General features: G+C 73.9%; 72 protein-coding genes. 35 read left to right on the top strand and 37 right to left on the bottom strand.

All coding sequences use genetic code 11. The annotated features are described in order from the left end of the window. From AB0O91_RS28355 to AB0O91_RS28335, 5 genes are all read right to left on the bottom strand, one after another. Positions 1-1,649 (bottom strand): condensation domain-containing protein (locus AB0O91_RS28355; protein ID WP_363438705.1); only part of this gene is annotated, 1,649 nt, incomplete at its 3' end. A gap of 88 nt (positions 1,650-1,737) precedes the next feature. Continuing rightward, complete coding sequence (locus AB0O91_RS28350; RefSeq protein ID WP_363438704.1) at positions 1,738-11,538, bottom strand: amino acid adenylation domain-containing protein; 9,801 nt, start codon at positions 11,536-11,538, stop codon at positions 1,738-1,740. Positions 11,539-11,725: 187 nt separating this feature from the next. After that, entirely contained in the window at positions 11,726-11,938 is a 213-nt protein-coding gene (locus AB0O91_RS28345) for an MbtH family protein (protein WP_363438701.1), read from the bottom strand. 133 nt (positions 11,939-12,071) lie between these two features. Then, the gene (locus AB0O91_RS28340) at positions 12,072-12,239 is read right to left on the bottom strand and encodes a hypothetical protein (protein ID WP_363438698.1); all 168 of its coding nucleotides are present in this window, start codon (positions 12,237-12,239) and stop codon (positions 12,072-12,074) included. Positions 12,240-12,590: 351 nt separating this feature from the next. Next, positions 12,591-13,880, bottom strand: coding sequence for an IS256 family transposase (locus AB0O91_RS28335; RefSeq protein ID WP_363438695.1), 1,290 nt, complete (start codon positions 13,878-13,880; stop codon positions 12,591-12,593). Positions 13,881-14,221: 341 nt separating this feature from the next. Between AB0O91_RS28335 and AB0O91_RS28330 the strand changes: the two genes are divergently transcribed. Next, a complete protein-coding gene (locus AB0O91_RS28330) occupies positions 14,222-15,208 on the top strand; it encodes a helix-turn-helix transcriptional regulator (protein ID WP_363438691.1) in 987 nt (328 codons plus the stop codon). Between the two features lie 252 nt (positions 15,209-15,460). On the opposite strand, the gene AB0O91_RS28325 is transcribed toward AB0O91_RS28330, so the two are convergent. Further along, a complete protein-coding gene (locus AB0O91_RS28325; protein WP_363438689.1) occupies positions 15,461-15,832 on the bottom strand; it encodes a helix-turn-helix domain-containing protein in 372 nt (123 codons plus the stop codon). 89 nt (positions 15,833-15,921) lie between these two features. Here AB0O91_RS28325 and AB0O91_RS28320 point away from each other — a divergent pair, with 89 nt between their 5' ends. Then, positions 15,922-16,569 (top strand): NAD(P)-binding domain-containing protein, encoded by a 648-nt coding sequence (locus tag AB0O91_RS28320; protein ID WP_363438687.1) that lies wholly within the window; start codon positions 15,922-15,924, stop codon positions 16,567-16,569. 32 nt (positions 16,570-16,601) lie between these two features. Here AB0O91_RS28320 and AB0O91_RS28315 read toward each other — a convergent pair whose 3' ends face one another. Further along, on the bottom strand, positions 16,602-17,339 hold the full coding sequence (locus AB0O91_RS28315) for an MBL fold metallo-hydrolase (RefSeq protein WP_363438684.1): 738 nt from the start codon (positions 17,337-17,339) through the stop codon (positions 16,602-16,604). Positions 17,340-17,446: 107 nt separating this feature from the next. Between AB0O91_RS28315 and AB0O91_RS28310 the strand changes: the two genes are divergently transcribed. Together AB0O91_RS28310 and AB0O91_RS28305 are read left to right on the top strand one after the other, a co-directional pair. Then, positions 17,447-18,727: a phosphotransferase gene (locus tag AB0O91_RS28310; RefSeq protein ID WP_363438682.1), complete on the top strand. Its 1,281-nt coding sequence runs from the start codon at positions 17,447-17,449 to the stop codon at positions 18,725-18,727. 23 nt (positions 18,728-18,750) lie between these two features. After that, positions 18,751-19,719 carry a LysR family transcriptional regulator gene (locus AB0O91_RS28305; RefSeq protein WP_363438679.1) on the top strand — a complete coding sequence of 323 codons (969 nt, stop codon included), beginning with the start codon at positions 18,751-18,753 and terminating at the stop codon, positions 19,717-19,719. Between the two features lie 59 nt (positions 19,720-19,778). On the opposite strand, the gene AB0O91_RS28300 is transcribed toward AB0O91_RS28305, so the two are convergent. Beyond that, positions 19,779-20,984, bottom strand: coding sequence for an MFS transporter (locus tag AB0O91_RS28300; protein WP_363438676.1), 1,206 nt, complete (start codon positions 20,982-20,984; stop codon positions 19,779-19,781). A 198-nt stretch (positions 20,985-21,182) separates the two neighbouring features. Here AB0O91_RS28300 and AB0O91_RS28295 point away from each other — a divergent pair, with 198 nt between their 5' ends. The 5 genes from AB0O91_RS28295 to AB0O91_RS28275 all read left to right on the top strand — a co-directional run bounded on the left by AB0O91_RS28295 (position 21,183) and on the right by AB0O91_RS28275 (position 26,142). Continuing rightward, positions 21,183-22,148 carry a DUF4129 domain-containing protein gene (locus AB0O91_RS28295; protein WP_363438674.1) on the top strand — a complete coding sequence of 322 codons (966 nt, stop codon included), beginning with the start codon at positions 21,183-21,185 and terminating at the stop codon, positions 22,146-22,148. Continuing rightward, entirely contained in the window at positions 22,145-22,774 is a 630-nt protein-coding gene (locus tag AB0O91_RS28290; RefSeq protein ID WP_363438671.1) for a hypothetical protein, read from the top strand. The genes AB0O91_RS28295 and AB0O91_RS28290 overlap by 4 nt, the downstream gene beginning before the upstream one ends. Positions 22,775-22,955: 181 nt before the next feature. After that, positions 22,956-23,990: a MoxR family ATPase gene (locus AB0O91_RS28285; RefSeq protein ID WP_363438668.1), complete on the top strand. Its 1,035-nt coding sequence runs from the start codon at positions 22,956-22,958 to the stop codon at positions 23,988-23,990. Then, on the top strand, positions 23,987-25,414 hold the full coding sequence (locus AB0O91_RS28280) for a DUF58 domain-containing protein (RefSeq protein ID WP_363438665.1): 1,428 nt from the start codon (positions 23,987-23,989) through the stop codon (positions 25,412-25,414). Before AB0O91_RS28285 ends, AB0O91_RS28280 begins: the two co-directional genes overlap by 4 nt. After that, a complete protein-coding gene (locus AB0O91_RS28275; protein ID WP_363438662.1) occupies positions 25,411-26,142 on the top strand; it encodes a hypothetical protein in 732 nt (243 codons plus the stop codon). The genes AB0O91_RS28280 and AB0O91_RS28275 overlap by 4 nt, the downstream gene beginning before the upstream one ends. A gap of 90 nt (positions 26,143-26,232) precedes the next feature. On the opposite strand, the gene AB0O91_RS28270 is transcribed toward AB0O91_RS28275, so the two are convergent. Beyond that, on the bottom strand, positions 26,233-26,523 hold the full coding sequence (locus AB0O91_RS28270; RefSeq protein WP_363438659.1) for a ferredoxin: 291 nt from the start codon (positions 26,521-26,523) through the stop codon (positions 26,233-26,235). Continuing rightward, complete coding sequence (locus AB0O91_RS28265; RefSeq protein WP_363438656.1) at positions 26,520-27,740, bottom strand: cytochrome P450; 1,221 nt, start codon at positions 27,738-27,740, stop codon at positions 26,520-26,522. The genes AB0O91_RS28270 and AB0O91_RS28265 overlap by 4 nt, the downstream gene beginning before the upstream one ends. 696 nt (positions 27,741-28,436) lie before the next feature. Here AB0O91_RS28265 and AB0O91_RS28260 point away from each other — a divergent pair. The 3 genes from AB0O91_RS28260 to AB0O91_RS28250 all read left to right on the top strand — a co-directional run bounded on the left by AB0O91_RS28260 (position 28,437) and on the right by AB0O91_RS28250 (position 30,622). Beyond that, complete coding sequence (locus tag AB0O91_RS28260; RefSeq protein WP_363438653.1) at positions 28,437-29,522, top strand: S-(hydroxymethyl)mycothiol dehydrogenase; 1,086 nt, start codon at positions 28,437-28,439, stop codon at positions 29,520-29,522. Next, positions 29,519-30,157: an MBL fold metallo-hydrolase gene (locus AB0O91_RS28255; RefSeq protein WP_363438650.1), complete on the top strand. Its 639-nt coding sequence runs from the start codon at positions 29,519-29,521 to the stop codon at positions 30,155-30,157. Before AB0O91_RS28260 ends, AB0O91_RS28255 begins: the two co-directional genes overlap by 4 nt. A gap of 63 nt (positions 30,158-30,220) precedes the next feature. After that, on the top strand, positions 30,221-30,622 hold the full coding sequence (locus tag AB0O91_RS28250) for a TIGR03618 family F420-dependent PPOX class oxidoreductase (RefSeq protein ID WP_363438647.1): 402 nt from the start codon (positions 30,221-30,223) through the stop codon (positions 30,620-30,622). A gap of 93 nt (positions 30,623-30,715) precedes the next feature. Here the strand turns inward: AB0O91_RS28250 and AB0O91_RS28245 are convergent, their stop codons facing one another. The 6 genes from AB0O91_RS28245 to AB0O91_RS28220 all read right to left on the bottom strand — a co-directional run bounded on the left by AB0O91_RS28245 (position 30,716) and on the right by AB0O91_RS28220 (position 35,485). Next, on the bottom strand, positions 30,716-31,120 hold the full coding sequence (locus AB0O91_RS28245; protein ID WP_363438644.1) for an SRPBCC domain-containing protein: 405 nt from the start codon (positions 31,118-31,120) through the stop codon (positions 30,716-30,718). Next, positions 31,117-31,431: a metalloregulator ArsR/SmtB family transcription factor gene (locus AB0O91_RS28240; RefSeq protein WP_363438642.1), complete on the bottom strand. Its 315-nt coding sequence runs from the start codon at positions 31,429-31,431 to the stop codon at positions 31,117-31,119. The genes AB0O91_RS28245 and AB0O91_RS28240 overlap by 4 nt, the downstream gene beginning before the upstream one ends. 223 nt (positions 31,432-31,654) lie before the next feature. Next, a complete protein-coding gene (locus tag AB0O91_RS28235) occupies positions 31,655-32,191 on the bottom strand; it encodes an RICIN domain-containing protein (protein ID WP_363438639.1) in 537 nt (178 codons plus the stop codon). Positions 32,192-32,350: 159 nt separating this feature from the next. Continuing rightward, on the bottom strand, positions 32,351-33,391 hold the full coding sequence (locus AB0O91_RS28230; protein ID WP_363438637.1) for an AraC family transcriptional regulator: 1,041 nt from the start codon (positions 33,389-33,391) through the stop codon (positions 32,351-32,353). Positions 33,392-33,837: 446 nt separating this feature from the next. After that, positions 33,838-35,100, bottom strand: coding sequence for a GNAT family N-acetyltransferase (locus tag AB0O91_RS28225; protein WP_363438634.1), 1,263 nt, complete (start codon positions 35,098-35,100; stop codon positions 33,838-33,840). Between the two features lie 241 nt (positions 35,101-35,341). Beyond that, positions 35,342-35,485 carry a hypothetical protein gene (locus AB0O91_RS28220; protein ID WP_363438631.1) on the bottom strand — a complete coding sequence of 48 codons (144 nt, stop codon included), beginning with the start codon at positions 35,483-35,485 and terminating at the stop codon, positions 35,342-35,344. Between the two features lie 252 nt (positions 35,486-35,737). Between AB0O91_RS28220 and AB0O91_RS28215 the strand changes: the two genes are divergently transcribed. Next, a complete protein-coding gene (locus AB0O91_RS28215; protein ID WP_363438629.1) occupies positions 35,738-38,044 on the top strand; it encodes an NHL repeat-containing protein in 2,307 nt (768 codons plus the stop codon). Positions 38,045-38,190: 146 nt separating this feature from the next. Further along, positions 38,191-39,291, top strand: coding sequence for a glycosyltransferase family 2 protein (locus AB0O91_RS28210; protein ID WP_363438626.1), 1,101 nt, complete (start codon positions 38,191-38,193; stop codon positions 39,289-39,291). Positions 39,292-39,510: 219 nt separating this feature from the next. Here the strand turns inward: AB0O91_RS28210 and AB0O91_RS28205 are convergent, their stop codons facing one another. Next, positions 39,511-39,723, bottom strand: a complete 213-nt coding sequence (locus AB0O91_RS28205; RefSeq protein ID WP_363438624.1) for a hypothetical protein — start codon at positions 39,721-39,723, stop codon at positions 39,511-39,513. Between the two features lie 241 nt (positions 39,724-39,964). Next, positions 39,965-40,198 (bottom strand): hypothetical protein, encoded by a 234-nt coding sequence (locus AB0O91_RS28200; protein ID WP_363438621.1) that lies wholly within the window; start codon positions 40,196-40,198, stop codon positions 39,965-39,967. Positions 40,199-40,347: 149 nt separating this feature from the next. Between AB0O91_RS28200 and AB0O91_RS28195 the strand changes: the two genes are divergently transcribed. Together AB0O91_RS28195 and AB0O91_RS28190 are read left to right on the top strand one after the other, a co-directional pair. Further along, complete coding sequence (locus AB0O91_RS28195; protein ID WP_363438619.1) at positions 40,348-41,058, top strand: helix-turn-helix domain-containing protein; 711 nt, start codon at positions 40,348-40,350, stop codon at positions 41,056-41,058. Between the two features lie 13 nt (positions 41,059-41,071). Then, positions 41,072-42,481: an MFS transporter gene (locus AB0O91_RS28190; protein WP_363438616.1), complete on the top strand. Its 1,410-nt coding sequence runs from the start codon at positions 41,072-41,074 to the stop codon at positions 42,479-42,481. Positions 42,482-42,649: 168 nt separating this feature from the next. On the opposite strand, the gene AB0O91_RS28185 is transcribed toward AB0O91_RS28190, so the two are convergent. Beyond that, entirely contained in the window at positions 42,650-42,898 is a 249-nt protein-coding gene (locus AB0O91_RS28185; RefSeq protein ID WP_363438613.1) for a hypothetical protein, read from the bottom strand. A 959-nt stretch (positions 42,899-43,857) separates the two neighbouring features. On the opposite strand from AB0O91_RS28185, the gene AB0O91_RS28180 reads away from it, so the two are divergent. Together AB0O91_RS28180 and AB0O91_RS28175 are read left to right on the top strand one after the other, a co-directional pair. Further along, on the top strand, positions 43,858-44,265 hold the full coding sequence (locus tag AB0O91_RS28180; protein WP_363438610.1) for a hypothetical protein: 408 nt from the start codon (positions 43,858-43,860) through the stop codon (positions 44,263-44,265). 816 nt (positions 44,266-45,081) lie between these two features. Then, positions 45,082-45,492 carry a hypothetical protein gene (locus tag AB0O91_RS28175; RefSeq protein WP_363438607.1) on the top strand — a complete coding sequence of 137 codons (411 nt, stop codon included), beginning with the start codon at positions 45,082-45,084 and terminating at the stop codon, positions 45,490-45,492. Between the two features lie 72 nt (positions 45,493-45,564). On the opposite strand, the gene AB0O91_RS28170 is transcribed toward AB0O91_RS28175, so the two are convergent. Then, the gene (locus AB0O91_RS28170; protein ID WP_363438605.1) at positions 45,565-46,767 is read right to left on the bottom strand and encodes a hypothetical protein; all 1,203 of its coding nucleotides are present in this window, start codon (positions 46,765-46,767) and stop codon (positions 45,565-45,567) included. Positions 46,768-47,695: 928 nt separating this feature from the next. Between AB0O91_RS28170 and AB0O91_RS28165 the strand changes: the two genes are divergently transcribed. The 3 genes from AB0O91_RS28165 (at position 47,696) to AB0O91_RS28155 (ending at position 49,710) form a co-directional block, all read left to right on the top strand. After that, a complete protein-coding gene (locus AB0O91_RS28165) occupies positions 47,696-48,241 on the top strand; it encodes an SMI1/KNR4 family protein (protein ID WP_363438602.1) in 546 nt (181 codons plus the stop codon). A gap of 486 nt (positions 48,242-48,727) precedes the next feature. Then, a complete protein-coding gene (locus AB0O91_RS28160) occupies positions 48,728-49,081 on the top strand; it encodes a DUF4265 domain-containing protein (RefSeq protein WP_363438599.1) in 354 nt (117 codons plus the stop codon). 239 nt (positions 49,082-49,320) lie between these two features. Beyond that, positions 49,321-49,710: a hypothetical protein gene (locus AB0O91_RS28155; protein WP_363438596.1), complete on the top strand. Its 390-nt coding sequence runs from the start codon at positions 49,321-49,323 to the stop codon at positions 49,708-49,710. A gap of 177 nt (positions 49,711-49,887) precedes the next feature. Here AB0O91_RS28155 and AB0O91_RS28150 read toward each other — a convergent pair whose 3' ends face one another. Next, entirely contained in the window at positions 49,888-52,266 is a 2,379-nt protein-coding gene (locus AB0O91_RS28150) for a tetratricopeptide repeat protein (RefSeq protein WP_363438593.1), read from the bottom strand. Positions 52,267-53,012: 746 nt separating this feature from the next. On the opposite strand from AB0O91_RS28150, the gene AB0O91_RS28145 reads away from it, so the two are divergent. After that, positions 53,013-53,630 (top strand): hypothetical protein, encoded by a 618-nt coding sequence (locus tag AB0O91_RS28145; RefSeq protein ID WP_363438590.1) that lies wholly within the window; start codon positions 53,013-53,015, stop codon positions 53,628-53,630. A gap of 98 nt (positions 53,631-53,728) precedes the next feature. On the opposite strand, the gene AB0O91_RS28140 is transcribed toward AB0O91_RS28145, so the two are convergent. Further along, positions 53,729-54,793: a PIG-L family deacetylase gene (locus AB0O91_RS28140; protein ID WP_363438587.1), complete on the bottom strand. Its 1,065-nt coding sequence runs from the start codon at positions 54,791-54,793 to the stop codon at positions 53,729-53,731. 311 nt (positions 54,794-55,104) lie between these two features. Here AB0O91_RS28140 and AB0O91_RS28135 point away from each other — a divergent pair, with 311 nt between their 5' ends. From AB0O91_RS28135 to AB0O91_RS28125, 3 genes are all read left to right on the top strand, one after another. Next, positions 55,105-55,956 (top strand): helix-turn-helix domain-containing protein, encoded by an 852-nt coding sequence (locus AB0O91_RS28135; protein ID WP_363438584.1) that lies wholly within the window; start codon positions 55,105-55,107, stop codon positions 55,954-55,956. A 390-nt stretch (positions 55,957-56,346) separates the two neighbouring features. Continuing rightward, positions 56,347-58,029, top strand: a complete 1,683-nt coding sequence (locus AB0O91_RS28130; RefSeq protein ID WP_363438581.1) for a histidinol-phosphatase — start codon at positions 56,347-56,349, stop codon at positions 58,027-58,029. A 467-nt stretch (positions 58,030-58,496) separates the two neighbouring features. Next, on the top strand, positions 58,497-59,120 hold the full coding sequence (locus tag AB0O91_RS28125; protein ID WP_363438579.1) for a CDP-alcohol phosphatidyltransferase family protein: 624 nt from the start codon (positions 58,497-58,499) through the stop codon (positions 59,118-59,120). Between the two features lie 52 nt (positions 59,121-59,172). Here the strand turns inward: AB0O91_RS28125 and AB0O91_RS28120 are convergent, their stop codons facing one another. The 10 genes from AB0O91_RS28120 to AB0O91_RS28075 all read right to left on the bottom strand — a co-directional run bounded on the left by AB0O91_RS28120 (position 59,173) and on the right by AB0O91_RS28075 (position 69,517). Continuing rightward, entirely contained in the window at positions 59,173-59,628 is a 456-nt protein-coding gene (locus AB0O91_RS28120) for an RICIN domain-containing protein (RefSeq protein WP_363438576.1), read from the bottom strand. Between the two features lie 298 nt (positions 59,629-59,926). Then, positions 59,927-60,469, bottom strand: coding sequence for a hypothetical protein (locus AB0O91_RS28115; protein ID WP_363438573.1), 543 nt, complete (start codon positions 60,467-60,469; stop codon positions 59,927-59,929). A 72-nt stretch (positions 60,470-60,541) separates the two neighbouring features. Continuing rightward, a complete protein-coding gene (locus AB0O91_RS28110) occupies positions 60,542-61,783 on the bottom strand; it encodes an IS701 family transposase (RefSeq protein WP_363438707.1) in 1,242 nt (413 codons plus the stop codon). A gap of 793 nt (positions 61,784-62,576) precedes the next feature. After that, complete coding sequence (locus tag AB0O91_RS28105; RefSeq protein ID WP_363438570.1) at positions 62,577-63,494, bottom strand: 2OG-Fe(II) oxygenase family protein; 918 nt, start codon at positions 63,492-63,494, stop codon at positions 62,577-62,579. A gap of 2 nt (positions 63,495-63,496) precedes the next feature. After that, on the bottom strand, positions 63,497-64,387 hold the full coding sequence (locus tag AB0O91_RS28100; RefSeq protein ID WP_363438568.1) for a 2OG-Fe(II) oxygenase family protein: 891 nt from the start codon (positions 64,385-64,387) through the stop codon (positions 63,497-63,499). Positions 64,388-64,436: 49 nt separating this feature from the next. Continuing rightward, on the bottom strand, positions 64,437-65,378 hold the full coding sequence (locus tag AB0O91_RS28095) for a 2OG-Fe(II) oxygenase family protein (RefSeq protein WP_363438565.1): 942 nt from the start codon (positions 65,376-65,378) through the stop codon (positions 64,437-64,439). Then, a complete protein-coding gene (locus AB0O91_RS28090) occupies positions 65,375-66,808 on the bottom strand; it encodes a cytochrome P450 (protein ID WP_363438562.1) in 1,434 nt (477 codons plus the stop codon). The genes AB0O91_RS28095 and AB0O91_RS28090 overlap by 4 nt, the downstream gene beginning before the upstream one ends. A gap of 41 nt (positions 66,809-66,849) precedes the next feature. Then, on the bottom strand, positions 66,850-67,758 hold the full coding sequence (locus AB0O91_RS28085) for a 2OG-Fe(II) oxygenase family protein (protein ID WP_363438559.1): 909 nt from the start codon (positions 67,756-67,758) through the stop codon (positions 66,850-66,852). Next, a complete protein-coding gene (locus tag AB0O91_RS28080) occupies positions 67,755-68,771 on the bottom strand; it encodes a 2OG-Fe(II) oxygenase family protein (RefSeq protein WP_363438556.1) in 1,017 nt (338 codons plus the stop codon). The genes AB0O91_RS28085 and AB0O91_RS28080 overlap by 4 nt, the downstream gene beginning before the upstream one ends. Positions 68,772-68,773: 2 nt before the next feature. Further along, positions 68,774-69,517 (bottom strand): tRNA-dependent cyclodipeptide synthase, encoded by a 744-nt coding sequence (locus AB0O91_RS28075; RefSeq protein WP_363438553.1) that lies wholly within the window; start codon positions 69,515-69,517, stop codon positions 68,774-68,776. Positions 69,518-70,325: 808 nt separating this feature from the next. Here AB0O91_RS28075 and AB0O91_RS28070 point away from each other — a divergent pair. Next, positions 70,326-71,702, top strand: a complete 1,377-nt coding sequence (locus AB0O91_RS28070; protein ID WP_363438550.1) for an MFS transporter — start codon at positions 70,326-70,328, stop codon at positions 71,700-71,702. A 157-nt stretch (positions 71,703-71,859) separates the two neighbouring features. Here the strand turns inward: AB0O91_RS28070 and AB0O91_RS28065 are convergent, their stop codons facing one another. Further along, positions 71,860-72,993 (bottom strand): NAD(P)/FAD-dependent oxidoreductase, encoded by a 1,134-nt coding sequence (locus tag AB0O91_RS28065; RefSeq protein ID WP_363438548.1) that lies wholly within the window; start codon positions 72,991-72,993, stop codon positions 71,860-71,862. 165 nt (positions 72,994-73,158) lie between these two features. Between AB0O91_RS28065 and AB0O91_RS28060 the strand changes: the two genes are divergently transcribed. Continuing rightward, a complete protein-coding gene (locus AB0O91_RS28060) occupies positions 73,159-73,878 on the top strand; it encodes a TetR/AcrR family transcriptional regulator C-terminal domain-containing protein (RefSeq protein WP_363438545.1) in 720 nt (239 codons plus the stop codon). Positions 73,879-73,939: 61 nt separating this feature from the next. Here AB0O91_RS28060 and AB0O91_RS28055 read toward each other — a convergent pair whose 3' ends face one another. After that, positions 73,940-74,710, bottom strand: coding sequence for an SDR family NAD(P)-dependent oxidoreductase (locus AB0O91_RS28055; protein ID WP_363438542.1), 771 nt, complete (start codon positions 74,708-74,710; stop codon positions 73,940-73,942). Positions 74,711-74,870: 160 nt separating this feature from the next. Here AB0O91_RS28055 and AB0O91_RS28050 point away from each other — a divergent pair, with 160 nt between their 5' ends. Further along, on the top strand, positions 74,871-75,860 hold the full coding sequence (locus AB0O91_RS28050; protein WP_363438539.1) for a helix-turn-helix domain-containing protein: 990 nt from the start codon (positions 74,871-74,873) through the stop codon (positions 75,858-75,860). Between the two features lie 198 nt (positions 75,861-76,058). Here AB0O91_RS28050 and AB0O91_RS28045 read toward each other — a convergent pair whose 3' ends face one another. Then, the gene (locus AB0O91_RS28045) at positions 76,059-77,297 is read right to left on the bottom strand and encodes an FAD-dependent monooxygenase (protein WP_363438536.1); all 1,239 of its coding nucleotides are present in this window, start codon (positions 77,295-77,297) and stop codon (positions 76,059-76,061) included. Positions 77,298-77,365: 68 nt separating this feature from the next. On the opposite strand from AB0O91_RS28045, the gene AB0O91_RS28040 reads away from it, so the two are divergent. The 3 genes from AB0O91_RS28040 to AB0O91_RS28030 all read left to right on the top strand — a co-directional run bounded on the left by AB0O91_RS28040 (position 77,366) and on the right by AB0O91_RS28030 (position 82,112). Further along, positions 77,366-78,292, top strand: a complete 927-nt coding sequence (locus tag AB0O91_RS28040; protein ID WP_363438534.1) for a LysR family transcriptional regulator — start codon at positions 77,366-77,368, stop codon at positions 78,290-78,292. A 430-nt stretch (positions 78,293-78,722) separates the two neighbouring features. After that, positions 78,723-79,154: a hypothetical protein gene (locus AB0O91_RS28035; protein WP_363438531.1), complete on the top strand. Its 432-nt coding sequence runs from the start codon at positions 78,723-78,725 to the stop codon at positions 79,152-79,154. Positions 79,155-79,196: 42 nt separating this feature from the next. Further along, positions 79,197-82,112: a tetratricopeptide repeat protein gene (locus AB0O91_RS28030; protein ID WP_363438528.1), complete on the top strand. Its 2,916-nt coding sequence runs from the start codon at positions 79,197-79,199 to the stop codon at positions 82,110-82,112. On the opposite strand, the gene AB0O91_RS28025 is transcribed toward AB0O91_RS28030, so the two are convergent. Beyond that, positions 82,072-82,749 carry a hypothetical protein gene (locus tag AB0O91_RS28025; RefSeq protein WP_363438525.1) on the bottom strand — a complete coding sequence of 226 codons (678 nt, stop codon included), beginning with the start codon at positions 82,747-82,749 and terminating at the stop codon, positions 82,072-82,074. The two genes, AB0O91_RS28030 and AB0O91_RS28025, sit on opposite strands and share 41 nt — an antisense overlap. A 307-nt stretch (positions 82,750-83,056) precedes the next feature. Between AB0O91_RS28025 and AB0O91_RS28020 the strand changes: the two genes are divergently transcribed. The 4 genes from AB0O91_RS28020 to AB0O91_RS28005 all read left to right on the top strand — a co-directional run bounded on the left by AB0O91_RS28020 (position 83,057) and on the right by AB0O91_RS28005 (position 89,092). Then, complete coding sequence (locus AB0O91_RS28020) at positions 83,057-84,460, top strand: hypothetical protein (protein ID WP_363438522.1); 1,404 nt, start codon at positions 83,057-83,059, stop codon at positions 84,458-84,460. Positions 84,461-84,790: 330 nt separating this feature from the next. Continuing rightward, positions 84,791-86,188, top strand: a complete 1,398-nt coding sequence (locus AB0O91_RS28015; RefSeq protein WP_363438519.1) for a hypothetical protein — start codon at positions 84,791-84,793, stop codon at positions 86,186-86,188. 152 nt (positions 86,189-86,340) lie between these two features. Next, complete coding sequence (locus AB0O91_RS28010; RefSeq protein WP_363438516.1) at positions 86,341-87,672, top strand: hypothetical protein; 1,332 nt, start codon at positions 86,341-86,343, stop codon at positions 87,670-87,672. 55 nt (positions 87,673-87,727) lie between these two features. Beyond that, a complete protein-coding gene (locus AB0O91_RS28005) occupies positions 87,728-89,092 on the top strand; it encodes a hypothetical protein (RefSeq protein WP_363438513.1) in 1,365 nt (454 codons plus the stop codon). Positions 89,093-89,111: 19 nt separating this feature from the next. Here AB0O91_RS28005 and AB0O91_RS28000 read toward each other — a convergent pair whose 3' ends face one another. Further along, positions 89,112-89,747, bottom strand: a complete 636-nt coding sequence (locus AB0O91_RS28000; RefSeq protein ID WP_363438510.1) for a hypothetical protein — start codon at positions 89,745-89,747, stop codon at positions 89,112-89,114. Between the last annotated feature and the right edge of the window lie 346 nt (positions 89,748-90,093).

Genomic DNA, 90,093 nt, shown 5'->3' with positions numbered 1-90,093 from the left:
TGGGCGTCGTCGAGGGGGACGTAGCTGCCGCCGGCCTTGAGGACGGCGAGGACGGCGATCACGAGGGCGGGGGAGCGCTCCAGCAGGAGGGCGACCGGGGTCTCGGTGCGGACCCCGGCCTCGACCAGGCGCAGGGCCAGGGCGTTGGCGCGGGTGTTGAGTTGGGCGTAGCTGAGCTCGGTGTCGCCGGAGACGAGGGCGACGGCGTCGGGGGTGGCGGCGGCCTGCGCCTCGAACAGCTCGGGGACGGAGCCGGTGGGCAGCGCGGTGGTCGGGCCGTGGAGGCCGGTGAGCAGGTGTGCGCGCTCCTCGTGGCCGAGGATCTCGATCCCGCCGATCGGCGCGTCCGGATCGGCCGTCGCGGCCCGCAGCACCCGGACCAGGCGTTCGCCGAGGGTGGCGGCGGTGGCGTGGTCGAAGAGGTCCGCCGCGTACTCCACCGCGCCGGTCAGGCCGTTGCCGGTGCCGTAGTCGTCGTGCAGTTCGACGAAGGCGAAGGAGAGGTCGAACTTGGCCAGTTGGTGGTCCAGCGGGTACGCCCGGCAGTCGAGCCCGGCGAAGTCCGAGGGGAGGTCCTCGTCGCTGTCCAGCGTCACCATGGTCTGGAAGAGCGGGTGCCGGGCCGGGATGCGGGCCGGGTTGAGCTGCTCGACCAACCGGTCGAAGGGGACGTCCTGCTGGTCGAAGGCGTCGAGGTCGAGCCGGCGGACGCGCTCCAGGAGGTCGCGGAAGGTCGGGTCGCCGGAGGTGTCGGTGCGCAGCACCAGGGTGTTGACGAAGAAGCCGACCAGTTCGTCCAGGGCCTCGTCGGTGCGGCCGGCCACGGCGGTGCCCAGCGGCAGGTCGGTGCCCGCGCCGAGCCGGGTGTAGAGGGTGGCGACGGCGGCCTGGAGCACCATGAACAGGCTGGCGCGCTGCTCGGAGGCGAGCTCGGCGAGGTCCGCGTACAGGTCGGCGTCCAGGGCGAGTTCGGCGGCGCCGCCGCGGTGGGTCGGCGCGGTCGGGCGCGGCCGGTCGTAGGGGAGCGCCAGCTCCTCCGGGGCCTCGGCCAGGGCGCCCTGCCAGTGGGCGAGTTGGGTGGCGAGCACGCTCTCCGGGTCGTCCTCGGTGCCGAGCGTCTCGTGCTGCCAGAGGGTGTAGTCGGCGTACTGGACGGGCAGCGGCTCCCACTCCGGGGCCGTGCCGGTCAGGCGGGCCCGGTAGGCCTGGTCGAGGTCGCGGAAGAGCGGGGGGACGGACCAGCCGTCGCTGGCGATGTGGTGCATCAGCACCAGCAGCACGTTGTCGTCGGCGGAGCGCGAGAACAGCGTGCAGCGGACGGGCAGTTCGGTCGCGAGGTCGAAGACGTGCCGGGCCGCCGCGTCCAGCCGGGCGGCCAGCTCGGCCTCGTCGGCCACCGGTACGGCGGTCACCGCGGCGGAGGTGACGGCCGGGTCGTCCGGCTCGGCGATCGACTGGTGCGGCCGGCCGTCGGTGGCCGGGAAGGTGGTGCGCAGCACCTCGTGCCGGACGAGCACGTCCCGCAGGGCGAGGGTGAGGGCGGCGGCGTCGATCCCGCCGGTGAGCCGGACGGCGAACGGGGTGTTGTAGAGCGCGCTGGGGCCTTCGAGCTGTTCGATGAACCACAGCCGCTGCTGCGCGAACGACAACGGGATCACGGTCTGCCTCCGGGCGGGTGACGTGCTGAGCGGGGACTTGACGGTCGGGCCACCGGGGACGGCCGGTGGCGCGCGCGACCTACGCCGGGCCGCCGGGCCGGCGCATCGGCCGGAGGGCGGGCCGGGCCTTGCGGGCGGCGGGCAGCGCGGTGGCGAGCTCACCGACCGTGGGGTGGTCGAAGAGGGTGCGGAGCGACATCTCGACGCCGAGGGCGGCGCGGATCCGGCTGACCAGCTTGGTGGCGAGCAGGGAGTGGCCGCCGAGGTCGAAGAAGTCGTCGTCGATGCTGACCGCGGGCAGGCCGAGCACCTGGGCGAACAGCTCGCACAGGCTCCGTTCCCGGTCCGTCCTGGGCTCACGGCCCTGCGGTGCCCCGGTGTAGTCGGGGGCGGGGAGGGCGCGGCGGTCGACCTTGCCGTTGGTGGTGACGGGGAAGGTGTCGAGGACGACGAGGGCGGCGGGGACCATGTAGGCGGGCAGGCGTTCGGCGGCGAGGGCGCGCAGTTCGTCGAGCGGCGCGGTGCCGGTGAGGTAGGCGACGAGGCGCTTGTCGCCGGGCTGGTCCTCGCGGACCAGGGCGAGGGCCTGGCCGACGGCGGGGTGGGCGGTGAAGGCGGCCTCGACCTCGCCGAGTTCGATCCGGAAGCCGCGGATCTTGACCTGGTCGTCGGCGCGGCCGAGGAACTCCAGGATGCCGTCGGGGGTGCGGCGGACGAGGTCGCCGGTGCGGTACATCCGGGTGCCGGGGGCGCCGTACGGGTCGGCGAGGAAGCGCTCGGCGGTGAGGGCCGACCGGTCGAGGTAGCCGCGGGCGAGGCCGGCACCGGCCACGTACAGCTCGCCGGTCACGCCGACCGGGACGGGCTGGAGGGCGTCGTCCAGCACGTACGCCCGAGTGTTCGCCATCGGGCGGCCGATCGGCACCGTGTCCGGCACCGACTCCGCGGTGGGGAGGGGCAGTTGGGTGGCACACAGGGTGATCTCGGTCGGGCCGTAGAGCACCCGCACACCGATTCCCGGCACGGCCTCCAGCACCCGCCGGACGGCCGCCGCGGAGACCACGTCCCCGCCGGTCAGCACCTCGTGCACCCCCACGAAGACCCCCGGGTCCTCCTCCGCGACGACCCGGAAGAGCCCGGCGGTGACGTGGACGTGGGTGAGCCGGTGGGCGCGGACCAGCGCGCCGATGGCGGCCGCGTCCAGCTCGCCCTGCGGCGCGACGACCACCTGGCCGCCGGAGAGCAGCGGCGCCCACAGCTCGTAGGTGGAGGCGTCGAAGGCGTGCGGGGCGTGGAAGAGCACCCGCAGCCCCTCGGGGTGCTGCCAGCACGGGTCCAGGGCGAGCTGGACCACGTCGCGGTGGGTGATGGCGATGCCCTTGGGCTCCCCGGTGGAGCCGGAGGTGAACATCACGTACGCGAGCTGTTCCGGGTGGAGTTCGGGCCGCCGTGCGCGCCGCTCGCGCGGCCCGTCGAACAGCTCGGGGGTGACGGTCAGGACGGGGCAGGGGGCGTCGGCGGCCAGCGGGTGGTCCCCGTGGGCGGCGTCGACCAGGACGAGGGCGGCCCCGGTGTCGGCGGTGATCTTCCGCAGCCGCTCGGCCGGGTGGCGGTCGTCCAGCGGGAGGTAGCTGCCGCCGGCCTTGAGGACGGCCAGCAGGGCGACCACCAGCTCGGCGGAGCGGCCCATCAGCAGCACCACCGGGGTGTCGGCGCCGACCCCGGCCGCGACCAGCCGGGCGGCCAGGTGCTCGGCGCGCGAGTCGAGTTCGCGGTAGCCGAGCGTGCCGGTGGCGGAGACCACGGCGGGGGCGTCGGGGGTGGCCGCGGCCCGGGCCTCGAACAGCTCGGGCAGGGTGGTGTCCGGGACGGGCAGGGTGGCGCCGTGCCAGCCGGTGAGCAGCTGCTCGCGTTCGGCCGGGGCGAGCACGTCGACGCTGCCGATCGGTGCGTCGGGGTCGGCGGCGACGGCGCGCAGCACCCGCAGCAGGCGCTCGGCGAGGGTGGTCGCGGTGCCGTGGTCGAAGAGGTCGGTCGCGTACTCCAGCGCGATCGTCAGGCCCTCCTGCGGGCCCTGCTCGGTGAACCGGAAGATCAGGTCGAACTTGGCCACGTCCAGCTCGAACCGGTGCTCCACGCAGTCCAGGTCGCCGAAGGCGGCGGGCACCTCGGTCGGGCTCTCCAGGGCCACCAGGGTCTGGAAGAGCGGGTGGCGGCCCGGGACGCGGGTGGGGTTGAGCTGCTCGACGAGCCGCTCGAAGGGGAGGTCCTGGTGGTCGAAGGCGCTGAGGTCGGACTGGCGGACGCGGTCCAGGAGCTCCCGGAAGCCGGGGTTGCCGGAGGTGTCGGTGCGCAGCAGCAGGGTGTTGACGAAGAAGCCGATCAGGTCGTCCAGGGCCTCGTCGGTGCGGCCGGCCACGGCGGTGCCCAGCGGCAGGTCGGTGCCGGCGCCGAGCCGGGTGTAGAGGGTGGCGACGGCGGCCTGGAGGACCATGAACAGGCTGGCCTGCTGGGCACCGGCCAATTCGGCGAGTGCTGCGTGGAGTTGAGCGTCGACGGCGACTTCGGTCAGCCGGCCGCGGTGGCTCGGGGCGGCCGGGCGGGGGCGGTCGTAGGGGAGCGCCAGCTCCTCCGGCAGATCGGCCAGGGCCTGCTGCCAGTAGGTGAGTTGGCCGGTGAGCAGGGCGGTGGGCCGGTCCTGCTCGCCGAGCAGCTCGCGCTGCCAGAGCGCGTAGTCGGCGTACTGGACGGGCAGCGGCTGCCACTGCGGTGCGGCGCCGGCGCAGCGGGCCCGGTAGGCCTCGGCCAGGTCGCGGAAGAGCGGGGCGAGGGACCAGCCGTCGCTGGCGATGTGGTGCATCAGCACCAGCAGCACGTGCCGGTCGTCCGGCAGGGAGAGCAGGGTCGCCCGGACGGGCAGGTCGCGGGCGAGGTCGAAGACCTGCTGCCCGGCCTCGGCCAGCGCGGCGGCCAGCTCCTCCGGGGTGTCGACCCGGACCGTGCGCAGCCTCAACCCGTTTGCCTCGGTCACCAGTTGGTGCGGCTGGCCGTCGGTGGTCGGGACCAGGGTGCGCAGCACCTCGTGCCGGGCGACCAGGTCGCGGAACGCCTGCTCCAGGGCCGGGAGGTCGATCGCGCCGGTCAGCCGGACCGCGACGGGCGTGTTGTAGAGCGTGCTCGCCCCCTCGAACTGCTCGATGAACCAGAGCCGTTGCTGAGCGGGGGAGAGCGGGGTGCGCTCGGGCCGGGCGGCCGGCCGCAGGGCCGGGCGGGCCCCGGCGGCGGCGGGCAGGGCGAGCGCGAGGGTGGCGACCGTGGGGTGGTCGAACAGGGCGCGGATCGGCGGTTCGGTGCCGAGGTGGGTCCGGATCCGGCTGACCAGCTTGGTGGCGAGCAGGGAGTGCCCGCCGAGGTGGAAGAAGTTGTCGTCGATGCTCGGCACGGGTGTGCCGAGGACCTCGGCGAAGAGGGTGCAGAGGGTCTGCTCGGTGGCGTTGCGCGGGGCCCGGCCCTCGGTGCTGCGGTAGTCGGGGGCGGGCAGGGCGCGGCGGTCGACCTTGCCGTTGGGGGTGACGGGCAGCGCGTCGACGGTGACGACGGCGGCCGGGACCATGTAGGCGGGCAGGCGCTCGGCGACGAAGGCGCGCAGCTCGGCGGGGGCGGCCCGGCCGGTGACGTAGGCGACCAGGCGCTTGTCGCCGGGCTGGTCCTCGCGGACCACGGCGACGACCTGGCCGGCGGCCGGGTGGGCGGTGAACGCCGCCTCCACCTCGCCGAGTTCGATCCGGAAGCCGCGGAGCTTGATCTGGCCGTCCGCTCGACCGACGAACTCCAGTTCGCCCGTGGCGGTGCGGCGGACGAGGTCGCCGGTGCGGTACATCCGGGTGCCGGGGGCGCCGTACGGGTCGGCGGTGAAGCGTTCGGCGGTCAGCGCCGGGCGGCCGACGTAGCCGCGGGCCAGGCCGGGCCCGGCGACGTACAGCTCGCCGACGACGCCCACCGGTACCGGGCGCAGCCCGGCGTCCAGCGCGTACGCCCGGGCGTTGGGCAGCGGGCGGCCGATCGGGACGCTGTCGGGGACCTCGGCCGCGGCGGCCATCCGGTGGTGGGTGGCGAAGGTGGTGGTCTCGGTGGGGCCGTAGCCGTTCACCACCCGCAGCCCGGGGCAGTGCTCCAGCACCCGGCGCAGGGCGGCCGGGGAGACGATGTCCCCGCCGGTCCACACCTCGCGCAGCCCCGCGAAGGTCTGCGGCGCCTCGGCGGCGAGCACGTTGAACAGGCCGACGGTCAGCCAGGCGGCGGTCGCCCGGCCCCGGTCGAGGGCCTCGGCGAGCTCGGCGATCCCGAGCCGCCCGGCGGGGGCGACGACCAGCGAGCCGCCGGAGAGCAGCGGGGCCCAGAGCTCGTAGGTGGAGGCGTCGAAGGCGGTCGGCGAGTGCACCAGGACGCGTTCGTGGCCGCCGGCGGTGAACGTCCCGCCGAGGGCGAGGTCGACGATCGAGCGGTGGGTGACGCCGATCCCCTTGGGGGTGCCGGTGGAGCCGGAGGTGTGCATCACGTATGCCAACTGGTCGGCGTGCACCGGGAGGTCGAGGTTCGCCGCGGTGTCGGAGCCGACCGCGAGGGTGGTCAGCCCGGCCAGTGCGGGGTGGTCGCGGTCGGTGACGGCGACGGTGGCGCCGGCGTCCGCGAGGACGGCCCGCAGGCGCTCCTCCGGCTGGGCGTCGTCCAGCGGGACGTAGGTGCCGCCGGCCTTGAGCACGGCGAGGAGCGCCACCACGAGGGCGGCCGAGCGGTCCAGCAGCAGGGCGACCGGGGTCTCGGCGCCGACCCCGGCCTCGACCAGCCGCCGGGCCAGGGCGTTGGCGCGGCCGTTGAGCCGGGCGTAGGTCAGGTCGCCGTCGGCCGCCGTCAGGGCGACGGCCTCGGGGGTGGCGGCGGCCCGGGCCTCGAACAGCTGGGGCACCGGGCCGGCCGGCAGTGTGCTGGCCGGGCCCTGGTCGGACAGCAGTCGGGCGCGTTCGCTCTCGGTCAACACCTCTACTGCTCCCAGGAGTTCGGCGGGGTCGGCGACGATCCGGTCGAGCAGGGCGAGGAAGCGGTCCAGCAGCACGCGCGCCTCGGCCGGGGTGAAAGCGTCCGGCTGGTGGTCCAGCCGCAGCTGGAGGCCGTCGCCGGGGGTGAGGGCGAGCAGTAGCGGGTAGTGCGCGCTGTCGACGTCCTCGACCAGGGTGACCCGGGTGTCGCCGCTCGGGTCGGCGGCCGCCAGGGCGGCCGGGTCGGGGTAGTTGCCGTAGACCGTGACGGTGTCGAACAGCTCGCCCAGGCCGGTGAGTCGACGGATCTCGGTGAGGCTGAGGTGCTGGTGGTCGAGCAGTGCGGACTGCTCGCGCTGGAGACGCAGCAGCAGCTGCCCCCAGCTCTCGGCCGGGTCGAGGACGACCCGCACCGGCACGGTGTTGATCAGCAGGCCCACCATCCGCTCCACGCCCGGCAGGTCGTGCGGCCGGCCGGAGACGGTGGTGCCGAACAGCACGTCCTCGCGCCCGGTGAGCCGGGCCAGCAGCACGCCCCAGGCGGCCTGGACCAGGGTGTTGAGGGTGACGCCGTAGCGGCGGGCGGTGCGGCCGAGCGCCTCGGTGGCCGCCGGGGTGAGGCCGGTGTGCAGGCGCAGCGGCAGCCGCGGGGCGGCGCCGGCCCGGCCCGGGGCGAGCAGGGTGGGCTCGTCGGCGCCCGCGAGGGCCGCGGACCAGGCCGTGCGGGCGGTGGCGCCGTCGCGCCCGGTGAGCCAGCGCAGGTACCCGCGGTAGGGCACCGCCGGGGGCATCGGCCGCCGGAAGTACAGCGCCCACAGCTCCTCCGCGAACAGTGGGGTGGACCAGCCGTCCAGCAGGATGTGGTGCACGGCGGCGATCAGCCGGTGCCGGCCGGGGGCCAGGGTGAGCAGGGTGTAGCGCAGCAGCGGCGGGCGGGCGAGGTCGAAGCGGCGGCCGTACTCGGCGGCGGCGATCCGCCCGGCCTCGGCCTCCGGGTCGGCGTGCGCGCTCAGGTCGACGGTGGTGAAGGGCAGTTCGACGCTCTCCGGCACGACCTGCACGGGCGGGTCGTCGGCCCGCTGGTGGAAGCCGGCCTTGAGGTTGGGGTGGCGCAGCAGCAACTCCTCGGCGGCGGTGCGCAGCCGGTCGGCGTCCACCGGGCCGGTGACGTCGAAGGTGCAGACGGCGGTGTAGACGTCGTCGGCGGCGGTGTCGTACCCGACGTGGAAGGCCATGCCCTGCTGGAGCGGCGAGGTCGGCCAGACGTCCGCCAGGGCGGCGGGGGCGTGGAGTGCGGCGAGCCGGTCCAGCTCGGGCTGGTCGATCGTGACGAGCGGGAAGTCGGAGGGGGTGTGCCCGCCCGCGCCGGGGCGCCCGGCGTGCTCGGCGAGCGCGCCCAGCGCGGTGAACCACGCCTCGGCGAGCTCGCGGACGCGGTGCTCGTCGAGCAGTTCGGCGGCCCAGGACCACTGGGCGACCAGCAGCGGACCCTGCGGGGTGTCGACGGTGGCGGCGTCCAGGCCGAGCACCCGGGCGAGCGCGAGGCCGTCGGCGGCGCCCTCGGTCATCGCCTCGGCCCCGGCGAGCACGTCGTCGGCGGTGACGCCCTCGGGCTGGAAGCGGCCCAGGTAGTTGAACTCGATCTGGGGCTCGGCCCGGTCGGCCAGCACGGCGGCGGTGGCCGGGTTGAGGTGGCGCAGCAGGCCGTAGCCGATGCCGTTGTCGGGGATGGCGCGCAACTGCTCCTTCACCCGGCCGAGGGCGCGGCGGAGTCCGGGCCCGGCGGCGGTGACCTCGGACCAGGGCAGCGCCCCGGGGGCGAGTCGGACGGGGTAGACGGAGGTGAACCAGCCGGCGGTGCGGTGCAGGTCGACGCCGTCGACGACCTCCTCCCGGCCGTGGCCCTCGACGCTGACCAGCACGGCGCCGTCCGGCCCGGTCGACCGGCCGGCCGCGTCCGGTCCGGCGGGGCCGGCGGGTGCGTGCGGTCCGGCGGGTGCGTCCGGGCCGCCGGTGCGCCAGTGGCCGAGGGCGAGGGCCAGCGCGGTCAGCAGCACGTCGTTGACCTGGGCGTGGTAGGCGGCGGTGACCCGGGTCAGCAGGGCCCGGGTGGTCTCGGCGGGCAGCACCAGGCGCAGCGCGCCGGCCGTGGCGTAGGTGTCCTTGGCGGGGTCGAGCGGCCGGTCGCCGAGCAGCGGGTCCGGGGTGGCCAACGCAGCTTGCCAGAGCGGGAGTTCGGCGGCCCGGCGGTCGGTGCGGGCCTCGGCGGTGAGCCGCTCGGCCCAGCGCCGGAACGAGGTGGGCACCGGCGGCAGCTCGACCGGGCGCCCGGCCCGCAGGGCGGCGAGCGCGGTGAGCAGGTCCTCCTCGACGATGCGCCAGGTGACGCCGTCCACCACCAGGTGGTGGATCACCAGCAGCAGCGGGGTGGGCCGGTCCGGGCCGGCGTCGAAGCGGACGGCCTGGACCATCCGGCCGTCCTCGGGCGAGAGGCGGTCGCGCGCCGCGGCGGTCGCGGTGCGCAGCGCCTCCCCGGTGGCCGGTCCGGCGACGCCGTGCAGCACGGCCGCGGCGTCGACGGCGCCGGGCGCGGGGACGTGCAGCGTCCAGGGGCGCTCGGCGAGCGGGGAGGTGCGGGCGCGCAGCACGTCGTGGTGGTCCAGCAGGGCCTGGAGGGCGGTGGTGAGCTGCCGCGGGTCGGTGCCGGCCGGGAGGTTGAGCAGGGTGGCCTGGTAGAAGCTCTCGACGGCGCCGTGCTGTTCGGACATCCAGTGCACGATCGGCGTCGGCGGCACCTCGCCGAGTCCGGCGCCGGCGGGCTCGGCGGCGACCGGGCCGTCCAGCGGGCGGGCGGTGCGGGCCAGCGCCTCGACGGTCGGGGTCTCGAAGACCTCGCGCGGGGTGAGCTGGAGCCCGGCGTGCCGGGCCCGGGAGACCAGCTGGATGGCCACGATGGAGTCGCCGCCGAGTTCGAAGAAGGACTCGGTGACGCCCACCCGCGGGATCCCCAGCACCTCGGCGAACAGGCGGCCGAGGGTGTGCTCCAGCTCCCCGACGGGGGCCCGGCCGCCCTCGTCGGCGGCGCCGAGGACGGGCGCGGGCAGGGCGCGCCGGTCCACCTTGTCGCTGGGCGTGAGCGGCATCCGGTCCAGCACCACGACGAGGGGCACCATGTGGTCGGGCAGCCGCTCGGCGCAGTGCGCGCGCAGCTCGGCCGGGTCGGCGGCGCCGACCGTGTAGCCGACCAGCCGGCGTTCGCCCGGGCGGTCCTCACGGAGCACCACCACGGCCTGGCGCACGCCGGGGTGGGCGGAGAGGGTCTGCTCGATCTCGCCGAGCTCGACCCGGAAGCCGCGGATCTTCACCTGGTCGTCGGCCCGGCCGACGAACTCCAGCTGCCCGTCCGGCCGCTGGCGGCCGAGGTCACCGGTGCGGTACATCCGGCCGCCGGGGCCGTCGAAGGGGCAGGCGACGAAGCGTTCGGCGGTCAGTGCGGACCGGCCGAGGTAGCCGCGGGCCAGGTGCGGGCCGGAGAGGTACAGCTCGCCCACGATGCCCGGTTCGACCGGGCGCAGCCGCTCGTCCAGCAGGTGGATGCGCGCGTCCGCGCAGGGGTGGCCGATCGGGGGCTGCTCGGTGCCGGTGAGCGGCTCGCTCAGGGTGACGCTGACGGTGGCCTCGGTGGGTCCGTAGCTGTTGAACATCGGCCGGTCCCGGCCCAGTCGGGCGGCCAGTTCGCGCGGGACGGCCTCCCCGCCGCTGACCAGGGTGCGCAGCGAGGGCAGCGGGACGTCGGGCAGGGTGGCCGCCATCGCGGGGGCGAGGTCGGCGTGGGTGACGCCGTACCGGTCGATCAGGGCGGCCAGCGGTTCGCCCACCAACTCGCCCTGCTCGCCGGGGAGGACGAGCGCGGCGCCGGTGGTGAGCGCGGCGGCCAGGTCGGAGACGGAGACGTCGAAGCTGAGCGAGGCGGCCTGGAGCACCCGGCTGCCGGGGCCGAGCCCGGTGGCGGCGACCTGGGTGTCGATCATGCTGGGCAGCCCGGTGTGGGTGACGACGACGCCCTTGGGCCGGCCGGTGGAGCCGGAGGTGTAGATGACGTACGCGGTGTTCCGGACGTCCAGCGGCCGGACCCGCTCGTCGGCGGCGAACGGGGTGCCGGGCCGCCCGGCCAGGTCGGCGAGGTGCTCGGGGGAGTCGAGCAGCAGCCGGGGCGCGTCGGTGTCGGGCAGCCGCCCGGCGGTGCCGGTGGTGGTGAGCACCAGCGCGGCGCGGGAGTCGGTGAGCATGTGGCGCAGCCGTTCGGCCGGGTAGCCCGGGTCGGCGGGCAGCCAGGCGGCGCCGGTCTTGGCCACGGCCAGGACGGCGGCGACGGCCTCGGGGGACTTCGGCAGGGCGAGTGCGACGAGGTCCTCGGCGCCCAGGCCGCGGGCGGCGAGCACCCGGGCCAACCGGTTGGCCCGGGCGTCCAGTTCGGCGTACGTGAGGACGGTGTCCCCGGCGTACAGCGCGGTGGCCTGCGGGGTGCGGGCGACCTGGGCGTCCACCAGTTCGGAGAGGGTCGGGCCCGGCTCCGGCCGGGCCGGGGCCCGGTCGGTCAGTCGGGTGGCCAGGCCGGCCGGGGTGGGGGCGTCCAGCAGCAGCGGCAGCGGCACCCGGAAGCCGAGTTCGGCCCGCACCCGGGCCAACAGCCGGACGGCGGCGGGCCGGTCACCGCCCAGGTCGAAGAAGCCCGCCGCGGGGTCGACCGACTCCCGGCCGAGCACCTCCGCGAACAGTCGACAGAGCACCTCGGCCGCGGCGGGCCGTGGGTGTGCTCTGTGCGTCTGCTGGTCCCCGGACATGTGGCTGTCTCCCTCGTTGCTGCGTGACCGGCGGAGCGTGCGGTGGTGCGGCACGGCGCCTCCCGTGCGGGCACGGTGGTGCCGTGCGGGTGGTGTGGTGACGTACGGCGGTGACCTACGGGCGGCGCGGTGACCTACGGGCGGCGCGGTGACGTACGGCGGTGCGGACGTGTGGTGCGGGCCGCGGTCAGTGCCCGGACAGGTGGGCGACCAGGCTCTTCGGCCGCAGGTCCTGCCAGTGCTGCTCGACGTAGTCGACGCAGTCCTGCCGCGCGGCGGCGCCGAACACCTGCTGCCAGCCGTCGGGCACCGGGCTGAACACCGGCCAGAGGGAGTGCTGGCCCTCGTCGTTGACCAGGACGAGGTACTGGGCGTCGGGATCCTCGAACGGGTTCGCCATCGTGGGTTTCCTCTCGGTTCGGAGAATTGCGCGGAGGGGGAATTCCGTCGGCGTGCGATGAACGGCCGATGTCGACTTCGCGCAGTGCACGGACTGCGGCGGCACACCGCCCACGGACTTCACGGCAGTACGATCACGGACCCCAGCCGGAGTCGTCCCCGTGCACCGCGTGCACCACGGAGGGCCCGCCGAGCGCCGCGGTGAGGTGGTGACCGCTCTGGCTCTGGAAGCCGATGAAGGAGACCAGCAGAAGGGCGAGAATCCCGAGCATCTTGTGAATGCGACCGGCATGATTCGTCATGGCGAATTCCTCTTCCTGAGGCGGGCGGTGTGTGCGCTCCTCGCTGTGAATGAATCCTGCCGAGGCCCAAACTGGGGTGGAAGCTCTGGCCGTTGTCGGGATCACGCAATGCGGGAACCGGAAGCGTGAACAGACTGTGTCAAAAACGGGCAGAACTGATGCAATGAGTACCTGGCTCTGTCAGATCAGTGGTGGGGGCCCGGCCCACGGCGCACCACCGGATGGCCGGAACCCGGCCCGGCGTGCCCGGAACCGGAACCCTCGGCGCCCGGTTCCGGAGCCTCGGCGCCGGTGTCCGGAACCGCCGCCTCAGCGCCCGCAGCCCCGGCATCGGTGCCCGGAACCACGGCGTCAGTGCCCGGAACCACGGCGCAGCTCCTCCCGGACGGTCGGCCAGTCCCCGGCCCACGGCCGCCCGGCCCCCGACGGCGAGTCCAGCGCGAGCGTCGCCAGGTAGACCCGCTTCAGCGCCGCCCGCTCGTCCCGCACCCGGCCCGCGACCTGCTCGATCCGGCGCAGCCGGGCGTGCAGCCGCTCCAGCGCGCCGCCGCCGGTGAGCAGCCGCCGGGCCTCCGGGCCGAACCGGAAACCGGGGGCGAGCAGCGGCCAGGCCGCCCGCCAGACCCGGAACACCTCGCGGTGGCCCGGCCCCCACTCCCGCTCGGCCCGGCCCAGCCGCTCCAGGGCGGCGGCCTCGGTGGGGGCCGTGCAGATCTCGTGCAGGGCCGGGGCCAGGCCGCCCCAGTCCTCGCCCGGCGCGTGCCGCAGCGCGGCGTGCAACAGGTGCGCCACCGAGGTGTGCACCACCGTGCCCGGCCACCGCTCGGCCGCCGCCTCGGCCAGCCCCGGCGCGGCGTCACCGACCAGCACCCAGACCTCGCGCACCCCGCGCTCGGCCAGCCCGGCCAGGACCTGCGGCCAGCACTCCCCGTCCGCGGCCGGCCACAGCCCCAGCACCTCCCGCAGGCCGTTCGTCGAGACCCCCAGCGCCAGGTGCACCAGCGGGCCGCCCGAGCGGCCGCTGCGCACCGAGTCGAGGAAGACCACCGGGTAGACCGGGTCCAGCGGGCAGCCGCGCCGCTCGGCCAGCTCGTCGAGCACCTGGTCGGTGATCGCCGAGACGGTCTCCCGGCTGATCTCCACCCCGTACACCTCGGCCAGGTGCGCCACCAGTTCGCCCGAACTGAGGCCGCGCGCGGTGAGCGAGACCACCAGCTGGTCCAGGCCGGGCAGTCGACGGGCCCGGGGGCGGACCGTCCGGGGGGCGAAGCTGCCGTCCCGGTCGCGCGGGACCCGCACCTCGACCGGCCCGATCTCGGTGAGCAGCCGTCTGGCCCGGGCCCCGTTGGGGCCGTTGCCGCCGCCGGGGGCACCGACGGAACCGACGGCCCGGGGCGGACCGCCGGGAGCACCGGGCCCGTCGGCCCCCGGGCCGTGCAGGTGCTCCTGGAGCTCCAGCTCCAGGGCGCGCTCGATCAACTGCTTGGCGAGCGCCTGGAGCAGTCCGCCGTCGCCGAGCAGCCGCACCGCGCCGGAGCCCACCTGCGCGGCCGCCGCTTCCGCGAGCTGCCGCACCAACCGCTGGTCCACCAGCCCGGCCGGATCCACCGGCGCGGGAGGGGGGTCGGGATCGGCTCGCAACAATTGGGGTGCCCTCCGTCCGTCGGCCGGGGACGTCCACCGGCCGTTCGCTCCGGCCGCCCTGACGGGGCGACACGTGCAATGCGACGGTCATCCGCCCGTCACCGCAGCCGGGTACGGTCGTGGTCGCCGTCACCACCGTCGGACGCCGTCGCCGGGCATGCCCGGTATCGCCGGGAACCGCTGATTTCCGCGCCCTCAGGGCGTACACTCGCGGCTGTCGTGGCCCGGGGGGGATGCGTCCGAACGGCAGGTTGTCCCATCCTGCCTGTCCGGATGCCTGGCTCCTGCCGGTACGGGCATTCGTGAAAACGCAATGCCGAAGCCGGAAGGATGCTCAGATGTGCGTATCCCAGGACACCAGCGCGGAAAAGGGGACACCCCAACTCTGTGACCGAGGTGTCGAGTTCTACCGTGCCGCACTCGCCGAGGGCGGCGCCGTCGCCGGGCCGGCCCCCGAGTGCCTGCTGGCCATGGGCCTGTTGCGGCCGCTGCCCGGCGACGGACAGCGGCTGGTCGCCGTCCCGCCCGACCTCGCGGTCACCGGCCTGACCCGGCCGCTGGAACTCGCCGTCCTGGCCCACCAGGAGCGGCTCGCCGAAGTGCGCGCCGCCTTCACCGTCGCCGAACACGCCTACCAGGACGTGATGAGACAGGCCCAGCTCCCGATCCGCCTGCTGGCCGGCGAGGAGATCAACCCGGCGCTGGAGAAGGCCGTCGCTGCCTGCGCCGAGGAACTGCGCACCGCCCAGCCCGGCGGCGGCCGCGGCGCCGACCACCTGGCCGACGCGCTCCCGCGCGACCTCGCCCTCGCCGAACGCGGAGTCCGCCAACGCACCCTCTACCAGCACACCGTGCGCTCGCACGGCCCCACACTCGCCTACATCGAGCAGGTCACCGCCCGGGGCGCCCAGGTGCGCACCCTCAACGAGGTCTTCGACCGGGTCATCATCTGCGACCGCTCCACCGCCTTCATCCCGGCCGGCGCCAAGCGCGAGGCCGCCGCGGTGCTGATCCAGTACCCGCCGCTGGTGGAGTACCTGCTCAAGATCTACGAACTGATGTGGGAACGCGCCGAGCCGGTCATCTACCTGGACGGCCACCACCGCCCCCAGCTGCTCACCGACCGCACCCGGCAGAACGTGCTGCGGCTGATGGTCAACGGCTTCACCGACGAGGCCATCGCCTCCCGCCTCGGCATGAGCACCCGCACCGTCTCCAGCCACATCCAGAAGGCCAGCGAACTCCTCGGCAGCCGCAGCCGCGGCCACCTGGGCTACATCATCGCGAGCGAGGGAGTGCTGGCCGACCCGCTCGACGACCTCTGACGGCCCGCCCGTCGGCCACGGACCACGGACCACGGTCCGGCGGCGTCCCGGCGGCGTCCCGGCGGGAACCCCCGGCAGGAGGCTCGGGCAGCGCAGCCTCAGCCGGGGGTCCCACCGGCACGACGCCGAAGGGCCGGGCCCCGAACCCCCTTTGCTCCCGTACTCCCGTACTCCCGTACTCCCGTACTCCCGTACTCCTGCGCGACGTCGTGATCGGCTCCGCGCGGCTGACGGACCCGCCCGCCGCCGGCGTCAGCCGCGACCGTGTCCGGCCTCCTCCGCCTGCTCGCGGGCCGCCATCACGTCCTCACCGTGTTCGAAGGCCCAGGCGCCGAACGCCTCCAGCGGCTCCAGTAGCGTCCGCCCCAACCCGGTGAGGGAGTACTCCACGCGCGGCGGCGACCCGGCGTACGCGCGGCGCTCCACCAACCCGTTGAACCGGAGCCGGTGCAGCGTCTCCGTCAGGACCTTGGGGCTGATCCCGCCGATCCGCTCGCGCAGCTCACCGGGCCGCACGGGGCCCTCGCGCAGCGCCCACACCACCACGGCGTTCCAGGTGTGGGCGAGCAGATCGAAAGCGAGCCGGGCACGGCAGTCGGCGACGAATCCCTGATCAGTGGTCACTTACCAGATGGTGCCCGAGCAACTTCCTAGTGTCGTCCCGAGTGTCGTCCCGAATCCGACGACAGGGATCACGACGAGAGGCTGGACCGATGAGGATCGGAATCGCCGGTACGGGCACCATGGCGCGGGCACTGGGCACCCAGTGGTCGCGTGCCGGCCACGACGTACTGGTGGGCGGGCGGGACGTCGGCCGAGCTGCCGCCCTGGCGGACCGGATCGGCGCACGGGCGGGGACCCTGCGGGACGCGGCCCGGCACGGCCGGGACGCGGTGCTGCTGGCCGTGCCGTACGCGGCGGCGGTCGGCGTGGTGTCCGGCCTGGCCGACACCGTGCGGGGCCGAACGCTGATCGACTGCACGAACCCGATGGCGCCGGGCTTCGTCCTCGAGACCTGGGGCGGGCCCTCGGCGGCCGAGCGCATCGCGGCCGCAGCGCCCGACGCGTCCGTGGTCAAGGCGTTCAACCTCTGCCACGAGAGCGTGTGGCGCCTGACCCCGCCGGTCTTCGGCGGACGCCCCCTCGCGGTGCCGCTCTGCGGGGACGACGCACCGGCTCTCGAAGCGGTACGGCGCCTCGTCCGCGACCTCGGCTGCGTACCGGTCAACGGGGGAGGGCTCGACCGGGCGGGCCTGCTGGAGGCGACGGCCGCGCTCCTGATCGGCCTGTGTGTGGGCGAAGGTGCGGATGCCCAGGCGATCGCACCGCCACTGGAACACGCGGGGGTCGATCCCTCCTGAGGACGGTGCGGTGGTCGCGGGCCACCGCACGACTACCAGGGGAGCACCAGGCCCTCCTCCGCCGTGAGCAGCTCGCCCGGGAAGGGCCCGCCGGCCTCGGCGGCGGCACCGGCGCGGTCGGCGCCGGGCCAGAAGTGGGTGAGCAGCAGCCGGCGGGCGCGGGCCCGGGCGGCCCAGGCCCCGGCCTCGACGGCGCTCAGCAGGAACGGGTCGCGGTCCGGGCCGCGCAGGGTGGCCCCGGCGATGAAGAGGTCCGCGTCCGAGGCCAGTTCGGCCAGCGCCGGGCCCGGGCCGGCGTCGCCGCTGTAGGCGAGGGTCCGGCCCGCGGCGGTCAACCGCACGCCCGCGTGCGGGACGTGGTGCGGCAGCGAGGCGGTCGCCAGCAGGAACGGCCCGACCCGGTGCTCCGCCGCGGGGAGCGGGTGCACCGCGAAGACCTCGGCGAGGTCCTCGGTCGGCTCCATCGCCTGCACCCGGTCCAGCACCCCGGGGGTGCAGTACAGCGGCAGCCGGGAGCCGCGCGGCTCGGCGAAGTAGCGGGCGCGGGCCAGGGCGCTGAGGTCGGCGCAGTGGTCGGGGTGCTCGTGGGTGATCACCACGGCGTCCAACTCATCGGCGCCGCAGTGCTCCAGCAGTCGGGGGAGGGTCCCGTAGCCGAGGTCCAGCGCCAGCCGGAAGCCGTCCTGTTCGACCAGGAAGCCGCTCGCCGCCCGCCCGGCCTCGGGCCAGGCACCGCACGTCCCCAGGACCGTCACCGTCAGTCTGTGCATCGTCGGATGCTCCCACGTCCGGTCGCCGGGCGCGCAAGCGGGAATCGGAGGCGCGCGAGCGGGAAAACCGTTCGCACGGGGACGGTGCCGTGCGCGAGGCTGGGCGGATGCAGCGAGCGAGCAGTCGGACGGTGACCGTCGATCTCACCCACGGGGACTCCTACTTCGGGCGGCTGGGCCCGTTCGAGACGGCTCCCGGCTGGTGGTCCTCGGTGGACGGCGTGGTCGACCGGGCGACGGAACTCGCCGGCGTGCCGGTGCTGGTGACGCGGCTGCTGGAGGCGCACAGCGACGACCCCGGCCACGGCGGCCTGGTGCGCTACCACGCCGAGGCGCTCCGGCGGCCGACGTCCCTCGCGCCGCGCCCGGTGGACGCCGGCACGGCCGCCCTGCTGGCCCCCGCCCCCGGGCGGGCCGCCTGGGCCGACCCGGCGGGCCTGCGCGCCGCCCTGGCCTGGGGGGAGGACCGGCTCGCCGGGCTGGGCCGCCCGGCCACCGGCGCCGCGCGGCAGATCCGGACCTGGAACCTGTCCGGCCTGTTCCGCTTCCCGACCGCCACCGGCACCGGCACCGCCACCGCCACCGACGCCTGGCTGAAGACCACGAACCCGCGGTTCAACGCCCCGGAGGGGGAGGCCATCGCCCTGCTCGGCGCCCATGACCCCGCCCTCGTCCCGACCGTGCTCGCCGCCGATCCGGCGGAAGGGCGGCTACTGCTCGACCACATCCCCGGCGAGGACTGCTGGACCCCGGACGCCGGGACGGTCGCCGACGTCGTCCCCCGCTTCGTCGCCGCCCAGGCCGCCCTCGCCGGTCGGCCGGACGCCCTCGCGGCCCTGCGCGACCGCACGCCCGCCGTGCTGCACACCCGGTTCACCGCCCTGCTGGACCGGCTGCCCGCCGAGACCGACCTGACGGCGGAGGAACGCGACCGGCTCGCCGGGCTCGCCGCCGCCCTGCCCGCCCTGCTCGACCGGCTGGCCGCCTGCGGCCTCCCGGAGACCCTGCTGCACGGCGACTTCCACCCCGGCAACTGGCGCACCGGCGAGGCCGGTTTGACCGTGGTCGACTACGCCGACGCCTGCCTCGGCCACCCCGCCCTGGACGGCCTGCGCCCTCGCGCCTACCTCACCCCGGAGGCCTGGCGGCACCACGCGGGCGTCTGGGCGGCGGCCTGGCGCCGGCACGTCCCCGGCTCCGAGCCCGAACGCGCCCTCGCCCTCGCCGAACCGCTCCACCACGTCTCCTACGCGCTGCGCTACCAGGAGTTCCTGGACCACATCGAGCCCAGCGAACGCCCGTACCACGAGGGCGACCCGGCCGCCGAACTGCGCGCCGCCCTGGCCTGCGTGCCCGGGACGGGGCACACCACCGGCGCGCACACCTGACCGGGCCGAACTAGACTGCCGCGGTGGACCGTACGCCCCCGAACCAGGCGCCCGTGGCAGCGCCCGAGCCGCCCCTGCTCGAGCCGGCCCTGTCCGAGCCGCCCCGACTGCCGCTGCCCGAACTCCCGCTGCAGGAACTGGAGTGCTTCTCCGTCCTCGTGCACCAACTGCACTTCGGGCGGACGGCCGGGCTGCTCGGCGTCTCGCAGGGGCGGGTCTCCCAGCTGATCAAGCGGCTGGAGGCCCGGGTCGGCGCACCGGTCTTCGAACGGACCAGCCGGCGGGTCGAGTTGACCGACCTGGGCCGGGGGCTGGCCGAGCAGGTGGTGCCGGCCTTCGCCCGGCTGCGGGCCGGCTACGAGGACGCCCGGGCGCGCGCCGCGGCCGCCGACGCGCCGCTGTGCCTGGGGTTCCAGTGCGCGGTGTACGAGCCGGTGGCCCGGGCGGTCTCACGGCTGCCGGAGGGCGCCGCGCACCTGGTCGAACTGCCCTGGGGGGACCCGTTCTCGCAGCTCGACCGGGGTGAGGTCGACCTGGCGATCGTGCTCGCCCCGTGCCGGGAGCCGGGGTTGGAGGTGCTGCTGGAGTTCTCCCGGCAGCCGGTGTACCTGGCGGTCGCCGTCGCGCACCGGCCGACCGGGCCGGACCAGGTCTCCGCCGCGGAACTGGCCGCGCTGCCGCTGATCGAGCCGCGCGGCCCGGCGCCCGCGTACTGGCGGCTGGCCAACGCCCCGCGCCGGACGCCGGGCGGGCGGGAGCTGAGCTACCCGACCGGTGCGGCCACCGTCCAGGAGGGCCTGTCGATGGTCGCGAGCACCCGCCGGGGGCTGCTGCTGTGCGAGGGCAGTACCCGCTACGTTCCGCGGCCGGACATCCGCTACCTGCCGGTGCCGGAGCTGGAGCCGAGTGCGTTGCAGGTGGTGCAGGACGGCCGGCGTCCGCACCGGCTGGCCGGTCGGTTCGTGGAACTCCTGCTGGCCGAGGTCGGCTGACGGCGCGGCGGCCGGGCGGGGGCCGGGCCGTGCGCCCGGTGGACCGCCGCCGGGCGGGGTCAGCCGGCGGTGCCGCCGCGCGGCCGGGTGAGGGCGGCGAGCAGCAGTCCGGCAGCGGTCAGCCCCGCCGCGGCGTACAGCACGGCGTGGTGCCCGGCCCGGTCGACGACCACCCCGCCGGCCAGCGAGCCGAGCGCGATGCTCGCGTTGAACACGCCCGCCCAGACGGCGGCCGTGGCCTCGATCCGGCCGGGGGCGGCGGTGCGGACCCAGGTCTGGGTGGAGACCGACACCCCGCCGTACGCGACGCCCCAGACGACCAGGACGAGCAGCACGGTGCCGACGCCGCCGGTGGCGGAGGGCAGGAGGACGGCGGCCAGGGTGACACCGGCGAGGGCGAGGAGGACGGCGGCCCTGGGCCGGTGGCCGGACAGCGGGCCGAGGGAGAAGTTCCCGGCCACGCCCGCCAGCCCGTACACCAGCAGGCAGCTCGCGATCACGCCGCCGCTCAGGCCGGCGTCGGTCTCCAGCACCGGGCGGACGTAGGTGTACCCGGCGAAGTGGCCGAGCACCACGAGCGCGGTGATCGCGGTGCCGGCCGCGACGCCCCGGTGGCGCAGCGCGTCGGCGAGGCCGCCCAGCCGTCCGCGCTCGGTGACCGGCAGGGCGGGCAGCGCGCCGGCGAGTACGGCGGCGGAGACGGCGCCGAGCAGGGCGAGGGCCCAGAACGCGGCCCGCCAGCCGAGCAGTTCGGCGAGGTAGGTGCCGAGCGGGACGCCGAGCACCGAGGCGATCGACACCCCGGAGAAGATCAGCGTCATCGCCAGGGCCGTCCTCGGCCCGTCGGCCAGCCGCGGGCCCAGGCCGGCTGCCAGGCCCCAGACGATGCCCATCGCGGCGCCGAGCAGGACCCGGCCGAGGGCCAGCACCGGAAAGTTCGGCGCGAGCGCGCTGACCGCGTCGGCGAGGCCGAGCAGCAGCAGGAAGGCGATCAGGACGGTCCGGCGGTCGCGCAGCCCGACCAGCACCGGAGCGAAGGGGGAGAGCACGGCGGCGATCAGCCCGGTGACGGAGAGGGAGAGGCCGATGGTGCCGTCGGAGACGCCCAGGTCGCGGGACATCGGGGTCAGCAGGCCGACCGGCATCATCTCCGAGGACACCACGGTGAAGGTGGCCAGCGCCACGGCGAGGACCGGTGACCAGCGGTGGCCGGCCACCGGTGCCGGAGCGGCCGGCGGTGCGAGGGTTGCTTCCGGATTCGTCATACGGCCAGCACACCAGCGGGCGGGACGCCCGAACAAGATCGAATACCTCATCGATCGATGAGCCTGGCTCATCGATCGGCCCGATCGGCGCCGCGCCGCCCCCGGACGGGGGCCCGGAACGGCAGGTGACAGCGTGACGGTTGGTGTGCGACGCTGCAGGTCGCGCGCGGTCCGGCGCGCGGGGACCGGGGGGTTCGGATGAGTGACGGGTCGCCGTCGGGTACGACGCGCGGCGGACGGGGCCGGCTGGCCGGGGTGCTGGTGGTCGTCGTCGGCCTGTGCATCGCCGCCGCGACGCTGCGCCCCGAGGGCGGGCTGCTGGGGACGGCGACGGCCGGTCCGGTGAACGGTGTCGGGGTCGTGGTGCTGCTCGGGCTGGCCTGGGCCGTGCTGGTCGGCCGGTTCGCGCTGCGCTTCCGCGAGGAGGTCCGCCACCTCGACGGGCCGACGCCCCGGGCCGAGCGCCTGCGGTCGGCGGCCGCACTGCTGCTGCCGGTGGCCGCCGGGGCGGTGCCGGTCCTGCTGCTGGTGCTGCGCAGCCGGGCCGACCGGCGGCCGATGGCGGTCGAGCGGCCGCCGATGCCCGACGTGACCTTCTCCCCCGTCCCGACCACCGAGCCGCTGGTGGGACCGCCGCCGTCGACCGTCGGCCTGGGGGTCGGCGTGCTGATCGCGGGCATCGTCACGCTGGCCGCCGTGGCCGCCGTCGTGCTCGTGGTCCTCGGGCTGCTGCGGTGGCGCCGGCTGCGGACCCCGCAGGAGCCGCCGGTACCGGCCGCCGTGGTCGGGGCGGCGAGCCCCGAAGCCGCGCTCGCCGAGGCCGTCGCCTCCGGCCGCCGGGCCCTGGCGGGAACGGACGCCCGGGCGGCGGTGATCGCCTGCTATGCGGCGATGGAGGGCTCGCTGGCCGACTCCGGCCTGCCCCGGCACCCCTGGGAGAGCCCGACCGACCTGCTGAGCCGACTGCTGTCCGACGAGCGGATCGACGCCGCCGCCGCGCGCGAACTCACCGCGCTGTTCCGGGAGGCCCGGTACTCGACCCACCGGATGGACGACGGCCAGGTGCGCCGGGCCCGGACGGCCCTGGACGCGATCGCGGCCCGGCTGGCCGAGGCCCGGGCCCGGGAGACCACCGGCGCGCAGGCCGGGGGAGGAGCCCGATGAGCGGCCCGCTGCGCGGACGGCACCGTCCGACCGACCGTCCGACCGACCGGACGGACCACCGGGACCGGGCAACTGCCCGGGAGTGGACCGGCGGTGGGCGGCAGGCGGACGGCCCGGACGGTCCGGACCTCGAACTCGCCCGCCCCGGCTCGGTGCGCCACAGCCTGATCGAGCTGGCCGTGCCCGCCGTCCTCGCCGAACTGCTGTTCGCCCTGGTCGGCGGCTGGCCCGGGGCCGGGGCCGGTGCGGTCCTGCTGGCCGGAACCGCGCTGCTGATCGCCCGCCGGGTGGCCGGGGCGGGAGCCGAGTCCGTCACGCTGCGCCGCCGGGCGCGGCAGCAGGAGGTCTACGAACCGGGCCTCGGCGACTGGCGGTGGACGGTCCGTCAGGGCTTCGACCCCCAGGGCGACGCCGGGCCGCTGCGCCTGCGGATCCGACGGCTGTACGCCGTCCGGCTCGCCGAGGAGCACGGCCTGAGCCTGTCGGCCCCGGCCGACCGCGACCGGGTCGCCGAGCTCCTCGGGCCGCGGCTGTGGCCGTGGATCGACCCCCTGGCGCCGCCGCCGGCCGAGGTCTTCCCGGCGGAGGTCCTGCACGAGCTGGTCGACCGGCTCGACACCCTGTGACCTCCCGCCACCGACCGACCTCCCGCCACCGACCCGGCGCCCGCGCCGACTCCGTACCCGGCGCCCACGCCGACTCCGTACCCGGCGCCCGCGCCGCCCCCTGAGCCCGGCCCCGCAGCCAGCCAGCCGGCCCGCCGGCCGACCCCGTACCCAGCGACCGCATCGTTTCCGCAGGAGCGTCATGTCCGACCTTTCGACCAGCCCCCACGGCCCCGCCCACCCCGTGGCCCCGCCGCTGACCACGCCGCTGACCCCGCAGCAGGCCGGAGAGCGGGCCCGCGCGGTGATCGCGGAGATCGAACGGGCCGTGGTCGGCAAGCCCGAGGCGCTGCGCCTGGTGATGCTCGGCGCCCTGGCCGGCGGACACGTCCTGGTCGAGGACCTGCCCGGGCTCGGAAAGACCCTGCTGGCCCGCTCGTTCGCGACCACCCTCGGCCTGGACTTCCGCCGGATCCAGTTCACCCCCGACCTGCTGCCCTCCGACGTCACCGGCGCGCCCTTCTACGACCGCGCCACGGGCGAGATGGTGTTCCGGCCCGGACCGCTGTTCACCCAGCTGCTGCTGGCCGACGAGATCAACCGGACCCCGCCCAAGACCCAGGCCGCGCTGCTGGAGGCGATGGCCGAGGGCCAGGTCTCCGTCGACGGTGCCACCCGCCGGCTGCCGGACCCCTTCCTGGTCATCGCCACCGCCAACCCGATCGAGTACGAGGGCACCTACTCGCTGCCCGAGGCCCAGCTCGACCGCTTCCTGCTGCGGGTGCGGATGGGCTACCTCCCCACCGCCACGGAGGCGGCGATGCTGCGCGCCAGGATCGACCGGGCGACCCCCGAGCCGGTCCTGACGACCGTGGTCGGTCCGGCGGAACTGCTCGCCATGCGAGCCGCGGTGGAGCGGGTCGAGGTCGACGACGACCTGGTCGACTACGTGATCGCCTTGGTCGACGCCACCCGCAACGACCAGCAGATCCAGGTCGGAGCCTCGCCCCGCGGCGGCCTGGCGCTGATCCAACTCGCCCGCGCCAACGCCCTGGTGGAGGGCCGCGACTACCTCACCCCCGAGGACGTCAAGGCGCTGGCCGGCCCCGCCCTGGCCCACCGCATCACGCTCAAGCCGGAGTTGTGGGTGCGGCAGATCGAGGCGGACGACGTGCTGGCCCGGCTGATCGCCTCCGTCCCGGTGCCGCAGACGCTGCCCCGGGCGGTGGCCCCGTGAACCCCGCGCCGGGCCCGGCCGGCCACCCTGACGGCACGGACCACGGCGACCGCCCGGACCGCACAGACGGCGCCGACCGCCCGGACCACGGCGACCGCCTCGCCCGCCGGGCCCGCGACCTGGCCGTCGCCCGCAGCGTCCGGGCCACCGCCGCCGGACTGCCCGAGAACCCGCCCGCCCCGCACTGGCGGCCCGGCGAGCAGACCGTGCGCCTGCTCACGGTCGCCACCGTCGCGGCCGTCACCGCCCTGGCCACCGGCCACGCCTGGCTGCTCGCCCCGGCCGCCTTCGCCGCCGTCCTGCTGGTGCTCGCCGCACCCGGAGCCGGCCGCCCCACCCGGCTGTCCGCCGAGCACAGCGTCGAGCCGCGCCGCTGCTTCGAGGGCGAGCCCGTCACCGTCCGGGTCACCGTCACGCACGACGGCCGGATCGCCCCGCCCGAGCCCACCGTGGCGCTCGGCCCCGGCCTGGCCCTGGACGCCCTGACCGTCACCCCGACCGGCGTCGACCTCGTGCTGCGCGCCGACAGCTGGGGCCGCCGCCACCTGGGCGTCGTCGACCTCGACGTGCCCGACGCCCATGGCCTGAACCGCCGCACCGTCCGTACCGACCTCGGCACCGTCGACGTCTTCCCCGTCCCCGACACCGCCCGCCTCACCCCGATCCCGGTCCGTCTGCCCGAGCGCATCGGCGAGCACACCACCGCCCAGGAGGGCACCGGCATCGAGGTCATCGGCGTCCGCCCGCACGTGCCCGGCGAACGGCAGCGCAGGATCCACTGGCCCTCCACGACCCGCCGCGACGCCGTCCAGATCAACCAGTTCGCCGCCGAACGCGCCGCCGACGCGGTCGTCCTGCTCGACACCCTCGCCGACTACATCGACACCACCACCGGACGGCGCAGCCTGGACGAGACCCTGCGCGCCGCCACCGGCCTGACCCGCGCCTACCTGCGCCGGCACGACCGGATCGGCCTGCTCGCGGTCGGCGGCCGACTGCGCCTGCTCACTGCCGCCACCGGCGACCGGCAGCTCTACCGCATGGTGGAGAGCGTGCTGGAGGTCCGGCAGGACCGCCCCCCGCGCGGCCCGCTGCCACCCCTGCCGCTCGCGGCCCTGCCCGGCCACGCCCTCGTCTACGCCTTCACCCCGCTCGCCGACCAGCGCATCCTGGACGTCCTCGGCCGGATCGGCGAACGCGGGAACCCGCTCGTCGTGGTGGAGATCCCGGCCGGGGAACCGACGCCCCGCCCCGACGACGAGGTCGACGCCCTCGCCCTGCGCCTGTGGCGCGCGGAACGCGAGGCGATGCGGGCCACCCTGCGCGGCCGGGGCATCCCGGTGGTGGCCCACACGCCCGGCGAGACCCTGGACCTGGCCCTCGGGCCGCTGCTGCGCCGCCGCATCATGGGAGCCGGCCGATGACCCCGTCCCCGACGACCGATCCGGCCCGCGACGCCGGCCCTGCCCGTCAGGCCCATCCGGCCCGTCCGGAGCGTCCGGCCCGCAGCGCCCGTCCGGCCGGTCCGCTGCGCACGGTGGCCGGCCCGGCCCGCGCCGCCCGTGCGGTCCGCGACGGCCGTACGGCCCGCGACACCGACCGGTCCGCGCTCCTCGAACGGGCGGTCCTGCGCGGCAGCGGCGTCGCGCTCGCCCTCGCCGCCGCGGGCACCGGCAGCGGCACGCTCACCGACCGCCTGGGGCCGGCCTTCCTGCTGCCGGTCGCCGTCCTCGCGCTGTGGGCCGCCGTGCCCGGACCGGAGGGCCCGCCGCCCCGGAGGCACTGGGCCGCGCGGCTGTCCGCCGCCCGCACCACCCTGCTCGCCGCCGGAGCCGTCCCGCTCGCCGCCCTCGGCACGCCGACCTGGTGGCGGGCGCTCGCGGTGACCGTCCTGCTGGCCGGCTACCTGCTGCTGCTCGACGCGCTCGGCCCGCGCCGCCCGAGTATCCGGCCCGCCGCCGCGGCCGCCGCCCTCACCGCCTCGCTGCTGGTCCTCCCGCCGGCCTTCGTCCCCAGTGCGGCGGGCGAGTGGTCCCGGCCGTTCGCACTGCTGGGCCTGGCCGCGGCCGCCGTCGGGGTGGGCCTGGCCCTGCGGTCGGAGCGGACCCCGCCCGCGGACCGGACCGACGACGGCGGCCCGGCCGCGGGCTGAGGCCGAGCGAGGCCCGTCCGGGCCGTCCCGGTCCCGCCTGCTGCGCCGTGGGCAGCAGGCGGCGCCGGGACGGCTCAGGCCGGTCGGTCCCTAGTCGGGCGGGGCGATCCGGTGGCCGCCGCGGGCCGAGTGCAGGGTGAGCGCCTCGACCGGGCAGAACTCCACCGCCTCGGCCAGGCCGTCCGTCAACTCCGCGCCGCCGTCGGCGTACCCGGCCACCGCCAGGGCCTGGCCCTCGGGGCCGAGCGCCAGCGACCCGGGGGCGCTCAGCGCACACATCCCGGAGCCGATGCAGCGGTCCAGGTCGACCCGGACCAGCACCGGTTCCGCGGCGGGACCGGCCGCCGGATCCGCCTCCGTCGCCCCGCCGGAGCCCGTCACCAGCTGACCTGGAGCGTGTTGGGGCTGCGGGTGAGCAGGCCGCGCCGCCAGTCGATGCCGTCGACCGGGTCGGCCAACCGCAGCGAGGGCAGCCGGCGGGCCAGCCGGTGCAGGGCGAGTTCGAGCTCCATCCGGGCCAGCCAGGCGCCCAGACAGTGGTGCGGTCCGGCGCCGAAGGTGAGCATCGGCGCGGCCAGCGGGGAGAACAGCTCGGTGCGGAGGTCCCCGGTGAAGACCTCCGGGTCCTGGTTGGCGGCGGCCGCGTCGGCGGCCACCACGCTGCCGGCCGGGATCACCACCCCGCCGATCTCCACGTCCTCGACCGTGCGGCGCAGCAGCCCGGGCAGGTGCTCGCGGGTGTCGCCGAGCGGTACGGCGCGCAGCAGCTGCTCGGTCGCGACGGCGGCGCTGGCCTCGTCGGAGGCGAGCCGCTGCCAGGCCTCCCGGCCGTCGGCCAGCAGGTAGACCAGGGCGTTGCCGAGGCTGGTCATGGTCGTCTCGTGCCCGGCCACCACCAGGCCGATGACCAGGGTGATCAGCTGCCCCTCGGTGATCGAGCCGTCCTCGGCGGCGGCCGCGAGCAGGCTGCTGACCAGGTCGTCGCCCGGGTCGGCGCGGCGCTCGGCGATCACCCCGGCGCCGAAGACGGCGAACTCGCCCATCGCGGTGGCGATCGCCTCGGCGCTGTAGGCGGTGGCGGAGAGCGCGTGGTCGCTCCAGTGCTCCAGCCGCTTGGAGTCCAGGTTGTCCAGGCCCATCAGGCGGCTGATCACCGCGACCGGCAGCGGCCGGGTGTAGGAGGCGACGATGTCGGCGGGGGAGCCGTGGTCGATCAGTTCGTCGATCAGCGACTCGATCACCGAGGCGACCCAGGGCTTCCAGCGGGCGATCGCCCGCGGGGTGAACGCCCGCTGCACGGTGCGGCGCAGCCGCTGGTGCTCGACGCCGTCGATGTTGAGCATGCTCTGCGGGTCGTCCAGCAGGTTGGGCGTCGTGGTGAGCGGCGGCGCGCCCGGCGCGTAGAGCGGGGCGCGGCCCAGCCGCGGGTCGGTGAGCACCTGCCGGACGTCGGCGTGCCGGCTGACCAGCCAGACGGGGGTGCCGGTGGGCAGTGCCGCGAGCCTGGGCGGGCCGGGTTCGACGTGCCGCAGGCAGTGCAACGGGGGGAGCGGGGCGGTGCCGGTGCCGGCACCGGTCGCGCTGTTCTCGGTGGACATCCGTACTCCAGACTCCAGGGCAGGGACCGCTCTGGGCGGCCCGACGGGGGGTGGATCCGGGGTTCGTGCGGGGACTGGCGGTTCGGCCGGGGCGGCTCGACTCAGGGCCGGCGGTGCGGCGGTGCTGGTGTGCGGTGGTGTCGGGGTGCGGTGGTTCGGCTGTGCGGTGGTACGGCGGTGCGGTGGCACCGGGGTGTGCCGGTGCCGGGGTGCGGCGGTAACGGGATCCGGTGCTTCCGCGCTGCGGTCGTAGCGGGGAGGCTGCCCGCGCGGGGGCGCGGGCCCCTGCGCGGGATGGCGCGAAACGTGCGGGGGCGTACGGTCGGTACGCACCTGGCACGAGCGGCGCGCGGCGGCGTGCCGTCAGGTGGGGCGGATGTGCTGAGCGTGGTCACGCGGACCGTCTCTGCTACGACCGTACGTGGACGGCGGGGCGCCCGTCTGCGGCACTTCCAGCCAACGGTGACGCTTTCCGGGCAGTTCGTTGCACGCTGACGGGCGCTCAGCGGCGCCCGCGCGCCCCTGGTGTCCGGCCGGCTCCGCGGACCCGCCGGGGCGGCGCTCGAACGGGTGGGCGCTACCCTTCGTAGGCAGTCCTTCGGCGGTGCTCCTAGAGTTCTCCCGCAGACCCTCTGCAGTCGTTTGTCGCAGGTCACGCCGGTGCAGAGGCGCATCGGCCGACGGAGGTGGAATCGGATGGCCCAGCAGGTCAAGGCAGTCATCGCGCGCGCCAAGGGCGCACCCGTGGAGGTGACCACGATCGTGGTGCCGGACCCGGGGCCGGGCGAGGCGGTGGTGCGGATCCAGGCGTGCGGCGTCTGCCACACCGACCTCCACTACCGGGAGGGCGGCATCAACGACGAGTTCCCGTTCCTGCTCGGCCACGAGGCCGCGGGCATCGTGGAGTCGGTCGGCGAGGGCGTCACCGAGGTCGAGCCCGGTGACTTCGTCGTCCTCAACTGGCGCGCGGTGTGCGGCCAGTGTCGCGCCTGCAAGCGCGGCCGCCCGCAGTACTGCTTCAACACCCACAACGCGAAGCAGAAGATGACGCTGCTGGACGGCACCGAGCTGTCCCCGGCGCTGGGCATCGGCGCCTTCGCCGAGAAGACCCTGGTCGCGGCCGGGCAGTGCACCAAGGTCGACCCGGCCGCCGAGCCGGCCGTGGCCGGCCTGCTGGGCTGCGGCGTGATGGCGGGCCTCGGCGCCGCGATCAACACCGGCAACGTCGGCCGCGGCGACACCGTCGCCGTGATCGGCTGCGGCGGCGTCGGCGGGGCCGCCGTGATGGGCTCCCGGCTGGCGGGCGCGTCGAAGATCATCGCGGTGGACATCGACGACCGCAAGCTGGAGACGGCCCGCACTCTCGGCGCCACCCACACCGTCAACTCCCGCACCACCGACCCGGTCGAGGCGATCCGCGAGCTCACCGGCGGCAACGGCGCGGACGTCGTGGTGGAGGCCGTCGGCCGCCCCGAGACCTACCGGCAGGCCTTCTACGCCCGCGACCTCGCCGGCACCGTCGTCCTGGTCGGCGTCCCCACCCCGGAGATGACCCTCGAACTGCCGCTGCTGGACGTCTTCGGCCGCGGCGGCGCGCTGAAGTCCTCCTGGTACGGCGACTGCCTGCCCTCCCGGGACTTCCCGATGCTGATCGACCTCTACCTCCAGAAGCGCCTGGACCTGGGCGCCTTCGTCACCGAGACGATCGAACTCGACGCGGTGGAGCAGGCCTTCGAGCGCATGCACCACGGCGACGTGCTCCGTTCGGTGGTGGTCCTGTGACCGCCCCCGGCGCCCGGATCGACCGGCTGGTCACCGCCGGGACCTTCGAGCTCGACGGCGGCAGCTGGGAGGTGGAGAACAACGTCTGGATCGTCGGCGACGACGAGGAGGCGGTGGTGATCGACGCCGCGCACGACGCCGGGGCCATCGAGGCCGCGCTCGGCGGGCGCCGGCTGCTGGCGATCGTCTCCACCCACGCCCACAACGACCACATCGACGCCGCCCCGGCCCTGGCCGAGCGCACCGGTGCGCCGATCCTGCTGCACCCGGACGACCTCCCGCTGTGGAAGCTCACCCACCCCGAGCGCCTCCCGGACGGCGAACTCGCCGACGGGCAGCGGATCGAGGTGGCCGGCACCGAGCTGACGGTGCTGCACACCCCGGGTCACGCCCCGGGCGCGGTCTGCCTGTACGCGCCCGGGCTGGGCACCGTGTTCACCGGCGACACCCTGTTCCACGGCGGGCCCGGCGCGACCGGACGCTCCTTCTCGCACTTCCCGACCATCATCGAGTCCATCCGCGAGCGGCTGCTGTCGCTCCCGGCCGACACGGTGGTGCGCACCGGCCACGGCGACCCGACCACCATCGGCGCCGAGGCCCCGGCCCTGCCGGAGTGGATCGCCCGCGGCCACTGAGGCCGACCGGCGGTACGGCCCCCGGGGAGTCGAACCCTCCCCGGGGGCCGTACGATCGCGATCATGGCCCACGACCCGCGCGACCTCGACGACGCCTTCCTCGCCTTCTGGCGCGAGCGGCACATCGCCACCCTGACCACCACCCGTCCCGACGGCACGCCGCACGTGGTGCCGGTCGGCGTGACCTTCGACCCGGCGACGGCCACCGCCCGGGTGATCACCAGCCGCTCCAGCCGCAAGGCCCGCAACGTGGCGGCCGCCGGAGCGGACGGGCTGCGGGTCGCGGTGTGCCAGGTGGACCGGGCCCGCTGGTCGACCCTGGAGGGCGTCGCGGTCGTGCGCGAGCTGCCCGAGCAGGTCGCCGACGCCGAGCGGCGCTACGCCGAGCGCTACCGCCCGCCCCGGGAGAACCCGGAGCGGGTGGTCATCGAGATCGCCGTCGAGCGGGTCCTCGGCCGGGCCTGATCCCGGTCCCCTTCCCCGCCGACCGGGTCCCCTTCCCCGCCGACCGGGTCCCCTTCCCCGCCGACCGGGTCCCCTTCTCCGCCGGTGCGGCCCTCACTCCGCCAGCGCGGGTGCGATCCGGCGCAGCACCGACGGCCAGCCCTGCCCCATCCCCTGGTGGGCCTGCCGGCCCATCGGGGTGTCCAGGTCGAACCCGGCGTGCTCCAGCAGCAGCCGGGTCCCGTGGCCCTCGGGCACCAGCCGCCAGGTCACGGTGGTGTCCAGCGTCCCGGCGGCGAAGCTGTACCGCAGCAGCCGCTCCACCTCCACCTCGACCACCTCGCAGGGCTGCTGCCCGAACGGCCCCATGTCCAGGGTGAACCGGTGCCCCACCACCGCCTTCACGTCCCCGGCGGCCCACCAGCGGGCGTGCAGCTCCGGGTCGGTCAGCGCCTCCCACACCCGCGCGGGCGGGTGGGGCAGGAACTCGTCGCAGTGGATCGCGGCCTTCTCGGTCATGAACTCTCCTCGTCCAGGAGCTCGCGCAGCGAACGCATCCGCGTCCGCCAGTACCGCTCGAATGGGTGGAGCCACTCACCGACCTCGGCCAGCGGGCCGGGCTCCAGATGGTAGTAGCGGTGCCGGCCGCGGGGTTCCTCCCGCACCAGCCGGGCGTTCCTCAGCACCGCCAGGTGCTCGGAGACGGCCGGCCGGCTGAGCTCGAACTCCCCGGCCAGCTCCCCGGCCGCCCGGGGCCCCGCCTGGAGGCTCTCCAGCAGTTTCCGCCGTACGGGGTTGGCCAGCGCGCTGAATACGTCGACATCCGCCATGCCTCCACCATGCGTCGGAGACTCCCGACATGTCAACTTCTTCCGACGGATGGAGCTGCCACGCAGTCCGACGCGCCCGGCGCGTCCGACGGGCGCTGCGGGCGGCCCGGGCCCGTCCGTCCCGCCGTACCCCTGCCCTACGGCCCCGGCGGTGATGTCCCGGGGGCACACCAACGCGAACCGCCCGCCGGCCTGGGCCGACGGGCGGTTGTGGGGATGCGGATCAGTAGATGGTCCAGTACTGGTCGGCGAACGACGCGCAGTCGTACTGGAACGCGCCGCTTCCGTTGGCAGTGCCCTGCACCACCAGACACTTGCCGCTGTTCATGTTCCGGAGCTGGTAGGCGTCGCTCCAGGAGGTGGGCGTCAGGGTCCAGTACTGGTCGGCGAACGACGCGCAGTCGTACTGGAACGCGCCGCTTCCGTTGGCACCGCCCTGCACCACCAGACACTTGTTGCTGTTCACGTTCTGGAGCTGGTAGGTGTTGGTCCACGCGGTGGGGACCAGGCTCCAGTTCTGGTCGGCGAACGACGCGCAGTCGTACTGGAACGCGCCGGCGTTGTTCGCGGTGCCCTGCGCCACCAGACACTTGTTGCTGTTCGCGTTCTGGACGTGCATGCCGCCGGCCGTCAGCGAGGCCGGCTGCTTACCGTCGGCGGCCGAGGCCGGCCCTGCCATCCCCAGGAACGCGGACGCGGCGAGAGCCGCCGTCACGAGGGCCGAACCGGCCCGATTGGCCTTGCCCGCAAGTCGAAGCATGTGCCCCTCCCCTTTCTCGGAGCGCCGAAACACGTCGGCGCAGGTCCCGAACGGCGCCGGCCCCCGTGCAGAGGATCGGCGGCCTGACATCTCCCCAATTTTCTTGCCAGGCCGTCCCGTTCGCTGTCCATGGTGCGCGGCGGGCCGGTCGCGAACTCCTCATTGCGTCGCCGACTCTGCGCTCTCCGTCGCTTCTGCGGCAGGCCCGCTCGGCGCCCCGCGGCGGTGTTCACGCGGGGTGAGACCGTAGGCGGCCTTGAAGGCGCGCCCGAAGTCCGAGGCGCGCAGGAGGCCGCAGCGGGCGGCGACGACGTGGATGGGCAGGGCGCGCAGCGCGGGGTCGGCCAGGTCGCGATGTGCCTTGGCCATCCGTTGGCTGCGGATGTAGGCGGCAACGGTCTGGCCGTGGGAGTGCCGGGTGAACAGGCGGTGCAGGTGGCCGACGGAGACGTGGTGCGCGGCGGCGGCCACCGGCGGTGTCAGATCGGGGTCGTGCAGGTTGCGCCTGATGAACGCCCGGACGCTCTCGACCACGGCCCGCTGGCGGGCTTCCTCGGGCAGCACGTCGTCGTCGTCGAGTTCCCTGGCGACCCATGCCGCCGTCAGGTCGACCACGAGCGCTCCGAGCCGGGACGCCTCCGCCGGCTTCAGTGAGGCGGCCTGGCGGTCCAGGCTGAGGAGGAAGTCCGCCAGCACCGCCCCGGTGCCCTCCCGCGCGGTGAGCCTGCGCCCGAGCAGATCGCGCAGCCGGTCGGGTGGCACGGGGAACGATGAGATGGGCAGGTCGATGCTGATCCCGGCGACCCGGGGCTCCTCGTGCGCGGTGGACGGGAGCCCGAAGAAGCGCCCGTCGTACGGGTGTGAGCTGTCGATGAGCGACAGGTCGCCGACGCCCGAGGCCACGGCCTGGTCCCGGCCCCGCGCGAGGAGGTGGTTTCCGGCTGTCAGCAGGGTCAGGTGGTACAGCTCCTGGTCGGAGGTCCGGATCATGCGCTCGCTCCGCCTGAACCGCGCCGACGGGAACGACGTCGCCATCAGCATGACCGGCCCCAGATGGGACAGCCGTAACCCCGCGGTGAAAGTGTCACCGTGCGCGCTGGTCGCCTCGGCCACCCTCGTCCGCCCCACCAAGTCCCGCCAGCGCTCGAAGCGTTCCTGTGGCGACAGGCCGTCGTCCACCGTCGTGCTCTGCGTCCCCACGCACATCCCCCCTTGTCTCCGGGCCGTTCCGGACCGAACCGGCAGGCCCCCCGAAGTCATCATCTGTGGAGCGGGCGACCCCTCCAAGACACAACCAGGACAAGGGAGGTTCGTGGCAGAACGGAATGACGCGCTCCTGGCTTGCCTCTCTTGGTACGCACCCCCAAGCCCGGGGGCGGCCGAGGCGAGCCCTCGGCCGCAGCAGTCACCGGCGCCCCGCACGACGTGACGTCGTCGCCGACCCGCTGGCGGGCCGGCAGGGGAGACCCGAAGGCCGACGCCGTCAGCCGTCAGCCGTCAGCCGTCAGAGGAGGCCTCGGCCCCGGCATCAGACGCAGGAGGCCGGCAGATCCCGGCGGACGGGTGCCCGCACCCTGCGGGTGGGAGCCCGCCCGCGCGCCGTCGGCTGATCGTTCGAGGCGGCGGGGCGGCGGGGCTGCTCCCGGTCAGAACTCGTCGTGGGTGAACGGCAGGAACTCGGTGTGCAGCGCGGCGTCGAGCTGCTGGAGTACGCCCGGCACGTGCTCGGTGACGAGTCCGGCGCGGGCGAGGTGTCGCAGCCGGGTGCCGCCCAGGTAGCAGGCGGCCAGGTCGCGGATGTCGAGTGCGAGGTCCGCCGGGTCGGTGGTCGGTTCGCACCGGGTGCCGTTCGGTGGGCCGGCCGGGTCGGTGGTCAGCCGGAACCGGCCGTGGTTGGCGGGGATCATCCCGTCGCGCACCTCCAGGACGAGGTCGACGGGTCGGGCCCAGGCCCGGGCGGTCAGGGCCGCCCGCAGGTCCACCAGGCGCAGCCACAGTGCCGGGAACTGCCGGGTGACACGGACCTGGTCGGGGTCGGCGGCGATGAGCGGCAGCGGGTCGTCGGCCGGTCGGGCCCAGGCCCGTACCCTGCCGGTGAGGTCGATGGAGGCGAGGTAGCTCCACAGGGCCGCCGTCACGGGGGCGGTGTCGGCCTCCAGTTCGTAGACCTGGACGAGCCCGGGGGCGCCGTCGTCGTCGCCGCGGGTGCGGTAGATCGCGTAGCCGGCGCACGGGTCGCCGCCCGACCCCGACACGACGATGCGCGGGGGGCTGAGCTCGTCGTCGTCCTCGTCCTCCTCGGGCAGGACGTGTTCGCGCCACCAGAGGCGGTCGCGGGCCGGGCGCCCGGCCCGCCGGGAGCGGCTCGCCTCGTAGCGGGGGCCGAGCAGTGCGGGTGCCTGCGCGGGGTCCAGCAGGCGCAGCGGTCCGGGGTCGGGCGCGATGCGCAGGGCCAGTGGCCGGGTGGAGTCGATCTCCACGGTGGACAGGTGCGTGGCCGCGCCGAAGCCGTAGCGGCCGTAGATGGCAGCCTCGGAGGCCCACAGTGCGGCGAGCGGGCGGCCCTGGGCGGCGCAGTCGCGCCACAGCTGTGCCATCAGCGCCGAGAGCACGCCACGGCGTCGATGGGTGGGCGCCACGCAGACGAACGTCAGTCCGGCGCAGGGCAGTTGGCCGCCGGGGACGGAGAGGTGCAGCCGGTGGGCGGCGAGCAGGCCCACCAGGTGGTCCTGCGTGTAGGCGCCGAGCCGGTCGCAGCGTTTCAGTGACCTTCGGTACCGATCGCGCTCCTCCTTGTCGTAGGTCTCGTGGAAGACCAGGGAGGCGAGGTCGAGGGCGCGGTTGAGGTGCGCGTCGGGGACCTCGCGGATCTGCGGCGCCGGGGGCGTGATCGCGTGTGGCGTGCTCACTCCACGGGATGATAGCGGTCCGTCCGGCTCCGTCGGCACGGTCACTTCCAGCCATGCGGCACCTCAACCGGACTGGTGGGCACCCGTGTTCGGGTCGTCGACGGATGGTCCGTCCCGCCCGGCCCGGCACCGGTGCTCCCGTGGTGCACGCACGCCGTGCGCGCCCGCACCGGGCAACCGTCCCGCGTCGAGCAGTCCGGCGCCCGGCGGCCGACGGCCGGCCCGATCCTCGCGGCTTCGATCAGGCCGCGAGGACCTCGAGGCGTTCGACAAGGCGGCCTCCGCCGAAGCGGGCCCCGGCGTGGACGAGGGCGGCGAGGGTGGCGAGGCCGACGAGGACGGCGGTGCGGGGTTCCGGCCAGCCGGTGCGCCGGGACCGTCCCAACGGGTGGACACCGCTGGCGGGTTCCGTCCGGACGGCGGGGTGTCGGTGGCACCACTGGTGTTCGCAGCCCCCGTGCGTGCCTGCCGTCGCGGTCCGGAGCGGCGATCCGGACACTCGTCGTCCTGTCCGGTACTGGGCTGGAAGGCCCCGGGAGTGCGCTGGTTAGGCTCGGGGGGCTCTGGACCCGCCCCATTCCACCCGTGCGGCCCGTCCGCGTGCGGTGTGCCGTGCCCGACGACGGGAGAAGCACAGATGGCAGACGATTCGAGTTCCGGACGCGGACCGCAGCCCGACGGCCTGCTGCAGGGCGCCATCGCCACGGTGGCGGGCAACGGCGCCGCTGGTTACGGCTCCGACGGCGGGCCCGCCACCGCCACCCAGCTCTACACCCCCTACGGCGTGGCCGTCGACGGTGCGGGCAACCTCTACATCGCCGACTACAACAACCAGCGGATCCGCAAGGTGACCCCCGGCGGGATCATCACCACGGTCGCCGGCAACGGCGTCGCGGGTTACGGCTCCGACGGTGGACCGGCCACCGCCACCCAGCTCTACGGCCCCAACGGTGTGGCCGTCGACGGCGCGGGCAACCTGTACATCGCCGACTACAACAACCAGCGGATCCGCAAGGTCGACACCGAGGGCATCATCACCACGGTTGCGGGCAACGGCACCGCCGGGTACGTCTCGGACGGCGGGCCGGCCACCGCCACTCCGATCTACTACCCGCACAGCGTGCTGGTCGCGGCCGACGGCAGTCTCTACTTCAGTGAGTGGTACGGCCAACGGGTCCGCAAGGTGGATCCCAGAGGGATCATCACCACGGTCGCGGGCAATGGCACGGCCGGCTACCGCTCCGACGGCGGGCCCGCCACCGCCACCACTCTTTCCTACCCGTCCGGGATCGCGCTGGACGCGGCCGGGAACCTGTACATCGCCGACTACGGCAACCAGCGGATCCGCAAGGTCGACGTCAAGGGCATCATCACCACGGTGGCGGGCAACGGCATCGCGGGCTACGGCTCCGACGGCGGACCGGCGACCGCCACCCAGCTCTACAGTCCCGCGGACGTCGCGCTGGACACGGCCGGGAACCTGTACATCGCCGACTACAACAACCAGCGGATCCGCAAGGTCGACGCCAAGGGACTCATCACCACGGTGGCGGGCAACGGCATCGCGGGCTACGGCTCCGACGGCGGGCCCGCCACCGCCACCCAGCTCTACAACCCGTCCGGGGTCGCACTGGACGCGACGGGCAACCTCTACATCGGTGACACCTACAACAACCGGGTCCGCGGGGTGAGCGCGGTGGCCGACATGACCCCGCCCGCGCAGCCCGCCGCCGACCTGTACGGCGAGGCCGTCCACCCGCACGCGGTCCAGCGCGGGCAGCAGTTCGACCTCGGCGCCCGGATCAAGAACCGCGGGCCCAACCCGGTGGACGGGCAGTACGTCACCGTCGTACTGACCCTGCACGAGGGACTGGAGGGCGGGCCCGGCAGCACCGGCCGGCGGCTGAGCCGCACCTTCGCCGGCCAGCAACTGCTGCCCGACCAGGGGTCGTTGGACGGCGTCTTCCGGGTCACCACGGCCGGAGACACACCGGCCGGGCGCTACGAGTCCACCCTGGAGATCCAGTACAGCGGCGAGATCGACCACAAGGACGCCGTGGTGAAGCTCCCGGTGACGGTGGTCGTCCCGGAGCCGGTCGGGGACGAGACGGCGCTCACCATCATCCAGGACACCGTGCCGCTCGCCGCACCGGGCCAACCGAGCGTCCTCACCGTCAAGTTCACCTCCGCCACCGGTCAGCCGGTGAACCCCGGGGTGATCTCCCAGCGCTTCACCGCCCCCGACGGCTTCCTCTTCACTGGGAACCCCGGCTACGCCTACTACGACACCATCCACGGCGTGCTCGGCGGCGAGCTCGACCACACCATCGTGGACGCCGGCCGCACCCTGCTGATCAGCTCCGACCCGCACCTCAACACCACCAGCAGCGACACCGGCTCGCTGGTCTACACGATCCCGGTGCGCGCCCGCGCGGACGCCCGGACGGGCCGGTACTGCGACGGCTCGGCGAGCATCGGCCACCACACGCCGGTCCAGCTCTGCGGCCGGGTCGCCGACGGCACGCTGCGGGCCTCGATCGACCCGAAACCCCTGTCCGGGCCCGCCGTCGCGGGCCAGGAACCGTGGATCTACCCGCCGTTCGTCATCCGCAACACCGGGACGCTCACCATCGGCACGATCGAGGTGGTCCTCACCGCGCCCACGGGACTGGTCTTCACCGAGGACCGGGTGGCCTTCACCCGCTGGGCCGACGAGCAGCACGAGCGGACCGCCGCCGGCGTGCGGTCGGCCGACCGGCGCACCCTGACCTGCCCCGCCGTGCGGTTGGACCTGCTGCCCGCCCCCGACGCGTGGGTGTCGCTCTACCCCGCCCTGGCGATCGAGGCGACGGCCCCGGCCGGACCGGCGCCGGTCGGCATCCAGCTGGGCGAGCCGGCCTTCGCCGCCGCGCGGGACGTCATCGCGATCCAGCCCCCCGCCTGACCCGGACCCTGACCTGGTCCCTTACCCGGGCGCGGACCTCACCCGGCCCCTTACCCGGGCCCGGACCTCACCCGGGCCCGGGCCCACGAGCGGGTGCCGCCCGGCACCCGCTCACCGCGCTCAGTCCCTCCCGAGGAGCCCCCCGCATGCGCCGGCCCCGTGCCGTCCCCCGCCCGCGACAACGCACCGGCAACCCGGCCGCCCGGGTGGTGGCGCTGATCCCCGCCCATGACGAGGCCGACCGGATCGCCGCCGCGATCGCCGCGCTGCGGGGCCAACTGCGGCCGCCGGAGCGGATCGTGGTGGTGGCCGACAACTGCACCGACGGGACCGCCGACGCCGCCCGGGCGGCCGGCGCCACCGTGCTGGAGTCCCGGGACAACCGGCACCGCAAGGCCGGCGCCCTCAACCAGGCGCTCGATCCGCTGCTGGCCGGGCTGGACGCGGACGACCTGGTCCTGGTCCAGGACGCCGACACCATCCTGTGGCCGGGCTTCCTGGCCAGCGCCGTCGCCGCGATGGACGGCACGGTCGGCGCCGTCGGCGGCATCTTCTACGGCGAGCCGGGCGGCGGCCTGCTCGGCGCGCTGCAGCGGATCGAGTTCCACCGCTACGCCCGCGAGATCGCCCGCCGGGACTACCGCGCCGACGTGTTGACCGGCACCGCCACGCTGTTCCGGGCGGCCACCCTGCGGGAAGTCCGCCAGGCCCGGCTGGACGGGCTGATCGGCGGCGGCAGCTCCTACTACTCGCTCGCCTCGCTCACCGAGGACGACGAGATCACCAAGGCGGTGCGCACCCTGGGCTACCGCACGCTCTCCCCGCCCGGCTGCGGCGTGGTGACCGAGGTGATGACCACTCTGCCCGCGCTGTGGCACCAGCGGTTGCGCTGGCAGCGCGGCGCCCTGGAGAACCTGCGCGACTACGGCTGGACGCCGGTGACCGCGCCCTACCTGCGCCGGCAGGCGTTCATGGGGCTGTCGGTCGTCTTCCTGGCGCTCTACCTGGTCTTCACCGGCTGGATGCTGGCCCGCGGCAGGCCCCGGTTCTCCCGGTTCTGGCTGGCCGTCGGCCTGCTCTTCGTCCTGGAGAAGGTCGTCACCGCGCGCCGCGCCGGCTGGCGGTGCCAACTGCTGGCCGCCACCCTCGGCATCGAGCTGGCCTACGACGCGTTCCAGCACGCCGTCTACCTGCGCGCGCTGTGGGACACCCTGCGCCGCGGCGAGCAGCAGTGGCGCGCCACCTGACGCCGGAAGGGAACGGATCGCGTGTACGGAGGACTACCGCCGGCCGGGGCGCTCGGCGCGGGCGGGGCGTCGGTGCTCTCACTGAAGGGTCTGACGCGCCCCGGTTCGGGTTTCCAGGCGCTTGCCACCGTGGTCGCGGCGAGCACGCTGGTCATGGCCGGGGCCTCGCTCAGCAGGCTGCTGCCGCCCCGGCGGCAGCTGGCGCGGGCCCTGCGGCCCTCACGCCTGCGGCAGCCGGACGAGCGGCTGCTCGGCGCGGGCGTCGAAGCGGGCCCGGGCGAGGCGGACGGCGCGCGCGTGCTCGAGCGGCCGCTCGGCGACCACGGTGCTCAACCGGCCGGCCGCACCGTCCTCGTCGGCCAGCGGGCAGCGCACCCCGGTCGGCCCGGCCGGGTGGACGGCCCGGCCGACCGGGCCGTCGCGCCCCAGCATGCGCGGGGTCCGAGTGAGCGTCCTCCGGGCGATCCTGTCGAGGACACGGCGCAGCACGGTGAGCTGCAGCGGCTGCGTTGAACGGTCGAGGACGGGCAGCGCGTGGAGCGGCCCGGAGGATGCCGAGCGCGCCGGGGACGTCGCCGCGCGGGTCGGGTTGGCGGCTGCGCGCCGGTGGGCGGTGCGGCCTGGCCGAGACGGCTCGGTCGTTCCCATGGTGTCGGCCTGGTCATCGCAGGACTCACCGGGGGACCTGACCCTGGTCGGCCGCAACGTCCTCAAGCAGTGGGCTCACGGCACCCATCTGTACGACGCGATCGACGATGAGGAGAACCTCGCCGCAGCGTAACGCGGCCACTCCTGTCGTCGTGCCGGGGTGGTGCTTCCCGGACGCTGGTCGGTAGCCCTGGCGCTCCCTGTACGGGCGTTCGTCCTCCGCCGCCTCAGCCAGGACCCGGACCAGTGCTGTGTTCATCCGTCAGGTCACCCGGACCGGCCCGTCCCGCCGTTCCAGGAGGTGCGCCCGGATGTCAGCACGACCGGCCCGACCAGCCCGTCCACTTTCCCAAGACTCCTTGGCAAAGGAGTCTTGCCAAAGAACTCTTGGGAATCTACGTTGCTGCCATGAGCGCCACCCCGAACCACCCCGAACCCGCCGACCGCCCCTGGCCGATGGGCCCCAACCCGGGCGGCGAAGTCCTTCTGGACGCCCGCAGCCTGCGCGGTCTGGCCCACCCCCTGCGGGTGAAGCTGCTCGGCCTGCTGCGGAGCGACGGACCGGCCACCGTCACCCGGCTGGCGGAACGCGCGGGCATCAGCACCGCCTCGGCCAGCTACCACGTGCGCCAGCTGGCCGCGTACGGCTTCGCCGAGCCCGACCCCCGCCCGTCCGGCCGCGAGCGCTGGTGGCGGGCCGCGCACCAGACCACCCGCGTGCACACCGAGGACTTCGCCGACGTCGAGTCCGCCGCGCTGGCCGGCGCCTACCTGCAGAACGTCGCCGACTACTACGCCGAACAGACCCGCGCCGCCATCGCCGAGATGCACCTGCTGCCGACCGCGTGGCGGGAGGCCAGCAGCACCAGCGACTTCGCACTGCGACTGACAGCCGAGGAACTGGAGTCACTGGTCTCCGACCTCTTCGAGGTGATCGGGCGCTACCACCGCGACGACCCGGACACCGCCGCAGCCCACGACCCGGACACCGCCCCCGTCGTCCTGCAGCTCCAGGCCTTCCCGCGCCCCGGGACACTCACCGGCCCGACGCCCACGCCCGCCGGACCCCCGCCCGCCGACCAGCCCTCCGACCGAACGTCCCCGCACCGGCCGGAGTGACGAAAGGACCGCAATGCCCTCCCGGAAGCCCGTCGCCGACCCCTCGGCCCCCCAGGGCCACCGACGCTCCTCGCTGCACGGACTGCTCGCCGCGTACACCGTCTCACTGTTCGGCACCCGGCTGACGATGATCGCGCTGCCCTGGCTGGTCCTCGCGACCAGCGGCAGCGCCGCCCAAACAGGCCTGGTCGCCTTCTGCGAGGCGGTCCCGCTGGTGATCGGCAAAACCCTCGCCGGACCGCTGATCGACCGGGTCGGCTCCCGCCCCTTCGCCGTCCTCGCCGACCTGGTCAGCGCGGTGGTGGTCGGCCTGGTCCCGCTCTGCTACTGGCTGGACGCCCTGCCCTACGGGGCACTGCTGATCCTCGCCGCGGCCATCGGCCTCGCCCGCGGCCCCGGCGACGTCGCCAAGCGCACCATGACCCCTGAGGTCGCCGAGCAGGCCGGCATCCCACTGGAGCGTGCCAGCGGCCTGGTCGGCACCCTGGAACGGCTCGCCGGCACCGCCGGCCCGGCCGCCGCCGGAGCACTGATCGCGGTACTCAGCCCGCTCTGGGCGATGACCGCCAACGCGCTGTGCTTCGTGCTCTCCGCCGCCCTCATCGCACTGACCGGCCCGCGCGGCGGCACCCGGCCGCAGCACGCCGGAGAACCGGGCGAAGCGACGGACGGGGAAGCCGAGTCGGAGCGCTACCTCGACCGGCTCCGGGCAGGCATCCGCTTCCTGCACCAGGACCGGCTGCTGCGCTCGATCGCCGTGATGCTCAGCGTCACCAACCTGGTCGACGCGGCGTACGGATCGCTACTGATCCCGGTGTGGGCCAAGGAGTACGGGGGCGGCCCGGCCGCGATCGGCGCGCTGGGCTCGGTGTTCGGCATCGCCGCGGTCGGCGGTTCGGCGCTCGCCACCGCCTTCGCGGAGCGGCTGAAGCGCCGCCCGACCTACGTGATCGCCTTCCTGATCGCCGGCCCGCCGCGGTTCCTGGTGATGGCCTTCCACCTGCCGCTCTGGGCGGTCCTGCTGGTCGCCGTCGGCGACGGCCTGGCCATCGGCTTCGTCAACCCGATCCTCAACGCCGTGATGCTGGAACGGATCCCGCGCCCGCTGCTCGGTCGGGTCTCCGCGCTGACCGACTCGGCCGGGTCGGTCGGAGTCCCGCTCGGCCCGATGCTGGCCGGCGCCGCCGTCACCGCAGTCGGCCTGGTCCCGGTCCTGTACTCCTGCGCCGGCCTCTACCTCGCCAGCACCGTCCTGCCAGCACTGCGACCGCACTGGCGCGAACTGGACGAGCGGCGCCCCACCGCCGGCCCGGTCGCAGCCTCGGACACGTCTTCTGACGCTTCATCAGGTAACACTCGCGAACCCGGACCTGTCACCACCACAGCTACTGCCGCCCAAACTGCCCCCGCGACCTCCGCATAACGTCGATTCCGCCGCACTCGAGCCGGGCACTGACCTGGTCGGCGTGCCGGCCGCGCACCCGGGTGTACTCGTGGTGGCGGCTGCCGGTGCGGGCCCGGGCGCGACGGCAGATGGCCACCGGCGGAGCCGCTGTCCGGGCCGGTGACTTCGGGCCGATGGAGGTGCGGTTCAGTGGACCTTGTCGAGGGTGACGTCGTCACCGCTGAGCCAGCCGGGAATCCGTGTGACGAGGGGTGCGACGACACCCGGGAAGGTGCCGCACCGAACTGGTCCGCTGCGGACCGCGCCGCCGGCGGCCCACCAGTCGACCACACCCACCCCGTCATGGTCGCCCACCGCGAAGACGGTGGTGTGCGCGTGCTCGATCTCGGCCTGGCTCTCCTCTGGTGGGGTCGAGGCCCTCTCTTTCTGGATCACTGGGCAGCGGGGGCTACCGTCTTCATGAGAGGCCTGTCCGAGCCGTCTTCTAGGGTTCACACCGGTGAGGCCGATGGGTCGGCAGGAAGGCAAGGGGATGACTGAGGCGTGGAATCGACTTCGGGCGATCATGGGGGAGCCGCTCTACGCCCAGTCCTGGGTTCCGTGGGACCTGGCGCCCGTTGAGGTGGGTTTCCAACTCCCCTCGGATTAACGGGCGTTCATCGACCTGTACGGCGGGGTGGTGCTGAACGGAGAGTGGGGTGTGTACACCCCGACATCGGAACTGCGCGGCATGGAACCGAGTGGTCTGGCCTGGTGGCGCGACGACACCGACATCAGCTTCCGAGACCAGGTCGAGGGCGAGGAGTGCTACTGGAATCCGCCGGGCGCCACTCCGGTCTTCCCGAGCCCGGGCGGCCTGCTGCCCTGGGGGTGGAACAGTAACCACCACGAATGCTGCTGGCGCACGGTCGGGCCAGAGCGGGGACGGCCTCGGAGCGCACGACGACATCGCCCTGCCGTGCGCCTTCGATCAGGTACTCCTTGTGGACGCCGCGCTCGGTGACGCCTTCGGTGTCGAGGAAGAAGACCTTCAGCCCGCGCCCGCGGGCTCGGGTCTGGGTCAAGGACCACGGTGGCTCCCTGGCGGCGCCGGCGCAGGCCTCGGTCGGAGGCCCCGCCGTGCCCCCGCCCGAGTCCGGGCAGCAGAGCCCGGTACTCTGGCCGCCCGGTTCCACCGGGCCGGCGGTCGTGACCGACGTACCAAGGGATGTGGAGCATCATCCGAGCTGACAACCCGTCGGCTCGACACGTCCCGAGGGGTCGGACGGGAGCGCTGGTGGAAGTCGGGCGAGCCCGCCGAGCGCGGGCGGGACCGCACCTTGTGACACCGCCATGGCCGCACGGCCAACGATCAGATCGGGGCAGCACGCTTGAAGCCGGTGAGGGTGTATCCGTTGTTCCAACGCCTGGTCATCGTGGCGGTGGGAACGGTGTTCTTCCTGTTCTCCGTGGCAGGCATCGCGCTGGAGCCGATCGGCGCCAAGATCATGTACGCGGTCATCCTGGTCCTCTCCGCTGTCTGGACCCACCAGGGTGCCCGGATCGGCCTGGTGATCGGCCCGGACGGCATCGTCGAACGCTCGATGGGCCGACCACATCGCGTCGGCTGGGCGGACATCGCGGAGGTGGCTGTCGCGAGCCCGCCGAACCCCGGCCCGGGCGTCTCGATGATCGTGCTGCGCCTGCGGGACGGCCGCGCGATACAGCTCCGCGGAACCGCGCGCTACGGGAAGAACAGCGCAGAGGACATCGAACGCCGCCTGAACGCCTTCCGCTCCGCCGCAACCGGCCCGACCGCCTGACGCCGAACCACGGCCGAGGCGCGCTTCGGCCGCTCCGGTGGTCGACCCCGGCGGCGGGCGCAGCAGCACCGAGGACGGCCACCCGGCGCACAGCAGACACCGCCGCAGCAGGCCCGGACGGCGACCGGCACCGGCACCGGTCGGCGCGCGTCGATCCGCAGCCGGTCCGTCCAGCCCCGAAGCCGCGCCCCGCCTCGGGTCGGCACCGCAGTCCGCCCCGCGGTGCCCGTAGGGCAGACTCCAGCCACGACCGGTCCGGTCCATGCCTTCTCCTGCTGTACCCCTACCGCGCTGGCGGGTTCGCGTGCAGGTGACTCACCGTCGCTCAGCCGAGGCCGGCGGAGGCCAGGGCCACCGCCGGTACCAGGTGTGGAACGGCTCCCAGACACTGCCCGGCCTTCATGCCCGGGTCGGACACCGAGCCCGTGTCGGCCGGGGTCGGCAAGTCGGTGCCGATGGGCGCATCCACCGCCGCGCTCGGAGAGGGCATGGTCGCGATGGATCCGCGGCGGGCGTGCGACGCGCCCGGCGGTCACCCAGCACGAGGTCGACCAGTGGCTCACCGAAGGCCGCAGCACCCGCTACGACCTACGCGACTTCCTCATCTGGGCCAACCGCCGCGGCCATGCCCGCGAGCTCACCGTCCCCGTCCGGCCCCGGCCCGATCCGGCCGCACTCGACGACGACTCGCACTGGGAGATCCTCCACCGGTGCCTGGCCGACACCGCGCTGCCGCTCGACGTCCGTGCCGCCGGCGCCCTGCTCTACCTCTTCGGACTGGAACTCACCCGGATCGCCGCACTTCCCACCGAAGCCGTGACCGTTCACGGCAACGACACCGTCCTCGTCCTCGACCGCGTCCCCATCCGCCTGCCCGAGCCCGTGGCCTGGCCTCTGACCGAACTCACCAACCAGCCGACGCCACCGGGCTGGGTCGCCAACCACCCGGACCACTGGCTCTTCCCCTCCACCGAACCCGGACGCCACCTCAGCGGAGGACGGCTCGGGCGCCGCCTCGCAGCTCACGGCATCCCCAACCGCCCCGCCCGGGCCACCGCCCTCGTCCAACTCGCCCAGGACATGCCCCCAGCCGTCCTCGCTCCCATGCTCGGCCTCCACACCAATACCCTGGTGAAGCGGCGCCGCCGCGCCGCCACCGACTGGACCGCCTACCTCGAAGGTCGTCGCACCAGCCGGGAACCGGGAGACGATACGGCCGGGCCCTGATGGCCTGGCCGTTGTCCCACTCCGTTCCTTCTCCAGGTCAGGTGCCGTCTTCAAGGGGTCTGGGATTGTCCGTCACCTCCTCCACTGGAGCATGACGGTGACGCCGTACTCGCGCAGGAGGTCCACAGTCACGTCGAAGTAGGAGCGGCCGCCGTGATGGTCCAGGATGCGTCCGGCGAGAGCGTCGCGGGCGATGTCGGCGTCGTGCCAGACGAGGGTGAACGGCGAGACGACGGAGGGTCCACCGCCCAGGTAGTCCTTCACCGACTCAAGGCTTCTCCCGTAGTGGGCGCCCGGCCCGAGCAGGGCTTCCCCGAGTGCCAGAAACAAGCCGCTTTCGTCTGTGATGTGTTGTCCGTCCAGGTGGTACGTCCCGCCCGAGCGGCCGTCCACCCTGTACGGGCCGATGCGGGTGAGGTCCAGCCACTCGGACTGGCCCTTTGCGTCGAACTGTGCCCACTGGTTGGGCATGGTGGGAACACCGGCGGACCAGATCTCCCAGACTGGGCGGGCGGCCAGAGTGGGGCGGTCATCACCAGGGTCGGTGAGCGTGATGTCGATCAGGGCTCCGCCGAGGACGGACGGGCGCGCCTCGACGTGGTGCAGGTCGAGGCGGTAGCTGGTCATCGTTCGGCCACAGCGGTCGAGGCACCGGAGCGCGATCGAATCGCCCTTCTGCGGAAGGGGGCGGCACAGCAGGGCCATCAGCGGTTCCGCGGGTTCGCAGCCGATCAGATGCACGGGCTGGGTGGGTCGCTGCGGGCGCGGGGTGAACAGGCCGTCAATGGAACGGCAACCGCCCGAAGGACCGTCCTCCAGGAGCGACGGGAACCACAGGTCGAACCGCGGCCTCGAAGGCAGCCGCTTGCTGCCCCAGAAGTCGTCCTCCCTGACACCGGTGCCCACGACGATGTCAACACGCCCGGAATCGCCGGGGGTTGGCCACTGAGCCAGGACAGCCGTGTCCTCCAGGTCCCAGAAGCGGAACGGCCCGTCGTTGGAGGGATCCACGGGCTCGATCGAGAGCGTTCCGTCTCCCAGCAGCCGCACCGGTTCGGCGCTGGCCGTCACGGCTTGGACCAGTAGGCTCTCGCGCGGGCAGCCGCGCAGTGTCAGGACCTCTCGCGGCAGCAGCGGCGGGTCCATGAACAGGCCCTCGACCTCGGCGCACCGCCCCCACAGCACGCCCTCCTCCTCATCGCCGGTATCTCCTTGAACCAGGAGATACCGGACCGGGAAGTCCCGCTCCCACCCCACATGTTCCTCAGACCGCACGCTTCTCCCCTGCTTACAGGCTGTCTTGGCGCGCCAACCCTACGGCTCGCCGACGCCGAAGCCCTCCGAATATCGCTTGCTTGGAATGACGCTTCCCGCCAGTCGGCGCCGACACCTGGAGCGACGCCAAGCGCAGGGCCTTCGGCAACGACCTCGACCACCCCCAGCTCATCGCCGTCTCGGCCGCCTCCAACCGCAGCAAGGGCGACCAGACCCCCGACCGGTGGAAGCCCCCGCTCCAGTCGGCGTGGTGCGGCTACGCCGGGGTCTGGACCGGCGTCAAGGCGTACTACGAGTTGACGGGTGACCAAGCCGGAGAAGGCCGCCGTCGCCCAGGTGCTCGACACCTGCCCGGCCGGCTCGTGACCACCGCCGGTCGGCTGGGCGCCGGGGCGCCGGGGCCGAGCCATTCGTCGCCACCGGCATCGCGGCGGGCCCGGGCGGCGTCATGACCGTCGAGGTCGGCGTCGTCACCGGCGACCTCACCCTGCTCACCACCTGGGACGGCCGCCGGGCGGTCCTGGACGTGCGGTACGACGGCGCCGACGAGTGGTACGTCGTGAAGGGGGCCCGGCGCCCGCCGAAGACGCCCAGCGGACGATGGCCGACGCCGTCCGCCGCGGTGGTGCGGCCACCGCGGTGGGCCTCGGCCGGTAACGGGGGACGGGGCCGTGGACCAGGCTGGGTGCCGCGAGGGCTTCTCCTGCCGCGGCCTGGCCCCTGGGGGCCGACCGGGGTGGGCGCGCGGATCTGCCGGCTGTCCCGTCTCGAATGACCTTGACGATCGGTAGGCTACCGGGGACCCGCCCAGCGTCACTTCGAGGCTGCCGTGGCGTACTCCGCGTTCGGCGACGGCGTCTTCCGGCTGGGGCGGCGCCGGGCAATACGGTGGCTGACCGAACCGCGCCACGCATGGAGGAGAACCATCATGGTCCACCCGGCCATCACCCGCCTCTCAGCCCTGCTGGGGGAGCCGAGCGTCCCCGGCGACACCGTGGATTGGGAGGACCTGGCGCGGACCACGGGCCTGCGCCTGCCCGCCGACTACCGCGACTTCGTCACGCTCTACGGCGGCGGCGAGCTGGACGAGTACCTCGGCGTCAGCACGCCGCGGGTGGCCGGCTCCCCGTGCGGCGATCTCATGGACGGGCTGGACTTCGACCCGAGGGAGGGACCGGAGGCCCAAACCAGCACCGACCCGGCGGACTTGGAGAAGGGAAGGCTCCTCCCCTTCGCGAGCAGTGCCAACGGCGACGTGGCCTTCTGGCTCTGCGACACCCGCGACCCGGACCGGTGGGACGTCGTCGTCTTCAAACGCCGGCACCACTCCAGGGAGGAACCCTGGGTCCGCTTCGCGGTGGGCTTCGGAGACTTCCTGACCGGCGCCCTCGACGGCACGCTGCCGAACCCCTTCAGCGACAGCGGCTTTGCCAGGCCCCCGCACGCCTATCGCAACTGGCGGCAGCCACTGTGACCCACGCCGCGTTCACACACGGCTGCCGACGGCCTTACCTCCAGGCTCTCGCTCGCCCCGCCGGCTGCCTCGGGTCCGCTCACTGACGGAGGTGATGGCGGATCTGCCGCCGCGGGGGAGTCGTTGATGCTGGTGCAGACCGGATCCGACTCGCCGACCCGGACGAACTCCCAGCCCACCGCCCGGCAGGCCCGCTCCGCCGCGGTGGTGCGGCCACCGCGGCGGGCCTCGGCCGGTAACGGGTCGACGCCAAGGTGCTGCGGCGCTATGGCCTGACCCGATCTGCCCGCTCAGCCGCCGGGTCGCATCGTGGAACCGGCCGCCCTACCGTCCAGCCCGGTGCGGCCGGCGAGGTCCAGCGGCCGAAGCGGATCTCGACCTGAACCTCGCTGCTGAGCGGAGACACCAGGACGAAACGGCACCGCGTCCACTCGCTCTCGTGCGGACACCGGCAACTGCTCTCCTCGACAGCGAGCGGCAGGGCCCGTGCCTGACACCCCATGGTTCGTCCGTGGCATCGTGAACGCCGATGGCGATGGCTTGCGGTGGGCCGGTGAGACCGTGCACCCCTCGGATAGCTGCACCATCCGGTTGATCGTCCTGAAGGACGCAGGCTCTGCCGCCGTCCGGCAGACCGTGCTGGAGACCTTCCACCGGCTCGGCACCACCGGCGAGGGCATCGAGCGGTTTCGGATGGTCGCGTTGGACGTCCCGCCGGAAGCGGCCTTCAAGCGGATCCTAAAGCTGCTCGAACACGGCGAGGCGAAAGGCCGGTGGCACTGGGAAGAGGGATGTGTCACTGCCGCCTGGGAGACAAGTGGAGGCTCTGAGGACGAGTGAACGCGGCCTCGACGCGGGTCACCCGGCGTGAGCGGGTGGGGAATTGTTCGGCGGACGGTCCCCGGGTGCAACTCCCCACGGTGCTACCGCCGTCCAGGACGGCAGCCGGTGCTGTCCGGGAGCGTCCGGGACTGTCCGGGACGGCTCTCGACCGGTTGTGTGCCGTTCCGCCGGTTGATGGGCTTCGGGGTGTCCCCGGTGCCAACTCCGGGGCGGAATCGACTCCTTGGAGGAGCGCCATGCGATTCACCAGCGCCAGGAAGCGCGTCGTCGTCGCCGCGATCGCCGCGGTGGCGGCGGCCGGGATCGGGCTCGGGACCGCCGGCTCGGCCCAGGCCCAGGCCCAGGCGCAAGAGGGCAACCATCCGTTCGGGCACGGGCCCTGTGCGGCGACGGAGATCATCCAGCTCGGGGACGGAAACCACGACTACATGGCGATCGACCCGACCGCCACCGACGGCAACTGTCTGTTCGGCGTCTTCGACCGGAACGCCTGGAAATGGATCTACGGCGCGACCACCAGCGGCGCCGAGTCGCCGTACTACTACGACGGTCCGGGCAATAGCCTGGAGGCGTGTCTGATCGACCAGAGCAACAGCAACACCTGGGCATGCGGCCCGATCAACTGAGCACGGTGCGGTGAGTGAGGTGGGAGCGGGCCCCCGGGTCCGCTCCCACCCCTCAACCGCCGCCGCCACGGACGGCCGTGAACCCGGTCGTCCGGCCGCACCCGGAGGACGTCACCGATACGGCCCCGGCGGCCCCGGTGGCCCCGACCGAAGCGGACGCCCGGGGCGCGGCCCGGGTCACTCCGTCAGGGAGTCGAGCAGGGCCCGGGCTTCGTCCGCCTCGGGGATGTTCAGCGAGGTGTGGATCTCGACGGCCTGTTCGGCGTGCTTCCGAGCGGTGTCGGCTTCCCCCAGACACAGGTGCGTGCGCGCCAGCCCGGTGTGGATGCGGCCGAGGTTGTACCGCTCGCCGGTGTGCGGGAGGTACGCCAGCGCGGCCCGGTAGTGCTGCAGCGCGCTCGCCGGAGCGTCCAGGGCCAGCAGCGCGTCGCCGAGCAGGGTGTGCGCCTCGGCCTGACCGAAGGTGTCACCGAGGTCCCGGTGCAGCTCCAGGGCCTCCTGGTACAGGTCGAGGGCCTCCGGGTGGCGTCGCAGCTTCTGCTGGTACTCGCCGAACTGTTGGAGCACGATGGCCTGGCCGAGGCGGTTGCCGCCGCGCCGGTGGTACTCCAGCGCCTCCTGGTGGTACTCCAGGGCCTCCGGCAGCCGTCCGAGCCTGGTCAGCGTGGGTCCCAGATTGATCAGGACGATCGCCTCGACCGCCGGCTCGGGGATCTCCCGGCTGAGCCGCAGCGCCCGCCGCTCGTGGTCGAGCGCCTCCTCCAGGCGTCCCATCCGGGTCAGGACGAGGCCCAGGTTGGCCAGGACATGGGCCTCACCGTTGCGGTTGCCGATCCGCTGCTGGATCTCCAGCGCCCGGTGGAGGAGGTCGAGCGCCTGCGGGAGGTCGCCGAGCTGGTACCGGATGCCCGCGAGATGCCGCAGTGCGGCTGCCTCACCGGCCGGATCGCCGAGTTGCCGGGTGGCCCGCAGGGCGCGGGTCGCCAGTCCGAGCGCCTCGTGGGCGGGCATGTGGCGCTTGAGGTGGCGCCAGAGGAGCGCCGGCAGGTCCGCCGCGTACTGCGGCAGGTCGGCGTCGGTGGCGTGGCGGATGAGCGCCAGCAGGTTGGCCTGCTCCCGGGCCAACCACGCGGTCGCGTCCGCCTGGTCGGCGAACACCAGCGGGGTGCCGCCGGGCTCGGGTGGCCGTGGTCGGTGATGCCGTTCCAGCGGGGCCAGGAGGTCCATCGCCGAGCCGGCGGTGTGACGGTAGTGGTCGAACAGCCGGATGAGCGCGGCGCGTTGGAGGGGCCCGGAGTCCTCCCGGGCGAGCAGTTCGCCGGCGAAGGTGCGCAGCAGGTCGTGGAAGGTGTACCGGAAGGCCGCGTGTTCGATCAGCAGGTGGTGGTTGTGCAGCGACTCGAGGAGCTCTTCGGCCTCGTCCAGCGGTGCGTCGACCAGGGCGGCGAGGGCGTGCGGCGTGACGTCCTCACCGGGATGCAGCACGGCCAGCCGGAACGCGAGCCGCCGCGCCGGGGTGAGGGCGTGATAGGAGTCGACGAAGGCCGCCGCGACGCTCCGGTCGTGGTCGGAGAGCTCGGTCAATAACTTCTGCGGACGCCGGATCCGCTGCAGCAACTCGACGGGCGTCCAGGCGGGATGATGGGCCAGCCTGGCGGCGGCGATCCGCAACGCCAGCGGCAGTTTTCCGCACAGTGCGACGATCTCGTCCACGGTGGTGGCGTGGCCCGTGACCCGCTCCGGGCCGGCGATCCGGGAGAACAGCTCGACGGCCTCGTCATGGCTCAGCACGTCCAGGGGCAGGCTGACCGCCCCGTCCAGTGCGGGCATGCGCCGGCGGGACGTCACCAGCACGAGGCAGTGCGGGCCGCCGGGGATCAACGGGCGGACCTGCTCGGCGTCGACGGCGTTGTCCAGCACGATCAGGTACCGCCTGCCCGACGCCCGGCTGCGCCACAGCCGGGCGCGCTCCTCGGTGCCCGACGGCAGTGCGGTCTCGCTGACTCCGACCGCCCGGAGCAGACTCGCCAGCCCCGCGCCCGGTTCGAGCGGCCGCTGGCCCGGAGTGAAACCGCGCAGGTCCACGAAGAGCTGGCCGTCCGGGAACCGGTCGGCGAGGGTGTGCCCGACGTGGACGGCCAAGGCGGTCTTGCCGACACCGGCCATGCCGTCGATGGCCGAGATCACCAGCGGACGGGCCTGGGCGCCGCCCGGTCCGCCGGCCAGGGCCAGCAGCCGGTCCACCTCGTCGAGCCGTCCGGTGAAGTCCGGTACGGCGTACGGCAGCAGGCGGGGAACCACGTGTTCGGCCGGCTCCCCGCCGGGCCGGGGCTCCGACTCCCCACGTGCCGCGGAGAGCAGCCGGTCGCGGTCGGCCGGGTCCAGCCCCAGGGCCGTGGCCAGCCGCGCCACCGACGACAGGCGAGGCCGCCGCCGCCCTGACTCCAGCACGCTGATCGCGTGCGTCGAGATACCCGACTCCTCGGCGAGTTGCTCCTGCGTCCACCCGGTCGAGTACCGGTGCTGCCGCAGCAGCGTTCCGAAATCCCCCAGCAAAACCGCCTCCGATGGGTGGCCGTCCACGGGAACGACGACGGCAGGAACGGCCCGGTGCCCGCACCGCGTCCGCCGCCGGTGACTCTCGGCCTGCGGCCCTGGCGGGCCCCTGCCAACAGAGCATCATAGAACGCCAAGAGAACGCCATGGAGCGGTCAGTCGGTGTTGGCCAGGATGGTCCCCGGCGCACGCGCCGCGATCGGCCGAGCGAGCCGATCACCCAAGGGGGGCAGATGACCGAGCGAGACACGGGCGGGGGTCCGGACCGGTTACCGGAGCAGGCTGCGGCGACAACGCCCGATCCGGACGAGGCGACCACACAGCAGGAGTTCATGTGCCGGCTCCGGGCGTTGAAGGCGTGGTCCGGCAACCCGTCGCTGCGCGAACTCGAGCGCCGCACCGGGCTTCCGCGCAGTACCCTCTCGGGGGACCTGAGCCCTCAGCGGAGCCGTCTCCCTCCTCTGGAGCGGGTGTTGGCGCTCGTCACCGCTTTCGGCGTGCCCGCCGAGGAGCGCGCTCGCTGGCAGTCCGCCTGGCGGCGCATCCAGGTGCGGCAGCAGTCGCAGGAGCCACCGGCGCCGGACCCGCACGCTGGGGTGGAGCCGCCCGTACCCGACGTGGCACCGCAGGCAGTGCAGGCAGCGCAGGCACCGCAGCCACCTCGGGAACCGCACGCACCTCGGGAACCGCACGCACCCCGGGAACCGTACGGGACGGGACGCCGCCGACTCGCCCGCCGGCGCCTCGTGTGGCCCGCACTGTCGGTCAGCGGTCTGCTCGCCGGCCTTCTGGCCCTGCCCCTGACCGCCGCCCCGGCCACGGCCGGGAGAACCGCCGCGACCAGCGACCAGCCGACCGTCCCGGCCGGCGCCCGGACACCGGACGAGTGCGGCTACCTCGGCCGGATCGGCGACGAGGTGGCCGCCTCCCCGCTCGACTCGGCCACCACCACCGGCGAGTCGGTGCAGGTCGGGAGCCCGGTCGCCGAGGGGGACACGCTGATCGTCACCCTGGTGCTCGCCGGAGCCGGCACCGGCCCCATCACCGTGCGGGACACGGCCGGGAACCGCTACCGGGCCATCGAGGACGAGACCACCGGCGGCACCCGACTGACCGTCTTCGCGCTGTTCGACGCCAGGCCGCTGGACTCCCTGGACCAGATCACCTTTCGCTGGCCGCGTTCGAAGCACGGTCACACCGCGGTCGACGAGTTCCGGGGCATCCGCTCCGCCGGGCCGGTGGGCGGCCCCGGCGCAGCGGGCGCCCTGGCCGGCACCTCCAAAGGTGCGCAGCAGTGCGGAGGAGGCCACGGCACGGGCGCCCGGCGAGGGCTCCGCGTTCCGCCTCGGCCGATCGGCAGGTGACCCGGAGGCCCTGCCCCTGGTCCGAGCCGACGGGGTGGCCTCGCCGACGGCCGCCCCGACGGCTCGGACCAGGGCGCCGGTCCGTGCCCGGCGGTCCGTCAGGACCAGTCCCACTGCGGCTTGCCGGTGAAGCTGTTCTTGGTCTGGCCGTCGATGTTGCCGGTCTTGTACCTGTCCTTCCTGGGGAGGGCGAAGACGTACTCGTGCCGGTCGGCCGCCGCGCGCTCCATCTTCTCCGGGACACTGTGGTAGCCGAGCGCGTAGAGGTTCTCGGACGGCCTCCAGGCGTTGTAACAGGAGATGGCGTTGCGCTTCCTCCGCATGTGCTCGTCGGGGATGTCCAGCACGTAGGCGGCGCCCCTGCGGCGGTCGCTCTCCGGGTAGTCGTAGGCGTAGACGAAGTTGAAGCGCACGTCGGAGAGCACGCCGTCCCACGCCAGCTCCACGGCCGCGTCGGTGATCGCCTTGTGGGTCCGGGTGACCTCCAGCCAGCCCGCGGTGAACTTGTGCGAGGCGCCCGGGTACTGGTCCGCGAGGGACGCGATCTTCGACTTGACCGTCTTGGTGAGCTTCTTGAAGGCGTCGCCGGGGTTGTACGCGGAGTCGGGGAGCTTCCAGTTGATCACCTTGTCGACGCCGAGCTCCTTCGCCGAGGCCATGAACTCGGCGGTCCGGCCGGGCACGATCATGCTGGCACCGTCGGTCGGCCAGTTCAGCCCGTGGGGGCCGTGGGCCGCGCACCGGTTCGAGGCGCGCAGCACGCAATCGCTCTGTTTGCCGGTCTCCTGGTCCTTCTCGTTCATGCGCCACGCCAGTTGGTCGTTCTCACCCTGTGTCACCAACACCAGGTACACGGGCCGTCCGGCTGCCTTGTGCTCCAGGATCGACCCGGCCAGGCCCAGTGCCTCGTCGTCCTGGTGCGGCGAGTAGAAGATCGCCGGCTTGGAGGCGGCCGAGGCCTTGCCCCCCGTCAGGCCGGTGCCCAGGAGCGTCGCCCCGGCCATCGCACCCGCCGTCAGCAGGCGCCGCCGGGACAGGCCCGCGGGTGCGAGGTCCGCCAGTGCGGCCTCTGGCCCGCTCCACCGGGCGGGCCCGAACCCCGGCCCGCCGTCGCCGGTGGAAGCGGAGGGATCGAGGCGGTGGCGGAAGTGGCGATCGGCCATGGGCAGGCTCCTCGGACAGCGGCGCCACGGGTGCGGCGCGGGAAACGGGCGTTGACAGTGACGGTGGACGAACCACCTGGGCACACCCACGACACTACGGAGCGCACCCGTCACGGGGCGTCACCCATCGGAACGGGGACCGCGCTCCCGCCCCCGCCCCGACCCGGGACCGTGCTCCCGGGTCCCGACCCGCCCATCGGCGGCGGTGGTGGCAGGGGTGGCAGGGGTGGCAGCCGGGCGACGGGGAGCGAAGTCGTCGATCGGACAAGGGGCTTGACTCTCGGGTGGCCTGAGAGGGCACAGTCGGGGCCGTGGACAGAAACCTGCTGCCGATCGGGCAGTTCTCCCAGGCCAGCGGCCTCTCGGTCACCGCCCTGCGACACTACGACGCCTGCGGCGTCCTGGTGCCGACGTACGTCGACCCGGTGAGCGGCTACCGCTACTTCCGGCGCGACCAGGTGCGCACGGCGCAGGTGATCAGGGCGCTGCGCCAACTGGACATCCCCGTCGAGGAGGTGCGCCGCCTGCTCGGCGCCGGCCGGCAGGAGCTGGCCGCCGCCCTGCGCGAGCACCTGCGGGCGGCCGAGCGGCACCTGCACGCGCAACGCGGCGCTGTCCACGGCCTGTTGACCCGACTGACCGAAGGAGCAGGGATGACCCACCACGTCACCGTCCGCCAGGGCGGCCCCGAACGGATCCTCGTCCGCGCCGCGAGCGTGGACAACACCGGCCTCGGCGCCTTCCTCGCCGACGCCTACCGCGAGGTGTACGAGGTGGCCGGCCGCGGCCCGCTCACCTTCACCGGGCCGGCCTTCGTCCGCTTCCACGGGGTGTGCGACGACGAGAACGAGGCCCTCGTGGAGGCCTGCCTGCCGTTCTGGGACCAGGGCGCCCAGCCCGCGGACCTGCCCGAGGGCATGAGCGTGTGCGAGCTGCCCGAGACGGCGCTGGCCTGCACCCAGGTTGAGGGAGCGGACGCCGGGTTCCCGCAGATCCTCGGCGCGTACGACGCCGTCGCCGCCTGGGTCACCGAGCACGGCTTCACCTTCGCGGGCCCGGTCCGGATGATCTACCGCCGGTGGACCGGCACACCGGACGACCCCGGCAACCGCCTGGAGATCGCCTGGCCGATCGGCGAACCCACGGCTGACCAGGTGTCCTGACCCGTAGGTCGGAGACGACACGACGGCGGGCACGAGGCGGAGCCGGCAGCACGGCAGGGAGGAGCCGTGATCGATCACCGGGGGAGGGTCCGCGCCCCGAGGCGGTGACGACGCCGGTCCCTGCCGGGCCGACCGTAAGGCGGCGTGCCCGCGGAGAGGCGGTACGTCCGCGGGCCACTGGGCGGCCATCGATTCCACCCCGGGTCTTCAAATCGGTTTCTTCCGGCAGTTCTCTTGCCACGGAATCGTGCAGCCGTGAGCGACGCAAGACCGGCCCCGCCCCCTCGCCGGGGGCGAGTTGCACCGCTGCGGCGTTCCACCGCCTGCCCGCCGCCTTCTGCACGACCCCTGGCCCCACCACACCGCTGAACTCCCGTTCCGAGGATCACCATGACCGATCAGCAGCTGCCCGCCTGGGCCGATCCGTCCGTCCCTCCCGCCGATCTCGACGCCCAGGGCATGTCGCGCCGCGGGCTCCTGCGCCGCGCGGGCCTGTTCGGCGCCGCGTTCGCCCTCGGCGGGGCGGGCACGGCGGCCGCCGCCACGCCGGCTGCCGCCGCCGGACGGGGGCACGGCGGTTCCGACCCGCACCTCGCCTACCTGGTCGGCGACCACCACGTCCACTCCGTCTACAGCCACGACGCGAAGTACACGTTCTCCCAGCAGGTCCGGGCCGCCGCGCAGTACGGCCTGGACTGGCTGGTGTTCAACGAGCACTCCAACTTCGGCCACGCCCACCACGGTGCCGCGCTGGAGCACCAGGAGATCCTCCGGGCCCGCGCCGAGAACCCGCGCCAGCTGATCTTCCAGGGACTGGAGTGGTACATCCCGGCCGCCGAGCACGCCACCGTGTTCGCGGCCCCCGGACCGCACGAGGTCGACCTGCTCACCCGGTTCGAGCTGGCCTACGACGGCAAACTGCTGGGCTACAGCGAGGGTTTGGCCGGCGCGGCCGACACCGCCCGCAACGAGGCCCACGCCGTCAAGGCCATCCGGTGGCTGGCCGAGCAGCGGCGCACCGGCTACGTCGACGACGTCCTCGTCCTCGCCAACCACCCGCTGCGCCTGGGCATCGACTCCCCGCACGAGGTGCGCAACTGGCGGGACGCCTCTGACGGGATCGTCATCGGCATGGAGGGCGCGCCGGGCGCCCAGGGCGCGGCCATCCCGGGCTGGCGCGGCCCGAACTCGATCCGCGGCGAGTACGAGAACACACCGTCCGCGCAGTCGTGGTCCGGCTACCCGGCGAACGCCTACCAGACCTACGGCGGCTTCGACTGGGCGACCGCGACCGTGGGCGGCCTGTGGGACTCGATGCTGGCCGAGGGCCGGCTGTTCTCGATCACCAGCAACTCCGACAACCACCGGACCGTCTTCGACACCTGGAAGAACGGCGACTGGCAGCCCGGCCAGAACTTCGACAACACCGGCAAGGTGCCGGACCCGGTGAACACCGCCACCGCGCAGCCCGGAAGCGACTTCTGGCCGGGCCAGTTCAGCCGCACCCATGTCGGGGTGACCCGTTACGGCTACCGCGCGGTGATGGCGGGCCTGCGGGCCGGCCGGGTCTGGGTGGACCACGGACACCTGCTCGACGGGCTCGACGTGCGGGTGAAGCGGGCGTGCGACCACGGCCGCGGGGTCACCCTCGGCGGTCGGCTGCGCGTCCGCAGGGGCGAGCGGCTCACCCTGTCGGTGACGGTCACGACCGCGTCCCGCCCCAACCCCCAGGGCATCCTGCCCCGGCTCGCGCACGTGGACGTCATCCGGGGCGCCGTGCGCGGCCCGGTCTCCGACCGGGACACCTGGCGGGCGCCGGACACCCGGGTCGTCCACACCGCCGACGTCAGCGGCCGCACCGGCACCTACACCCTGGAGATCCCGGTCACCGCCGGCAACGAGTCCTTCTACCTGCGGCTGCGCGGCAGCGACGGCAACCGGCACGGCACCGGCTACCTCGGTGCCGCCGTCGACCCGAACGGGCCGATCTCCCACGAGCCCGGCAACGGCGACCCGTGGGCGGACACGTGGTGCTACGCCAACCCCGTCTTCGTGGACGTGGCGGGAGCCTGATCCAGCGCTCGGCGGCGGCCGGTCCAGCGGCGTCAGCCGGCTGCTCACCACGGCGGGTTACGACGCGAGGGCGGGCCGGCGGCTGGTCGCGCTCGCGGCCCGGTGGCGGAAGCGGCTCGTGCCCTTCCACGGTGAGCCGCTGGTTCGCCGTGCGCTGGACTAACCGGCCGAAGCGGGGTTCCGCCGCACGGGGTCGGCCGGCGCGCTGAAGGCGTCGACATCCGTCGTGCCTCCACCGTGCGGCGGAGGCTCACGGCGCGTCAGCTCCTACCGGCGGGGTGCGGGTGACCTCGGCCGGTGGGAACGCCGGGAGGCGTCCTGGAGGGGCCCGGAAGAGGCACTCCCGAAGGCACGGCCCGAACGGTGTCCCGGAGGAATCGGTGCGGTTATGGTCGGTGGGACGGGCGTGGCCATTGCTGCCGGGGCCGGGCGGAAATCAGTCGGTTTCCATCGGTAGCCTTGGGGCCGTGATTGATTCTCACGTCCGGAAGGACGAATTCGGCCGGGGGTCTTCGGCGCATCGGATCCTGACGATTCCGAATTGCCTGAGCGCGCTGCGGCTCGCGGGTGTCCCGGTATTCTTCTGGCTCGCCGTCCTGCCCTGGCTGGGGCACGGAAACCAGGACCTCTGGGCCGTTCTCGTCCTGATCCTCAGCGGAATCACCGACTATCTGGACGGTTTCCTGGCGCGGAAACTCGATCAGGTGAGCGAGCTCGGGCGGATCCTGGATCCGGTCGCGGACCGGCTCTACACCGTCGCGACGCTGGTGGCGCTCGCCCTGCGGGACCTCGTGCCCGTCTGGTTCCTGGTGGCGCTGCTCGCCCGCGACGCGGCCATGGCCGTCGGGGTGGGGCTGGTGCGGCGGAGCGGGTTCGAGCCGCTGCGGGTGAGCTTCGTCGGGAAGTCCGCGACCTTCTGCCTGATGGTCGGGTTCCCCCTGGTGCTGCTCGGCTCCACGGCCTTCCCGGGGGCGGGGGCCTGCCATGCGCTCGGCTGGGGGGCCGTCATCTGGGGGTCGGCCCTCTACCTGCTGGCGACCGTCTTCTACTTCCGGCAGATCGTCGGCCTGCGGCGTGAGGCCGGCAGGTGACCGGGGTCGCCTCCGCCGAGGCGGCCCAGGTCACCCGACCGTCGGCGCCCTGTTACGTCCAGCGCTGGAAGAGCCCGGCGTTGCAGTCGTGCAGGTACACCTTCCCCTCGGCGTTGCTGTCCAGGCAGCGGCCGGTCGCCTTGTGGCGCAGCTCCCAGCCGGTGTCGGTCTTGTTCTCGAACCAGCGCTGGTAGTCGTTGGAGGGGTTGGTGCAGGGCTCGATGTAGACCGAGTTGTCCTTGTACGCTGCGAGGCACAGCTTGCCGAAGGGGGCCGCCTCCTTCGCGACCTCGTTCCAGGAGCCGTCCGCGTTCCCGGTGTCGTGGAATATCTTCTTCCAGCCCCGGGAGCAGTCCGCGACCACGGGGTTGCTGAAGCCCGGGCTGTATTCGAGGCACCGCTTGGTCGACGCGTTGGTCCAGGTGACGTCCGAGTCCGCGAATGCCGCACCGGATGTTCCGAGGGTGAACAGCGCGGCCACGGCCAGCGAAGCGCCGGTTCGTGGCAAGAACTTCCTCAAATGAAACTCCTCAGGATCGCCCGGGGTATCTCCGCCGGGATTCTTCCGCCATTTCTCGGGCGGCGGGGAGAACCTAAGGTGACGGGCCGGGGCGCGGCAAGAAGATTTGAGCAGGATGTGATGTAGGCACCCTCATGAGGCACCGGACGCTCATCGAGCGGGAACGCTCCGGAGTTCGCATCCGCGTCCGACGAGGAGTGGTAGGCCGCCCGCGAGCAGATCGCAGGATCGGAGCCGAGCCGGGCTAGTACTCCAGCCGTAGATCGCGATCTTGCCGAGTCGGTGCTCACGGCCCGTAGACGAGGTCCGTACCCCCGCTGGCCTCAATCAGCCATGACAACGAACCGCTGCCGAAGGGCCATCCAGTAGTCGCCACCTGCACCCAACCGCCGTCCGACTCATCGACTCCCGCGTCCCACCACCACCAGCTGCGATCGTCTCCCATCCCTTCCTCGGTCGGGTCGAAGTAGTACAGCCAGCCCGAGAGCATCCACGGCCCCTGGTCGACAGCCGCCCTCTGCTGCGGCGTCATCGCCCGCCACTGACGTAGCCACGCCTCGGCGTCGAAGGGCTCGCCATGTTCCGGTTCCGGGTGCTCGGGCGCGCACCGCTGGATGAACCAGGTCGGCAGCAGCTGTGGCCAGCGCTCAAATGCTGGCCAGTTACCCATCTGCGCGACCACGCACGTCAGCACCGCACGCGCATTGTCGATGACCTGGGCCGGATCCTCGGAGGCAAACCGGACGCGCACAAGAAACGGACGCGGCTGGTCGTTCTCGGCTCCCGGTCCAGTACGAAGGCGCTGCAGCTCGCCCGTCTCGATTTCCACGGTGAGGAAGTATGCACCGGCGCCGGCCTCGCAGCATCTCAATACCGCCAGAACCCGTCGCCATCGCGATCTCTAGGGCTGGACAGCTGCCTGCCGTTGGAAGTGGGAGGCACGGGCGCGGGCTTGGTGTCGGCGTCTCCACTGCGACCAGCGCAGCCGGTGCGCGAGGTCGTGGACCGGGTTGATCATTGCGGCGAACAGGTGCTGGATCTCGTTGCCGGTCAAGGGGATCAGTTCGTCGGGCGCGGGATGGTCGCGGCGTTCGGCGGCTGCTGTGACGGCGAGGAAGGCGTGGGCGAGCATGGCGAGGGTGACCCAGCGGTGCCAGGAGGTCCAGCGGCGGACCTGGTGCTCGTCCAGACCGGCCAGGCCCTTGCCGGCCTGGAAGGTCTCCTCCACCGTCCAGCGCCGTCCGGCCACCCGCACCAGCTCGGACAGCGGCACCGGGAGGGGTGAGAAGCAGCGGTAGAAGGCGAGTTCGCCGCTTCGCCGGTTGCGGCGGACCAGTAGCCACCAGTTGCCGGGCCGCCCGGCTGGACCGGCGATGTCGAGCTGGGCCCAGTCGTAGTACCGCTCGCCCTTCGCGCCCGCTCCGGCGGACAGTCGCTGCCAGGCCCGCTTCGGGATCCGCGTGACGAGCGCTTTCGCCTGGAACTTGCCTGCGGGTGTGACGACTTGGTGGGTGCTGGAGACGGCGAGCATGTAGCCGAGCGGGCGGGCTTCCAGCGCGGCCCGAAGGTGCGGGTTGTCGCCGTAGACCTCGTCGCCCGCGACCCAGCGAGCGGGGGTGCCCGCGTTCAGCGCCTGGACGATCATTTTGGCGGCCAGCTGGAGCTTGGTCGCGAAGGCGAGGTCGTCGGGGATGCCGGCGGCCCGGCAGCGCTCGGGGTCGTCGGTCCACGAGCGCGGCACGTACAGGGCCCGGTCGATCGCGGCATGACCGAGCGCGGCCGAGTAGACCAGGTAGACGGCGACCTGGGCGTTCTCGATGCGGCCCGCCGTGCCGGTGTACTGGCGCTGCACGCCGACGGTTGCGGTGCCCTTCTTCAGGTCGCCGGTCTCGTCGACCACGAGCACCGCCCCGTCGTCGGCGAGGTGCTCGACGACGTAGGCGCGCACGTCGTCGCGGACCGCGTCGGCGTCCCACTTCGCGCGGTGCAGCAGGTGCTGCATGCCGTCCGGCGTGGCATAGCCCGCGTGCTCGGCCAGCGTCCAGCAGTTCTTCCGCGGCAGGTCCGACAGCAGACCCTGCACCAACGCCGTTGCACGACGCCGGGGTTCAACTCGGGCAAATCGGCCCGCGACGCGGCCCATCAGCTGAGCGAACATCGTCCGCCACCGGGCAGGCACTACGCTGTGACTCGCGGCCACCGCCTGATCTTCGTTAGTCCACACAACTCACGATGATCAACGGTGGCCGCAGCCGTCTCCGCGCCCACTCCAACCAGCAAGATCACGATCTACGGCTGGAGTACTAGACACCGGGCGCCGTCGATCATGTGGTGGCCGGTATCGACTGCGGGATGGGCATGACCGACGTCGTGGAGAACCGTGGCGGCCGCGAGCAGCTCAGCGTCCGCCCCCAGCGCTGGTGCGAGACTCGGGCCTGCGAGGACCCGACGGAAGTGGCGCCCAGTGCGAAGGGAATTCCGAGAGCAGGGACTCGGCCGCCCGGTAGGCAGTGCTCAGACGGCGTCGCCCCGGGATGGGCGACGACGTGCGCGCGAGGCCGAACGTAGAGCAGGGCGAGCCCGCCCACCTCTTGGCACCCGAGGGGCACAGCGGGTGGGCGGCAGCTGGGCGACCGGCCACCCGCGAGCACGTCTCGCGTGCACCACCGTCCCAGAGGAACTGCCTCCCCGAGACGGTGGACGCCCGGCACAGGTGCTCGACCAGGAATCCGAGCCGTGTCGGGTGACGGCCCCGGGCCTTGACCCCGTGGCGATCGGCGACCTGGACGGGTGTGCCGAAGGTGACAGGAGCAGGCCGTCGCAGGGTTCGGATGTGGGGAGTGGAGGAGAAGAACGCCTGGGGCCGGCGCGGCGGATCGTCCGGGATCCGGGCCGGCGCTTGCTGCGTCAGCCGCAGGCAGGACGGGTCAAGGGCGTCAGTACAGACCGGTGGTGTCCTTCTGGTAGGTGTGGTCGAGGATGTCGTCGAGGAAGGTCCCGAAGCCCGTCTCCAGGCGGAGGCCGGTCTTCGGTTCGTAGCTGAACAGGCCCGGGGAGACGGTGTTGTCCAGGCTGCTGTCGACGAACAGGGCGTAGGAGAAGCGGTCCGGCTTCGGCCCGTGGTGGCGGGCCTGTCGCACCACGCGGTGGGCGACTGCGGCGACCGGGGTGGCGGTCGATCTGGTGAGGATCTCCATCGCGCAGCCGAAGTTGACGATGAAGGTGTCCGGGAGCGGGTCGATGGGGTGCCAGTCGCCGTCCCGGTCCACCTCCAGGCCGGGTTCGGTGGAGCGCAGCACGGTCACCCACCCGGAGTCCTTGTGGATGTTCAGGCCTCGTGCGGCGACTTCGGGCCGGAAGTGGTTGAAGGTGAGGGTGTGGGTGCCGTGCGGGGTGAGGCTGTGCCCGGTGGCCTCGTCCCAGAGCTCGCCCGGCAGGTCGAGGTGGGTGAGCACGGCTCGCTGGACGGCCAGTGCGAAGTCGCGCATGGCCTCGGCCTGCAGGGCGAGTGCGGCCGGGTAGACCTGGCCCCACCGGGAGCTCTCCAGGAAGAACTGTTCGGTCTGGTCGGCGTCGCGGCGGAAGTAGCCCTGGTGCGGGCCCAGTTGCTGCGAGGTCCAGTGGTGGTAGCCGCGGTACGGGTCCGGGTGCCCGGTGTCGTCGGGGAGGTAGAAGCTACGGGCGAACCGGTCCCCGGCAGACAGGTTCAGGCCGGCTGGTTGCCGCACGTAGAAGAAGCCGTCCTCCAATGCGCGGCGCAGCCCGTCCCCGGCGCTGAAGACGAGGGCGCCGTCCCGGAGCTGCGCATACTGCCAGTTCTGTCGCGGGGCGGTGGGCAGATGTTCCCGGGTCATGGTCATATCCGGGAGTGGAAGTCGTAGCCGAGCTTGCCGGCCTTCTCCACCGAGAACTCGCGGAAGCCCTGGAACTCCCGGAGCCTCCCGTCGTCGTCGTACTGGTAGAGGGACATGTCGTACCGCGGCCCCAGGTAGATCGTGAACGAGGAGCGCTCCGGGGCGTCCGGGTGCGGGCGCAGCTCGGGCACCCGGTGGTAGACCGCGGTCACCGGCCGCGGCAGCTTCCTGGTCAGGACGCGGAAGGCGTCGCCCAGGTTGACGGTGAAGTAGCCCGCGCGCTCGCGGACGGGCAGCCAGCGGCCCTCGTGCAGGATCTCGTAGCCGGGCTGGTCGGTGCAGATGGTGGTGATGAACCCGCTGTCGGAGTGTTCGACGATCCCGGCACGGTCGCCCAGGCCCGCGCGGTAGTGGTTGACCGTCGTGTAGCACAGTCCGGTGTCCGCGCGGGCGCCGCCCGTGACGAGCTCCCGGTCCTGGGCGGGGATGCCCAGGACCTCGAAGACGCCGTCCAGGGCGTCCAGGGTCAGCGCCTTCATCCGTCGTAGCACCGCGCTCACGTCGTCCGGCAGGTAGCGCTGCCACAGGAAGCTCTCCAACTGGAGCTGTTCCACCTGGTCGGGTCGGTCCTCGTAACCCAGTTTCGAGTCGGGGTGGCCGTGCTCGCGGTGGCCGCGACGGCGGTCCGCTGGGTCGATGGCGGGCCGGTAGAAGCTACGGCAGAAGTCCAGGCCCGCACTGACGTCGAGGTCAGCGGGGACGGCCAGGTTGAACGCGCCGAGCCGGAGGGCCAGGTCCGCGTCCTCGGCGGAGGCGAACCGGAGCCCGGTCGCCCCCACCGCGGCTGCGGGGAGGGTGAGATGGGTCGCTTCCCCGGCGGTGTTTGTCGGCATGCTGGTGGTTCTCCCATCGTGGTCGGTCACTGCTGTGGTGGCGGCGCGGTTACAGCGCCGCGTCGTCGTCGTAGGTGCGGTCGACCTCTTGGGCGGCGAAGTCGGCGACCGACTGCACCGGCCGTGCCGTGCCGTTCTCCAGGCGGTGGATGGTGCCGTCGAGGTCGGAGTCCAGGAAGGTCACGTAGGAGGTCCGGTCGGGCCGGCCGGCGGTCCGTTCGGTGGCGACCACGCCGTGGATGTTGGCGCGCACGGGCGTGGGCAGGGCGGCGGTGAGCACTTCGAGGGAACTGCCGAAGTTGACGATGAAGTGCTCCGGCACGGGGTTGATGGCGCCCAGTTCTCCTTCGACCAGCGCGAGCAGGCCGGGTTCGACGGAGCGGAGTACGGTCACCCATCCGGAGTCGCGGTGGAACTTGCAGCCGCGGGTGGCCTTGTTCGAACGGAAGTGGTTGAACGCGAGCATCCGGTGGCCATGGTGCTCGGAGAGCCCGCCGGTGACCTCGCCCCACAGCCGTGGGGGGACGTCCAGGTGCCGTAGGACCGCGAGCAGGACGGCGACCCCGAGGTCGGCCATCCGGTGTCCCAGTGTGGCGACCTCGGCGGGCAGCAGGGCCCAGTTGGCCCGCTCGATGTAGAAGTTCTCCCACTGGTCGTGCTCGCGGTCGAAGTAGCCCTGATAGGTACCCGGGACGTCGACGGTCCGGTAGCCGCGGTAGCGGTCGAGGGCGTCGCCGGCCCGGTCCTGGTGGAAGTGGGCGGCGAACCGGTCGCCGGGCTCGGTGTCGAGGCCGGCGGGGAAGCGCAGCAGGAAGAAGCCCTGGGCCAGGGCGCGGTCGAACCCTCCTGCGCGGTCGAAGACCAGGTCCTCGCCCTGGAGTCGGGAGCGTTCGAGCTCGACCGGCGGGTGGGCGGCGAGTGCCTCCCGCTCTCCGGGCATCGGGGGCAGGCCCACCGGCGGCCTGGCGGTCACGGGGTTGCTGGTCGTCATCGGTTCGGCTCCCTCGATGGGTCGGCGTCACGGTGGATCGTGATCGTCCCGGGCTGTGCGGGGCGGGGCATGGCGGCGTGGTGCCTCAGCCGGAGGTCGATGCCGTCGGTGGTGACCGTGTAGCGGCCATACAGTTCCGTGAGGACGACGGACTGCATCCGCACGGAGAAGAGGCGGCCGGGGCACTTGCGCGGGTTCCGCTCGGCGTTGACCATGCTGAACGAGTTGATCTCGTAGCGGCTCCGGGAGAGCAGGGATGAGACGGTCTCCCGTTCGGAGCGGGCGATGGCCCTGATGTTGGCCAGGTCGAAGCGGCAGGGCTCCGGGAAGACCGACGGGTCGCGATTGGCCTGCCGCCGGTCCAGCCAGAGCATGGTGTCCGCGGGGACGGCGACCGTGGCCCCCCGGTGGTGCAGGGTGAAGGGTGCGGTGGTGCGCCGCCACAGGGCGCTGGGGTTGCTGCCGCCCAGGCGCACGGCCTCCAGGACCGCGAGGTCTGCCACGGAGGGGAACGAGTCGCCGTGAGGGCACCCGTGGCCCGTCCCGCCACCGCCCCGCGCCTCTGCCGTGAGGGCGGCCTTGACCTGCGGCGAGTCCTCCACGTAGCCGAGCGCCCACATCAGGCTCAGGGCCGTGGTGTCGTACGTCGCCACGATGACGGTGCCCAGTTCCTTGATCCGTGCGGTGTCCAGCGCGGCCACGCCGGCCCGGGTGAAGGGGATTCCCCACAACGCGAAGTGGCGTCGGATCATGTTGTCGGCGGGCGCCCCGGCCAGGGCCTCGAAGTTGTCCGTCAGCAGGGCGCGGACGAAGGGGACGATGACGTCGAACTCCCGCATCGCCTGCGGGTTGTCGTTGCTGATGACGTCGGAGGCGAGGTCGAAGAAGCCGCGCACCACGCCCCCGTACTCCGCCGAGTGCAGGTACTCGGGCAGCGGCCGCTGAGTGAGATCGAGGACTCCGGGGACCATGCTATCCACGTACGCGGTCAGGGACAGCGTGAAGTCGTCGAGCGGGACCGGGTGCCCTGCCACACGGCGCAGGTGATCGGCGGTGTGCCGCCGGATGGCCGGCTCCAGTTGCTCCACGAACTTGGCGTTCCCGAGGGAGCGTTCCACCGCGGACCGCTTCGCCGGCCGGTCCGGGTGGTCGTGCGGCATGGACCCCATGAAGTCGCCGAACAGTGCGCTGTTGGCGTCGGTCGAGGGGGCGAGCGCGTCGTCGGCGACCAGGGGTGCGTTGGTGATCTGGTACAGGGCGAGCCGCTGCCCCATCCAGAACGTGCACAGGCCGCCGTTGCGCTCGGCGAGGGCACTGATACCGCAGGAACGGAAGTAGTGCGAGGCGGGCCGGCCGCACACCACGGTCGCCTCGTGGAAGGCCTGGGCGTGCCCGTGCAGCCGACTGGGGCCGGGGTGGTGCGCGAGCACGCCTGGGAAGGGGACGCCCGGCTGTCGCCCCGTAGCCACGGTCACGACGCCCCGCCCCCGCCCGCGCCGACGGGCCGGGCGATCCCGAAGTCGGTGTGCCGGTCGGACCAGGTCCGTTCGTTGAACTCCCGCAGGAAGTCCGCGGAACTGCGCACCGCGGCGGCGGAACCGTCACGGCGGACCTGGTAGAGGTCTCCGGTGGCGGGTGGGTTGGCGAAGGCGGCGAAGGAGAAGCGGTCGGTGCCGCCGGATGCCGGTGTGCACTGCCGGACTCGGTGGAGGAGGGCGCGCACCGGGCGGTCCAGTGCCGCGGTGAGCAGTTCGAAGGCCCCGCCGAAGTTCACCACGAAGTAGCCGGGGACGGGGTCGACGGGGACCCAGGCGCCGTCGACGGACGCTTCGAGGCCCGGCTCCTCGTTGTAGAGGACGGTCACGAACCCGGTGTCCTTGTGCGGGGCGCAGCCCGGTTGGGTGCGCTCGGAGCGGTAGTGGTTGGCTGCGAACCAGTGCGTGCCGTGTCCGTCGACGGCCCCGCCGGTGATCTCGCTCCAGAGCCTCGGGGCGATGCCCAGGTCGGTCATCGCGCAGCGCAGCACCAGCAGCGTCAGTTCGTCCATCTGTCGGGTCATGGCGAGGAGTTCCCGGGGGAAGTGGCGCAGGCGCCCGGGACCGTCGATGAGCACGTGTTCGGTCTGGAAGTGCTCCCGGTCGAAGTAGACGCCGTCCAGGGCCCGGAAGCCGCGGTAACGTCGGGTCGCCCCGGAGCCGTCCTCGGGAGCGCGATGGAATTCGCGGCACAGGGTGATGCCGGGCCCGGGGTCGAAGGTGCGGGGCACGGCGAGCAGGAAGCAGCCGTCCAGCAGCGCCCTGGGCAGGCCGCCGCGGGTGTCGAACGCCAGGCCCGTCCCCCGGACCGATGCGCGTTGGAGTGGCAGGGGGCCGGTGCTCATCCGCGACCGCCTTCCGCTGCGCCCCGGGTGGTGGGCGCGAGGGTGTCGGGTACGGGCGGGTCCGGTGCCTCGGTGCCGGCGTAGATCTCGTGGTCGTTCTCGTCGATGAGCTCGCGCGAGCCGCAGACGCGCTCCAACCCGATGCCGGCCACGTAGCGGTGGATGCCCTGGTCCGCACCGGGCACACAGCCGCTGGATGTGAAGTGCCCATAGCTGGACCGGTCGTCCCGCTGGCGCGCGACCCGGTGCATGATCGCTGCGACGGGTGTGCCGCTGTCCGCGGTGAGGATCTCCATGGACAGACCGAAGTTGACGACGAAGCAGTCGGGGTTCGCGGGCACGGCCTCCCACTGGTTGCCGCGGGCGACCTCCAGCCCGGGGCTGGTGGTCCGCAGGATGGTGAGGAAGCCGTCGTCCTTGTGCGAGCTGAGGCCGATGTCCTCGTGTGCGGGCCGGTAGTGGTTGAACGTGAGGTGGTACGAGCCCTCGGCGCGGGAGCAGCCGCCGGTGGCTTGCGCACGGTCCCGCTCGGGGACGCCCACATGGGCGAGCACGGAGTGCAGCACCTGTTGGGAGAGCCGGGTGAGTGCCTCGCCGAGTGCGGCGATCTCCGGCGGGTAGTCGGTGCCCCAGAAGCGCCGCTCCAGGAGGAACTGCTCGATCTGGTTGACGCGTTGGTGGAAGCCGAGCAGCGGGTCGCCGAAGTGGCTGCTGTCGAGGGTGCGGAACCGGCCGTACGGAGTGGCGGCCGGTCCGCGGTGGAAGGTCCGGGCGAATTCGTCACCGGCCGACACGTCGACCTCGGCCGGGATCTTCAGGAAGAATACGCCGTCCTGGAATGCCCGTTCCCGGGCGCCGGGATCGGCGAAGAGCATTGTCCCGGCCGTGATCTCGGCCTTCTCCAGCCGGGCTGCACTGACGGCTGGCCGGTCGGAGGACCGCTTCGCGTACACGTTCTGGTAGATCTTCCCCCGGCGTATCTCCGGGGCCGGTGTACGGGGCGTGCCGTTCATGCTCACCTGCCTTTCAGGTGGAGGGAGACGACGATGAGGTCACGGAGTTCGTCCGGCGCGCCCGGGTGTTCCCCCATCGCTATCTCGGACAGGGTACTGAAGGATCCCGGGTACACCATGACCGGAAGACCGTACTGCTTGAGGCAGGAGAATATGGCGAATTCCTCCAGGAAGTAGTCACTGGACATCCTGATGCGGTTCTCCAATTCCGCCTCGCTGATTCCGGAAGAGTGCTTTCGGTGATAGGAGCGCCCGAACAGCTCCACCGACGAGCGGAACGCCTCGTCCTTGTCGAAGAACGTTCGCAGTTCGTCGTGGAACTCGGTGAAATCGCTGCCATCCTGAACATCACTGCAGTTCAGATAGGTGAAGTCAGTGGCATCGCGGTACTCGTCGAACACGGAGCGCTCGTTCTTCGCGAACTGGCGGCCGAGTTCCAGGGCGTGATCCAGAGCTTCGTCGGGGGCCATGCCGCGGGTCGATTCCAGGGTGAGGCGATGGATGCTGTCACCGATCAGAACGGTGCAGCGGGAAAACCTGCGTGAGATCCATTCGACCATGCCGGAGAGTTTTGCCGGGGTGAAGTTGCTGTTCTCCAGGCTGACCCCGAGAAAGCATGAGTCGTGCTCTTCGAACGTGGTTCTGCTGGTTGTGGGGGAGACCGACGCTATCTTCGCCTTGTAGCGCGTCCGTGCATTCTGTTCCAGCTGTCGGTCGACAGGGGGGACCGTTTGGGTTTCCAACACGATGGCATCCGCCTAAGTTCGTCGCGAAGTGCAGGAATTGTTCTTTCTCGGCTTCCTTCGGGACGTACGCGCGGCCCCGTGAAATCTCCTGAAGGAGCGCCGGCAAGATTTCGCCGATCGCTTCCGAAGGCCGCTCGAAAATTGGTAGCAAGCAAACGATGGGACAGCCAACGGCCGGGCGCCGGATCCGGCCAGGCGGGCAATGCACTGCGGCTTTCCGGGCAAACGGGCTGGCCACGACAGGCGCACGGTCGCATGCCCGATGCGGCGGGTGGCCGGACGGCGGTCCACCCGGACCGGTGCCGGGCCCCCGGGCGGGGCCGCTCGGCGACGCGGGTGGACGGCGGGCGCTGAACTGGTACTCCGGCGTGCAGGCACCGGGCGAGCGGTCTCCGGCCGCGAGACGGGGGAGCGTGCACGGCACCGGGGGCGCGGGCGGGTCAAAACTCGGCCAACGATGGCCGAATACCCCACCCGGGGCGGTCCGACCGGTCGCTGCGGCCGCCGGGTGGACGTTGGCAAGCGGTGCGGCGTCGGTTACGGTGGGTTCTGAGCCGTCCGGCGCGCAGCGGGTGCCCACCCGTTCGGAGCGCCGTCCGACAGGCCCTGCGGAGCGACCTCACCACACCGCTCTCCGCCCTCCCCCCCCCCCCCCTCACGCAGCGACCGCCCCTGTCCGTCCGGGGCGACTTCTGGCTGCGCCCTCCCCCGCCGACAGCACCTCGGCCGCCGCACAGCTGTGCGGCGGCGTTCCCGACGATGCCGCCGCTGACGACGGCGGCGGCGCGAAGAAGGAGGCCGGGGCGGTATGACACCGACGCCCACCACCCGACGCTGGGCCCTGCTGGCCGTGGCCGTCGGTGTGTTCTGCATCCAGTTGGACTCGTTCGCCCTGAACCTGGCGCTGCCGCAGATCGGCCGCGAACTGCACGCCGGAGGCGACGGACTGCAGTGGGTGGTCAGCGCGTACCTGCTGTCCACGGGGACGCTGATGCTGGGGGCGGGCCGCCTCGGTGACCTGTTCGGACGGCGGCGGCTACTGGTCCTCGGCCTGGTGCTGTTCGGTACCGCGTCGCTGGCCTGCGCGCTCGCCCCGACGCTGCCCGCACTGGTCGGCGCCCGGGTGGCCCAGGGGGCGGGCGCCGCGCTGATCATGCCGGTGGGCCTGTCCCTGCTGACCAACGTCTACCCGGCCGGGCTCCGGGGCCGCGCCACCGGCCGGGCGCTGGGCATCGGCGGGATCGCCACCGCCTGCGGCCCGTTCCTCGGCGGCGCGCTGACCGACGCGGTGTCCTGGCGGGCGGTGTTCTGGCTCAACGTGCCCCTCGCCGCGCTCGGCGCGTGCTGGGCCCGCCGCACGGCCGAGAGCCGCGACGCCGGGGCGGACCGCACGGTCGACTGGCGCGGGCTGTTCACCGCCACGGCCGCGCTCGCGGTCCTCGCGGTCGTGGTCGACCGGGGTCGGCACTGGGCGTGGCCCGCGGGCCCGGCGGGCCTGCTGGTGGTGGTGGCGCTGTTCGCCTGGTTCGCCCGGCAGGAGCGCGCGGCGGCCGCCCCGCTGGTCGACCTCGCGCTCCTGCGCAACGGGCCCTACACGGCGCTGACCCTCGCCGGGGCGGTGGCCAACACCGCGACGGTCATGTTCCTGTTCGTCGTCCCGCTGACGCTCCAGGGGCAGTGGGACCTGTCGGTCGGCGCGGCGGGTACCGCCTTCCTCGCCCCGGCCGCGGCCATGGCGCTCGCCGGTCCGCTCGCCGGCCGGGTGGCCCCGTGCGCCGCGGTGCGCGTGATGGCAGGCTGTCTCGCCGCGGGCGCCGTGATCCTCTTCTGCCTGGCCCGGGTCCCCTCGCTGACGGGGTACCTGCTCACGGCCACCGCGGGCGGCCTGGTCCTGGGAACGGCCAACTCGCTGACCCTCGTGGCGACCCAGGCGGTGATCAGGCCGGAGCGGGCCGGCGAGGCATCCGGGGTCACCAAGACCGTCATCACGGTGGCGGCCGGCCTCGGGGTCGCCCTGGCGGGAACCGTCACCGACCAGCACCACGGCGCGGGCTCCCAGGCGGCATCCGGTACGGCACTGCAGTTCACCGCACTGGGGTGCACGGCCGCCTGCGTGATCCTCGCCGTGTGGGACGCCACCCGTGCGAACCGCCACCCGTCGCACCGCCGGGCCGTCGGAAGGTGAGCCACACGGGCCCGTGCCGCCACTCATCGGCGGGGAGCCTGGACCACTTGCGCCGTACGAGGCCGCGCTGCGGCTACCGAGGGTTCGTCCCACGGTGATGGCAGCGGGGCCCGGTCCGGTGCTTCGGGGCCGGGCCGCCGGTTCCCGTAGGCGGGTGTCACGCGCCCTGTTCAGCGCCGGTCAGCAGGGCGAGCAGACTGTGGGGCGCGTTGTCGTCGATCATGGTCGCGTAGAAGCCGTCGTCGTTCGCCTCCACGGTGGCGGCGCGGGCGAACATGGTCTGTTCGTGGGCGGCGAGGGCGGCCTCCGTATCGCCGGGATGTGCGGCCAGGGTCCGACCGAGCTCGGCGCCGTCCAGCATCGCCAGGTTGGCTCCCTCGCCGTTCGGCGGTCGGAGGTGGGCGGCATCGCCGAGCAGTGTCACCCCCGGCACGCGGTCCCAGCGGTGCCCGGGCGGCAGGGTGAAGACGGGGCGCAGGACCGGCGGGGTGTCGCTGTCGGTGATCAGGGCGGTGAGTTCGGGGGCCCAGCCGTCGAACTCCTTCGCCACCTGCTCGGTGAGGGCTGCGGCGTCGGCGGCGTCGAGGCCGGTGAACCAGCTCCGGGGCTTCCTCAGCTGCGCGTAGGTGTGCAGGGTCGCGCCGCCCTCCCGGTGGGCCAGGAGTCCGCTGCCCGGGGCGAGTGCGAACAGCGATCCGGGCCCGACCGCCGTCGCGGAGGCGGGGTGGCGGGTCGTCGCGTCGAAGAGGAACGTCTCCACGCTGCAGACGCCGAAGTACTCCGGTACGGCCCCGGAGAGCAGCGGCCGTACGCGCGACCAGGCGCCGTCGGCGCCGACGAGCAGGTCCGTGACGACGGTGGTGCCGTCGGCGAAGCCCACCCGGTGGCGGCCCCCGGCCAGGGCCCGGACCCCAACGGCCTTGCGGCCCCAGTGGACGGTGCCGGCCGGCAGGGAGTCAAGCAGCGTCTGCCGCAGGGCGCCGCGCGGCACCTCCGGGCGTTGGCCGGTGCCGTCGTCGGGCAGGTCGAGCAGCACGCTCCCCGCCCGGTCCATGACCCGGTAGGCCTCGCGGCCCGGCAGGACCAGCCTGCGGAACTCCTCGGTCAGGCCGGCCGCCGCCAGGGCCGCCTGTCCGCCATGGGGGTGGAGGTCGAGCAGACCCCCCTGGCGGCGTGCGTCCGGCGCGGTTTCGGCTTCGTGGACGGTGGCCGCGATGCCGTGCACCTGCAGCACGCGGGCCAGCGTCAGGCCGCCCAGACCCGCGCCGATGATCGTGACCGACGTCGTCATGGCGTCCCCCGTCCCTCGGGCGGCGCTTGGCCCGGTGCCGGAGCGCCCGGTGTTGGATCGCCGGGCGTTGGATCGCCGGGCGTTGGATCGCCGGGCGTTGGATCGCCGCTCCAAACACGCTAGCACGGGTTTGGAGCGGCGATCCATCCATGAGATGCTCGCACCGTGGCGAAGAGGACGAGCGAGGGAACCGGGCGCGCCCCGCGGCGGACGGACGGCCTGTCGAGGGAGCTGATCGTCCGGACTGCGGTCGAGATCCTGGACGGCGGCGGCGAACGGGCCCTGACGCTGCGCGAGCTCACGGTGCGTCTGAGCACCGGATACGGAGCGGTCTACCACTATGTCGCGGACAAGGGCGACCTCCTCGCGGCGGCCACGGAGGACGTCGTCGCCGGAGTGGTGTCCGGTGCGGTCGCGGAGGCCGGCACCGATCCGCGTACCGCGCTGCGCCGCCTCGCCGTCGGGCTGTTCGATGCGACCGACGCCCACCCCTGGGTCGGGGCGGAGCTCTCCCGCCAGCCGTGGCGGCCCGCGCTGCTGGACTTCTTCGAGAGCATCGGCCGCCTGCTGGACGCCCTCGACGTCCCGGACGGCGCCCGGGTCGACGCGGCCGGAACGCTCGTGAACTACGTTCTCGGTGTCGCCGCGCAGAATGCCGCGCACGCCCGGCTCCGCGCCGACCGCGGCACGGACCGCGAGACCTTCCTGACGGAGGCCTCCGACCGATGGGCGCAGGTCGACCCCGGCCGCTACCCGTTCGTGCACGCGGCGGCGCGCCAGCTGGGCGAGCACGACGACCGTCGACAGTTCCTCGTCGGCGTCGACGTCTTCCTCGCCGGCATCTCGGCCCAGAGCCGGAACGCCACGGCCGACCCGTCCGCCTGACGGCCGGACGCGCACGACGCCGCGCTCGCGCACGACGCCGCGCTCGCGGCCGGCGGATGCGTCACAGGGCGATGCGGGGCTGTCCGCTGGAGGCGCCGAGGCCGCCGTCGACGGGGAGTTGGACGCCGGTCACGTACCGCGCGTCCGGGCCGGCCAGGAAGGCCACCACGGCGGCGATCTCCTCGGGGAGGGCGACCCGGCCGAGCGGGATGCGTTCGGCGAAGGCCCTGACCACGGGGGAGTCGGCGGCCAGGCCCGCCGTGATGCCGGTGTCCCGGGTGAAGCCCGGGTGGACGGCGTTGACGCGCACGTGCGGGGCGTGGTCCAGGGCCATGGCACGGGTCAGGTTGACGACGGCGCCCTTGGCCGCGTTGTAGGCGGCCATGCCGTAGTCGCCGCCGAGGCCGCCCGTGGAGCCCACGTTGACGATGGAGCCGCGCGCGGTCCGCAGCAGTCCGAGCGCGGCCCGGCTGGTGTGGAAGACCGCGTCCAGGTTGAGCGCCATCGTCTCGCGCCAGGCCCCGGGGGTCATCGCGTCGACGGCTCCGAAGCCCGGCGCGCCCGCGTTGTTGACCAGCACGTCCAGCCGCCCGAGTTCGGCCGCGACGGCGCCGAACAGCGCGTCGACCTGCTCGGGCACGGTGAGGTCGGCGGTCATGACGAGGACCCTCGCGCCCGCGGGTGCCCCGGCGGCCGTGCGCTCCAGTTTCTCCCGCGTCCGCCCGACCACGACGACCGTCGCGTCCTCGGCGGCGAAGCGGTGGGCGATCGCCGCGCCGATCCCCGATCCGGCTCCGGTCACCACCACGACCCGTCCGGTGTCCGTGCTCACGAAGTCCTCCTCGGCTCGTCCTGCCTGCTGCACCCGGTGCGGGGGAGGGCGGGAACCCGGCCTCCCTCGACTCCACCCACCCTAGGAGGGCCCGGTTCCGTACGCTTGGACATGAGTGCCACATCGACGGGATTTCAGCGCCAGCCCTGGGAGGCAACGGGTGTCGGGAACGAGCGGACCGGGAAACGGCGGGAGCTTCTCGGTCGATGTGACCGCCCCGGGCGCTCCGGAGCACGGGTTCGACCGGTTCCGGCAGGGCTGGGAGGAACAGGTCGGCGAGGCCTACCCCGCGCCGGCCTTCACCCCCGGGGCGACGGGTGAGTTCAGGATCAGCGCCCGCGCCGTCCTGGTCCACGAGGCCGTGCTCGCCGACGTACACAGCCGATCGCTGGCCGGTACCAACAGCAGCGCCTTGGACCAGGGCGACGACATGGTGCTGTTCCACGCGGTGACCCGCAACTCCTGGGACTTCGCCCGGCACGGTCAGGGCCGGCTCACCGTGCCCGCCGGGGACTTCATGCTCCAGCGCAGCGGACCGCCGACCGTCGAGACCGCCCGGCAGGCCAGGGCGACGGTACTGATCCTGCCTGCCCGAGGCCTCGGCCCGCTCATCGGCGACCGGCTGGTCACCGGCTCCGCGGCCACGGCCGAGGCGCGGTTGCTGCTGGGACACGCACAGCTCCTGTCCCGCAGCGCACCGGACCTCTCCCCGAGCGGGGCCGAGGCCGCCCAGCTGGCCCTGATCGAGCTGGTCCGGGGCGTGCTGCGGCAACAGCCCGACGCCACCGAGCCCGCCCACGCTCCCGCCCTGGCCCAGGCCGCCCGGGAGCTCGCGGAGGCCCGCCTCGCCGATCCGCAGCTCTCACCCGCCCTGCTGGCCGGGGAACTCGCCGTCTCCGTCCGCACCCTGCACCGGGCCTTCGCCGGTGCGGAGGAGACCGTCGCCGGATACATCCGCCGTCGCCGACTCGAACAGGCCAGGGCGGCGCTCCTGTCGGCGACCGGTCGGCCGAGCATCTCGGAACTCGCCGCGTACTGGCAGTTCGCCGACAGCAGCCACTTCGGCCGGGCGTTCAGGCGCCAGTACGGCCAGAGCCCGGCCGAGTTCGTCCGCGCGGCGACGAACCGCCGTAGTGGGCACGGCGGATGACCCCCACTCCGCCGCGCGCACCTGCGTCGGCTCCGGGCTCGCCCGGCGCCACCGTGGCCCCTGGCGTCGCACCGTCGCCCTGCCGTCGCGGGCGGTCGGACGCGGCTCGGCGAGCTTCCCGCCGCTCAGCGTCCGGCCGACGGGCGGGACTCAGCCACCGGGCGAACCGGGGCGCAGTACCGGACGTCACGGGATCGGTCACGCAGTGCCGCGGTCGTCGTCCGGGAAGGTGACGCCCATGCCGATGCGTCCCTTGCTGCCGGCGGCCAGACCGGTCATGACGCGGCGGAGCGGACGCAGGTTGGAGAGCCGGATCTGCTGCAGCTGCAGCCAGAAGCGGGGGCGGGTGATGTAGAGGTTCCCGCCGCGGCGCGCGCGTTCCTGGCAGTCCGCGACGAAGGGCCGCATCCGCCGGTCGTAGCGGGCGAACGCGAGGTGGTGATCGCCGTGGGCGGCGGCCAGTTCACCGGCCAGGACGTAGGCGCCGACGATGGCCAGGGTCGTTCCCAGGCCGGAGGAGGGTGAGGCGCAGTAGCCGGCGTCCCCGACGAGCGCGACCCGGCCGAGGTGCCACGCGTCCATGTGGACCTGGCGCAGGTCGTCGAAGTAGAAGTCGGGGGTGGCCGTGACCTCGTCGAGCAGACGGTCGGTCTGCCAGCCGTCACCGGCGAAGTGGGAGCGCAGCAGTGCCTTCAGGCCCTCCTCGTCGTACCGGTCGACGTCGAGGTCCGGGGCGGTCTTGCTGAACATCACGCGGGTGGAGCCCGCGCCGGCGAAGTAGCAGACCCGGCGGTCCGGTCCCGCGGCGTAGAAGGTCTCCCAGCGGTCGTAGCCGAGGAAGTTGGGGACGTCCCCGATGGCGATGTAGCGGCCGAGCCGGTGCAGGCGGTGGCCGTCCGCCGGGAACGCGATCGACCGGGTGGCGGAGCGGACGCCGTCGGCGCCCACCACCAGGTCGAACTCCCGGGCCGAGCCGCTCGCGAACTCGACGGTGACCGCCGAGGCGGTCTGGTCGATCGCCACCGGGTGGTCGCCGTAGACGTACTCGGTGGTGGCACGGGTGCTGTCCAGCAGCATCGTCGCCAGGTCGGTGCGCATCAGCTCGATGTCGGGGCTGCCCGCGACTCCGCCCGTGAGGGTGAACGCGGTGGTCCGGGCCAGGGTCCGGCCGCGGGCGTTGACGAAGTCCATGCCCCGGACGCCGGTCCGGGCGGCGTGCGCGGCGTCGAGCAGCCCCATCCTGGTCAGCACGTCGACGGCCCGGCCGTGTACGTCGATCGCCTGACCGCCCCCGCGGACCTGCCGCGACCGCTCGACCACGGTCGGGGTGAAGCCGTGGTGGGCGAGCCAGTACGCCAAGGTCGGCCCCGCGATCCCGGCGCCGACGATCAGGACCCGGTGGTTGTGCACGCTGGTTCGAGGTTCGGTTTCTCCCATGCCACCGAGCCTCATCCACAAGGCCGTTCGCGTCCAACGACGAACGGCGCTGACTACAATCAACAATCGTGATCGGTCTGGAGCTCCGGCAACTGGAGTACTTCGTCGCCGTGGTGGAGGAACGGAACTTCACCCGGGCGGCGGCGCGGCTGCACGTGGTGCAGTCCGCGGTCTCGGCCGGACTCAAGGCGCTGGAGCGGCAGTTGCGGGCCGAACTCGTCCACCGCACCTCCCGCGAGGTGTCCCTGACCGAGGCCGGTCGCGCCCTGCTCCCGCGCGCCCGCGACACCCTCGCGGCGGCCCGGGCCGCCGTCGACGCCGTCGACGAGGTCCGGGGCGGGATCCAGGGCGAGGTCCGGGTCGGGGTGATGTCCTCGCTGCCCGACATCGACCTTCCCGCCGCCCTGGGCCGGATGCGCGCGGACCACCCGCGGGTGCGCGTGCGGCTCAGCCACCGGCCGGGCGGTTCCCGCGACCTCGCCGACGACCTGGCCGCCGGCCGCCTCGACCTGGCCCTGCTCTCCGAACCCGGTCCCGCCGGCAACCGCCTGCGCCTCACCCCGCTGGTGTCCGTCGGCATGCGCCTCGTCGTCGCCCCGACCCATCCCCTGGCGGGCCGCGGAACAGCGGCCCTGGCCGAACTGGCCGACGACGTCTTCGTCGACTTCCCGATCGGCTACGGCAGCCGATCGATCGTCGACCGCGCGTTCGCCGCGGCCGGGCAGTCCCGCTACGTCTCCGTCGAGGTGGCCAACGCCGAGGCCGCCACGGCGTACGTGCGCCAAGGGCTGGGGGTGGCGATCCTGCCCGACGCCTACATCGACCCGGGCCCCGCGCTGCGCCTCACCGGCCCGGGCAGTGACCTCCTGACCTGGTCGTTGTCGCTCGCGACCGCCAGGAACCGGCACCCCGGCGCGGCGACGGAGGTGCTGGCGGCGATGGTCGAGGAGACCGCACTTCGGCGCACGGCCCAGCGACGACGCTCCGCGCCGTGACCCGGCCGAGCCGCTGTTCGTGCCGCACCACGGCCGGTGCTCGTGCCGCACCACGGCCGGGACGACGACCGCGGCCCGGCCGGGCGGCAGGGCCCGCCGGCGCTGACCCGTCGTTTCCAGCCGGTCGCGCAGGGGATCGGCGAGGCGGCCGACGCGCTCGTGGGTGGTCGTCGCACGGTTTCAACAGCGTTCAGGGGCATGGGGGTTGCGGAGTCGAAGGGGTGTCGGGTCGGTAATGCCCGCAGTCTCGGGGGCCGGTCGGACAGTTCCGTCCCGACGGCCCCTGACGGTGCCCCGGAGCGGTACCGTGGCAACGGCAACTCGCCTTTGGGGGAGGCAGGTTGCGACCACAGGCCGCAGGACCGGGCCGTCGGCGGCGGTCCGCGGGACATCCGGGCCGACGGCCGGCGATCGAACACAGGGGGGAACCGTGCTGGAGGAGATTTCGGAGCTGGCCGCGGCGGGAGCGGCGACCGTGGTGGGCGCGATGTTCACCGACGGCTGGGAGGCCGCCCGTACGGGGTTCGTCCGGTTGTTCCGGCGCGGGGGACAGGGCCAGGAGACGGCCGTCGAGGCGCAGTTGACCTCCGGCGCGGAGCTGGTGCAGCGGGCCGAGGACACCGATGCGGCGCGTCAGAGCCTGGAGCCGTTGTGGCGGTTCCAGCTGGCGGAACTCCTGCGCCGCCACCCCGAGGCCGTGGCGGAGCTGACCTCCTGGGTGGAGCAGAGCCGCGCCGCCGAGGCCCAGACACTGCCGGCGGTGGTCCAGAACGTGGAGGCCAGGGACAACAGCCGGGTCAACGCCGTCGTCCACGGCAACGTCATCGTGCACGAGGCCGCGCCCGCCGCCGACGCCTCGTGACGCACCCTGACGATCCCTCATGATCCTTTCTGACGAGGCCTCGTGACCCCCACCGCCGAACCGGAGCCCTCCGGCGGCGGGAACGCCGGCGACCGGATCCGGATCGGGCAGAAGGCCGTCGAGCAGACCATCACGGTCGCCGCCGGGTACGGCTACGGGGTGATCGGCGCCGACCTCCACGTCTTCGGCGACGGCCTGCCGCTCTACCTGCTGGAGAACCACCGCCCCGCCGACGGGGAGGACTCCGCCTGGCTGGCCGAGCTGCCCAGCCGGATGCTCAACGCCCGCTTCGCCGTGGTCCCGTTCACCGGACGGGACGGAGAACTGCGGCAGCTGGAGCAGTGGCGCGACGGCCGGCCGCGGCTGGCCCTGCGCTGGCTGCACGCCCCCGGCGGCCAGGGCAAGACCCGTCTCGCCCGCCACTTCGCGCAGGAGTCGATCGAGGCGGGCTGGAAGGTGCTGACGGCCGTCCACGGTCCGGGCTCCGTGCTGACGCCCGGCCGGAGCGAGGACCTGCGCCCGGACGGCTTCGCCGGGCTGCTCCTGATCGTGGACTACGCCGACCGCTGGCCGCAGTCCCACCTGACCTGGCTCCTGAGCAACGCGCTGCTGCACCGTCCCGAGGTGCCCACCCGGGTGCTCCTGCTGGCCCGCACGCTCGACCCCTGGCCCCCGCTGCGCGCGGCCCTGGCCGAGCGCCGCGCCGACCTGTCGAGCCAGCGGCTGGCGCCGCTCCCGCAGGAGTCCGGGCAGCGCACCGAGATGTTCGCGACGGCCCGTACGGCCTTCGCCGCCCGCTACGGGACGGCCGACCCCTCGGCCGTGCTCCCGCCGGGCCCGCTGGAGTCCGCCGAGTACGGTCTGACCCTCGCCGTCCACATGGCCGCCCTCGCCGCGGTCGACGCCCACCACCGCGGCCGCCGGCCGCCACGGGACCCGGCAGGCCTGACCGGCTACCTCCTGGACCGGGAACAGCTGCACTGGGCGCGCCTGGCCGGCGACGGCACCCATGAACTGGACCCCGGCCGCAGGGTCATCCGCACCCGTCCCGACGTGATGTACCGGGCCGTCTTCACCGCCGCCCTCACCGGGACGATGAGCCGCCCGGCCGGCGCCCGGGTGATAGCGGCACAACGGCTCCGGCCGTCACCCGAACAGGTCCTCGCCGACCACGGCGCCTGCTACCCGCCCGCCGCTCCCGCCCGGGACACCGTCCTGGAGCCCCTCTGCCCCGACCGCCTCGCCGAGGACTTCCTCGCCCTGACCTTCCCCGGGCACCCGGCCGACCACCCGGCGCAGGACTGGGCCCCGGCCACGGCCGCGCTCCTGCTGCGCGCCGACGGCGACGCCCCGCCGCCCTGGACCCCGCGCGCGGTCGTCTTCCTGGCCGCCGCGGCGGCCCGGTGGCCGCACCTGGGGCCCGGGTACCTGTTCCCGCTGCTCCTGCGCGAGCCGCGGCTCGCGCTCGCGGCGGGCAGCGCCGCGCTGACCGCCCTGGCCGGGATACCGGAGGTGGGGATCGACGTCCTGGAGGCCGTCGCCGCCCACTTCCCCGGGCGGGACGTCGGCGACCTGGCCGTCGGCATCGCCGCCGTGACCCGCGGCCTCGCCGAGCGGCAACTGGCCGGCACCCGGGATCCGGCCCGCCGCGCCCAGATCCTGTTCGACCTCGGGGAGAAGCTGTCGGCCGCCGGACAGTACGCGGCCTCGGCCGAGGCGAGCGGCGCGGCCGCCGCCCTCTACCGGCAGCTGACGGCAGCCCTGCCGGTGGCGCGGCCGTCCTGGTCCCGGAGCGGTGCCCTGCGCCGCCCCAGGAGCGAACTGGCCTTCCTGCGGCTGACCGTGCGGGGGAGGGCGGCACCGGCGCTCGGGGAACGGCGGCGGTTCCAGGAGGCGCAGGGGCTGGCGGTCGGACTGGCCTACTCCCTGGTCAACCTCAGCACCGCCCTCGCCCGGCTCGGGCGGTGGGAGGAGGCCGCGGACGCCTCCCGCGAGGCCGTCGGCTCCGTGCGGGCGGCCTTCCGGCCCGAGGAGGTGCGGCGCGCGGACGTCGGGCTGGGCGGGGCCCTCGTGAGCCTCGCGGTCGCCCTGGCCGGGCTGGGCCGCTACCAGGAGCAACTGGACGTCCTGCGGGAGGCGCTGGACGTCCTGCGCCACCAGGCCCGCCGGGGCAGTCCTCCGGCCGCCCGCGCCCGGCTGGCCAACACGCTCAGCAACCACGGCGTCCTCCTGGGGCGCCTGGCGCGGAAGGGCGAGGCGCTGGAGGCCACCGAGGAGGCCGTGCGCATCCAGCGCGCCCTGGCCCGGGAGGATCCGGCCGCCTACGGGTCCGACCTGGCCGTCTACCTCAACAACCTCGGCCGCCGCCGGGCGGACGTCGGCGACCGGGCGAACGCGGTACGGGCCACCGAGGAGGCGGTCGGGCTGCTGCGCCGCCTGGCGGAGGTCAACCCCGCGGTCCACCGGCCGCAGCTCGCCCGCTCGCTCGGCAACCTCGCCCAGCAGCGGACCGGGGACACCCCGGGCGCCCTGGCGGCGGCGGAGGAGGCCGTGCGGATCCTCCGCGAGCAGGCCGCAGGCGCTCCCGAGGCCCGGCCCGGCCTGGCCGTCTCCCTGGCCACGCTCGGCGGCAGGCTGTCCGAGGCCGGTCGGCACCGGGAGGCGCTGGCGGTGGCACAGGAGGCCGTCGCCCTGCTGCGGCCCGAGGCGGAGGCCGACCCGGCGGTGATGAACCTCGAACTCGCCATCGCGCTGGGGGTCCTGGCACAGGTGGGGGTCAACGCCTGTGCGGCCGCCGATGCGGACGCCGATGCCGACGCGGCCCGGGAGACCCTGGCCGAGGCGGAGGCCGTCCTCGCCCGGGCGGCCACCACGACCCCGGCGTCGGCCGCCGAGGTCCGCGGGCAGCTCCGGTCGCTCAGGGACCGGCTGGAGGCCCTGGACGGCCGTGGGCGGTGAGCGGCCCGTGGACCGGACAGGTCGGCGCCGGCCGGACCCTCCGGTAGGCCTTCCGGTCCGCCAGCCGCACCTGCCACGGCGCGTCGGACGACCCGCGCCTGAGGATGACGTGCCGGTTGCCGCCCGCGCCCAGGTGGCCGCGGTACTCGGCGACCACCGGTGCGTCCTCGCCGACGAGGCGCCGCACCTGGTCCTCGACGAAGCAGAACAGGCAGACGGATCCGCTCAGCGTCGCCGAGAACTGCCGCAGCCGCGGCTGGGCGACGAAGACGAAGACCGCCCCGGTGTGGCCGACCAGCAGGCCGATCGACTGCGGCCCGTCGAACCGGGCCGACTCCTGCACGAAATGGCTCAGCCGCAACGGCTCCGTCACCAGGGGCCGGACCCTGCGCACCAGCAGCGCGAGGACCGTGTGGACCACACTGACCCCCAGGTCGACGCAGAACGCCACGACGAACCAGCCCGGGCCCCGCACCAGCGCCAACCACAGCCACAGCCCGGTCACCACCACCAGGACCCCGACCCCGACCGGGCGCAGCGGCGGGGAGAACACCGCCCGGAACGCGCCCGGCAGGACGACCAGCGCGACCACATCGGCGCCCACCAGAACCGCGCCGGCCACTGCCTCCGCGCTCAACCGGCCTCCCTGTCAGGCCACTTGTCACCCTCCGGTCGAACCATGCTCGCACATCGCGGCTCGTTCGTCCGTCGGGTCGAGCAGGAGGCGTCGGCCCGCGGACGACGTGAGCCGGGGGCCGGCCCGGCTCCCCTGGGCAAGGGTCTGGGCAAGGACCTGGGCAGGGATCGACACGGGGGCGGGCGGGGTCACCGGCTGTGCCCCGGGCCGTGCCTCCGGGGGTGCCTCGGAACGTGGCAGACTTCGAAGAGGGCTTCCTAGAATCCGGTGCCGAAGCCGGGTCCACGGCTCCCCAGGCTCCCCAGAGATGCTCGAGAACTCCACCATCATGGCGCACCCCCTCACCCTGCTGCGGGCTTCGATGGGGCTTTCCCACCCCGAGTACGCCCGCCTCGTCGCACAGACCCACGTCGAACTCGGCCTGGGGCAGATGGCCGCCCGGCGGGAGAAGGTCTCCCGCTGGGAATCGGGCCGTACCGTGCCGGAGCTCGGCGCGCAGCTCGCCATGGCCCACCTCCACGGCGTCCCCGCCCATGAGGTGCGCCGGCTCGGCTGGCCCCACTGGATCCACCTGGTGATCGGCGACACCACGCTGCTCGATCAGCCCTACACTGTCGCGGGTGCCGAACTGGCACTCGGCGGCGCACTCCACCTGCCGAAGGCGCCGCGCACACCGTCGCTGCTGCTCACGGGAGGGGCGCTCACCGCCCAACTGCGCTCCGCCGTCGACCAGATGACGGCCGACGACCGCGGTGCCGGCGCGGATCCGGGTCGACCCGGCTCGTCCGCCGAGCAGTTGCGCTGGATCGAGACCCGGGTCGACGCCCTCGAACGGTACGAGTACGGGACCTTCGTCCCCGCGCTGTCGCTGTACCTGGCGGCCCATGCCGAACACCGCCTGGTGGTCCGGATGCTCGGCTGCAGCCGCCACGATGTCGAGGCCTCCCGTCGCCTCTTCCGCCTGGCGGCCCGGACCGCGCTGCTCTGCTCCTGGCTGAGCAGCGCCCTCGGGGAGGAGACGCGGGCCGAACAGCACAACCTCACCGCGGTCAGGGCGGCTGCGGCCGCCGGGGAGCCCGCCGTCGCGGCGGTCGCCATGACGCAGCTCGCCCTCCGGCACATCATCGCCGGGAATCCGGCCGACGGGCTGACGGCGGTCCAGGCGGCCCGCGCCGTCGACTCCCGACCCGGGGCGGGCGCCGCGACGCTCCTCCACAACGTGGCGGCCATCGTGCTGGCCCGGACCGGCGACGCGATCGGCGCGGCGAGGTCGCTGGACCGTGCCGCCCAGCACGCCGTCTCCGCCGCGGCGACGAGCCCGAACGCCTCGGGCGGCACCGATCCGTACGAACGTTCCGTCGGTGTCGCCCGCGCCCAGGCCTCGCTGTTCCTGGACGCTCCGCGCAAGGCGAGGTTCCAGTTCGAATCCCTCACCGGAACCCTGCTGGCACCGAGGGCCACCACACCGTCCCCGTACACCGGGGTGTGGCTCCTCTACGTCGTGGACGCGCACCTGGCGCTCGGCGACATCGGCCTCGCGGCCCGCACGGCCCACCAGGCCGTCGAGGTCGCCGGAGCGCTCCCGCCCGGGCTCGTCCTGCAGTACCGGGAGCGGCTGGCCCCGCACGCGCACGAGCCGGTCGTCCGGCAGGTGCTCGACCGGCTCGACGACGCCGTCCACCGGGAGCGGCCTCCGCAGGACCGGGAGTGAGCCGCGACCGGACCACGAGGGAGCCGTCGCCGGACCGGGAGTGAGGCGTGGGTGGACCGGGAGTGAGCCGCCGTCGGAGCCCGCCGGTGGTGGGCACGTTCCCGGCGCACTTCCTTTTCCGTCCGAATGCTTCCGACCGTCCCCGGAATTCCCGGGGCGCCTGGTTCCGGCGATATCCTCGCTTTTATCATGGCTTTGACACTTCGGGGTCGGAATGTTATCATCGGTCGGATACCGGTTGACCTTTTGATCGAACCGGGGCTTTGATCGAAGGCGCGACCGGATGCCCCCACCGTCGGCCGGGGCCGGCGGGCGGACCACCGCACTGACATGGCGACGCACCCCCTGGTCGCGCTGAGAACCGCGATCGGCCTCTCGCAGCCCGCGTACGCACAGCTCATCGCCCGTACCTACGCGGAACTGGGCTACGGCCGGATGGCCGCGCGACGGGAGAAGGTGTCCCGTTGGGAATCCGGCCGGATCGTCCCGGAGCTCGGCACCCAACTCGCCATCGCCCGCATCCACCAGGTGGACCGGGGCCTGGTGCTGCGCCTGGGGTGGCCGCAGTGGCTGCTCGCCGCCGGGGGTGACCACACCCTGCTGCGGCAGCCCTGGAGCCCGCAGGCCGCGATCGCCGTCGCCGAGTCCCTCGCGGGCGCGCCGGCAAGCCCCGGATCGGTGCCGATCGCCACCGGACCGGCCCTGATCGCCACCGGACCGGCGTTGAGGCTCCAGATCCGCGGCGCCCTCGGCGCGCTCGCCGGCGGCCTCCGCCCGCCCGGGCAGGACGGCCTCGGCATCACCCCCGGCACGCTCGCCTGGGCGGAGGCCCGGATCCGCGCCCTGGAGGAGCTCGAAGCCGGCAGCCCGATCCCCCAGGACGTCCTGCACGCCTCGGCCCGCGCCGAGTACCGGCTGGTCGGCGACCTCCTGAGCCGCCACTGCTACGACGCCCCCACCGGCACCCGGCTGCTCCTGCTCGCCGGACGGGCCGCCGCCCTGTGCGCCTGGACCAGCGGCGCGCTGGGGGAGGAGTTCCGGGCCGAGCGCTACGGCCTCGCCGCGATCCGGGCCGCGTCCGCCGCCGGGGCGGCCCGGCACACCTCGGCCTACCTCTGTCTGCTCTCGATCACGCACCTGCGTCGGGGCGACCCCCGGGACGCGCTCGCGCTGCTCCAGGCCGCGCGCACGGTCGACCCCCGGCCCTCGCCCCGGCTGGCCGTCATCCTGCACAGCCGGCAGGCCCGCGCCCTGGGCCGGCTCGGCGAGTCCACCGCCGGACTGCACGCCCTGGACCGGGCCGAACGCGCCCTCGCCGGAGCCGAGCCGCAGTGGGATCCGGACTGCGATCCCACGGCGAGCAACATCGATGAGAAGTACCTCACCCTGGCCCGCGGCCACACCTGGCTGTGTCTGGGGCAACCGGCCCGCGCGCTGGCCTGCTGCGAAGGCCTCCTGGACGGTGGCCCGCCGCCGACCGGCCCCCCGTCCCCGCACGGCCTCTCCCGGCTGCGCCCGGTGGTGGAAGCCCGGCTGGCCGTCGGGCAGGTCGACGAGGCCGCCGCCGCCGTGCACGGCGCCATCGCCCGGACCGGTGCCCTGCCGCCCGCGCTCGCCCGCTGGTTCGGCGCCCACCTCGCCCCGCACGCCGGTCAGCCGGAGGTTCGGGACGTTCTCGAACTGCTGCGCGAACCGTCCGCGCCGCCGCGCCGGTACGCCCCCGAATAGCAGCGCGCATTTCCCGTTCTGGCAATAGGGGCAGGCCGTGCCTCCGGGGGTGCCTCGACGCCTGGGAATTCTGAATCCCCCTTTCTAGAATTCGGGCCGAAACCGGTTCACGGTTCCCCCACGATTTCCAGGAACGGTTCAAGACCGCACCCATGGCGCACCCTCTCACCCTGCTGCGTGCCGCGAAGGGGCTTTCCCACCCCGAGTACGCCCGCCTCGTGGCACAGACCCACGTCGACCTCGGCTTCGGGCAGATGGCCGCCCGACGGGAGAAGGTCTCCCGGTGGGAATCGGGCCGGACCGTGCCGGAGCAGACGGCGCAACTGGCCATGGCGCACCTCCACGGCGTCCCCGCCCGCGAGGTGCGCCGACTCGGCTGGCCCTTCTGGCTGCACCTGGCCATCAGCGACACCACCCTGCGCGAGCAGCCCTACACCGTCGAGGGGGCCGAACTCGTCCTGGGGAGCAGCCTCCACCTGGCGAGAGCGCCGCGCTCCCCGGAGCTCCTGGTGCGGGGGACGGCGCTCACCGCCCAGCTGCGGTCCGCGCTCACCCAGATCGCGGCGGGGGGCGGGCGGAGCACCGGACGCGGCGGAACGCCGTCCCGCGCCGAGCAACTGGCCTGGATCGAAGCCCGCACCGAGGCACTCGAACAGCACGAGGCCGGCACCCTCGTACCGGCGGCGTGCCTCTACCGCACGGCCCACGCCGAACACCGCCTGGTCATACGTCTGCTCGGCAGCCGTGACCGCGAGGGACCGGCCACCGGACCGCTCTTCCACCTCGCCGCCCGCACCGCGCTGCTCGGCAGTTGGCTGAGCGGCGCCCTCGGCGAGGAGACCAAGGCGGAGCGCCACGGCCTCACCGCGCTCCGGGCCGCCGCCGCCGTGGCGGACCCTGCGCTCGCCTCGGCGGCCATGATCCAGATCGCGCTGCGGCATCTCAGCCTCGGCTCCCCGGCCGATGTCCTGGCGCTCGGGCAGGCCGTTCGCGCGGCCGAACCGCGGCCCGAGCAGGACACCGGGACCGTGCTGCACTGCGTGGAGGCCCTCGCCCTCGCCCGGCTGGGGAACCCCACCGGCGCCGCGCGGGCACTGGACCGGGCCGCGGCCGGCGCGGCCACGGGCAGCCGGATGGGTGCCGCCGCGATCGAGCGGCACCTCACCGTCGTCCGCGCCCGGGCCGCCCTCCTCCTCGGCGACCCGCGCGGCGCGAAGCCCCACTTCGTGGCCTTCACGGACTCGCTGTCGGCGCCGCGCGCCGCCGCGCCCTCGCCGCAGACCGCTGCCTGGCTGCTCTCCGCCGTCGAGGCGCACCTCGCCCTCGGCGAGCTCGACCGTGCCGCCCGCGCCGTCCACCTCGCCGCCGACATCGCCGGAACGCTGCCGCCCGGCCTCGCGCTCCAGTACCGCGCGCGGCTGGCCCGGCACGAGCGCGAGCCGGTCGTCCGGGAGGCCCTGGAACGCTTGGAGGATCTCCCCTGAGCTCCGCTCACCTCCGCAGACCGGCATCCGCCCCTCGACCACCGCTGGAGCCGCCATGGTGCACGCCAACCCCTTGACCCGGCTGCGCGCCGGGCTCGGCCTGTCCCGACCCGAGTACGCCAAGCTCATCGCGAGGACCCACGGTGCGCTCGCGCTCGGGCAGTTGGCCGTCCGCGCGGACCGGGTCGCCGGCTGGGAGTCCGGTCGCGCCGTGCCCGTGCACACCGTCCAACTGGCCATCGCGCACGTCCACGGCGTCCCCGCCGGTGAGGTGCACCGGTTCGGCTGGCCGCACTGGCTGTGCCTGGCCGACGGCGAGGCCACCGTGCTGGACCGGCCCTACACGGACCACGGCGCCGTCCTCGCCCTGCGGGCCGCCCTGCACCTGCCCCGGGTCGCCTGGTCGCCCGAACTGGCGTTACAGGGACGTCCGTTGGTCGGTCAGCTGAACGAGGCCCTGAACGGGCTCGCGGCGGCGGCCCGGGCGGACGGCCGCCGTCCGGGGGAGGGGCCGCCACGGAGCGAGGCGCCACTGCGGTGGATGGAGGCCCGCACCACCGCCCTCGAACAGTACGAGAGCGGCACCCTGCTGCCGCCCGCCGCCCTGTACGGCGCGGCCGACGCCGAACACCGGCTCGTCGTCGGCCGCCTGCTCACCGGCACCGACGGCCGACCCCCGGCACCGCGGCGGCTGTTCCCGCTCGCGGCCCGCACCGCGCTGCTCTGCACCTGGCTCAGCAGCGCGGTCGGCGAGGAGACCAGGGCCGAGCGGTACAACCTGGTCGCGCTCCGCGCCGCCGTCGCCTCCGGCCGCAGGGCCGCCGTGGCCACCGTCCTCGCAAAACTGGCGACCCGTCACCTCCTCGCCGGCGACGCCGCCGACGCGCGGGCGATCCTCCGGGTCGCCCGGGCCGCCGACCCGAAGCCGGAACCCGCCCTCGCCGTCCTGCTGCACACCAGGGAGGCGCTGGCCCTCGCCCGGCTCGGGCGGTCCGGCGACGCGGCACGGGCACTCGATCACGCCGCCGACGCCCTGGCCTCCTGCGACGGGCGGCACCGGCCCGGCTTCCCGTTCACCGTCGACGGCCGCCACCTGGCCGCCGCCCGCGCCGACACCTGGCTCCACGCCGGTGCGCCGCGCCGGGCGGAACCCCATGTCGCCGATCTGCTGGACGAGTTGGACGGTCCCGAGCCGGTGCCCGCCCCGCCGCTCAGCGGGCGGATCCTGCTGACCGCGGTCGACACCTACCTCGCCCTCGGCGAAGCCCGCCAGGCGGCCCGCGCCACGTACTGCGCGATCGCCCTCACCGGCACCCTGCCCCCGGGCCTGGCCCGGCAGTACCACCGCCGACTCGCCGCCCACCAGCACGAACCCGTGATCCGGGACGCCCTGGAGCGCCTGCGGGACCAGGAGCCGTGAACGTCGGCCGTCCGGCCGCTCAGTCGGCGCGGTCGACCTCTGGCCGGTGCCCGCGCCGGGACGGTACCCAGGACCCGTCCCGGACGGTGAAGTCGCCGAACAGCTCAGGGACTTCGCCGCGCAGCAGCTCACCGATCCGGCCGAAGAGCAGCCGGCTCTCCCGGTCCGCCTCGGGCGCCGTGCGGGACTCGACGGCGTGCCGAAGGGTGCGGAGGTCGGCGGTCCAGAGCAGATCGACGGTGGGGTCTCCGGGGGCGACCGGGCGAGGGGAGGAGTCCGGTCGCGCGGGGGAACCGGCGGGGCGGGCCAACTCCCGGGCGAGCGTGCGGCGGACGCCGCGCAGCACGAAGCTGAAGTGGACGTGGTCCAGGAAGGATCCGCCCGCGGAGCCGTGCCCGTCGTCACGGGGGCGGCTGTCCGCCGCGGGCTCGGCTTCGAGGGACGCCGGGGCAGGCCCCGGTGCCCAGGAGCCGCGGGGCAGGCGGTCGGCGAGATCGGCCAGCGCCTGCGCATCGTGGAACCCGCCGTCCGTCCAGGACCGGTCGAGGCCGACGAGCCACCGCTCGCCGCCGACCTCGCGCAGGTAGGCGGACACCTCGTCGATGTCGAGGGTCGGGCGGGCGATGATCCGAACGCTCGGTTCGACGAGGTCCACCGGCTCTCCTTGGGCTGTACGGGACGTCCCGGCAGGCACCCGGCTGCGACAGCAGCCCGAGACCTCCGGCGCGTGAGTCGGATCGTACGGAGAACTGTTCGATCCACGCCAAGCTCCGGAGCACCCCCGGAGGCACCCCGGCGGCGCTCCATGCCGTCTGGGGCCTGCGCTCACCAGAACCGGGCGAGCGAGCTCTCCTGGAACGGCAGGGGCGAAATGCTCAGGTCCCCCACGAAGGGGCGGTCCAGGAGCAGGACCAGCAGGAGGCTGAACCCGATGAGTGCGGCGACCGAGCTGACGAACAGCATCCGGGCGGCCTGGCCGGGGACTCTGTACAGCAGGGCCA

The organism is Kitasatospora sp. NPDC089797 (genome assembly GCF_040684795.1).
GTDB lineage: Bacteria > Actinomycetota > Actinomycetes > Streptomycetales > Streptomycetaceae > Kitasatospora.
The sequence above is the reverse complement of the archived record's forward strand: the minus strand, read 5'-3'. Positions and strand labels throughout refer to the sequence as shown.

Coding starts and splice junctions, on each gene's coding strand:
- AB0O91_RS28350 (WP_363438704.1), bottom strand. CDS start 11,538: ATGTCCGGGGACCAGCAGACGCACAGAGCACACCCACGGCCCGCCGCG.
- AB0O91_RS28345 (WP_363438701.1), bottom strand. CDS start 11,938: ATGGCGAACCCGTTCGAGGATCCCGACGCCCAGTACCTCGTCCTGGTC.
- AB0O91_RS28340 (WP_363438698.1), bottom strand. CDS start 12,239: ATGACGAATCATGCCGGTCGCATTCACAAGATGCTCGGGATTCTCGCC.
- AB0O91_RS28330 (WP_363438691.1), top strand. CDS start 14,222: ATGTGCGTATCCCAGGACACCAGCGCGGAAAAGGGGACACCCCAACTC.
- AB0O91_RS28320 (WP_363438687.1), top strand. CDS start 15,922: ATGAGGATCGGAATCGCCGGTACGGGCACCATGGCGCGGGCACTGGGC.
- AB0O91_RS28315 (WP_363438684.1), bottom strand. CDS start 17,339: ATGCACAGACTGACGGTGACGGTCCTGGGGACGTGCGGTGCCTGGCCC.
- AB0O91_RS28310 (WP_363438682.1), top strand. CDS start 17,447: ATGCAGCGAGCGAGCAGTCGGACGGTGACCGTCGATCTCACCCACGGG.
- AB0O91_RS28300 (WP_363438676.1), bottom strand. CDS start 20,984: ATGACGAATCCGGAAGCAACCCTCGCACCGCCGGCCGCTCCGGCACCG.
- AB0O91_RS28295 (WP_363438674.1), top strand. CDS start 21,183: ATGAGTGACGGGTCGCCGTCGGGTACGACGCGCGGCGGACGGGGCCGG.
- AB0O91_RS28290 (WP_363438671.1), top strand. CDS start 22,145: ATGAGCGGCCCGCTGCGCGGACGGCACCGTCCGACCGACCGTCCGACC.
- AB0O91_RS28285 (WP_363438668.1), top strand. CDS start 22,956: ATGTCCGACCTTTCGACCAGCCCCCACGGCCCCGCCCACCCCGTGGCC.
- AB0O91_RS28275 (WP_363438662.1), top strand. CDS start 25,411: ATGACCCCGTCCCCGACGACCGATCCGGCCCGCGACGCCGGCCCTGCC.
- AB0O91_RS28265 (WP_363438656.1), bottom strand. CDS start 27,740: ATGTCCACCGAGAACAGCGCGACCGGTGCCGGCACCGGCACCGCCCCG.
- AB0O91_RS28260 (WP_363438653.1), top strand. CDS start 28,437: ATGGCCCAGCAGGTCAAGGCAGTCATCGCGCGCGCCAAGGGCGCACCC.
- AB0O91_RS28250 (WP_363438647.1), top strand. CDS start 30,221: ATGGCCCACGACCCGCGCGACCTCGACGACGCCTTCCTCGCCTTCTGG.
- AB0O91_RS28245 (WP_363438644.1), bottom strand. CDS start 31,120: ATGACCGAGAAGGCCGCGATCCACTGCGACGAGTTCCTGCCCCACCCG.
- AB0O91_RS28240 (WP_363438642.1), bottom strand. CDS start 31,431: ATGGCGGATGTCGACGTATTCAGCGCGCTGGCCAACCCCGTACGGCGG.
- AB0O91_RS28235 (WP_363438639.1), bottom strand. CDS start 32,191: ATGCTTCGACTTGCGGGCAAGGCCAATCGGGCCGGTTCGGCCCTCGTG.
- AB0O91_RS28215 (WP_363438629.1), top strand. CDS start 35,738: ATGGCAGACGATTCGAGTTCCGGACGCGGACCGCAGCCCGACGGCCTG.
- AB0O91_RS28210 (WP_363438626.1), top strand. CDS start 38,191: ATGCGCCGGCCCCGTGCCGTCCCCCGCCCGCGACAACGCACCGGCAAC.
- AB0O91_RS28205 (WP_363438624.1), bottom strand. CDS start 39,723: ATGCTGGGGCGCGACGGCCCGGTCGGCCGGGCCGTCCACCCGGCCGGG.
- AB0O91_RS28200 (WP_363438621.1), bottom strand. CDS start 40,198: ATGAACACAGCACTGGTCCGGGTCCTGGCTGAGGCGGCGGAGGACGAA.
- AB0O91_RS28195 (WP_363438619.1), top strand. CDS start 40,348: ATGAGCGCCACCCCGAACCACCCCGAACCCGCCGACCGCCCCTGGCCG.
- AB0O91_RS28190 (WP_363438616.1), top strand. CDS start 41,072: ATGCCCTCCCGGAAGCCCGTCGCCGACCCCTCGGCCCCCCAGGGCCAC.
- AB0O91_RS28165 (WP_363438602.1), top strand. CDS start 47,696: ATGGTCCACCCGGCCATCACCCGCCTCTCAGCCCTGCTGGGGGAGCCG.
- AB0O91_RS28155 (WP_363438596.1), top strand. CDS start 49,321: ATGCGATTCACCAGCGCCAGGAAGCGCGTCGTCGTCGCCGCGATCGCC.
- AB0O91_RS28140 (WP_363438587.1), bottom strand. CDS start 54,793: ATGGCCGATCGCCACTTCCGCCACCGCCTCGATCCCTCCGCTTCCACC.
- AB0O91_RS28130 (WP_363438581.1), top strand. CDS start 56,347: ATGACCGATCAGCAGCTGCCCGCCTGGGCCGATCCGTCCGTCCCTCCC.
- AB0O91_RS28110 (WP_363438707.1), bottom strand. CDS start 61,783: ATGGGCCGCGTCGCGGGCCGATTTGCCCGAGTTGAACCCCGGCGTCGT.
- AB0O91_RS28105 (WP_363438570.1), bottom strand. CDS start 63,494: ATGACCCGGGAACATCTGCCCACCGCCCCGCGACAGAACTGGCAGTAT.
- AB0O91_RS28100 (WP_363438568.1), bottom strand. CDS start 64,387: ATGCCGACAAACACCGCCGGGGAAGCGACCCATCTCACCCTCCCCGCA.
- AB0O91_RS28095 (WP_363438565.1), bottom strand. CDS start 65,378: ATGACGACCAGCAACCCCGTGACCGCCAGGCCGCCGGTGGGCCTGCCC.
- AB0O91_RS28085 (WP_363438559.1), bottom strand. CDS start 67,758: ATGAGCACCGGCCCCCTGCCACTCCAACGCGCATCGGTCCGGGGGACG.
- AB0O91_RS28080 (WP_363438556.1), bottom strand. CDS start 68,771: ATGAACGGCACGCCCCGTACACCGGCCCCGGAGATACGCCGGGGGAAG.
- AB0O91_RS28070 (WP_363438550.1), top strand. CDS start 70,326: ATGACACCGACGCCCACCACCCGACGCTGGGCCCTGCTGGCCGTGGCC.
- AB0O91_RS28065 (WP_363438548.1), bottom strand. CDS start 72,993: ATGACGACGTCGGTCACGATCATCGGCGCGGGTCTGGGCGGCCTGACG.
- AB0O91_RS28045 (WP_363438536.1), bottom strand. CDS start 77,297: ATGGGAGAAACCGAACCTCGAACCAGCGTGCACAACCACCGGGTCCTG.
- AB0O91_RS28020 (WP_363438522.1), top strand. CDS start 83,057: ATGCTCGAGAACTCCACCATCATGGCGCACCCCCTCACCCTGCTGCGG.
- AB0O91_RS28015 (WP_363438519.1), top strand. CDS start 84,791: ATGGCGACGCACCCCCTGGTCGCGCTGAGAACCGCGATCGGCCTCTCG.
- AB0O91_RS28010 (WP_363438516.1), top strand. CDS start 86,341: ATGGCGCACCCTCTCACCCTGCTGCGTGCCGCGAAGGGGCTTTCCCAC.
- AB0O91_RS28005 (WP_363438513.1), top strand. CDS start 87,728: ATGGTGCACGCCAACCCCTTGACCCGGCTGCGCGCCGGGCTCGGCCTG.